We start from the raw sequence: 111,670 nt of genomic DNA on the forward strand, positions 1-111,670 counted from the left end.
CGGTTGAGCGTGGTCAGGTTCTGTGCAAGCCCGGATCGGTGAACCCGCATACCAAATTCGAAGCCGAGGTCTATATCCTGACCAAGGACGAAGGCGGCCGTCACACCCCGTTCTTCGCGAATTACCGTCCGCAGTTCTATTTCCGGACCACCGACGTGACCGGGACCGTGACGCTGCCGGAAGGCACCGAAATGGTAATGCCGGGCGACAACCTGAAATTCGGCGTCGAGCTGATCGCGCCGATCGCGATGGAAGACGGTCTGCGTTTCGCCATCCGTGAAGGCGGCCGTACGGTCGGTTCCGGTGTTGTGTCGAAGATCATCGCCTAAGCGTTTCGCTTGGAAGAATTCGCAAAGGGCCGTCCATTGGGTGGCCCTTTGTCATTTGCGGGCGGGCGTGGTTGCGCCGGGAAGCCGGGCGACTGCACAGCGAAATCCGGCTGACCGGCAGGGTTTGACGAGAAAGTTTACCACTTGGTCATAGATTTGTTATCTTGAAGTGGTTTCAATCGCATTCTCAATTGCCTGAACGAGGTTTCAAAATGACTTCCAGTTTCTCTAGGCGTGAATTCCTAGGCGCGGCTGCCGGCGCCGGTTTGATTGTTCTGCATCCGTTTTCCGCCCGCGCGGCGGCCAATCAGGCGCATCTGCGGGTGATGGAAACCACCGACCTGCATGTGCATGTTTTCCCGTATGATTATTATTCGGATCGCCCGGTCGACACGGTCGGTCTGGCCCGTACTGCGGCGCATATCGGGGCGGTTCGTGCCGAGGCCACAAACAGCATGCTGGTTGATAACGGTGATTTCCTGCAAGGCAACCCGATGGGCGATTACATCGCCTATGAACGGGGCATGAAGGACGGCGACCTGCACCCGGTGATCGCGGCGATGAACACTTTGGGATTCGATGCCTCGACGCTGGGCAATCACGAATTCAACTACGGTCTGGATTTCTTGTCGAAATCGCTGGCGCTGGCGAATTTCCCGGTGGTGTCGTCCAATGTGGTGAAGGAAATGGGCGCGGGTCCGCGCGACGACACCACGCTGATACCGCCCTATGTGATCCTGGACCGCGAACTGACCGACGGGGCCGGCAATACGCATCAGATCAAGGTGGGGCTGATCGGGTTCGTGCCGCCGCAGATCATGAATTGGGATCGTCGCCATCTGGAAGGCAACGTCAACACCCGCGATATCGTCGAGACCGCCAAAGCCTATGTGCCGGAAATGAAGGAAAAGGGCGCCGATATCATCATCGCGCTGAGCCATTCGGGGATTGGATCGGCAGAGCATAGCGACGGGATGGAAAACGCGTCGGTGCCGCTGGCGGCGGTCGATGGGATCGACGCGCTGATGACCGGGCATTCGCATCTGGTGTTCCCGTCACCGACCTATGCCGATTATGCGGCGGTGGATGCCGACAAGGGTCTGATCCACGGCAAACCGGCCGTGATGGGCGGGTATTGGGGATCACATCTGGGCGTGATCGACCTGATGCTGGAACAAAGCGGCGGCACATGGCAGGTGGTGACCAGCGCGGTCGAAACCCGGCCGATTTACAAACGGAACGAGGACCGGTCGATCACTGCGTTGGTGGAAAGCGTACCGATGGTGCTGAGCGCGGTAACGCAGGAGCATGATGAAACGCTGTCCTATGTGCGCCGCGCGGTGGGCAAGACCGATGCGCCGCTGCACAGCTATTTCGCGCTGGTGGCCGATGATCCATCGGTGCAGATCGTGTCGATCGCGCAGGAATGGTATGTCGCTCAGATGTTGGAAGGCACCGAATATGAGGGCCTGCCGATCCTGTCGGCGGCCGCCCCGTTCAAGGCCGGGGGCCGGGGTGGCCCGGATTATTATACCGACGTGGCGGTCGGCGATGTGGCGATCAAGAACGTGGCCGACCTGTATCTGTATCCCAACACCGCGCGCGCGGTTCTGGTCAGCGGCCAGCAGGTCAAGGATTGGCTGGAACGGTCGGCGGGGATTTTCAACCAGATCGAGCCGGGCAAACCGGATCAGGTGCTGCTGAACCCGTCCTTCCCCAGTTACAATTTCGACGTGATCGACGGGGTGGAATATCAGATCGACCTGAGCCAGCCGTCGAAATTCGACACTGATGGGGCTGTGATCAATCCCGGGGCCAACCGGATCGTCAACCTGAGTTACAACGGTGCGCCGTTGGATATGGCGGCGAAATTCGTCATTGCCACCAACAATTACCGCGCTGGCGGCGGTGGCAAGTTTCCCGGGGCGGACGGGTCGACCACCATCCTGACCGCGCCGGATACCAACCGTGACGTGATCGTGCGCTATATCGTCGAACAGGGCACCATCAGCCCCTCGGCCGATGCCAATTGGACCTTCGCGGCGATGCCGGGCACCAGCGTGTTGTTCGATACCGGCCCCAAGGCGGCAGCCTATGCCGACAAGGTGCAAGGGGTGAAGATCGCCCCGGCGGGCGACGGCCCCGACGGGTTTGCCCGATTCCGCATCGAGCTGTGAGTTCCGGGTCAAGAGCGGATCAAGGGGGCGCCTTGGCGGTGGCCCCTTGCCAGATGTAAAGGGACAGCGCGCCACACGGATCGCCAAACATGCCGGTGGCATCGCATAGCGAAGTGGCTCGTTGATATGTTACACAGGCATTTGACTGGTCCCGAGACGCGCAAGACTTTACATTTCAACCGTATATTGCGAGGTCGACAGAAGAATAGGAAGGTGACACCATGCTGACCAAACGTCATTTTATTGTTTCTGCGGCTGCGCTGTTTTCAGCGCCGCTTGAAGTTTCATCCGCAGCGGCCGCGACATCTGACAGATCAATGTGGTCGGCGTGGGACGCACAAGTGACGCCAGAAGGGTATGATCCCGGCACGTCCAACCCTTGGGGGGTCGGATCGCGGTTCTTGCCGCGGCTGGTCGAGGCCAATGAAGGCCTGACGCCGGGGGACATCCATGTCGATGCGGTGGCGCGCTATCTGTATCACATTCGCGAGAATGGCACCGCGATGCGATACGGCGTCGCCATCGCGCGGGGGGATCTTTACGAAGCGGGGACCTATTCGATTCGGCGCAAGGCAAAGTGGCCGACATGGACACCGACGCCCGCGATGATCAAACGCGACCCGGACTTGTATGCGCAACATGCGGACGGGATGAATGCCGGGCCGTCAAACCCGCTTGGATCGCGGGCTTTGTATCTTTATGTCGGAAATCGCGACACTTACTTGCGCATTCACGGTTCGCCCAGCCCAAGATCGATCGGCGGGCGCGCCAGTTCCGGCTGTGTGCGGATGATCATGCCCCATATCAATGATCTGTATGAACATGTGAACACCGGGTCCACGGCGGTGCTGTATCCGCCGGAAGAAGTGATCGCTGCGAAAAGCTAACGCGGGTGAGGTGGGGTTTTCGCTGAAAACCTTAAACGCGTGTCGAACCGTCAGCCCACCGGGGCGGCGTCGGGTTCGCGGCTGCAGATCGGGCGGCCATCGGCGGTGCGAAGCGGCAGGAATGTCGTTTCGACAGGGCCAACATAGCGATAGACATAACATCCGTCTGCCGGGTCAATTCGAACGGCTGTCAAATCCTGATTGGTTGCCGCGATGGCGCGCACGCCTTCGGGCAGTTCTTTGTAAAATCCACCTTCCGAACTGCTGCTTTGACCGTTTTCGCAGGCGGCAACCAGCACCGTTGCGCATCCGATGATCCAAACCCGAGCTTTCATTGACGATATCTCCGAAATGTTTGTTCTTCTCGGTTAAGGTATTCTTGCCCGGATGTAAAACCAGCCGATGCCGGTTTGATGCAGGCTGCCCCGATTTTGAACGGACGTTTGGTTCGGTGGGCGCAAGGCATCCGGCACGGAGCGCATGGCCGGGCGGTTCCTTGCAATTTTCCGGATCTGGCTGCGTCGTGGTTGATCGCGCGGGCGCGGCCTGTATCCTGATTCTGTCAGGCCCGACCGGAGATACAGGATGTTGCCTCGTTTCGTGAAATTTGCCCATGCGTTGAGCGGCCCCGATGAAGGGGACAATCTGCGTGAAGACGCCCTGTTGCGGGTGTTGCAGGACGAAACCCCGGCCTGGGTGCATCTGGACGGGACCGATCCCGGCGCTGGGGACTGGATCGCGCAGCATCTGGATTATCTCGATGCCCAGGTGATCGAGGCGCTGCTGGATGTCGATACCCGGCCACGCGTCAGCATTCTTGGCAGTGGCATGTTGGTGATCCTGCGGTCGGTCAATATGAACGAGGGCGAGAAACCGGAAGACATGATTTCGATTCGGATGTGGATCGACGCGCATCGGATCATAACGATTTCGCGCAAGAATTCGCATGTGATCGCGGATATGGACGCCACCCTGCGTGACGGTGCGGCGATCGAAAGCGTCGAAGAATTCCTGGTTTGGCTGGTCGAGGCAATCACCAGATTTATCGCCGAGTTTCAGAAAGATCTTGATCTGAAAGCCGAGAATCTGGAAGAGCGGGTGATTGCCGAAACCAGCAATCGTCTGGGCCGCGACGTGGTTGATCTGCGGTTGCAGGTGATTGCCGCGCGGCGCTTTCTGGTGCCGCAGCGCGCCGCGCTGGAGGCGATCAGCAAGGCGCAACTGGATTTCATCGACCCGATCACGCGGCGGGAAATTGAAGAAGAAGCATTGAAAATGACCCGTGTGGTCGAAGACATGGAAGAACTGCGCGAACAGGCGGCGGTTTTACGGGAAGAAATGTCGGGCCATTTGTCCGACCGGCTGAATCGCAACATGTTCGTGCTGTCGATCCTGTCGGCGATTTTCCTGCCGCTGGGGTTCCTGACCGGGTTGTTCGGGGTCAACGTGGGCGGCATGCCCGGTGTCGGAGCGGAACATGCGTTTTTGTGGCTGTGCGTGGCGATGGGCGGTTTGTTCGCGATGCAGTTGGTTCTGCTGTGGCGGCTACGCTGGATCGGTGGCGGCGGGTAAGGGGGGACATTTGGTCGATCAATTTGCCCTAAAGAGCCGCATCATCGCCGCTTTCCCGCCATTTTGAATAACTAGATTTGAACCTGGTTCGATATTACGAGACAGGGCAGATGAATTTTTTGAATGCGACGACTTCCAGCCCCATGAGGGCCTTCTCGGTTCTGACTGCGATCACGGATTTCGTGTTGCGGCCGCAAAAGAGTGCGCAGGATTTTCGGCCGGTTTCGGCGCGAACGGCACCTCGGGCTCCGGTATCGAGTTTTTCGGCCCCATCGGATTATGGTGACGATTGTCTTTTGGGTCATGGCCGCAGCCGGGCATCGGGATCGACCATCAATCAACCGCATCGCCGGCAAGTCTGCCAAGAGCTTTGACATTGCCGGGCGCGCTGCGCTGGGCTAGTTTGCGGGCAAGCCATGGAGGGTGCCGTGAACATATAACAGTCCTATCCGACCCATCACTTTCAATTCATGATGATTGGAGCGCTGTTATGCCCGATTTCCTTGATGCTTCGTTGCGTCATCCGATCCGCCTGCCGGATGGCACTTCTTATCCCAATACTGTCTGGCTTGCCCAAGTGATCGACCATCCGAATATGCGGATCGGCGATTTCACCTATTATAACGATTTTGACCCGGTCGATGATTACGCGGCCCGGATTGCGCCCTACCTGCATCCGGGGGCGCCGGAAACTTTGATCATCGGAAAATTCGGCCAATTCGCCCACGGGACGCGGTTCATCACCTCGTCTGCAGATCATCCGAAACGCTGGTTCAGCGCCTATCCTTTCGCGGTGTTCAACCACGATTGCATGGATCTTTATGCCGAAGAATTCGGCACCGGGCGCGACACGGTGATCGGCAATGATGTCTGGATCGGTCATAATGCGATGATTCTGCCCGGGGTCACGGTGGGCGATGGCGCGATCATCGGTGCCGGGGCCGTGGTGCGCCGCGATGTCGACCCTTACATGGTGATGGGCGGCAACCCGGCCGAACCGATCCGGCGGCGGTTTTCACAACAGGTGACGGCGCTGTTGTTGCGGCTGCGTTGGTGGGATCTGGAACTGGATCAGATCCGGGCGATTTTGCCGGTTCTTGCCTCGGCTGATGTTGTGGGATTGCAGGACGCGGTGGCGCGGTATCGGGAAGGACCGAATTCACCTTGATGGGTGAAAAGGGTCTTGATCTTGGTCGTCGGCTGTCATAGTCAAACGTCGGCCTTAGGGGTATAGCTCAGCTGGTAGAGCGACGGTCTCCAAAACCGTAGGTCTCGGGTTCGAACCCTGATGCCCCTGCCAATTTCCTTTGAACAACGTGTCGACGAATGGTTGCGCTTGCAGCCTGCCCGGCAGCGCTGCGCCGTGTCCGGGCTGGCTGCAAGTCTAGTCGCGAGGCGGGATGTTCAGGCCGCGCTGTACCGCCGGGCGGGCGAGGAAACGGTCAAGATAGGCCACGGTGTTGGGGTAACCGGTCCAGCCGACGGTATCGCGTGCGCCATATATTTCCAGCGCCCTGAGCCAGCCACCCAGAGCGATGTCGGCAATCGAAAATGTGCCGCAAATCCAGTCCTGACCGTCGAGTTGACCTTCGATCACGTTCAGCAGGCGCTTGGTTTCGGCGATGTAGCGGTCGCGTGGAATCGGGTCTTGGACCGCGCTGCCGGCGAATTTGAAGAAAAAGCCCAGCTGCCCGAACATCGGGCCGACGCCGCCCATCTGAAACATCAGCCACTGGATCACCTTGTAGCGTTCCGCCGAGTCGGTGGGCAGCAATTGGCCGGTTTTTTCCGCCAGATAGATCAGGATCGCCCCGGATTCCCACAAGGCAAACGGTTCACCGCCCGGCCCGTCCGGGTCGATGATCGCGGGGATTTTATTGTTCGGATTGAGCGACAGGAATTCGGGTGATTTCACATCCGCATCCGACAAGGTCACTTTATGCGCTTCATAGGGCAGGCCGATTTCTTCCAGCATGATGGAAATCTTGACGCCGTTCGGGGTGGGAAAGGAATAGAGTTGCAGAACCGAAGGGTCCTTGGCGGGCCATTTTTGGGCGATCGGGAAATCGTCGGGAAAGGTCATGTCGGCTCCTTTGCGTGCGCTTGGGGGGAAAATAGACAGATTTTCCCGGATAAAAAGATACTTGGTTGTGACAATGGACCGTATCTAAGGTGAATTCACGCACGGCGCCGGGGGTGATCGTGCCAAGTTTTGAAAAAAGAGAGGGATATCATGATCAAGGAATTTAAGGATTTCATAGCCAAGGGCAATGTCATGGACATGGCGGTCGGGATCATCATCGGCGCGGCCTTTACCGCGATCGTGAAATCGATGGTGGCCGATCTGATCAATCCGATCATCGGGTTGTTCACCGGCGGGGTGGATTTCACCAACAATTATGCGGTTTTGTCCGGGGATGTCGCCGCCGGAGCCAGCCTTGAGGCCGCGCGCGAAGCCGGGGCATCGGTGTTTGCCTATGGCAGTTTCATCATGGCGGTGATCAATTTCCTGATCATTGCTTTTGTCGTCTTCATGTTGATCCGCATGGTCAACAAGGCCAAGGATGCCGCGACCAAGGCAGAGGAAGCCCCGGTCGAAGAAGCCCCGGCGGGTCCGAACGAACTGGACGTGTTGTTGGAAATCCGCGACGCGCTGAACAAAGGCTGAGCATAGGCACAGCCATTGGAGTTGGAGCGGCCTGCCATTTGGCGGGCCGTTTTTCGTTTGAACGGGGCTGCAGATAAAAAACGCCCGACAGGGAAGGGGAACCTGCCGGGCGAGGGAGGATGCACCAAAGGTGCAAGGTGACTTGGTGTTATTGGACCAGCAGTTGCGGCGCGGTCACGTCAAGGCCCAACGCCTTGCCCACTGCGGCATAGGTCAGTTGGCCCGCGTGGACGTTCAAGCCCGCCAGCAGGTGGGGATCGTCGGCGCAGGCTTGTTTCCAACCCTTGTCGGCCAGCGCCAGCATGAACGGCATGGTGGCGTTGCCAAGCGCGATGGTCGAGGTGCGGGCGACCGCGCCGGGCATATTGGCGACGCAATAATGCATGATCCCATCCACGTCGTAGATCGGGCTTTCATGGGTGGTCGCATGGGAGGTTTCAAAACAGCCGCCCTGATCGATGGCGACATCGACGATGGCCGCGCCGGGTTTCATCGTCGAAAGCTGTTCACGGCTGACCAGTTTGGGGGCGGCGGCACCGGGGATCAGGACCGCACCAATCACCATATCGGCCGCCGCGACCAGTTCGGCGGTCGTGCCCTGAGACGCGTAGGAGGTTTTGAATTCGCCACGGAAGCTGTCATCGAGATAGCGCAGTCGGGGCAGCGACATGTCCAGCACGGTCACATCCGCGCCCATTCCGGCAGCGATCCGCGCCGCATGGGTGCCGACGACACCTCCGCCGATCACCACGACATGGGCCGGACGGACGCCGGGCACGCCGCCCATCAACACGCCACGGCCGCCATTGGCCTTTTGCAGGGTCCAGGCACCGACCTGCGGCGCCAATTTGCCCGCGACTTCGGACATCGGCGCCAGCAGGGGCAAGCCGCCGCGCGGGTCGGTCACGGTTTCATAGGCGATGGCAGTACAGCCGGAGGCCAGCAGATCATGGGTCTGGTCGGGGTCGGGGGCGAGGTGCAGATAGGTGAACAGCAGTTGGCCTTCGCGTAGCATCTTGCGTTCTGCCGCCTGCGGTTCCTTGACCTTGACGATCATGTCGGCGGTGGCAAAGATTTCCGCAGCGGTGTCGAGGATCGCGGCCCCGGCTTCGATATAGTCGCTGTCGGGAAAGCCCGATCCGACGCCCGCGTCTTTTTCGATGACCACCTGATGGCCGTGCGCGATGGCTTCGCGGGCCGCGTTCGGGGTCATCCCGACGCGAAATTCCTGTGGTTTGATTTCTTTGGGGCAGCCGAGTTTCATGATCTGTTTCCTCCTAGGATCAAAGGTAGGATGTCGCATCATTTCTGCAAAAGGGTTGAAATTCGGGTCGTAATTCAACGAAAGATGTGAATATTATTCGAAGAATCGAATAATATTGCGAAGGATCGTGCATCAATGGCGTTGGATCAGACAGATCGCCGTATTCTGACCGTGTTGCAGCGCAAGGGGCGCATTTCCAATGCCGATCTGTCGGAACAAGTGAACCTGTCGCCTTCGGCTTGTCATCGCCGGGTACAGCGGTTGGAGGCGGATGGCTATATCCGCGATTACGTCGCGCTGCTTGACCCGCGCAAGATCGGGGTGTCGACCACAGTGTTCGTGGAAATCACCTTGCAGGCGCAGGCCGACGAGGTACTGGACGCGTTTGAAAAGGCGGTGTCGCGAATCCCGGACGTTTTGGAATGCCACCTGATGGCAGGGACGGCGGATTACATCCTGAAAGTGGTCGCCGAAAGCACCGAAGATTTCGCCCGCATCCATCGCCAGCACCTGTCACGGCTGCCCGCCGTGGCGCAGATGCAATCCAGCTTCGCGCTGCGAACCGTGTTCAAGACCACCGCATTGCCGGTTTAAACCAAATTTTCAGCGGTTTTCGGTCGGCGCTAACGGGCCGTTAATCGCTGCCCGCTATGTCAGGTTTCCAGAAAGGAGGCTGACATGTCGTTCCTGGTTTATGCCAAGGATGGTCAATTCGGGATATCGTCCGGCCCGAACCTGACCCATGCCCCGGGGCTGAGCCGGTTTGATACACGGCCCGGCAACAGCACCCGGTTGATCATTGCGGTCCGCGACGGGGATGAAATGGCGTGGCATTTCGGTCCCGGCGGGATTTTTGAACTGTGTTGGCATGTCGGGCGGATTCAGCAGGCGATGGTGATCCGCTGTGACGATTGCAACGGCAGGTGTGGCACCATCGTGTTTGAAGGGACCAATCACGACGGCAATGCGACGCGGGTGATCTGGACCCCCGATTTTGATCTGACCGGCTGGTATGACGATCATGGCAAATCCGGTCAGCCCCGGTTTTTCCATACGTCCAGCCGGCCAAGCCAGGATTGCGGTTTCTACTGATCCGCCGCCCGGCCGAGTGGTTTGCCCGGCATTGTCAAACCGTCCGGTATGTCCCATTCTGCCCGCAAAAGGGGGGGGCAGGGATGCAGTGGGATTACATCATCGTCGGGGCCGGCAGTGCCGGTTGCGTGGTGGCCAAGCGGCTGGCGGATGCGGGCAAAAAGGTGCTGCTGCTGGAAGCGGGCGGATCGGATGCCTATCACTGGGTCCATATCCCGATGGGGTATCTGTATTGCATCGGCAATCCGCGCACCGACTGGATGTTCCAAACCGCTGCGGAACCGGGGTTGAACGGGCGGTCATTGATTTACCCGCGCGGCAAGGTTCTGGGGGGCTGTTCGTCGATCAACGGGATGCTGTACCTGCGCGGCCAAGCCGCCGATTATGACGGTTGGCGGCAGATGGGCAATACCGGATGGGGCTGGGACGATGTCCTGCCCTATTTCAAGAAATCCGAAGATTACGTCGACGGGCCCAGCGACATGCACGGCGCGGGCGGCGAATGGCGGGTCGATAATCAGCGGCTGCACTGGGATGTTCTGGACGACTGGATGGAGGCCGCCGCCGGTGCCGGAATACCCAAGGTGACGGATTTCAACACTGGCAACAATGAAGGTGTTGGATACTTCCGGGTCAATCAGAAACGCGGTTGGCGGATGAACACGGCGCGGGCGTTTCTGCGATCGACCAAGGGGCAGGCGCTAAAGGTTGAAACCCATGCCCATACGCGGCGGGTGCTGATCGAAGACGGGCGCTGTGTCGGGGTGGAATATGAACAGGGCGGCGTGGTCAAGACCGCCCGCGCGGCGGGCGAAGTGATCCTGTCGGCGGGGGCGATCGGTTCGCCGCAGATCCTGCAATTGTCCGGCATCGGCCCAGGCGCGGTGCTGCAACGCAATGGCATCGAGACGCGGCACGACAATGCCCGGATCGGCGCCAATTTGCAGGATCATCTGCAATTGCGCTGCGCGTGGAAACTGCAGGGGGCGAAGACGCTGAACACGATGGCAAACAGCCTGTGGGGCAAAGCGAAGATCGGGCTGGAATACGCGCTGAAACGGTCCGGGCCGATGTCGATGGCGCCGTCGCAACTGGGCGCGTTTGCCAAATCGCGGCCGGATCTGGCCACCCCGGACCTGGAATTTCATGTTCAGCCGCTGACGCTGGAAGCATTCGGTCAGCCGCTGCACGATTTCCCGGCGATGACCGCCAGCGTCTGCAATCTGCGCCCCGAAAGCCGGGGCGTGGTCGAAATCACCTCGCCCGATCCCAAGGCAAAGCCGAAAATCGCGCCGAATTACCTGGCCACCGAGGGCGACCGGCAGACGGCGGTCAACGCGATACGGTTGGCGCGGCACGTGATGGAGCAATCGCCGATGGCGAAATACGCGCCCGAGGAAATGAAACCGGGGCTGACTGCGGTCAGCGATGTGGAATTGGCGCGGGCGGCGGGCGATGTTGGGACCACCATTTTCCACCCTTCGGGCACCGTGCATATGGGGGCGGATGAAACGGCGCCGCTTGATCCCCGGCTGCGGCTGCGCGGGATCGAGGGGCTGCGTGTGGTCGACTGTTCGGTGATGCCGACGATCACCAGCGGCAACACCAATTCACCGACGATCATGATCGCCGAAAAGGCCAGCGACATGATTTTGCAAGACGCGCGAGGATAATTCCATGGGGACTCTCGTCATCAGCTATTTCAGCGGTAACCGCCATACCGCGCGGTTGGCCGAAACGATTGCAGCGGCCGCCGTCGAATCGGGCTGCGACACCCGGTTGGTCGATGTCGCGGCGATGACCGAAGCGGACTGGCTGGCCTTGGACACGGCAGATGCGATCCTGTTCGGAACCCCGACCTATATGGGCAGTGCTGCGGCGGAGTTCAAAAGCTTCATGGATCAGACCAGTGACCGCTGGACCGATCAGGTCTGGGCAGACAAATTGGCGGCGGGGTTCACGGTGGCGACCTTTCCCGGCGGAGACAAGCTTGCCACGCTGATCCAGCTGACGGTGTTTGCCGCCCAGCACGGCATGATCTGGGTCGGGCAGGATCAGATCGGCGCGCCGGTTGATGCCGCCAATCCCGGTATCAATGCCAGCGGTGCCTGGCTGGGGCTGACCGCGACCAGTTCGCGCGACAAGACGCTGATGGTACAATCGGGCGACCTGGAAACGGCCCGCCGGTTCGGTGGGCGTATCGCCCGTGCGGTGCACCGCTGGAGCGCCTGATTGACCGGGGGCGGATCTGGGTTGCGGTTGGATTTGAGTATTTTTTCCAAGAAGAAACAACAAGGTGCGCCTTGCCCGACCGGATGCGCGTGGCCCCGGCTGGGCAAGGCGGCTTCTCCTTGGGCGGTCATCGGCTCTCCAGCCTGTACCGCCCGGTGAGGATCGCGCATTCACGTTAATGGCGCGTGAATGGGTTTCTTCTTGGCCGAAATACTCCCGCCGGAGGCGGCGCGGCCTGCAAGGCCGCCATATAAAAAGGAGCGCACATTAGCGCGCCCCTTAAAATGACAACCCCCCGGGCGAAGCCGCGGGGGTCGTCGGAACTTGCATGTTCAAGCTTTCGAGAAGGGCCTTACAGCATACCTTCGCGCTGGGCTTTCTTGCGTGCCAGTTTACGGGCACGGCGAACGGCTTCAGCTTTCTCGCGCGCTTTTTTGACGGACGGTTTCTCGAAATGTTGCTTGAGCTTCATTTCGCGGAAGACGCCTTCACGCTGCAGCTTTTTCTTCAGGGCACGGAGCGCCTGATCGACATTGTTGTCGCGAACACTAACCTGCATGTGGTTTTCACCACCTTTCTAAGTTGAGTTGCATGGAGTTGCAGGAGGTGGTCCTATAGCAAGGCTTGCTCTATTTGTCTACACCGAAGCCAGCCCGAAAGGAGAGCCCATGACTGTGCCTGATCTGAAGGATCGTTTGCTCGATGCCGCGTTGATCCACGTGGCTTTTGATGGTTGGACGGAGGCGACATTTGCCGCCGCCGTGGCGGATGAAGGGATTGATCCGGCGGTAGCACGGGCGCTGTGCCCGCGCGGCGCGGTCGATCTGGCGGTGGCGTTTCACAAGCGCGGCGATGCGCAGATGGCAGCACGGCTGGCGACGGCGGATCTGGCCGAGATGCGGTTTCGTGACCGAATCGCCCTTGGCGTGCGGTACCGGCTGGAGGCAGTCGAGGACAAGGAAGCGGTGCGCCGCGGGCTGACACTGTTTTCGATGCCGCAACATGCGCCGGACGGAATGCGATTGATGTGGGAAACGGCCGGGTTGATCTGGGACACATTGGGCGACAGTTCGACGGATGTGAATTGGTACACAAAACGGGCCACGCTGAGCGCGGTTTACGGATCGTGTGTGCTGTATTGGCTGGGCGATGAAACGCCAGATTGTCAGGCGACGTGGGAGTTTCTGGACCGGCGGATCGACGATGTGATGAAGTTCGAAAAAACCAAGGCCGGAATTCGCGACAACAAGCTGCTGAGCGGGGTTTTGGCGGGGCCGATGGCGGTGCTGGATCAGATCAAGGCACCGGGGATGGGCCGACAGGACATGCCGGGCCGATGGCCGGGTAAGAAATAAGCGAATATCGAAGGAGAGCGAGATGTCAGAGACCATGCGCGCGGTCGAAATCACCAAACCGGGCGGACCGGAGGTGTTGAAAATCTGTGACCGGCCGATGCCGCAGGCCCAACCGGGGCAGGTGGTGATCAAGGTGGCCTATGCCGGGGTCAACCGGCCCGATGCGTTGCAGCGCGCCGGGGCCTATGCGCCGCCCCCCACCGCCAGCGATCTGCCCGGGCTGGAAGCCTCGGGTGAAATCGTGGCGCTGGGCGAAGGGGTTAGTGGCTGGGCGATCGGAGACCCGGTCTGCGCCCTGCTGCCCGGTGGCGGCTATGCCGAATATGTGGCCACCCCGGCGGCGCATTGCCTGCCGGTGCCCAAAGACATGGGGATGAAAGAGGCGGCCTGCCTGTGCGAAACCTATTTCACCGTCTGGTCCAATGTGTTTCAGCGCGGCGGGTTGAAAGCGGGCGAAAGGTTTCTGATCCATGGCGGATCGTCGGGGATCGGCACCACCGCGATCCAATTGGCGCGTGAATTCGGCGCGCGGGTTTTCGTCACCGTCGGCAGTCAAGACAAGGCCTCCGCCTGTGCCCGGTTGGGGGCAGAGCGCACCATTATCTATAATGACGAGGATTTCGTCGAGGTGATGCGCGCGGAAGGCGGGGCGGATCTGATCCTCGACATGGTGGGGGGCTTGTATATTCCGCGCAACCTGCGCGCCTTGGCCGATGATGGCCGGTTGGTGCAGATCGCGTTCCTGCAAGGCCCCAAGGCCGAGTTGAATTTCGCCCAAGTGATGACCCGCCGGCTGACCATCACCGGGTCGACATTGCGGCCGCAAAGCGATCTGGCCAAGGCGAGAATCGCTGAAAGCCTGCTGGAAAATGTCTGGCCGTTGCTGGATGCCGGGAAAATCGGGCCGATCATGGACAGTGAATTCGATCTGGCCGATGCGGCCGGGGCCCATGCCAGAATGGAAAGCAGCGGCCATATCGGCAAGATCGTGCTGAAAGTCGGCTGATTCAGGCCCGGCGGCCGCGCCTTGTTTTTTCTGCGGCCGCCGGTTCATTAAATCGTGCCTAATAAAGCGACCAATAGACCGCCATTGGTTTCGTTTTATTTTTGTGGTACTATTATAAGATGTTATTTGCCAGAATTTGATCAATAGACGGCTTTTCTATTTGCTTATCTCATTGTGGCCGGCGTTTTTTTCTGTTTTTTAAATACATCTATTTAGTCGAGTAGGAGCAACTATGTCTGATCTTGTAAATATGAGTGTTGAAGAGTTGTCCGAGTATTCGATTGCCGAATTGAAGGCGCTGCACAAAAAGGTGGCGAAGGCAATTGAGACCTATGATGACCGCAAAAAGAAGGCGGCTCTTGCCGAATTGGAAGATAAAGCCAAGGAAATGGGTTTTACCCTGACGGAATTGACCGCTGTCATGGGCAAGAAGACGATCAAACCCGCCGGAGTTGCCAAATACCGCAACCCGGAAAATCCCGAACAGACCTGGACCGGAAAGGGCCGTCGCCCCGCTTGGTTTCTGGCCGCAATCGAGGCGGGCAAAAGCGCCGAGGATCTGACGATCTGATCCTAGCGGATCGGATCGAACAGAGCGTTTTTCAGACTGCAATCCTTGACGATATCGCGGCCGCAGGGCACCGGGGTCAGGGTTTTTGACAGGCAAAGGCGGGCTTCTTGAATGCGGCCATCTTTGCAGGTGATGGTCAACATGTCGGGTTCCAAGTCGGGATTGGCCTTGAGAAAGGCGTCTTCCACCACTTTCGCCGGCAAGGTGACGGGCCTGTCCAGTTTGCGGAATATCGCCGGGCGGGTCAGGCTGTCATAGGCGCGCCGGGCCAGATCGTAATAGGCGGCAGCGGTCAGGCCGGAACACACGCCGTGCTTTTTCCACTGATACCAGGCGAGGCCGGAACTGCCCATGATATCGGCCATTTCCGCGCTCATTTGCCGGGTCGGGTGCGGCTGTGTCGTGCGGCAATAAGAGGGCCAGCCGCGATGGTATTGCGGCCAGAGCCCGTGCAGCACCCAGCCGTAATCTGCGTTGTCGTTGCATTGCGGTGAGCGGCGCGCATCGCCTTCGAGCGCGCACCAGCTGGGCGACCAGCTGAGCGAAAGCACGTAATAGTCGAATGCGCCGGGCCGGTCGTCTTCGGCACTGGCGGCGGCGGCGACGAGGGTGAAGATCAGGCTCAGCAGGCGTTTGCGCATTCACTCTTTCCTTATCCAACGGTTGGCACTATATATGCGACAAGTTCCCCAACACGGTAACCTGTCCCCTATCAGGGACCGCCTGTTTCAGGCAACGGGGAAGATTTGAGTTAAGGAGATATGCTATGACCAAACCGATCATGGCGAGAGCGACCGCCGTCTGGCTGATTGATAACACCACAATCAGTTTCAAACAGATTGCCGATTTCGTCGGTATGCACGAGCTGGAAATCCAGGGCATCGCCGATGGCGATGTGGCAACGGGCGTCAAGGGATTCGATCCGGTCGCCAATAATCAGTTGACCCAGGAAGAAATCGACCTGGCCGAAAAGAACCCGCTGCACAAGGTGAAGCTGAAGTTCAACCCGTCCGCCGTGGGCGAGGAAAAACGTCGCGGGCCGCGTTATACGCCGCTGTCCAAACGTCAGGACCGTCCGGCATCGATCTATTGGTTGGTGAAATTCCATCCCGAATTGTCGGATGGCCAGATTTCCAAATTGGTCGGCACCACCAAGCCGACGATTCAGGCAATCCGGGATCGCACCCATTGGAATATCGGTAATATTCAGCCGGTCGATCCGGTGGCTTTGGGGCTGTGCAAGCAATCCGAACTGGACGCTGCCGTGCAGAAGGCCGTGGCCAAGCGCCAAGCCGAAGGCGTGGTGATGAACGATGACGAGCGCCGCAAGCTGGTCAGCACCGAACAGTCGTTGTCGATGGAAGACGCACCGAAGATGCCGACCGCCATCGAAGGGTTGGAAACGTTCAGTCTGAAAGACGATGACGAGGACGAGGAAGAGAAGGAAGCGGTGTATGACGCCGAAAGCCTGTTCAAGGTTCCTGCCAGCAAGGACGAAGACGAAGACGAAGACAAACAGCCCTGATTTTTACGGCTGAGACAAGATGCGAGCCCGGGCTGTGATGCCCGGGCTTTTTGCATTTTCAGGGTCGGGAAGTCGGGTGGTTTGAGTATTTCGGGCAAGATGAAACGGCAGGGGTTTATTTCCCCCGCAGCTTGCGCAAGCGTGGGCGGCAGAGGCTGAAAGAGGTGTGCCATGCGGATTGCGGTTGTCGGACGGGGAATGATCGGAAGCGCGGCAGCGCGGCATCTGGCCAAGCAGGGGCAGGAGGTCATCCTGATCGGCCCGTCGGAACCGGCAGACCCGCAACGCCATGACGGGGTTTTCGCCAGCCATTATGACGAAGGCCGGATCACCCGGTCGCTGGACCCGTCGCCGTTCTGGAGCCGGGCCAGCCGCGACAGCATCGCGCGCTATGACGAGATCGAGGCGGCCAGCGGGGTGCGGTTTTTCCACGAGACCGGGTTGATCATGGCCGGACCCGAGGGCAGCGAGCCGATTTCCGAGGTTGACCGGGGCGCGGCGCGGGACGGGATCATGTGCGAGGCGTATCGCGGCACGGATTTGGCCGCACGTTTTGGCTATTTCAGCTTTGGAGCCGACACGCTGGCGCTGTTCGAGCCGCGCCGGGCCGGGCATATCAACCCGCGCGCCTTGGTGCGGGCGCAAGGGATCGCCGCGCAGCGCGCCGGAGCGCAGGTTCTGGACACAGTGGCGACGGGTCTGCGTGAAGATGCGGCGGGGGTCACGGTGCAGACATCCCAAGGCGAGGTTGCGGCGGATCAGGTACTGGTGGCTGCCGGAGGGTTCAGCAAGACGTTGCTGGGCGAGTCGATCAACCTGCGGGTCTATGCCCGGACCGTTTTGTTGCTGGAGGTCGATGCCGAGGAACAGGCGCGGCTGGCCGGGATGCCGCCGCTGATCTGGCTGGGACCGGCGGGCGAAGACCCGTATCTGTTGCCGCCGATCCGCTATCCCGATGGCCGGATGTATCTGAAGATTGGCGGCGATCCGGGGGATGTCGCGCTGAACACCGATCAGGACATGCGCGATTGGTTCCGGTCGGGCGGAAACCCGCAGGTCGGGGCCTTGCTGGAAGATGCCATACGGGCACGTATGCCGGGGCTGCGATCCGGGTCGAGCAAGATCGCCGCCTGTGTGACCAGTTACAGCGATGACGGGCTGGCATTGATCGAGCGGCTGAACGCGCGGGTTTCGGTGGCGACGGCGGGCTGTGGCAAGGCAGCGAAAAACAGTGACGAGCTGGGGCGGTTGGGGGCCGAGGTTGCTTTGGGCCGCGCGTTGCCGGATTGGGCGGCGCGGAGTTGATTTGATCGTATTGGTCGAAAAGGCCACAAATTCGGAGCTGATCAGTGCGGTTTGACCGTGAATTATTGAGTGCAAACAATGGCATGTCTGCGGTTTTCCGCTTGGGGTTCTGTGCGGGATTATGATCAAAATTCGCCCGTAAATCCGGGGCGATAAATTCTTTTCTGGCGAGTGAAAAAAGAGCTTGATCGAATCCGGACATGGCCCTAGATGCCGCAATCAGACGCCAACGCACGCGCCTCTGGCCGGCCCGAAAGGGCCCGTGTTTACGTAGCGACGGTAACGTCTCCCTTGGAAGTGAGCGGTCATATATGGCCGGGTCTATTGGAGATGACCATGAACGCTAATGTAACGCCCTTTGCGTGCGGCGATGCCGTATGCGCCCAGAACCGTATCGAAACCTTCATCCGTTCGACCGTGTTCGACCGGCCCACTTTGGTGCTGGACCGGGACATGGTGGCGCAGCAATACCGGGCGCTGAAAGCCGGTCTGGGCCGCGCCGATATTCATTACGCGGTGAAAGCCAACCCGGCGCGGGATGTGTTGGAAGTTCTGGTCAGCGAAGGATCGCATTTCGACGCCGCGTCGCGCGGCGAGATCGCACTGTGCCTGAGCCTTGGCGCGCATCCCGACTGCATTTCCTTTGGCAACACGGTTAAGCGGGCGTCGGATATTGCCTTTGCGCATCAGGCCGGGATCACCCTGTTTGCCGTCGATGCCGAAGAAGAGCTGGAAAAGATCGCCGAACATGCAACGGGGGCGCAGGTTTATATCCGTCTGCTGGTCGGTGCGACCGGGGCCGATTGGCCGCTGAGCCGGAAATTCGGCTGCACACCGGAAATGGCTGAAGGGTTGATGGCGCGGGCGCTGGAACTGGGGCTGACCCCGGTCGGGTTGTCGTTCCATGTCGGTAGCCAGACCCGTCAGGCCGAGATGTGGCGCGATACGCTGGATCAGGTTGCGGCGGTCTGGACCCAGGCGCGGGCCAAGGGTTATCCGCTGTCGCTGATCAATATCGGCGGCGGGTTCCCGGCGTTTTACGGCGAAGCGATTGAACCGGCCACGATCTATGCTGCGCGGGTGATGGAAATGGTCGAGGCGCGGTTTGACGGGGCAGAACGGGTGATGGCGGAACCGGGGCGCGGCATGGTGGCCGAGGCGGGGATGATCGCGGCCGAAGTGATGTTGGTGTCGAAGAAATCCGAAGACGATCTGCATCGCTGGGTTTATCTGGATATCGGCAAATTTTCCGGTCTGGCCGAAACCATGGATGAAGCGATCCGCTATCAATTCGCGACCGAGCGTGATCACGAAGATCACGGGCCCTGCATTCTGGCCGGGCCGTCTTGCGACAGTGCGGATGTGCTGTATGAAAACCGCCCGGTGATGCTGCCGGTCGGGTTACGTGCCGGGGACAAGGTGATCATCCGCAGCTGCGGCGCCTATACGTCGAGCTATTCTTCGGTCGGATTCAACGGGTTTCCGCCGCTTGACGTGGTGGTGATCTGAAATCTGCTGACCGGGTCCGGTGGGGTATCCTGCCGGGTCCGGTCAGATCTGTTTTCGAGCGTTGAGCGCGGCGGTAATGGTGCCTTCGTCGAGGTAATCCAGTTCGCCGCCGATTGGTACGCCCTGCGCCAGCGAGGTCAATCTGACCCTGCTTTCCAGTTGATCGGCGATGTAATGCGCGGTGGTCTGGCCATCGACGGTGGCGTTGAGCGCGAGGATCACTTCGGTGATGTCTTCGGCGTTGATCCGGTCGATCAGTTTGGGGATGCGCAATTGTTCCGGGCCGATCGAATCGAGCGCCGACAGGGTGCCGCCGAGCACGTGATAGCGGCCCTTGAAGCCGCCAGCGCGTTCCATCGCCCATAGATCGGCCACGTCTTCGACCACGCACAGGATGCCGTTGCCGCGTTTGTCGCTGCTGCAGATGGCGCAGATATCCGAGGTGCCGATATTGCCGCAATTGAGGCATTCGCGCGCGGTGGCGGCGACCGATTGCATCAGGTCGGCCAGCGGCGTCAGAAGCAGCGCCCGTTTGCGGATCATTTGCAGCACAGCGCGCCGCGCCGAGCGTGGCCCGAGGCCCGGCAGCTTGGCCATCATCGCGATGAGGGCATCGATGTCTTGGGTGGATTTATCGGTCATGGCCGCAATCTAGTGTGGATTGGCGGCGTTGGATAGGGGGGGGATCCGCCGGGGGCGTGGCGCTTGTGTCGCGCTTGGGGACGCCTCCGGCGGGCGTATTTTGAGAAACGATGAAACGGATCAGAACGGCAGTTTCATGTCCTTGGGCAGGCCCATTTCTTCGCTCAGCTTGGTCATTTCCGCCTGTGCCCGGTCGCTGGCTTTGAGTTGGGCATCCTTGATGGCGGCAAGGATCAGGTCTTCGACCACTTCCTTTTCGTCGGGGTGGAAGATCGAGGGATCGATATCCAGCGCCTTCATTTCGCCTTTCATGGTGCAGGTTGCCTTGACCAGACCGGCCCCGGATTCGCCGGTCACGGTCAGGTTTGCCATTTCTTCTTGCAGGGTGGCCATTTTACCCTGCATTTCCTTGGCTTTTTTCATCATGCCAGCCATGTCGCCAAGGCTTCCGAGACCCTTCAGCATCGAGATACTCCTGTTTCTGTTGGTGTTCGTTCTATTGCGGGTTGCCGCGTTCGGCGGTTGCGGGGCGGGTCAGTCTTCTTCGAACGGATCCCATTCGTCTTCGACCTCCTGCAGCGCGTCTTGCTGGGCTTTGGCCTGCAAGTCGCGGGCCGTTCGGATCTGGGTGATCTTGGCCTTGGGAAAGGCATTGAGCACGGCCAGGACCATCGGATGGGCTTCGGCTTCGGCGCGCAGGGCGGTTTCCTTGGCGTTGCGTTTTTCGTCGATGGTTTCGCCGCCGCCTTCGTTGACCACGGTAAGCGCCCAGCGGTTGCCGGTCCAGCGTTGCAGCGCAGTGCCCAGCCTTTGGGCCAGATCGCGCGGCGCGTCGTCAGTGGGGACGAATTCGATCCGGCCGGGTTGATAGGCGGCCAGCCGCAGCCCGGTTTCGACATGGACCAGCAATTGCATATCGCGGTTCGTGCGGATCAGTTCGACCACGTGGTCGAAAGTGGGGAACCGGGCCAGCGCCTGGTCGGCATCCTGGGCCAGTGCCGCCTGCGGGCCGCCCTGTTGTGGTCTGCCTGCGCCGCTGGCCGGGGTCGGGGCATAGGCCGAGGTGGCCCCGACCGGTGCAGGTGTAGCCATGCCGTGCATCGGTTGCCCGCCACCGGGACCGCCCGCCGGGGGCTGCGGTTGCGGAGTGTTTTGCAACCTGTTGAGCAATTCTTCCGGGCTGGGCAGGTCGGCGACATGGGTCAGCCGGATGATCGCCATTTCGGCGGCCATCATCGCGTTCGGGGCGCTTGCGACTTCGTCCAGCGCCTTGAGCAGCATTTGCCACATCCGGGTCATCGACCGCATCGGCAGGGCCTGGGCCATCGCCTGACCACGGGCGCGTTCATCGGGGCTGACGGTGGGATCGTCCACCGCTTCGGGGGTGATTTTCACCACCGAAATCCAATGGGTGATTTCGGCCAGATCGCGCAGCACCGCCATCGGGTCGGCACCATCGGCATATTGGCCACCGATTTCGGCCAGCGCACCGGCGGCGTCGCCCTTCATGATCAGATCGTAAAGGTCCAGCACCCGGCCACGATCGGCCAGCCCGAGCATGGCGCGGACCTGATCGGCGCTGGTTTCGCCGGCGCCGTGGCTGATCGCCTGATCAAGCAGCGATTGGGCATCCCGCGCCGAACCTTCGGCGGCGCGGGTGATCAGCGCCAGCGCGTCATCGGTGATATGGGCCGCTTCGGCATCGGCGATGCGGCGCAGCATGGTGATCATCACTTCGGGTTCGATCCGGCGCAGGTCGAAGCGCTGACACCGCGACAGCACCGTGACCGGGACTTTGCGGATTTCAGTGGTAGCGAAGATGAATTTCACATGGGCGGGCGGTTCTTCCAGCGTTTTGAGCAGCGCGTTGAAAGCGCTGGTCGAGAGCATGTGAACTTCGTCGATGATGTAGATCTTGTAGCGGGCCGAGGCGGCGCGGTAATGTACGCTGTCGATGATTTCACGGATGTCGCCGACCCCAGTGCGCGAGGCCGCATCCATTTCCATCACATCGACATGGCGGCCTTCCATGATGGCGCGGCAATGTTCGCATTGGCCGCAAGGTTCGATGGTGGGGCCGCCGGTGCCATCGGGGCCGATACAGTTCATCCCCTTGGCGATGATCCGCGCGGTGGTGGTTTTGCCGGTGCCGCGGATACCGGTCATGATGAAGGCTTGGGCAATGCGATCGGCTTCGAACGCGTTGCGCAATGTGCGCACCATCGCATCCTGCCCGACCAGATCGGCGAAGGTTTCGGGGCGGTATTTGCGTGCCAGAACCTGGTAGCCGGGGGGAGGGGTGTCGGTCATGATCTGCCTTCGGATTCGGATATGCGGACAAGGTAAGCGTTGGGGCGGTGCCCGTCTACCGGATAGGTGGGGCAAGATCGGGGGAGGCCGGGGCGGAACAGGGGCGCTGCCCCTCTGCGCGCGTGTCGCGCGCATTCACCCCGGAGTATTTGGGCCAAGATGAAACGGCAGCCGGTGCTGGCCGGTGGCGGGTTTGTGTTTTTCATGTGCAGGCGCGGATTGTGCGGCTAAGCTGCGGCTGTGGAAAGGGCCGGGGGGGCAATTTCCGATGGTTTCCCGGGGGGAGGGGCTGGGCATGTCCGAACTGGTGCTGCATGCGCTGACGGTGAGTGACGGTATTCTTGCGATTTGTCCGTTGCCGGGGCGGGGGGGCAGCTATGACGAAGATATCGAACATCTGAGGGAATGGACGCCATCATTGATGATTTCCCTGACGACCGAAGCGGAAATGGTGAGCGAAGGCGCCGCGCATCTGGGCCCTGACATGATCGAATCCGGTTGCCGCTGGGTGCATATGCCGGTGCCGGATTTCGGGGTGCCGGACCCGGATTTCACAGCGCAGTGGCCGGAGGTCAGCCATACCGCCCTGACCGCGCTGAAAGGGGGCGGACGGGTAGTGGTTCAGTGCCGCGGCGGTTGTGGCCGGTCCGGCATGGTGGCGCTGCGGCTGATGGTCGAGGCCGGCGAGGAGGGCGAAGCGGCGTTGGCGCGGTTGCGCGCGGCGCGGCCCTGTGCGGTGGAAACCGAAGCGCAGATGGATTGGGCGCTTGCCCCGGTTTCGGCGGGCTAAGCCGGTCCCGGGCCGTTGGTCATGGCGCTATTTGCCGCTTTTGTTCTTACCGCCCGGTTTGCCCTTGAAGCGGCCTTGGGCCGCCTGCACCGCTTTGTGCTGGCGGGTGATTTCGCGGGCGCGGCGGCGGGTTTGGCCCATGGTTTCTGAATTCAGCTGATCCTCGGCGCGCAATTTACGCCACCGCTCGACCCGAGCTTCATCGAGCGTACCGGCCTTGATCGCGGCCAGCACGGCGCAGCCCGGTTCGCTGATATGGGCGCAATCGCGGAATTTGCATTGGGTCGCCAGTTCGGTGATGTCGTCGAACAAGACGTCGATGCCGCCCGCGACGTCGTGCAGACCCAGTTCGCGCATCCCCGGCATATCGATCACCATGCCGCCGCCGGTGGCAAAATGCAGCGACCGGGCGGTGGTGGTGTGGCGGCCCTTGGCATCGTCTTCACGGATGTCGGCGGTCGATTGTTCGGACCCGGTCAAAGCGTTGATCAGGGTCGATTTGCCAACCCCCGAAGAGCCGACAAAGGCCACGGTGCGGCCTGGGCCGCACCAATGGCGCAGACGATCCGATTGGTCCGGGTCCTTGGCGTTAATGATCAGGATTGCTTCGAATTTATTGGAAATTTCTTGCGCCTGTTGCAGGTAGCTTTGGGTGTCTTCGGCCTTGTCTGCCTTGGTCAGGACCAGAACCGGCGAAACGCCCGCATCCAGCGCCAGCACCACATAGCGTTCGATCCGTGCCGGGTTGAAATCTTCGTTGCAGGACGTGGTGATGAACAGCGTGTCGATATTGGCCGCCAGCAGTTGCGATTTGGCTTCGATCCCGGCAGCGCGGCGGCTGAGTTTCGAGCTGCGATCGAGAATCGTGCGGATGACATGGGTGTCGGGATCGACCATGACCCAATCGCCCACCGCGACGTCGCCGGCGCTGAGACCGGGGGGATAGATCAGCCGCTGGTCGCCCTGTTCGGACAGGCCGGTGGCCTTGTTGCGTTGCACCGAGGCAATGCGCATCGGCACGCCGTCGGTGCCGCCCGACGCGTCCGGTTGGGTGGCGAAAAAGGGCGACCATCCGAGATCTTTCAGCGTGGGATTCGTCACGCGGGCTCCGATTTGCTGTGTTAAGGTGTCTTTCGGGCAAGAATGCCGCTTTTCATCGGCGCGGCAAGAGCGCGTGATCATATTGACCGCGATTCGCCGCATTTAGATGCTGTTGGGAGAAAGGTGAGAGGCTGGACAACGACCCAAGCGGGGCTCGTTACGGCTGCTTCCTTCCGGATCTGACCGGGTTGGCGAGGTGCCTGCCCGCGCCAACCTCTCAAGCGGTGATATAGTCCGGGCGAAGGACGATTGCAAGACGGGGTGCAGGCCAGATCATATTGTGCAAAGCGGAGGCGGGCCGATGCCGGTTCGCGGGGCTGTGACGGACGGTTTAGAAATCGATGTTGATCGTTGCGAAACCATCCTCGCTGATGCTGTCCAGGCTGAGGTTGCGGCGTGGGACGGTTGCCAATCGTTCGATGGCGCTGAGCGAGGTTTTGAATTGTGCGCTTGTGCCGATCAACGGACAGAAGTGCCAGACCGGTTCCGGCCGGACAGCGACGGTGCCCTGTTGCCGGATGTAGTCGCCCAGGATTTCACGAATGGGTTCACCGGTTTCCAGCACCATTTTTTCCGGCGGGACCGGGGCGAAGCCGCCGCCGCCACTGGCGCGAAAGCTGTTGGTGGCGACGATGAATTCCTGACCAGGATCAATCGGCCGGGCGCGCCACGTGATCGCGGAGATCCGGCGATTCTCAGAGGACACGAATTTTCCGTCCGGCGTATAGCGCGGCGGTTGAGACGGGTCGATTCGATATTCCAGACCGACGATGTGATCGAAGCTGTAGCTGGGGAAAACCGGGTTGTGCAGGGCCTGTTGGCGCAGTCCGTGTAAAATCCGGTGAAACAGGGCGGCGCACCGTTCCAGCCATTCGACGATGTCGCGCCCGGTCAGCCGTACGGCGCAGATTTCATTTGGAAAGGGATAGAGGTCGGCCAGGCTGCGCAGGGTCAACGGCCCGGTCCCGATATCGGTGAAATTACCGGCCCCGGCCTGCCCTCCGGCCTTGTACGGTGAAACCGCAGACAATAGCGGCAAAGCGGCGTCGGGGGTTGCGTGCAGTTTGCGACCGACATAATCGGCCTGGGCACGCGCCACGAGTTGGAGCGAGGCATCATCGGCGACCAGGGCAAAGAATGTGTTCAACGGCTGTCGGGTTGTCCCGACGGGTTTTTCGATATGGTTCAGCGTCGACTGATGATGGTGGCGCACGGCGGCGACGATTTCGGGCGCTTCGGCGATGGTTTCGTTGATCCCGCTTTGGGGGACGCCGTTGTAAATCGGGCGCAGATCCGTGTGGTGGTGGCGGATTTTCCATCCGCCGGTGTCATCCGGGCCAAGGACCAGATCCATGACGCCAAGATGGCTGCCCCAGAATCCGGGCATCATCGTTGGTTTGCCGTTGATTGTGCCGTTGCCGATATCCACGCCGGGAAGGTCTGCGAAAGCCGGGTCGGGAAACAACCGGTGCTGATGGCCGCACAGGATCACGTCGATCCCATCGAGGTTCGACAGGGGCAAAACGGCGTTTTCCCGCACCTGCGGATCATCGGGCGCGGCAATGCCGGAATGAGCCAGGGCGACGATCAGATCGGCGCCGTCTGCTTTCATCCGAGGGAGATAGTCGCGCGCGGTTTCCACGATGTCGCGGAAATGCAGCTGACCTTGGACGGCGTGGCGGTCCCACACCGCCGTCTGCGGCGGCACAAAGCCGACTACCCCAACCCGGATCGTACGTTTGGCACCTGATCCGGATCGCAGGGTTTTTTGCAAGATCCGGTACGGGTGCAGCAAGGTCTGGTCAGCGCTGGGCCGGGGGCCCAGAGTGCGGGCGACATTTGCCAGGACCAGAGGAAAGCGGGCGCTGATCAGCGAGTCGAGCAGGAACCCCAGCCCGTAGCTGAATTCGTGATTGCCCAAGGTTGCGCCGTCATATTTCAGCGCATTCATTGCCGCGATGGCTGGGTGCAGCTTGGCAACGTTTTGGTCATGCTGCGCGACCTGATCACCCAACACGTTGCCTTGGAGAAAATCCCCGGTATCGAACAACAGCGATTGCGGCACCTCGGCACGGGCGGATTTGATCAATGTCGCGGTGCGCGACAGGCCGATCTGTGGCGTGTGGGTTGCTGAAAGATAGTCATAGGCCAGCAGATGCATATGGACATCCGAAGTCTGCAGAATGCGAATATGTGTTTCTTCTGACTTCAGAACCAGCCTGTTTACGGGGCGACTGAATTGCACCGGGTACCCTCTGAAATAGTAAAAAACAACAGCTTAAAGTAGCATGCAATCTGTTAAAGACATGTTTTGAGTAAGTCAATCGTGACGAAATCGATTTTCCCGGGTCAGGGGGATTTAACAGGTTTCCAGATACAGCAGTGGCGCGGTAAGTACATGGCGCAAAGACGGCTGCCGACAGATTGGATGCGGCGGCACGCAGGATCTGGAGGGTTGGTATGAAACACGCCGAAACCGTGACGTTCGGGGGATCGGGATTGGATCGCGCGGCGGAACTGCGCGGCGATGCCGAAGCGATGGCGGCGGTCACCGCGGCGCCGGGGGCGACGACGATGGTTCTGTGGCGCGGCAAGCCGTTGATTTCGCGCGGGCCGGCGGGCAATACCGACCTGACCCGGCTGCCAATGGATCATCCGATCCTGACCGAGGCGCGGACCCCGCCGATTTTCCTGGGCCGTGAAGACAGCGGTCCGGTGTTTGCCCATGATATTTCCGGCTGGGTGCCGGAGGCGTTGGACCCTGCGGCGCTGAACAGTTTTTTCGACCCCAGCGAACAGCATTATCCCGGCCTGCCGGACAGCGACAGTTTTGCCGAGCTGCGGATGATCATGACGCGGCTGACCGCGCGCGATGCCGAGTTGGCGGCGACGGCGCGGGCATTGTTGAACTGGCACCGAACCCATCGGTTCTGTTCCAAATGCGGGCAGAAAAGCGCGGTGGCAATGGCAGGCTGGCAGCGCAATTGCCCGGCCTGCGGTAGTCAGCATTTCCCGCGCACCGACCCGGTGGTGATCATGCTGATTACCCGCGGCAATTCGGTGCTGCTGGGGCGGTCGCCCGGTTGGCCGCAAGGCATGTATTCGCTGCTGGCAGGGTTCGTGGAACCGGGTGAAACGCTGGAAGCGGCGGTGCGCCGCGAGGTGTTCGAAGAATCTGGCATCCGGGTCGGGGCGGTCGAATATCTGGCCAGCCAGCCCTGGGCGTTCCCGGCATCGTTGATGTTCGGTTGCAGGGGCGAAGGGTTGAGCGAAGACGTGACCATCGACCCCAAGGAAATCGAAGATGCGCGATGGTTTTCGCGCGAAGAGATCATGTTGTCCTTTTCCGGTCAGCACCCGACTTTGAAAGCGGCGCGCAAGGGGGCGATCGCCGAGTTCCTGTTGCGGAACTGGCTTGCGGATCGATTGGAATGAGACAAAAATGATGGCCAAGACAGAAACGGACAATAGGCAGGCAGGGGCAGCATGAAATTCGAAAGCAAAGAAGATATAGACGCCCCGATCCAGCAGGTTTTCGTGATGCTGACCGATTTCGAAGGCTTCGAACGCGCGGCGTTGCGGCGCGGAGCCGAAGTGCAGCGGGTTGACGACCTGGAAGAGATCGGGCCGGGCGTGGCCTGGGATCTGAGTTTCATGATGCGCGGCAAGCTGCGCAATATCCGGCTGACACTGAGCGAATACGACCCGCCCAACGGCATGTTGTTCACCGGCGGTGGCCAGGGGCTGGAAGGCCAGTTGGTGCTGGAACTTGTGGCGCTGTCACGGACCCGGACGCGCATGACCCTGGCCATCGAATTGTCCGCAACGACGCTGGCGGCGCGGCTGGTGCTGCAGTCGCTGAAGCTGGGCCGTAACAAGATCCAGTCGAAATTCCACCTGCGGGTCGCCGATTTCGCCACCGATCTGGAAGACCGCTACAAGCGGACGGCCTGAACGCGCCCATCTGTGGTGCTGGGGACCATTGGCTAAGTGGCCGTTGTTCAGTTTGTGTCGAACATTGGTTCCTACGCTGACCGGATCGGACGGTGTCCGGCTGTGCCAGTCGTCAACATATATAGGTTGTCAAATTCGGTTTGATCAATAGCGCCGAGCGGGTTCACGCTTCAAAGCGATATCCGAAAGATTCGATATCCGACGCATAACGTCGGGCAACAATATCCCGCGTTTCGTCATCGTAGTAGGTTGAATAATGTGCGTGCTCACTTTGGTTCGTACGCGGCAGAGGCACAAGCGGAGTGCCCAGATCTTCGCATAAGGCCGCAAAATCGGTGTCCAGTGTTTCGAGCTTAAGCACACGATCTACAGCTATTTTGCCGTCCAGACTGATCCAAGCGGAACAGGATGGTTCGAGCCAGGCCGTCTCTGCAACGTCCTTGGGCGGGCAAATTTCCATGAGATCCCGACTTTGTTCTTGGCTTCTATGAACCACGTCTTTGAACGACATCGTCTCAACAAGGCGCTTGTTTGGCCAATGCGTGGGCCAATTTGCGGATGCACCTTGGAGCCTTGTTTGCCGGAAAGCAAAGAGGGAGACCGCCCGCGCCCACGGATTTCGAACAACTGCGAACTTCGTGTATGTCTCGAAGGCTTCCGGCAATTTCGATTTCACATATGATATGTGTTCGTGGGGCCGCCTCGAGATCGGCGTTAAGTCGTTGTCAAGTTGTTGAAGAACCTGATTAATACTCGTCCCGGCAGTCTTGGGGATATGGAGAAATATTGCCCGTAATTTGTGTGAAATGCTCAGCAAATCCTGATCTCGACTAAATATAGGTGTATCGCGGTTTCTTTCTACTTCAGATACTTTCATAAGTGGTTCGCGATTGGAAGGCACAGGGGGTTTTCGCCGCTTCAGGCGCGTATCGCAGAAGTTGTGAAACGCCAAACGCAGATAGTCCATAGGCCGCTGCCAAAGTTCGCTCAGTCCCTCCGGGTGGCGGTTTTGGCCGGCACAGCCTGCTGTCCGGGGGCCGGATCGTCCTACCGCGCCTGTTCGTGGTCGAACCGTTGCTTGGCGATCTGTTCGTTGCGTTCGCTTTTCTTCAGGTCGAACAGGGTGGTGCGGACGTAATCCAGATGCGCCTCGACGGCGGCGCGGGCGCCTTCGGCATCGCGTGCCTGAAGGGCTGTATTGATGGCGCGGTGCTGGTTCAGCAAGGTGTCGCGGGTGGTGCGTTGTTTGAACATCATCTGACGGTTATAGAACACGCCTTCACGCAGCAGTTGGTACATCGACCGCATCATGTGCAGCATGATGACATTGTGGCTGGCTTCGATGATCGCGAGGTGAAAATCGGCGTCAAGCTGGGCTTCGCCGGCGGGATTACGTTTGGAATGAGCGGCTTGCATTTTATCGAAAATGCTTTGCACTACCTGAAGATCGGTATCTGATCCCAGCCGCGCCGCGCGTTCGGCGGCCAGCCCTTCCATGTCGCGGCGAAACGAGATGTAGTCGAACACCGCTTCTTGATGGCTGGCGAACAGTTTGACCAAGGCGTCGGAAAAGGCCGAGCCGAGAACTTCGGCAACATAAATGCCGGACCCCGCGCGCGTGCTGAGCAAGCCGCGGTCCTGCAAATCCGAAATCGCTTCGCGCAGCGATGGGCGCGACACACCAAGACGTTCGGACAATTCGCGTTCCGACGGCAACCGTTCGCCGGGACGTAAAATCCCGCGCAGGATCAGCAGTTCGATCTGTTTGGTGACCGCGTCGGACAGTTTTTCAGGTTGGACTTTTTGAAACGGCATGGCGACCCGATTGGTGAATTGGTAAAATTATATGACCGGCCCGTCCGGGGTGCAAGCATGGTGCGGTTCGCGTGCCGCAGCGTTGTGTGTCTGCCGGGGCAAGGGATCAGTATTCCACCCCGATCTGCGCCTTGATGCCGGACCGGAACGGGTGCTTGACCAGTTCCATTTCGGTGACCAGATCGGCAATTTCGATCAAGTCGTCCTTGGCGTTGCGGCCGGTCAGAACCACATGGGTCATCGGCGGTTTTTCATCGACCAGAAAGCTGACCACATCGTTGATGTCGATGTAATCATAGCGCAGCGCGATGTTGATTTCATCCAGCAGCACCATCTTGTTGGACGGATCGCGGATCAGGTCCTTGGCTTTGTTCCAGGCTGCCTGCGCCATTTCCACGTCGCGGTCGCGGTCCTGGGTTTCCCAAGTGAAGCCTTCGCCCATCGTGTGGAAGTCGCAGATGTCATTGAATTTGGACAGGATCAGGTCGCGTTCACCGGTGCTCATCCCGCCCTTGATGAACTGCACCACGGCGCATTTCATGTCATGGGCAATACAGCGGAAAATCATCCCGAAGCCGGCCGAGCTTTTGCCTTTGCCCTTGCCGGTATGGACGATGATCAGGCCCTTTTCATCGGTCTTGGTGGCCATGATTTTATCACGGGCGGCTTTTTTCTTGGCCATCTTGGTGGCGTGGCGGTCGTTTTCGGCGCTCATGTCAGGAGTCCCTGTCTTGGTGTCGTGACCACAGATAGAGACCCTAACCGTAATAGGAAAGGGCGGCCCGATCACGGACCGCCCTTTCTGGACCCTGCCGCAGGGAGGAAGATTATTCGGCAGGAACGGCGACGGTCGCCTTGGGTCTGCCGAAATGCTGGCGGTTCAAGCGTAGCAGCAGGGCGATCATCAGGGCTTGTGCGATCAATGCGATGGCGGTCAGGGCCCAATAGGCGAGCGAGAACTTGTCGATCAGTCCGGCTTCGGTCAGGCCCTTGTTGATGAAGAATTGCAGCATGACCGACAGCGCAACACCGGGGCAGATCAGGGCATAGGACCCGGGCGAGGTTTTCGATCCGAACACGAAGTCGGTGAAATAGCCCTGCCGACGCAGTACCAGCAGACCCAGCAGCAGGAACACCACCTGAACGGTCAGCAGACGGGCGAGGAAAATCATGGTTTCGCCAGCGGTAATATGGGCGTCGAAGGTGCCATGCAGACCGTGATCCTGACGCAGGAACAGGATGCCCAAAACGGTCATGATCGGAACGATCACCATCAGGGTCGGGCCGGCTTCTTTCGCGGTGCCGTAATGCAGCATCGAGTTGAATGCGGTGACGGCAGCAACCACGGTATAGATGATCGCGGCGAACCCGAAGAAGGTCGACAGGATCAGCGCGACACCCACGGTGACGGTGTTGCTGCTCATCCCGGCAGGCGCGGCAAGACCGACACCGACCATCGCCAGCGCGAAGGCAGGCAATAGCTGGGCAAAGGAATTATGCGCGGTGACATCGAACACGCCGCCCTTGGTCAGCACGCGGCCCAGAAAATCGCCGATGATGCGCAGCGCCCAGACCCCGATCAGGGCAAAGGCGATCAGCGCCATCGGGAACAGGGTTTCGACGATGGTCCACAGGCCCGGCACGAAGACCAGACCGACGATGAACATCGCGTTCACGGTCATCGCGGTGGCCAGTGGCGCGGCCAGCAGGGTGGTTTCACCGTTGGAGTTGCGCAGGCCCTGATACGCTTCGGTTTTCTTGAAGGCCGACAGCGCCGACAGGTTCAAAAGAAGGTATTTCACGTTGAGGAAGGTGAATACTGTAATTCCTAAGACCGCCACCACGATCGCGGCCTGCATCGCGGCCCCACCGGTTGCGAAAGCGGCGGTGATGTCTTCGAAGATCGGCACCGGGCGACCGGTATGGGGCACCCAGAACATCAGATACATGAAAAAGGTAACGGTCAGACCGCCCGCGCCAAGCGAGCCGAGGAAATAGAGGGGCGAATAATTGTCCGCCGGACGTTTGAGGTGCGAGGCCATTGCAAGTCTCCTTATATTCTATGTTTGGAATATTAATAACATTCCAAAAGCGGAATACAATGGATAGGTTGTCGCAGAGGCCAGGAAATGTGGCGGCGTCACGTGGCGGTGAACCAAAAGGGGGGCACCGGGGTTTGATCGGTCCGGGTCAGACGGTCAGCAGATTATCCAGCCCCGCCCGCGCGGAATTCGATTTCGGCACCCACATCCCGCGATCAATCGCTTCTTGCAGCCGTTCGGCGATTTCGCGCAGCGCCGGGGCGTTGTGGCTGGCGATAAAATCGCGGGTATCGTCGTCTTCCACAAACGCGGCATGGACCAGATCGAAATGGTGGTTTTTCACCGCGCCGGTGGTGGCGGCGAAGGCGAACAGGTAATCGACCGTCGCGGCGATTTCGAACGCGCCCTTGTAGCCGTGGCGTTTTACCCCGTTGATCCATTTCGGATTGACCACGCGGGACCGCAGCACCCGGCCGATTTCTTCGTCCAAGGTTCGGATAACCGGGCGTTCGGGGCGGGAGTGGTCGTTGTGATAGATCGGCCGGTCTTGCCCTTGCAGGGTGGTGACGGCTGCGGCGGCACCGCCTTCGAATTGATAATAATCGTCGCTGTCGAGCAGGTCATGTTCGCGGTTGTCCTGATTTTGCACGATGGCGTCGGTCTGGGTCAGCCGTTGTTCGAACCCGGCGCGGTCGTGGTTGCCTTCTGCCCCGGCGCCATACGCATAGCTGCCCCAGTTGAGATAGGCTTCGGCAAGGTCGGATTTGTCGTTCCAGATCCGTTCGTCGATCAGCGCCTGAAGCCCTGCGCCATACGCGCCGGGTTTCGATCCGAACACCCGCGCCTGTCCTTCGCCAGCGCGGGCGCGGGCGGCGGCGGGGTTTTGATCTTCGGCTTCGTCCAGCGCCATCACGGCGCGCGCGGCGCTGTCGACCAGCGCGATCAGCTGCGGGAAGGCGTCGCGGAAAAACCCCGAGATGCGCAGGGTGACATCGACGCGCGGCCGGCCCAGTACGCCGGCGGGCAGGATGTCGAATCCGGTGACACGGCGATTGGCGCTGTCCCATTTCGGTTTCACCCCCATCAGCGCCAGCGCCTGGGCGATGTCATCGCCGCCGGTGCGCATATTGGCGGTACCCCATGCGGTCAGCAGCAGCGTGCGCGGCCAATCGCCATGGGTTTGCAGGTGCTTTTCAATCAGCAGGTTGGCGGATTTCCAACCCAAAGCCCAAGCGGTGGGGGTGGGCACGGCGCGGCTGTCGACGCTGAAGAAATTGCGCCCGGTCGGCAGCACGTCCAGCCGCCCGCGCGTTGGCGCCCCGGACGAACCGGGGGCGACAAAGCGACCGTCCAGCGCGGTGAGGAAGCCGGCAGTTTCTGCCGGGCCGCATCGGGTCACGATGGGGCGGACGGTATCGGTGATGTGGGCCAAAACGGCGCGGCTTGCCGGTCCTGCCGGGGTCGCTTCGTTTTCGACGGCGCGTATGGCGAAAAGTTCAAGTCGTTCGACGGTGTCGCCGTTGCTGCGCCACGGATCGGGGGTAAGATCCTGCAAAGCTGGCGGTTTCGGCCCGGTCCAGGCTGCGGACATGTCGCAATCGAGCGGATCGAAGCCAAGCGCCTGATCTTGCGCCAAAGCGCGGATCAGCGACGCGTCGGCACCGGTGCCATCGCCGCGCGGCACCCGGGTCAGCGCGATGGTCAGATCGCGTTCCTGCACCCCGGTCGGGGATTGGCCGAAGATATGCAGCCCGTCACGGATCTGCGCCTCTTTCAATTCGCATAGATACGCGTCGAGCTTGGCCAGATCGGTGTCTTCGTCGTCGCCCTGCATCCCGACATCCTGATCCAGCCCGGTGGCGGCGGTCAGGCTGAGAATTTCACGGCGCAGATGGGCGATCCGGCGCGGATCGACGCCGGCGGCTTCGTAATATTCATCGACCAGCGCTTCGAGATCGCGCAGCGGACCATAGGTTTCGGCACGGGTCAGCGGCGGCGTCAGATGATCGAGGATCACCGCCTGTGCGCGGCGCTTGGCCTGGGTGCCTTCGCCGGGATCGTTGACGATGAACGGATAGAGATGCGGGGTCGGGCCGAACACGGCTTCGGGCCAGCAGGTTTGCGACAGCGCCAGCGCCTTGCCTGGCAACCATTCCAGATTGCCGTGTTTGCCAATATGGGCGATGGCATCGGCCCGGAATTGGTGCCGTAGCCAGAAATAGAACGCCAGATAGTTATGCGGCGGCACCAGATCGGGCGAATGGTAGGTTTCGGTCGGGTCGATATTATAGCCGCGTGCCGGTTGGATGCCGACAACCACATTGCCGAATTGATGCACCGCTAGGGTGAAGCGGCCGCAATCGACTTCGCCCGGGGTGAAGAACGGATCGGATTCAGGGGCGCCCCAACGGGTTTCGACCGCTTCGCGCAGTTCCCAAGGCAATTGACCGTAGTCGATTTGGTAGTCGGCAAGACTGAGATCGACCCCGCCACGCCTGTCGGTCCGCGCCATCAGCCCGTTGGTCGGCCCGGCGAGGATCGTCTGCATCAGGGCTTCGCTGTCTTCTGGCGGATTAACGACCCGGTAGCCCTGTTCGGCCATATGGGTCAGCAGATGCACGGTGGCGGCAGGGGTATCGAGCCCGACACCATTGGCCAATCGCCCGTCCTTGTTGGGGTAGTTGGCCAGCACCAGCGCGACTTTGCGGTCGCTGGCGGCTTTGTGGCGCAGCCGGGCCCAGTTGGCGGCAAGCTGCGCGGTGAAATCGATCCGGTCGCCCTGAGCGCGGTAGGTGGCAATCGGGCATTCGGTGGCGTCGTCGAAATAGGCTTCGTCCTTGAAGCTGATCGCGCGGGCCAGCACGCGGCCGTCGACTTCGGGCAGGGCGACATTCATCGCGATGTCGCGGGCTGAGAGACCAGTCAGGCCCTGTGCCCAGTTTTCTTCGGTCGAGCCGGCCAGCACGATCTGGAACACCGGCGCGTCGGCAGCGGCTGGCATGGTCAGCGGGTTTTGCGCCGATGTGTCGCCGGTATGGGGCGATCCGACCGCGAAGGCGGTGGCGTTGAGGATCACCGAGGGCGGCGCGGCGGTGAACAGAGTTTCCAACGTGGCGACCGACACCGGGTCCTTCAGCGAGGCGACGAAGACGGGCAACGGGTTCAACCCTTGGCGCAGCAGCGCTTTGACCAGCCGGTTGATCGGGTTCAGCCCGGCACCCTGCACCAATGCGCGGTAGAAGATCACCGGCACCACCGGAGCGCCGTTGGTCCAGTCCGATTGTGCCACATTGAGGTCGGCCACGCCCGCGCCGGGCCAGTAGACTCCGGCGCGCAGCAGCGGCTTGGCGGCTTCGGGGGCATCGTTTTGAGGATGGCCGGCCAACATCCATTGGCAATAGGACAGGAAATTGCTGCTGTTTTCCGGCCCACCTTCGACCATGTAGGACCACAGCGCATCGTAATCCTGCGCTGATACGGTCGACAGGGCGCGCAGATCGGCATCGGGTTTGTCATCGCCGGGCAGGGCGGCAAAGGCGACGCCGGTTTCGGCCAAACGGGCGGCGTATTGTTCGAATCCGTATTTCCAATACCCTGCGCCGCCCAGAATCCGGGCCACCACCAAGCGCGATCTGGTGGCGCAATTGTCCAGATGCAGATCGACTGACATCGGGTGTTGCAGATGGGTCAGGTTGGTCAGCCGCAGCGAGGGCGGGTTGTCCATTTCGGCGCGCGCCTGTGACAGCGCCGCCAATTCGGTGTCGGCGGCGGAAATGAACACCAGATCGGCCGGGGTCTGACCCGGATCGACCGGGGCCTTGCCGTTGTCAATTGACCCGGGGGTGGCGGCAAGCAGATGCATCAGCAGACCCTAGCTTGTGTTTGGGATTGCTTTGCGGCAAGAGCCGGTAGGCAATCGGAAAGGATTGGACGATGGATTATAGCAGAATGGGCGGGGTGAAGCCCACTTACGGCAAGAACAAGCCGCGGCTGGGCGAAGAAAAAGGCCCCAGCAAGGATGCCCGTAACGACAAGGCCAAGCTGCTGGAGCGGATGAAGAATGCCGCCGAGGCCGCCAAGGCGCAAGACCAGGGCTGAGGTCACAGCTTCTTTGCCATGAAGAGGCTGCTGGCCGCTTGGGGGTAATCGCCGAAGCGGCCGCAGCGGGCGAAGCCGTGGCGTTCATAAAGCCGGTGTGCTGCGTGAAGCAGGTTGCCGGTTTCCAGTTTCAGCCAAGGCAGGGCCAGATCGCGGGCTTCGTCTTCGATCCGGCGCAGCAGGGCATCGGCCACGCCTTTGCCCCGCGCCGTTTCGGCCACGAACATCGATTTGACTTCACCATAGCTATCCTGAACGGCCAGCGCCCCGGTGCCCAGAACCGTTGCGCCTTCGCGTGCGGTGAAAAAGCGGATATTCGGGGCGCAGAGATCGTCGATCGAGAGGAAGAAGTTATCTTCGGGCGGGAACAGCGATTGCATCAGCGCGTGGGACTGTTGCAAAAGCGCAGTCGCCTGAGGGGCGTGCGGGTCGCTTTGTTCCACGATGATCATGCTTGCAGCGCCTTTTCGATGGCGGCGCGGTCAAGCCCGGCCTGACCGATCACCACCAGCTTGGTTTCGCGCGGAGCAGGGCCGAAGGGTTGGTCGAAATAGCTGTCGACGCGCGGGCCGACCGCCTGCAGGGTCAGCCGCATCGGTTTGCCCTGAACCGCCGCGAAGCCTTTGAGCCGCAGAATGTCGTGATCGCGGATCACCGTGGCCAGATGGGCGGCAAAGGTCTTGGCGTCGGGGATTTCATCGCGCCGCACCACGAAGCTTTCGAAATCGTCATGGTCATGATGGTGATCGTCCGCTTCATCATCATGGTGGTGGTGATGGTGGTGGATTTCGTGGCGCGCGGAGATGTCGGTTTCGGTACCGATGCCTTGGCCCAGCAACACATCGATCGGCAGCGCCCCCATGGTGGAATTCACCACCTGCACACCATCGCGGCTGTCAGCGCGCAGTTTCGCGGTCAGCGCCGCGATTTCGTCTTCGCTCAGCAGGTCGGATTTATTGACCACGATCATGTCGGCGCAGGCGATTTGATCCTCGAACAGGTCCGATAGCGGGGTTTCGTGATCGAGGTTTTCATCCTGTGCGCGCTGGGCATCAACAGCGGCGATGTCATGGGCGAAACGGCCTTCGGTCACTGCCTTGCCATCGACCACGGTCACCACGCCGTCGACGGTGACGCGGGTGCTGATTTCGGGCCAGTTGAAAGCCCGGACCAAGGGTTGCGGCAGCGCCAAACCAGAGGTTTCAATCACGATGTGATCGGGGGCCTGATCGCGGTCCAGCAGGGTTTGCAGGGTGGGGATGAAATCTTCGGCCACGGTGCAGCAGATACAGCCGTTGGACAGTTCCACAATGTCGTCTGCGCTGCAGGTTTCATCACCGCAGCCTTTCAGAATGTCGCCATCAACGCCAAGATCGCCGAATTCATTGATGATCAGCGCAATGCGCTTGCCTTGGGCATGGGACAGCATGTGGCGGATCAGGGTGGTTTTTCCGGCGCCGAGGAAGCCGGTCACCACGGTTACGGGTATTTTCGCGGGCATATGATGTTCCTTAAACCTGAAAAAGGACGACCGGTGGTGCCGGTCGTCCGTGTATTCGGGCCGTAATGCGTGAAACGGTCGGAATCAGGCTTCGGCGTTGACCAGGCGCGGGGTGAACAGGCCGGATCCGGCCAGACCGCGCAGCGATTTGGCCGCGGCCAAGACGGCCAGATCGGCCAGCGGTTCAATGATCACCACCAGCATATAGGCGGCCCCGAAGCTGCCGACGGCGGCCAGGTTTTCCACGCCGAAACCCTGACCATAGAAGGCCCAGAACGCGACCCAGGCGACTACGCCGCCCTGATAGGCGGTCGAAAGCGCCAGCGCCTGAGTGTATTTCAGGTCAACATAGGCAGCGTCGGGAGCAATGACCCGCTTGGCCAGCAGGTGCAGCGCGAATAGCGGCACAAGGATCGTGGTCAGGTTCATGCCGTATTGCGGCAGGTCGAACGGGGCAAAGAACAGGCCCTGCATCAGCAGGCCAAGCGCCAGACCGAAAGCGGCCGGTGCGGCCCCGAACAGCAGGAACAGGGTCGAACCGAGGATGAAGTGGACTTCGGACACGCCGACCGGGAAATGCGGCAGGATCTGGAAGAAGGTGAACACCGCCGAGGCGGCCAGTGCGGTGCGGGCCGCAAGCGAGGCGAGGCCGCGTTCCTGTACCGCGTTCCAGCCCAGTTTAAGGGCATAGGTGCCTGCGGCGGCAGCGGTGCCATAGCTGATCAGCAGCTTTGCACCAGTTACGATTCCGGGTTCGATATGCATTTTTTATCTCCTGTTCCGTCATCCCCGACGGGTTTGGTTTATGTCATGCATGGCAGGTCTCCTGGCTGGCGGGTCATCGCGTTCGTCCCCTTCCCGGGTTTCCCCAGTGGTTTTTATGACGAACGCTCACCGCTGACAGTCGCGGGGGCGGCTGTGGTTGCAGGTCCCTGCTTGGGTCACCCGTTCCACATTCCCTTTTGATCCCAAGTGCTTTGCACCGCAGTTTGGGAACCATACAACACCTACTTGGCCCGGACGCGCCCCCCCGGTCAAGCGCGTTTGCGCCGCGAACAGGGGTATTGTCGACATTTCTGCGCCCCAAACTGGGGAAGATTTTGCAATATCTTGTGGATAAATTGGGGTATTAGCCCAGATAAAGGGTGTTTTCATTGACTCAGCGTCCCGGGTCGACACAGGATCAAGGTCACTCTGGAATCAGTATACAGGCGCATTTTGCTTTTCACCCGACTCAGACTGACCGGCTTCAAAAGCTTCGTCGATCCGACCGATCTGATGATCAAGGAAGGATTGACCGGGGTTGTCGGGCCGAATGGGTGCGGCAAATCCAATCTGTTGGAGGCGCTGCGCTGGGTGATGGGGGAAAACCGGCCCAAGGCGATGCGGGGCGGCGGCATGGAGGACGTGATCTTTGCCGGGGCGTCGTCGCGGCCTGCCCGCAACTTTGCCGAAGTGGGGCTGATCATCGACAATTCCGATCGTCTGGCCCCGGCCGGGTTCAATGATGAAGACCAGTTGGAAATCATCCGCCGGATCACCCGCGATGTCGGCAGCGCCTATAAGGTGAACAGCAAGGATGTGCGCGCCCGCGATGTGCAGATGTTGTTCGCCGATGCCTCCACGGGGGCGCATTCGCCCGCTCTGGTGCGGCAGGGGCAGATTTCCGAGTTGATCAACGCCAAGCCCAAAAGCCGCCGCCGCATCCTGGAAGAAGCGGCGGGGATTTCCGGCCTGTATCAGCGCCGCCATGAGGCCGAATTGAAGCTGAAAGGGGCCGAACAGAACCTGTCGCGGGTCGATGACGTGGTCGATCAACTGGCCAGCCAGCTGGCACAGTTGGACCGGCAGGCGCGGCAGGCAGCGCGGTATCGTGCCATCGGTGAAGAGCTGCGCAAGGCCGAGGGCATGTTGCTGTATCGTCGCTGGCGTGAAGCCGACGAAGCGCGGCTGCTGGCCGAAGAGGAATTGCGTGCCCGCGTCACCGCTGCGGCGCAGGCAGAAACGCTGGCCCGTCAGGCGGCGAAGGACCGGCAGGCCAAGGATGACGCGCTGCCACCGCTGCGCGAAGAAGAAGCGATTGCGGCCGCCGTGTTGCAGCGGCTGGAAGTGCAGCGCGATTCGCTGCGCGATCAGGAAAGCCAGGCGTTGCAGACCATCCAGACGCTGAAGAACCGCATTCTGCAACTGGCCAAGGATATTGAACGCGAAGCCGGGTTGAACCGTGATGCGGGCGAAACCATCGACCGGCTGGAATGGGAAGCGCGCGAGCTGAAAAAGGCCAGCGAAGGCCATGACGACCGGTTGGAAGCCGCCGCAGAAGCGGCGCGCGAAGCCGCCAGCGTGTTGCAGGATCGCGAAGCCGACCTGTCGCAGCAGACCGAAGACGTGGCGCGGTTGGCCGCGCGGCATCAATCGGCGCAGCGTTTGTTGGATGATAACCGCAAAACCCTGACCCGGTCCGAAGCCGAAGCGGTCAAGGCGCGCGAAGCGGTGGCGACCGCGCAATCGGCGCTGACCGAGGCGGAAACCCGGTTCGAGCAGGCGCAGGAAGAAGAAGAACTGGCGCTGGCGACAGCGGAACATGCCGAAGAAACATTAATGGAGGCCGAAACCGCCCGCGCCGAAACCCAATCGCGCGAAGCCGATGTGCGCGGCGAACGGTCCGAGGCCGAAGGCGAATTGAACGCGCTCAGGGCCGAGGTGACGGCGCTGGCCAAGCTGCTGGAACGCGACACTGCCGAGGGCGGTCAGATCCTGGATCGGTTGCAGGTCGAAATGGGGTTCGAAAAGGCGCTTGGCGCGGCCTTGGCCGACGATCTGCGGGCGCCGCAGGTGGACGAAGACGGGCCGTCGGGTTGGACCGAATTGCCCGATTACGCGACCGCGCAATCCCTGCCCGCCGGGGTGACGGCGCTGTCGCAGCATGTGTCGGTGCCCGATGTCCTGGCCCGGCGGATGGCGCAGATCGGGTTGATCGATCCCGACGATGCGGTGCGGTTGCAACCGCTGTTGCAGCCGGGTCAGCGGCTGGTGTCGGTCGAAGGCGATCTATGGCGCTGGGACGGGTTCCGCGCCTGGGCTGAAGACGCGCCGTCGGCGGCGGCGCTGCGTTTGCAGCAGTTGAACCGGCTGGAAGAGCTGAAACAGCAGAGCGAACACGCCAACACACGGGCCGAAGCGGCGCGGCAAGCGCATGAGGCGCTGAGTGCGCGTCTGGCCGATCTGACCCGCGCCGATCAGGCCGCGCGGCAGGCCCGGCGCGATGCCGACCGTTTGGTGAACGAAGCCAGTCGCAAGCTGTCGCGGGCCGAAGCGGATCGCAACCTGGCGGAATCCAAGCTGGAATCGCTTGGGCTGGCGGTGACGCGGCACGAAGACGAAGCGACCGAAGCCCGCGCGCGGGCGTTGGAAGCCGAACGCGGGCTGGCAGACTTGGACGATCTGGATCAGGCGCGCGCGGCGGTCGAGGACGTCAAGATGACGGTCGAAGCGGCGCGCCTGACCATGATGACCAAACGGTCCGCCCATGACGAAGTGCGCCGCGAAGGCGAAGCCCGGCTGCGCCGCAGCCAGGAAGTGACCAAGGAAATCAGCGGCTGGAAGCACCGTCTGGAAACCGCCGAAAAGCGCAGTGATGAATTGGCCGAGCGCAAGCTGGATTCAGAAGAAGAACTGCGCGACGCCAGCGAAGCCCCCGAAGAAATCCGCATCAAGCGTGAAGAATTGGGCGAGGCGATCGCCGAGGCCGATGAACGCCGTCGCAAGGCCAGCGATGTGTTGGCCGAGGCCGACAGTAAGCTGCGCGCGGCCGAACAGGCCGAACGCGATGCCGAACGGTTGGCCAGCGAAGCGCGCGAAGCCCGCGCCCGATCCGAAGCGCGCGCCGATGCCGCCCGTGAAACCGTGGCCTATGCGGTCGAGCGGATCGAGGAAGATCAGCAGACCACGCCGGAAAAATTGCTGGAGCAGATCGCCGTCGATCCCGACGCGATGCCCGAGGCCAATCATGTCGAAGCGGATGTGAACCGGCTGAAACGACAGCGCGATGCGCTGGGCGCGGTCAATCTGCGGGCCGAAGAAGACGCGTTGGAGGTGCGCGAAGAACATGGCAACCTGATCGCCGAAAAATCCGATCTGGAAGAGGCGATCAAGGCGCTGCGCACGGGGATTGCCAGCCTGAACCGCGAAGGCCGCGAACGGCTGCTGACCGCGTTTGAGCAGGTGAATAGCAATTTCGGCCTGTTGTTCCGGCATCTGTTCGGCGGCGGCGAGGCCAATCTGGTGCTGGTCGAAAGCGACGATCCGCTGGACGCGGGCCTGGAAATCATGTGCCAGCCACCGGGCAAGAAATTGTCGACGCTGTCGCTTCTGTCGGGGGGCGAACAGACGCTGACCGCGATGGCGCTGATCTTTGCTGTGTTCCTGGCCAACCCGGCGCCGATCTGCGTTCTCGACGAGGTCGATGCGCCGCTGGATGATGCCAACGTGACCCGGTTCTGCGACCTGCTGGACGAAATGTGCCGCCGTACCGAAACCCGGTTCCTGATCATCACCCACCACGCGGTGACGATGGCGCGGATGGACCGTTTGTTCGGGGTGACGATGCAGGAACAGGGCGTCAGCCAGTTGGTCAGTGTAGATCTGAAGAAGGCCGAACAGTTGGTGGCGTGACGGCGCCGCCGCCCGCCGTCCCGTTTGTCAGAGCTTGATCAACCGGTCATTCATCGTCACCACGCCGTCCTGCACGATCTTGCACAGCAATCCGCGCAATCGCAGATGAACGTTTTCGCGGGTGGTGATCCAATCCTTGGCGGCAGCGCCGTAGCGGGCTTTCCATTTGACGCAAGCATCATTGAACACGTCCGACACTTCGAGCACCGCCGTGCCGGCCTGCAACCGGCTGCCGACCGGTAGATTGCTGTAAGAACAATCCAGATCGGCGATGATGGGATCGCCCGGATGCGGTTGCGTTTCGCGGTCCAGCCAGACCGCGTTCAGCACCCGAGTCGGCAGAATCGACACCTGAATGCGCGGATCGGGGCTGCCATCTGGCAGCTTCATCCAAGGCGATGTCATCCAGCGGTCGCCGGGAATGCCCTGATCGACGGTCAGGGTCAGTTCCGGCAGGAAATCGCGTTGCCCGAAGCCGGGACGGCGGCACAGCATTTCAATCGGCGCATCGTCGCACGGCGCAGCGCGGATGTGATCGAGCGCGGCGGCAAGCTGGTCAGAGGTTGGTTGCATCAGAGTTTCCCCAGCAGGTTTGTGGTCGGCCAGGCATCGGCGGGCAGGCCCAGACGTTTTTGTTCCGCCTGCACCGCGGCGCGGGTGCCAGCGCCCAGAATGCCGTCGATCTTGCCGACGTCATGGCCGCGATTGGCGAGCTTTTTCTGGAGTTGTTTCATCTGTGCGCCGGACAGGACCGGGTCGGGATTGCCTGCATCGAATACCGGCGCACCCATCAGGCGGGTGCCGAAATAGGCTGCGGTCAGAACATAGGTAAAACTTTGATTCCATTCGAAATAGACATCGAAATTGGGATAGGCGACGAAGGCCGGACCGTTGCGCCCTTGCGGCAGGATCAGTTTCGCGGGCAGCCCCGGGGCCTGCCATTGGCCGGACCTTGGCTGCACCCCCATCGCCTGCCATTGCGACAGCGGCAGGGCGGTGTCGGTGCCGCTGAGCGACCAATCCATTTGGGCCGGAACCCGGACTTCCTGCAACCACGGTTCACCGGCGCGCCAGCCCAGATGTTGCAGCATCTTGCCGCCCGACATCAGCGCATCGGGGGCGGAGGTTTTCAGCGATACATGGCCGTCGCCATCCCCGTCGACGCCGTTTTCCAGGATGTCCTTGGGCAGCATCTGCACCATGCCGATTTCTCCGGCCCAGGCCCCGGTGGTGCGAGCGGGATCGAAATCGCCACGGGCATAGAGATCGATCGCGGCCAGAACCTGCGGCCGGAACAGATGCGGGCGGCGGCAATCATGCGCCAGCGTCACCAGCGCATTGGCGGTGTTGAAATCGCCCTGCACCGCGCCGAAATCGGTTTCAAACGCCCAGAAGGCCAGCAGCACGCCGGGGGAAACGCCGAAATCGCGTTCGATCCGGTCGAATGTGGATTGGTATTTCCGCGCGTTGGCTTGACCGTGATCCATCCGGTTCTTCGAAATCAATCGCCGCGCGAAGGTGGTGAAATCCAGCGTGAACACACCTTGGCGGCGGTCGGCGGCGAGCGCGTTCTGATCCTGCCGGACCGAGGCGAAAAAGCCGTCGACCGTGGCCCGCGAATGGCCCTGGGCGATGGCGTCCTGTTTCAGCCCGGTGATAAATCCGGAAAAGCTGCCGCCGCAGGGAGTTTCGGCCAATGCCGGGCCTGTCAGGGTGGCGGCAAGAAGTAGGGCAGGGAGGGGAAAGCGCATGAAATCCTCGGTATGAAAATGAGTGGGCTCAACCTAGCAGGATCGCCCCTTGCTGCAACCGTCAGAATGCAGCGGCCAGAACCGTCGTGATCAATACGCCCGCCAGCACCACCGACCAGCCGCGCCACAGGGCACGGGTGGCGGCGTCGATGTCATCGGGGCCGGGGTCAATCCGGCCCTCGGGATGGACATAAGGGTAATCGCGGCGTTCACCGTCATAGGAACGGGGACCAGACAGGGCGACGTTCAGCGCGCGGGCCATCGCCGCTTCGGGCCAACCGGCATTGGGCGAGCGGTGCTGGCGCGCATCGGTCACGATCGCGGGCCAATGGCGGAATACGCCGTGCGTCAGCGCGATCAGCAAAGCGGTCAAGCGGGCCGGGGCCAGATTCAGCAGGTCGTCGAACCGGGCGGCGGCCCAGCCGAAATCCTGATGCCGGGGGGTGCGGTAGCCGATCATGCTGTCGGCGGTATTGGTGATCTTGTACAGCAGCAGACCGGGAAGACCCAGAAGCGCGTACCAGAAAATCGGGGCGATGACGCCGTCGGAAAAATTTTCCGCTGCGCTTTCGATTGCGGCGCGGGTGATGGCGGGGCCGTCCATGTCGCTTGTATCGCGCCCGACGATCATCGCCACGCACATCCGGCCGTCGCCTTCGGACAGGCGCAGCGCAGTGCCGACCGCCTTGACATGATCGACCAGCGACCGCTGCGCCAGCAGGATGGCGGCGATGACGATTTCGACCAAAGGGCCGAAGCGTGACAAAGCCCAACCCAGCAGCAGCGCGGCGCAGGCAAGCCCAACCATGGTGGCAATGCCGTTTCTGCGGCGCTGATCGCCGTGATTGAAGCGCTGATCGGCCCAGCCAACCGCGCGGCCCATCACAACGGCGGGATGCGGAAACCGTGACCACAGCCATTTCGGTTCCCCCATCGCGGCGTCCAGAAGCATGGCCAGAAACAGGGTCATAGCGCGGCCTCGATCCGGGCCCATTGATCCGGGGCGGGCAGGCCGAGACGGATCAGGTTGTCGGAATAGGGAAAGATGCGGGTCCAGATATGGGCCTTTGCCAGCCGGTCCTGCCAATGTTGTGCGTGATCGACCCGGTAAAGCCGGAACAATGAGGTGCCGCCAGCAAGTTGCGCCCCGGCGCCGGTCATCCGTGTATCGAGTCGCGCGGCGTCTGCGGTCAGCCGTTGGCGGGTTGCGTTGGCCCAATCGGGATCGGTCAGGGCGCGGCGGCCTAGGATCAGCGCCGGTCCGGCCACTGGCCACGGGCCGAGCCTCTGCGACAGTTGGTCGATCAAGGTGGGGTCGCCGATGGCAAAGCCCAGCCGCAACCCGGCCAGACCCCAGAATTTACCGAAGCTTTTCAGGATCAGCGTGCCGGGGGTGGTGGCGCGGCAGATCAGGGACCGGTCGGGGGCCACATCGCAGAAGCTTTCGTCGATCACCTGCAGGTCATGGCCGCCGGTTTCGCCATCCTGCCAATCACCGGTCGGGTTGTTGGGATGCACCACGACGCGGGCGGTCGGGTTTTGGTCCGACACCTGCCAGCCTTCGGCGGTGAAGGCGGCGGCGTGTTCGTTATAGGTGGGGGCGGGAATGTCGACCGTGCCGGGTGGGCGCAGCGCCGGAATGCGGGCGATCAGCGAGGACGCGCCGGGGGCGGCCAGAATGGCGGCACCATCGGGGACATGCCAGAAGCTTTTTGCCGCGCGGATAAGTGCCTGTTGCGCGGTGGCATCGGGCAGGGCGGTCCATGCGTCATCGGGAATGTCGGCAACCGGATAGGGCACCGGGTTGATGCCGGTCGACAGGTCGATCCAGTCGGCACGCGCACCGCCATAGCGTGCTGCGGCCGCATCGAGGCCGCCGCCATGATCGCGTTTTGGCTGGGCCACGTCAGGACCCCTTGGGCAGCGGCGGATGGCGGGTGACGAAATGGCCCTTCACCCCTTGCGGCCATTGCCGGAACGGAACCTGTCCGGTGTCGCTTTGGGCGTGCAGGGCGGCATAATCGACGATCGCCTGCGCCGCGCCTTCTTCTTCGGGGTCGAACCGGCCCAGCGTATAGTTGAGCTTGCCTTCGGCCTGAATGGCGATGTTACAGCCGTGGCCGCATCCCATCAGGCACGACACCCGCCGGGTTTGAATATCCGGGTTGGTTTCGGCCAGGGCTTCGACCTTTGCGGCCAGCGCTTCGCCATCGGTGCAAGGCGCGGTGGTGGCATCCCAGCCGTCGCGTTTGCAGGTGTCACAGATCGTAATCCAACTGGTCATTCAGACGCTTCCTTTTGGCGCAGAGAAAACGGATTCCTGCCAAAAGCACAAGCGGGGAGGAGGCGAAAATGTCCAATCACCGATCATATGCGGTCTGTCGCGCCAAATGTCGGGCGGCACGCGGCTGTTATAGCGCGGTGGCAGACAGGGTTTCGCGCCGATGCGGTTCGGTGTGGTCCAGAACCGGGTTAATCGGGAGGATCCGGTGCGGATTGATGCCATCATGGCTGTAGTGATAATGCCGAATGATATGATCGAAACGGGTGGTCGCGGCGACGCCGGGCCATTGGTACAATTCGCGGGTATAGGCCCACAGGTTGGGATAATCGATCAGCCGTTTGCGGTTGCATTTGAAATGCAGGTGATAGACCGGATCGAAGCGGATCAGGGTGGTGAACAGCCGCCAATCGGCTTCGGTGAGGGTGTCGCCCAGCAGATAGCGATGTGTTGAAAGCCGCTGTTCCAACCAATCCAGCGTGTCGAAAAGCGGCCCCACCGCGGCGTCATACGCGGCTTGGCTGGTGGCAAACCCCGCCTTGTAGACGCCGTTATTGACGTCGTCATAGATGCGCGCATTGATCCGGTCGATATCGGCGTGCAGGTCTTGCGGCCAGTAATCGGCGTGATTGCCGGTCAGTTCGTTGAAGGCCGAATTGAACATGCGGATGATTTCGGAGCTTTCGTTCGACACGATGGTGTTGGTCTGGGTGTCCCACAGGACCGGCACCGTGACCCGCCCGGAAATATCGGGGTTTGCCCGGATATAGACATCGCGCAGGAACGGGAGCGCGAAAAGCCGGTCGCCGGTGGTGCCGGGGAAATCGGTCTGAAAGGTCCAGCCGTCGGACAACATGTCAGGATGCACGACCGAAACACCGATATGATCGTCCAGCCCTTTGAGGGTGCGGAAAATAAGCGTGCGATGGGCCCATGGGCAGGCATAGGAGACATAGAGGTGATAGCGCCCCGATTCGGCCTTGAAGCCGCCGATGCCGCTGGGGCCGGGGCTGCCGTCGGCGGTGATCCAGTTGCGGAACGACGCGGTCGAACGCACGAAGGCGCCACCGGTTTTGCCGGTATCGTACCAGGTGTCGTGCCAGGTGCCGTTGATCAATTGTCCCATTCCGCGTCTCCTTGTGTGCTGCTTACCTAGTGGGTTCGGGCCGGGCCGGAAACCGGCAGGAAAGCGCAGAATGGTTGCGATTGTGCACATCGTGTCAGCACGCGGGCGCAATTCACGACCGCAAGGGTGTTTCCGCAATTGCGCAGGGGGAACCGGGACGATTATACCTGACACCGACGAAGCCCCATGGAGGGCCGGAGAGGTGGGCTTGTGCGATCGACCCAATCAGGGGATCAGGGCAAGCGTCGTCAGGTGTCTGAAAGGGCATCCTCTCTTCGACAGGTTGAGACAGGAGAGAGACATGAAAATTTTCTATGCAATTGCGGTTATCGTCTGGGCCGGTCAGGCCGCCGCGCATCCGGGGCATCTGGCCGAGGTTGCAGGTCACGGGCATTGGTTGGCAGGGGTCGCCATTGGGGCGGCCATTGCGATCGGCCTGTGGGCCGGATTGAAGGGCAAACCCGCGACTGACGCGGAAACGGATGACTCCGACGACGCCCCCGAAGAAGAACTTCAGGACGCCTGAGGGATGACGAAAATCGGAGTGATGATCTGCGGCCACGGGTCCCGCAGCCAAGCGGCTGTGGATGAATTCAGCGTGTTGGCGGAAAAGCTGCCCGCGTTGTTGCCCGACGATTGGGATGTGGAATACGGCTATCTGGAATTTGCCAATCCGGTGATCCGCGACGGTCTGGACCGGTTGCGGCAGAACGGCTGTGACAGGATTCTTGCGGTGCCGGGGATGTTGTTCGCCGCGATGCACGCGAAAAACGATATCCCGACGGTATTGAATAGCTATGCCGCCAAGCACGGCATCGAGATTTCCTATGGCCGCGAATTGGGGGTGGACCCCAAGATGATCGCCGCAGCAGGGGCGCGGATCCAAGACGCGGTCGCACGCGCCAATGCCGATCTGGGCGAGGTGGCGTTGCATGACACTTGTCTGGTGGTGATCGGGCGCGGCGCGTCGGACCCGGATGCCAATGGCAACGTGTCCAAGATTGCCCGCATGCTGCAGGAAGGCATGGGGTTTGGTTGGCTTGAGGTGGGCTATTCCGGGGTGACGTTCCCGTTGGTCGAACCGTGCCTGAACCATGCTGCGAAGCTGGGGTACAAGCGGATCATCGTGTTCCCCTATTTCCTGTTCACCGGCATCCTGATCGACCGCATATATGGTTTCACCGATCAGGTCGCGGCGCGGCATCCGGATATCCAGTTCGTCAAGGCGGGGTACCTGAACGATCATCCCAAGGTATTGGAAACCTTTGCCGAACGGGTGAAGGAACAATTGAGCGATGCGCCGCCGCCCAATTGCGGGATTTGCGGGTATCGCAGCCAGGTTTTGGGGCTGGAGGATGGTGCGGTCCGGCGGATCGATCCGGCCGACCGGGCCGGGCATCCCGCCTTTGGTGATGTGCCGCCAGCGGTGTGCGTTTTGTGCAAATACCGCGTCGAGGTTCTGGGATTCGAAGCCGAGGTTGGCGCGGTGCAGGAAAGCCATCATCACCATGTCGAAGGTCAGGGCGCCAGTGCGCCGGGATCGAACGTGGCCGATTGTGCGCTGTGCGATACGTTTTGCACCGGGGAATGCCGGTTGCAGGTGGGGCACCATCACCATCACGACCATGATCATGATCACGGGCATCATCACGACCATGACCATGCCCACGATCACGCGCATCCCGAATATCCCCATGCCGACCACCCGCTTGGGCCGGAAAGCGCACGCAAGCACCGGCATTGATTCCATTGCAAAGCCCGTCCGGGTTTTGCCTTATGCATCGACCCCTTACGGCGCTTCCCCCGGTCCCGGGGGAAGGCCCCCAACGGAGACCGAGCGCCATGCGGCCCTATGAAAAGACCCCTTCGGCGATTTATGCGCAGTCCTTTGCGACGGTGCGCAAAGAGGCGCGTCTGGACCGGTTCGACCCAGGGATGCAGGCGCTGGCGATCCGGCTGATCCATGCCTGTGGCATGGTGGAAATTGCCGACCGGCTGGCGTTTTCCAAAGCGGCCTATGCGGCGGGGCACGAAGCGTTGCGGCGTGGTGCGCCGGTGCTGTGCGATTGTGAAATGGTCGGGTCAGGGATCATCCGACGCTATCTGCCCGCCGGGAACGAGGTGGTGGTGACGTTGAATGATCCGCGTGTTCCGGGCATCGCGGCAGCAATCGGCAATACCCGGTCGGCGGCGGCGGTGGAGCTGTGGGCCGACCGGCTGGACGGCGCGGTGGTGGCGGTGGGCAATGCACCGACGGCGCTGTTTCACCTGTTGGAACTGCTGGACGAAGGTGCGCCGAAACCGGCTTTGATCCTGGGCTTCCCGGTTGGGTTCGTGGGTGCTGCGGAAAGCAAGGCGGAACTGGCGGCGCGTCCGCGCGGGTGCGAATTCGTGGCGCTGCGGGGACGGCGCGGCGGTTCGGCGATTGCGTCGGCGGCGGTGAATGCGTTGTCTGCCGGATTGCCGGAGGAGGCGTGATGCGCGGGGCAAGTGCGTATTTGAAGAACGATGAAACGGGAGGTGCCTATGTCTGATCCATGGTTGCATATTGTCGGGATCGGTGAAGACGGATTGGACGGGTTGTTGCCAGCCACCCGCGCGGTGGTGGACGCGGCTGAGGTGATTGTCGGCGGCGACCGGCATCACGAATTGTCCGGTCTGGTCAACGCCGAGCGGATCGCCTGGCCGTCGCCCTTCGATGCATTGATCGACATGCTGAAGGGAATGCAGGGGCGGCGCGTGGTGGTGTTGGCGACCGGTGATCCCTTGTGGTTTTCGGTCGGGGCGCGGATCGGGCGGGCGATTGATCCGGGCGAAATCATCTATCATCCGCAATTGTCGGCGTTTCAGTTGGCGTCCGCCCGGATGGGGTGGAGTCTGGCGGATGTTGAAACGCTGACCGTGCATGGTCGCCCGGTCGAGCAGATGATCGCCTTCATTCAGCCCGATGCGCGGTTGTTGATCCTGACCACCGGAGCAGAAACGCCGGGACAGATCGCGACGTTTCTGAGCGCACGCGGGTTTGGCCAATCAAAGATGACGGTGTTGGCCAATATGGGCGGTGCAGAAGAAGCGCGGTTCGATGGGGTGGCCGAAAGCTGGGATCATCAGGTGCCGGCCTTCAACACCCTGGCGGTGGAGTGTATCGCCGCGCCCGATGCGGCGCTGTTGCCACGGGTGCCGGGGTTGGCGGATGAATTGTTCCAGCATGACGGCACCATGACCAAGCAGGAGGTCCGCGCGGTGACGCTGGCCAAGCTGATGCCGATGCGCGGGGCGTTGCTGTGGGATATTGGCACCGGCTGCGGATCGGTGGCGGTGGAATGGATGCGCGCGGCGCGCTATGCCCGCGCCATCGGGATTGAGCCGCGTGCCGATCGCCGTGCCATGGCGGCGGCAAATGCGCTGGCGCTGGGCGCGCCCAAGCTGCAATTGATCGACGGCAGGGTGCCGCAGGCGCTGACCGGGCTGGAAGCCCCCGACGCGGTGTTCATCGGCGGCGGATTGAGCCGCGAGGTTTTCGAAACCGCTTGGAGCGCGCTGCGCCCGCTGGGACGGTTGGTGGTCAATGTGGTGACGTTGGAAAGCGAAGCGGTGCTGGTGGCGCTGCAAGGCGAATTCGGCGGGCAGTTGGTGAAGATCCAGATCCAGCGCGCCGAACCGGTCGGGCCGCGCACCGGCTGGCGGCCGCTAATGCCGGTGACGCAATGGAGCCTGATCAAGCGCTGAGGCGCGTGGTTCTTTCGACATGCGACGATGACCGGATTTCGATCACTGAAGTCCGTCAAGTGATCGGGGTCTGGTGATCGTCGGGTGCAGGTGTGCTTGGCGGACCGTATCCGCATTCAAGATGCCCACCGGGGCGAATGCGGAGAGATCGGCACAGCGCGTGGTTCCGATCCAAGGCGGGTCACCAGAGGTGATAGTTCGCGATGCGCGGGCGTTCGGGCCATGGGGCAAGGCCGATGTCGCGCATCAGGTAGGGCGGCAGGTCGCGCGGCAAGCCCCGCAGGGCGCGCCGATGATGGGCTTGAGAGAGCCGAAAAACAGAGAAGAACATCTTGCTATCCTTTCAGGCAGTGAGGCGGATCGCGGCGCGCAGTTGCGCGCGCAGATCTTCGGTCGGTCCATTGACGAGGCGTGCGCCGGTGTTTTGGACAATCAGGGTGGGAACCGCGTGGACTTGTCGCCGCCGGGCGTAACGGCGATCCTGTTCGACGTCTCGGGCGGTGGCCGGGTTTCCGAGACGCCTTGAGAAAGCGGTCCGGTCATGGCCAAGCGAAACCGCGAGATCGAGCACGACCTCGCGATCGGCGATGTTGCGTGCTTCGGTGATGTGCGCCGTCTGAAGACGGTCGAACATGTCCCAATGGCAAGACGGGCCGCCGATTGTTTCGGCCGTCTTGCACGCCAGAGCCGCCACCATTCCATGCGGATAGTCAAACCGCGCTTGGCGCATGCCTTCGATGTTGAACAGTTCGGGAGTGTCGCTGGCACTGCGGCACATTTCCCAATGGTCGAGAATCGTTTTGCGCGCGTTGGCTGGGGTCCCCCAGCGTTGGGCCATTTCGGCAGGGCTGGCTTGCAAGACGAAGGTGCGATGGCGGATGTCGAGGTCGAATTCTTCGGCCAGCCGCCGCATCCTTGGCGAGAGGTTGAAGCACCAGCCGCACACGACATCGTGGAAGAAATCGATGGTGAGGCGTGACATCACGCGGCCTCCTCTTGCTGATCGGGCAGGGCAAGACGGGCGGCGATCTGGGCGACATGCGCGCCTTGGAAGCGGGCCCCATCCAGATCAATTTCGGTTGGCGTCCGCGACCCGTCCGCGCCCGCGATGGTGCCTGCGCCATAGGGGGCACCACCGATGATTCCGTCTGCGGTGGTCTGACCCGCGAAGGAATAGGGCATGCCAACGATCAGCATGCCGAAATGCTGAAGCGGGATTTGTGTGGACAGGATTGTTGCTTCATGGCCGCCATGCTGCGACCCGGTCGAGGCGAAGACAGCTGCGACCTTGCCCACCAGCGCGTTGCGCGCCCAAAGCCCGCCCGCCTGATCCAGAAAGGATTTCATCTGACCGGCCATCATGCCGAACAGCGTCGGCGTGCCGAAGATGATGGCGTCATAGGATTCCAGGTCGGCAGGGGTTGCGACGGGGGTATCGTCGGCGGCGAAACCGGCTTTTTGGCGGATTTCTTCCGGCACCGTTTCGGGCACGCGGCGGATATCGACATGGGTGCCGGGCACGCTGCGGGCGCCTTCGGCTTCTGCTTGGGCAAGGGCACGGACATGGCCGTAGCTTGAATAGTAAAGAACGAGAACTTTGGTCATTGGAGCCTCTCGGGTTTGAAGGTTTCGATACCTGAGAAGATCGCGGATTCGGCGTCCCGGAATAACCGGGCCGCTTTCACATCATTCTTTACGTGTGTTGAAGAATATCAGGCCGCAAGCGCTTTGCGCAGATGGTCGAGAAACGCGGTGACCTTTGCATCCATGCCCAGCCGTGATGCCGTCACCGCGAAGATATCCGGTGTCGGCAATTCATAGCCGGGCAGAACGCGCACCAATTCGCCGCGCACCTCTGGTCCGTTCGAAACGAAATCCGGCAGAGTGCCGATCCCTTGTCCCGCGATCAGCAGATCGCGCAACACCAGGCTGTTCCCGACCCGCACGGTTGGGGCGAAATCGAGCGTGCAGATGTCCGAAGGACTGGTCAGGGTCCAAGTGGTCAGATGATCGGCCAGCAGAAAGCCGACCATCTTGTGATTGAGAAGGTCCGTCGGTGTGTCCGGGCGGCCCGCCCGTTCCAGATAGGCAGGAGCGGCGAAGACGCGCTGCCGCACGGTGCCGATCTTCTTTGCGACCAACGCCGAATCCGGCAGCACGGCCCGAATACGGATCGAAACATCGAAACCACCTTCGACCATGTCGATCACGCGGTCATCGAGGGACAGCGTCAAGTTGAGATCGGGAAAGGTTTCGAGAAAGCCCGGAAGCATCGGCGCGATGACCGTTTGGCCGAAGGAACTGGACGCATTGATTCTGAGATGTCCGCGCACGGAGCCGGCACCGTCGCGAATCCGGGTTTCTATCTGCTTGACGGCGTCCAGGATCCCGCTGGCTTCGTCGTAGTAGAGGCGCCCGGCATCGGTCAGGGACATGGACCGCGTCGTTCGTGTCAGTAGCGTGCAGCCGAGGCTTTCTTCGAGAAGCTTGATTTCGCGGCTCAGCAGCGCGGGGGAAACGCTGAGGTCTTCTGCGGCGCGGGCAAAGCTGCCACGTTCGACGATGCGGCGGAAAGCGGTCATAACAGATAGTTTATCCATCGCAGAAACCTTCGTTGCGGTGTGACCAAAAGACGGCGGCGTTCACGCGGCAAGGATAATTGGCTCTGACGGAAGAATCCAATTTTTCGTCTTGGTTGCGGGCGCACAAGGCTTGCTTCATCCCCCTCGGGCGCAGCATTTGGGCAACGCCCTTGGTAACGAATTTACCGATTTTGTTCCGCATGGCGGAAAAGGTGGCGGTCGCCTGCCGTCGGGCCTGATCGGGGGAGGATGTCGCAACAGCGCCCGCCCGGTTAGGGTGCTATGCGCCCGTGTGGGCTGCGTTCGAGGTTCAGTTTTTACCAAAATCCGCTTCTGTGGGGCGTTGCGGAATGCGCTGAAGCGGTGCGCGCTTGGGGTGTGCCTTTGGCGCAACCGCCTTGGGTTGGTTGACGGAAAGACGCCTTGGGAGTCAGGAAAGCGTGCCAATTTGGTTGTTTTGGTCGCTTAAAACCGCATTGCAGAAATATATTCCGAAATATTGATTGCGTTTGTGTTGGGTTTTTTGCCATTTAGGGCCGGCTTGAATCGAGGAAACGCAGAATGCCAAATTTACCAGCGCAAACAGAGGACTTGATTTCGATCGAGACCCATTTTGGTCGGGGCAACATGAAGTGCTTCGCGGATCGGCCCAATGATGTGAATGTCATGGTCCAGCAGGCGATTGCGCGGAACCCGCACGGGGAAGCGTTGGTGTGTGACGATCTGCGGTTATCCTATCGCGATCTGGACGACAGGATCAGCTTGGCCGCCAAGGGCCTGACCGCGCTTGATGTGTCCAAGGGGGACCGGGTGGCCTTGTTGTTGGCAAATGGCCCGGAGTTTCTGATTGTGCTTTTGGCCAGTCTGCGTCTGGGGGCGATCGCGGTGCCGATCAATGTGCGGGAACAAACGCCTGAATTGGCGCATATCCTGAACGATTGTGGCGCGGTTGTTGTGGTCCATGATGCGGATATTGCAGCCAAGCTGCCGGACCCTGACGCGGTCGGGCAGGTGAAAAACCGCATTTGCGTTGGCGGTAGCGTGGACGGGTCGGTGGATTACGACCAGTTCCTCACAGCGGGGGCGCAATCGAAAGACGCTGAGGTCGATCAAGAAGACACGGCGGTGATCTTGTACACTTCTGGCACCACCGGGCAGCCCAAAGGCGCGATGCTGACCCATCTCAACATCATTCATTCGGCAATGCATTTCGAGCATTGCATGGAACTGGGACCGAAGGAGCGTTCGTTGCTGTCGGTGCCCGCATCACATGTGACGGGGTTGGTGGCGACGCTTTTCACCATGCTTCGCACGGCCGGGTGCAGCGTTATCATGCGCCGCTTCAAGGCCGAGGATTTTCTGGAGCTGGCCGCGCGGGAAAAGGTGACGCAAACCTTGATGGTTCCGGCGATGTATAACCTGTTCCTGCTGCGCTGCGAGATCAAGGATTACGACCTGTCGCATTGGCAGATCGGGGGCTATGGCGGGGCACCGATGGCCCCTTCAACCATCCGGGAATTGTCTGAAAAACTGCCGCAACTGCATCTGGTCAATGCCTATGGGGCGACCGAGATTACGTCGCCTGCAACAATCCTGCCTCTGGGGTTGGGTGCGGTTCGATCCGACAGCGTCGGTGTTGCGGTGCCTTGCGGCGAAATCAGGATCGTTGATGATCAGGGCCGCGACGTCGATGACGGTGAGCATGGCGAGCTATGGATCAAAGGCCCGATGGTGGTGCCGGGGTATTGGAATAACCCGGCAATGACCGCCCGGGAATTTCAAGACGGGTTCTGGAAAAGCGGCGATATCGGATCGCGCGATGCAGAAGGCTTCGTGCAGTTACATGACCGCAGCAAAGACATGATCATTCGCGGCGGGTACAATATCTACAGCGCCGAGATCGAAAACACGCTGACGGCACATCCCGATGTGATTGAATGTGCCGCCATTGGTCAACCCGATCCGGTGCTGGGCGAAAAGCTGCATGTTTTTGTGCATAGCAGTGACGCTGGTTTGGATGCTCCGGCGATCAAGGCCTATTGCGCAGCCCGGTTGGCCGATTACAAAACGCCGGATTTTGTGACCTTTTCCGCTCAGGAGCTACCGCGTAACGCCAATGGTAAAATCATCAAGACCGCGCTGCGGGGGTTGGTTTAGGGCGCAGTCCGTTGATGATGGTTGAGGCCAGCGTCTGAGCGATTCTGGACCGTTCCGCCTGAGTTTGGTCCGGGCGGACGCGGTACCAATCAACCAGTCCGTTCAAAGCCCCCATCAAGGCGCGTCCGGCAAGGGCTTCGTCGGGCACTGACAGCGTTCCCTCGGACTGTCCTTGCCGCATGACCGCGCGATAGAGCCCTTCGTATTCATTGCGCAGCGCAATGAGTTCCATGAGCACTTCGCGTTCGGCTTCGGTGGTGGAGCCGCGCAGGTAGATATCCACCCCAAGTCGGATGCTGCGCTGATAAGGCAAAGTGTCCATCATCACATGGCCATGGGCCGTTGCCATCCGCATCAAGGCTTCGTCAGCCGGAATATTTTGTTTCAAAATGGGTTGTACTGCGTCGAAACAGAACCGCATGGCCTGTCTGTGGATGGCAAAAAAGATGTCATTCTTAGACCTGAAATAGTGATAAACCCGGCCTTTGGTTGCGTTCAATTCGCGGGCGATATCGTCGATCGTCGTCTTTTCCAGCCCGTGCCGCATGAAGCAGATGGCTGCTGCATGAATGATTTCCTGCTGGTTTTCGACCTTGCGATTGTTTTGTTGTCGTTCTGTTGAGGCCATTTATTTTGTCCGTTATCCCACTTCAGGTTGTCGTATTGCAAAGCCTGTTCCTCCCACGGAAAAGCCCATTCCATAACTCTTCGATTTTAACGCAGCGTCAATTCCAAAATCCGATTTGAGGCAATTGACACTGTCACTGTAGCGTTGAGTATGTAGGCATACTACTGAGTATGATGTTTTTGCCAAGACGGCATGATGCAACATCAGGTCGGTATGCGGTTGGGGGAATCCTGCGGCTGACTTTCTGGGACGAGTAAGACGGCAAAACCAATAGATCACACATACACTTCGCGCCTATCGCGCGCTCGGGAGGAGCACAGATGACTAATTTCAAAGCCACGAAAACAATGGTTTCCGCTATTGCGGGGATCGCCGCAATTGCAGCGCTGCCGGTGGCTGCTGCCGAAAAGCTCAATTTTGCTTATGGCTATCCCAATACCTCGAATATCGGGATTGGGGTCGAAGGCTATGCTGATGCCGTGGAAGAATATTCTAAAGGGGAAATCAAGATTAAGGGATTTGCGATGTCCCTGCTGAGTCTGCCCGAGACAAGCCCGGGTGTGCGTGACGGTTTGGCCGATGCCGGATTTGTCCTGACCCCTTATTACGCAGCTGAATACAGCACCAACCTGTACCTGCACGAAATGAACCCGCTGATCAATCTGGCGGAGAACCCCACTGGCAAAGAACCTTTGGCATTCGCCGGGGCCATGATGGAATACACATTTAACCATTGCCCGGAATGTCTGGAAGAATTCAAAGCGCAGAACCAAGTTTATACCGGCGGTGGCGTTACCCCGCTGAACAACCTGCTGTGCAAGGATGTGAAAATCACCACGATTGAAGACCTGAAAGGCAAGCGTCTGCGTGCTGGCGGGGCTGGGTTTGTCCGGTTTGCAGAACATTTCGGGGCGCAGGGTGTGCGCCTGCCGGTGAACGAAGTATACGAAGCGCTGGATCAGGGGATTTTGGATTGCGCCATGCTGAGCGCGCCTGAATTGACCAATTACAATCTGCACGAGGTCGTTACCGACATCACACTGGGCGTGCCGGGCGGTGCCTTTGCCGGTGTGGCTTCGGCCAATATCAACGCGGACCGTTGGAAAGCCATGAGCGATGAAAATCGCCAGATCTTGTTGTGGGGCGGCAGCCAGATTTCTGCTGGCGTCACGTGGAACTTTTACACGGACGATACCGTTGCGATCCAAAATGCAAAAGACAAAGGCATCAGGATACATCAGGCCGATCCAGAGCTGACCGCTGCGGTGAAGGATTTCGTCAATCAGGATCTGAAAACCGTTTCGGCGCTGTTCAGGGACACCTATGATGTTGCGCGCGCCGAAGAGATTGCCGCCGATTTCCCGCCTCTGGTTGAGAAATGGTACGGGCTGATCGAGGGCATCGAAACCCAGGAACAATTGCAACAGCTGTACTGGGACCAGGTCATTTCGAAAATCGATCCTGCGACATACGCACAGTAATTTTCCACAAGGGGCGCGCCGGTTCGCCGGTGCGTCCTTTTCCTGTTGGATGATGAAAGGGGAGGTTTTCCTTTGAAACCTATTGGCAAGGCGATTTCGTGGATCAATGCCGGTGTTTCGGGCGTTGCCGGGGTCTTGGTTTTGTTTCTGGTTGTTCATGTTTCTTTGGATGTCGTGATGCGGTTCGTGTTCAGCACGCCGCTGGACGCGACCATCCTATATGTTTCGGCGTTCTATATGGTGGCGATTGCCTTTCTTCCACTGGGGTTGGTGGAAGAGAAAAACAGCCATATCGCGGTCGAACTTCTGGTCGAACGGTTCCCGGGCAGTGTGCAAAAACTGCTACTGATCTGCGCAACGCTGATCACGGTGGTTGTCACCGCTGCTGTCGCGGTAAGGACCGGGCAAGAGGCGTTGGCAAAATACGTGACTGGCGCTTACTCGATCGAGACGAGCGGCAAGGTCATCACTTGGCCCACTTACTTTGTTCTACCGATCGGATTTGGCCTGATGTCGCTGGTGGCGGCTTTGAAATTCGTTGCGCTGTTGACAGGCAAGGACAGCGGATTGAGCAGCCTGAGCATCGAAGACCCCTATTTGCCGAAAGATACGCCTAATGTCTGAACTACAAATCGCCGGGCTGTTTATTGGCGCGCTGTTTTTCCTTATCCTGATGCGGATTCCGATCGGGGTGTCTTTGATTGCTGTCTCTTTTGGCGGTCTTTGGTCGATGTTCAATTGGAACATTGCCTGGGGGTCACTGGGGATCGTTCCTTATAACTTTGCCAATAGCTGGGTGCTGAGTTCGATCCCGGCATTTCTGCTAATGGGATTCATCTGCTACCATACGCGGCTGACGCAGGGGCTGTTCAGTGCGGCGCAGGTTTGGCTGTCGGGATTGCCGGGCGGGTTGGCCATTGCATCTGTGTTTGGTTGTGCCGGCTTTGCGGCGGTAACCGGGTCATCGGTTGCCTGTTCCGCAGCGATGGGCAAAATCGCAGTGCCAGAGATGATGCGCCACCGGTACAGTGCGGAATTGGCAACTGGTACGGTTGCAGCAGCGGGCACGATCGGTGCGCTTATTCCGCCATCGATCCTGATGATCCTTTACGGCATCATTTCGCGCCAATCGGTCAGCCAACTGTTTCTGGGCGGTCTGGTGGTCGGGTTGATTACCCTGTTTTCCTATATTCTGTTGATCCTCGTGCGGGTCAAACTGAACCCCGAACTGGCACCGCCGGTTGATATCAAGGCAACCCGCAGCGAAAAGATCCGGGCGCTGGGCCAGACATGGCCGGTGCTGTTGATCGTGATCGGGGTTTTTGCCGGTCTGTTCGGGGGGGCTTTCACGCCAACCGAAGCCGGTGCGATCGGCGCGTTGCTGTCTACGATGGTCGCGGCCATGTATGGCACGTTGAGTTTCCGGGCGCTGCGCATGGCGCTGGTGGAAACACTGACCACCACTGCGTCGCTGTTGATCATTGCTGTTGGGGCCAGCCTGTTGACACGCTTTCTGGCGCTGTCAGGGGTTGGGGATGCTTTGTCGTCTTCGATTCTGGCATTTGGTATGTCCCCGGTTCTGATCATGGTTGGGGTTGTTCTGGTTTACCTGTTGCTGGGCATGATGCTTGAGCCGGTCGGGGCGATGTTGCTGACTTTGCCGATCATGCTGCCGCTTATTGATGAGACCGGCTACAGCCTGCTGTGGTTCGGGGTCGTTCTGGTCAAGCTGCTGGAGATCGGAATGATCACGCCGCCGATGGGGATGAACGTCTTTGTCATCAAAGGTGTGGTCGGCAATATGGCGTCCCTTTCGACGATCTTCCGGGGGGTGTTCTGGTTTGTCGTTGTCGACCTTCTGATCATAGCTTTGTTGATCGCTTTCCCAGATATCGTGCTGTTCCTGCCTAACCTTTATGGGAAGTAAAAAGGACGATTTGCAGGATGCCACGTCTCGTTAAGGCAGCGATTGATGGCCTTTGGGCAGGTGCCAGAACCTGCGCCTGCCCAAGTTGACCAGCCCATATTTACCTCTGGTTCATTCGAAATCATCGGGGTTTGGATTTTCAGCCTGAGGGTCGGCAGCGGTGTCGATCCTCGGGCTGATACCTTTTGGGGTGCCGGCAAAGCTGACGGTGTCGATCTGCCTCCTCATGCAGGGCGACAGCGTCAAAGCCCCTTGGAACGAACCCAAGCCGGGCAGGATCAACGGGGGCTTGCCCTGGGATTGGTCCCAAATGTAACGCTCTGAACCAAAACCAGCTTTAAAAGGCGTGGGAATTCGCTGGAACTGCTGATACGGAAAACTTACCTCCGGTGGGTGTATTTGGGAAACAATGAAAGAGCAGGGGTCGGGCATGGCCGGGAAACTTTATGGGGTTGGGTTGGGGCCGGGCGATCCCGATCTGATGACGCTGCGGGCGCATCGGTTGGTGTCTCAGGCGCGTGTGGTGGCCTATCCGGCGCTGGCGGGCAGCGACAGTTTCGCCCGTGCCATCGCCGCGGCGGCGATCCCGGCAGGTGCACGAGAAATCGTGATGGATGTGCCGATGACGGTGGAACGGGGACCGGCGCAGGCCGCCTATGACAGCGGCGCGGCAAAGATCGCGCAGGCGCTGGAGGCGGGCGAAGACGTGGTTTGCCTGTGCGAAGGCGACCCGTTCTTTTACGGTTCCTTCATGTATCTTCATGCCCGGTTGGCCGACCGGTTCGAGGTTGAAGTGGTGCCGGGCGTAACCAGCATCGCCGCCTGCGCGGCGCGTGCCGGTTTGCCTTTGGCGGCGCGCAATGAGCGGTTGACGGTGTTGCCGGGGCCGTTGCCCGCAGCCGAACTGCGCACCCGGATCGAAGGCGCGGAAAGCGTGGCGATCATGAAGGTGGGGCGGCATCTGACCAAGATCCGTGGCGTGATCGCGGAGCTGGGCCTGACCGACAAGGCCATCTATGTCGAACGGGCGAGCCTGCCCGATGAAGTCGTGTGCCCGCTGGTCGATGCGCCCGAAAAGGCCCCCTATTTTTCAATGATCTTGCTGGTGAAAGGGGGCGACCCATGGCTGTGAAACCTGTTGTTCTGGTGTTGAATACGTCGGGCGAAGCGGTGGCGCGGGCCGTGGCGGAGGCCATCGGTGCGGCGCTGCATGGGCGCGAAGGGCGCGTGGCGCATGCGGATGCGTTTTTCGCCAACGCGCTGGATCATGCGCGCGATCTGTTTGCCGCCGGGGTGCCGGTGGTGGGAGTCTGCGCCAGCGGTATCCTGATCCGCGCGGTGGCGCCGTTGCTGTCGGACAAGCGGGCCGAACCGCCGGTGGTGTCGGTGTCGGATGACGGATCCGTGGTGGTGCCGCTGCTGGGCGGGCATCGCGGTGCGAACCGGTTGGCACGGGAAATTGCGCAAGGGGTGGGCGCGGTCGCCGCTGTCACCACGGCGGGCGATGTGGCTTTGGGGGTGGCGCTGGACGAACCACCGCTGGGGTATCGGCTGGACAATCCGCAAGACGCCAAAGCCGCGATGGCGGCGCTGCTGTCGGGAGCAGGCGTGTCGGTGACGGGCGAAAATGTGTTCGGGATCGAAGATAGCGGTGGCGCGGTTGAGCTGGTGGTGAGCGAAGCGCCTGAAGACGCCAGCGAAACGCGGTTGGTGTACCGGCCGCAGCGGTATGCGCTGGGGTTGGGATGTGCGCGCAACGCCGATCCAGAAGAAATGTGGGCGCTGGTTTGCGAGACGTTGGACAAGGCTGGGATCGCGCCAGCGGCAGTGGGCTGTGTCGCCTCGATCGACCTGAAAGCAGATGAACCGGCGATGAACACGGTGGCGCGACGGCTGGGCGTGCCGCTGCGGCTGTTCAGCGCTGCTGAGCTGGAGTCACAGCCGGTGCCAAACCCTTCGGAGGTGGTTTTTGCCGAGGTTGGCTGTCACGGTGTTTGCGAAGGCGCGGCGCTGGCCTGCGGCGGGGCCTTGGTGGCACAGAAGGCAAAGACCGCCAATTGCACCTGCGCCTTGAGCCGCGTAGAGGAGCCGATCACCGAGCTGCCGGGCCGTGCGCGCGGGCGGCTGAGCGTGGTGGGTATCGGGCCGGGGCAGGCCGCCTGGCGCACACCGGAAGTGTCGAGGCTCATCGCCGAGGCCGAGGAACTGGTGGGCTACGGACTTTATATCGATCTGCTGGGGCCGCTGGCCGCAGGCAAGACCCGGTCGGATTTCCCACTGGGCGGCGAAGAGGCGCGGTGCCGCTATGCGTTGGAACGCGCCGCCGAAGGGCGCAATGTGGCGTTGGTCTGTTCCGGGGATGCCGGGATTTATGCGATGGCAGCCTTGGTATTCGAATTGCTGGACCGCGGCCCGGACGAACACGGGGTTAGCGCTGCGGCGCACCGGATTGAGGTGATCTGTTCGCCGGGGATTTCGGCATTGCAGGGCGCGGCAGCGCGGGCCGGGGCGCCGTTGGGGCATGATTTCTGTACCATTTCGCTGAGCGATCTTTTGACTCCGCGCGATGACATCCTGCGGCGTCTGAAGGCAGCGGCGGAAGGTGATTTCGTGATCGCTTTCTATAATCCGGTGTCGAAGACGCGGCGCACCTTGCTGGCCGAGGCGCGCGATATCCTGTTGCAGCACCGCCCCGCGGATACGCCGGTGATGCTGGCGTCGTCGCTGGGGCGGGCCGAGGAGCGTGTGAGATATCGCCGGCTGGATCAGTTGGACGTGGACGAGGTTGATATGCTGACGCTGGTTCTGGTCGGGTCGAGCAATTCGCGGCTGGCGCAGTTGGGCGAGGGGCCGCGGATGTTCACCCCGCGCGGCTATGCGCGCAAGATCGATGGCGATCTGGCGGCGAAGGCCGGGCAGTGAGTATTTATCGAACAGTGAAAAGGAAAACGCGGGAATGACGGTGTATTTCGTCGGTGCGGGGCCGGGCGATCCCGAGCTTCTGACCAAGAAGGCCGAGCGGGTGATCGGGGAATGTCCGGTCTGTCTTTATGCCGGGTCGCTGGTGCCGCCCGAGGTGGTGGCCTGTGCGCCGGAAGGCGCAAAGGTGATGGACACCGCGCCGATGACGCTGGATCAGACCCATGCCGAAATATTGGCGGCGCATCAGCGCGGGCAGGACGTGGCGCGGGTGCATTCGGGCGATCCATCGCTTTATGGCGCGATTGCCGAACAGATCCGGCGGCTCAGGGCCGATGGCATTGGTTATGAGATCATTCCCGGGGTGCCCGCCTATGCCGCAGCAGCAGCGGCGCTGGGGCAGGAATTGACGGTGCCGGAACTGGCCCAGTCGATCGTGTTGACCCGGGTGTCGATGAAATCGACCGCGATGCCCGCCGGGGAAACTTTGGAAAACTTCGCCCGCACCGGGGCGACTTTGGCGATCCATCTGGGGGTGCGGAACCTGCGCGAGATCGAACGCCAGCTGGTGCCGTATTACGGTGCCGATTGTCCGGTGGTGGTGGCGTATCGCGTCGGTTGGCCGGATCAGACCATCATTCGTGGCACACTGAGCGATATTCACGCCAAGGTCCGGGCGGAAAAGATCACCCGTACCGCGCTGATTCTGGTCGGCCCGGTTCTGGGCGATATTCGTGATTTTACCGATTCGGCCTTGTATGATCCCGCGGTGCCGCATGTTTTGCGCCCGAAAGCGTCGGAAAAATGAAACAGTTGGCAAAAAAATCGATTTTGACACCAAAGCTTCATTTTCCCCATGGCATGATTTTCGCATGTTAAAGGTGAATGACGCGGAGGAGCGAGATGCCGACATTTCTGTCTCAAGAGGTTCTGGCCGGGCTGCATGCGGCGCGCAAACGTGACCGCAAGCGCAACAGCCGGATGTTGGTCGAAGCCGACGGCAAAACTTACCGCGTGCTGAGTTTCTGGGATAGCGGTTTCGCGCTGGATGCAGAAACCGCGTCACATCTGCGCGGGTTTGTCGATCTTTTTGAACGCGGTCAGCATCTGTATCAATGTCTGATCGTCGCCGCGTCCGAAGACGATGGACGGATGTGTTATGAATTCAAGCGGCTGACCGCAATTCAGGACCGTCCGCCGGTGGATTTCGTGGTGGAAGACACCGAAGGGCTGGCGTTGCCGCGCCCTTCGGCCTGATCTGAACCTTATTGCAGGTCGGCAAAGGCCGCCTGCATCCGGTCCACCGCCTGTTGCACCAAGGCACGCGGCGTGGCCAGGTTGAAACGCAAGAAATCATCGCCGCCTGACCCGAATGTGGGGCCGTGATTGACCGCTATTTTCGCGCCTTGTTCGACCCGTTTGGTGTATTCTTCGCGGTCCATGCCGGTGCCGGAAAAATCGACCCACGCCAGATAGGTTGCTTCGAGCGGCATCGAGGTCAAACCGGGAATGGCGTTGATCCCGGCATCGAACACCTGCCGGTTCCCATCGAGATAGGCCAGCAGGTCATCGACCCAGGCCGCACCTTCGGGGCTGTAGGCGGCTTCGGCCATGGCCAGACCAAAAGAATTGGGCGACATCCCGAGTGCGGCCATCCTGTCGGCGAATTTTGCCCGAAGGTCAGGGTCGGGGATGATCACATTGCCGGAATGGCTGCCGGCGATGTTGAAGGTCTTGGTGGTGGCAGTCATCATGATCAGCCGGTCGGCGATGCCTTCGATCTGCGCCATCGGTGTATGGGTGGTGCCGGGAAAGACCAGATCGTGATGGATTTCGTCCGACACAAGGATCAGGTCGTGGCGTTTCGCAAAGGCGGCGACGCCGTCCAGTTCGGCCCTGGTCCAGACCCGGCCGCCGGGATTGTGCGGCGAACACAGGATCATCATCTTTTCCGAACCGTCGAGCTGTTGATCCCAGGCGTCGAAATCCATTTCATAACGGCCATCGGTGAGCGCCAGATCGCATTCGACCACACGGCGATTATTGGCGCGGATCACCTTGGCGAAGGCGTGATAGACCGGGGTCATCAGAACCACACCATCGCCCGGTTCGGTGAAGGTGTCGACGCAAAGCGCCGTACCGTTGACCAGCCCATGCGTGGTGAAGATCGCCTGCGGATCGACGTCCCAGCCGTGGCGGGTCTGCATCCACCAGCAGATCGCGTTGCGATAGCTGCTGTCGTCACCGTAATAGCCATAGATGCCATGCTCGTGCATCTTGGCGATGGCGTTCTGTACGCAGTCGGGGGCACGGAAATCCATATCGGCAACCCACATCGCAATGCCATCGCTGGCCGGAACACCATAGATTTTTTCCATCATGTCCCATTTGGCGGAATGGGTGTCAAAACGGTCTATGATTGTGTCGAAGGTCATTCAGGGTCTCCTTGGATGGGTTGCGGATGCAGCTTTGCGCAGAATGCGGCGATGTTCGACTGCGGTGGACGAAAGTTCCGATATTATTGCGAATTTTGGAAGTGATTTCCTTAGGCTGGTTAAAAATTGGGAAATTGCACTTCGAAAGATTGACGATTGGGGATTATTTTTCTGCATTGCACGCAATTTTCGCCCTATTTCAAAATACTGGCCCATTGCGCCTGCGGGGGCCATACCCTAAATCCACTTTCATGAAACGCCCGATCCTGATCCATCCCGATCCACGCCTTAAAAAGCAGTGTGCAGTCGTCCCCGATCTGTCTGACGATCTGCGCCAACTGGCCGATGATATGCTGGAAACCATGTATGACGCGCCCGGCATCGGTCTGGCCGCGCCGCAGGTGGGGGTTCTGGATCGTCTGATCGTGCTTGATTGCGCCAAGGAAAAGGACGAAACGCCGCGACCCTTGATCATGTTCAACCCCAAGGTGATCGAAACCTCGGATGAGAAGAACACTTATGAAGAAGGCTGCCTGTCGATCCCGGAACAATTTGCCGAGATCGAACGCCCGGCAGATGTGACGGTGGAATGGGTCGACCGCGATGGCAACGTTCAGCGCGAAACCTTTGCCGATCTCTGGGCGACCTGCGTGCAGCATGAAATCGACCATCTGGAAGGGACGTTGTTCATCGATTACCTGAAGCCGATGAAGCGGCAGATGATTACCCGCAAGATGCAGAAACTGAAACGCGAGCGCACCCGGGCGTGAGCGTGCGACCGATCCTGTTATGGCCCGATCCGCGTCTGTCGCAGCGCTGCGAACCGGTGGGTGCGGACGAGGATGTCAGCGCGTTGATCGGTGATATGCTGGAAACCATGTATGACGCGCCGGGGCGCGGGTTGGCGGCACCACAGGTCGGGGTGATGAAGCGGGTTTTCGTAATGGATTGCGGATGGAAGGATGGCGACATGACGCCGATCATCTGCATCAATCCCGAAATCGTTGCCGCGTCAGAAGACGTGATCGCGGGCGAAGAAGGTTGTTTGTCGATTCCGAATGCACCGGCGGATGTGACCCGCCCGGCGCGGATCACCCTGCGTTGGCGCGGGTTGGACGGGGCGATAGTAGACCGCAAACTTGACGGGTTCGAAGCGAAATGCGCCCAGCACGAATACGACCATCTGGAGGGTCGGGTGATTTTCGATCATCTGTCTGCTGAAGATCGGGATCGGATCGAAGGCGCTTATTTAGGGCGGACAACATGACAGCACGCAAATGCTTGGCCTGGCCTGACAAACGGTTGCGTATGGTGGCCGATCCGGTGGCTGAAATCAGCGACGACATTCGCGCCATCTGGACCGACATGATCGACACGATGGAGGCGATGCCGGGGGTCGGTTTGGCCGCGGTGCAGATCGGGGTGATGCAGCGATTGGCGGTGGTCGATGCCAGTCCCGAGCGCGGTCAGGCGGTACGGATGGCGAACCCTGAAATCCTGCATGCCAGCGTGCAATTGCGCGACCATGACGAAGCAAGCCCGAACCTGCCCGGTGTCCATGCCACGATCAGCCGCCCGCGTGCGGTGACGGTGCGGTTCCTGAACGAACAGGGCGCGGTCGAAGACCGTGATTTTGTCGGGTTGTGGGCGACCAGCGTGCAACATCAGGTCGACCATCTGAACGGCAAGATGTATTTCGACCATCTCAGCCGGATGAAACGCGATATGTTGATCAAGAAGGCGGGCAAGCTGCGCTAGGGCGGGTGGAAGGATAAAGTGATGCGTGTGATTTTCATGGGAACACCGGAATTTTCGGTGCCAGTGCTGGAAGTATTGGTCGCGGCGGGTCACGATATCGCTGCGGTCTATTGCCAGCCGCCGCGTCCGGCAGGGCGTGGCAAGAAGGACCGGCCGACCCCGGTACATGCCAAGGCGCTGGAGCTGGGGTTGCAAGTGCGCCATCCGGCGTCGTTGAAATCGCCCGAAGAACAAGCTGCGTTTGCGGCGCTGAACGCGGATGTGGCGGTGGTGGTGGCCTATGGGCTGATCCTGCCGCAAGCAATTCTGGACGCGCCGAAACATGGCTGCCTGAATATTCACGCCTCATTGTTGCCGCGTTGGCGCGGGGCGGCGCCGATCCATCGGGCGATCATGGCGGGGGATGGCGAAACCGGCATATGCATCATGCAGATGGAGGCGGGTCTGGATACCGGTCCGGTTCTGTTGCGTCGCGCGACACCGATCGGGGCGCAGGATACCACCGCATTGCTGCATGACCGCCTGTCCGAAATGGGCGCGGGATTGATCGTCGAAGCTTTGGCGCGGCTGGACGCATTGACAGCCGAGGTGCAGCCCGAGGAGGGCGTGAGCTATGCTCACAAGATCGACAAGGCCGAGGCAGCGATCGACTGGACCGCACCGGCCGAAGCGGTCGACCGCAAGATCCGTGGGTTGTCGCCGTTTCCCGGTGCCTATGTCGAACTGGATGGCCAGCGGATCAAGCTGCTGGCATCGTGTCTGGTGGATGGCGCGGGCGATCCGGGCGAGGTGTTGGACGACCGGTTGACCGTGGCCTGCGGTACGGGCGCGGTACGGCTTTTACGCTTGCAACGGGCGGGCAAGGCGGCTCAGGATGCCGATATATTTCTGCGCGGCATGGCGTTGCCAAAGGGAACGCGGCTCTAACCCGAAGGAAAAAGCATGTTTCCAACGCTGATCGGAACCGTGGTGATTGCCGGGATCGTTGGCTATCTGGCGGAAAAGACCGGGTTCACCCGCAACGGTTATGTCCCGTCGATCATCATCTGCGTCGGTGGAGCGTTCCTGTTTTACTTCATTCGCATCATGTTCGGGCTGCGTTTCGGTGCGCCGGGAATCGACGCGATCCTTTCCGCCATCGGGGCACTGATCATCGTGCCGACCCATTATCGTAAATAGGAGCATGTCATGGCCATTGTCTGGTTGATCATTATCGGCGCTGCCGCAGGGTTTTTGGCCACAAGGCTGATGAATATCGAGACCGGTATCTTGCCGACAATCGGCATCGGCATTGCCGGGGCGTTGATCGGCGGTTTGGTGCTGCGCGCCTTGCTGGCAATGATGGGGGCCGCCGCAGGCTTGATCGGCGCGGTTTTGGGCGCGATGTTGCTAATCTGGGCCTGGCAGACGTTTCAGAACAAGTAGGTCAGCGCCGGGGCGGGCGGCTTTTGTAATTGGGCAGGCTCCAACCAAAAGTCAGCGACCCGGCGCGCAACGCCCATGTCACCAGCCCGCCGATTGCGGCGAGCGCCAGTGGAGCGACGTCAACCATAGCGGCCAACACCATCGCGGTGGACCCGGCAAAGGCGGCGGTGACGTAGAGTTCACCTTTTTTCAGGACCAAGGGCACTTCGTTACAGACCACATCGCGCATCATGCCGCCGAATGTGCCGGTCAGGGTCCCCATGATCAGAACGACCGGCCAAGGTTGCGACAGGCTGATCGCCACCTCTGCGCCTGCGGGCACAGCAACGGCCAGCGCCAGACTGTCAAGCCAGAGCAGCGCACGATAGCGGCTTTCCAACAAATGGGCGGTGAAGAACACCACCACTGCGGCCAAAGCGGCGACGCCGACAAAGCCCGGCTGATCAATCCATAACGGCGTCCGGTCCAGCAACATATCGCGCAGAGTGCCGCCGCCAAGCGCGGTCAGGCTGGCGATGAACACGAACCCGACCAGGTCGAGCTGCGCCCGTGACGCAGCCAAAGCGCCGGTCAGGGCAAAGACCAGTACCGAGGCGTAATCCAGCAAGATCAGGTTTGTCATGATCAGGACTTATAAGGTGCCATTCCGGCGCGGGCCAGTTCATCCGCCAATTCGTTTTCGGGATGACCAGCATGGCCCTTGACCCATTGCCATGTCACCTGATGCCGGGCTTGTGCCGCATCCAGGCGTTGCCACAGGTCGACGTTTTTCACCGGCTTTTTGTTCGAGGTTTTCCAACCGTTCCGTTTCCAGCCGAAAATCCAGCCGGTGACGCCGTTTTTAACATAGGCGCTGTCGGTGACAACGGTCAGGTCGCTGGGTTTTTCCAGGGTTTCCAGGGCCATGATCGCGGCCATCAGTTCCATCTGGTTATTGGTGGTTTCTGCCGCGCCGCCTTTGAGTTGGCGTTCCTTCAGGACGGTGTCGCCATCGGTCGCGCGCAGTAACACACCCCAGCCGCCGGGGCCGGGATTGCCGGAGCAAGCCCCGTCGGTATATGCGAATAAGTCAGCCATGGGAGGCCACCGATATCCAATCGGCCACCACCTCGTCCAGCCCTTTATCGCGACCATGCACGATTTTCGTCGGGGTGAAACCCGCAGCATGCAATAAGTCCAGGACTTCGGGTTCGGAATAATAGCTGTAGTAGCGCCCGATCGGGTCGCGTTTTTCACCCTGTCCGGTTTTCAGGGCCATGTGGAATAGGCCGCCGGGTTTCAACGCCCGGTGAATGGCAGCGAGGTGCCTTGGCATGTCGGCGCGCGGGGCGTGCAGCAAGCTGAAATTGGCCCAGATCCCATCGTATCGGCCTACGACGTCAAGATCGTCAAACAGCGCCTGCTTGGCGTTGACGCCGGGATGTTGCCCGGCCAATGCCACCATTTCCGCCGAGGCGTCGGTGGCGTCGACCTTCAGCCCTGCCTTGGCCATCCAGCCGGCCGCGATCCCCGGACCACAGCCGAGATCCAGCACTGAACCGCCTTTGGGTTGCGCCGCGATGAAGTCCGAAAGCAAACGACCGGGCGTTTCAGCCGCCGTTACCTGCGCGTATTCCTGCGCCCGGGTGTCGTAGATGCGGATGGTTTCCGGGTCCATCTGTCAGGCCGGTTCGCGCAATACGCGCGGGACTTTGAATTCAATGTTTTCCTTGGCGGTTTCCACTTCGGTCACGGTCACGTCGAAGCGGTCGCGCAGGGCGGCGATGACTTCGTCGACCAGAATTTCGGGGGCCGAGGCCCCGGCGGTGATCCCGATGGACGAAATCCCGTCTAATGCGCGCCAATCGATATCAGTGGCCCGCTGCACCAATTGGGCATAGGCGCAGCCGTTACGCGCACCGACTTCGACCAGACGGCGGGAATTGGAGGAATTCGGGGCGCCAACGACCAGCAGCGCATCGATTTGCGGTGCCATAGCCTTGACCGCTTCTTGTCGGTTGGTGGTGGCGTAACAAATATCTTCCTTATGCGGGCCCTGAATGGCCGGGAAGCGCGCCTGAAGCGCTGCGACGATATCCTTGGTATCGTCGATCGACAGGGTGGTTTGGGTGACGAAGGCCAATTTGTCAGGGTCGCGCACGTCGACCAAAGCGACATCGCCGACGGTTTCGACCAACAGAACTTCGCCGATCGGCAATTGACCCATGGTGCCGATGGTTTCGGGATGGCCGTCATGGCCAATCATGATGATCTGCAATCCGGCTTCGGAATGGCGTTCGGCTTCGATATGGACCTTGCTGACCAGAGGGCAGGTGGCATCGACGAAAATCATCTGCCGCGCCTGCGCTGCTTCGGGGACCGATTTCGGCACACCATGGGCGGAAAAGATCACCGGCCGGTCGTCGGGGCAATCGCTGAGGTCTTCAACGAAGACCGCGCCTTGATCCTTCAACCGGTCAACGACGAATTTGTTATGGACGATTTCGTGGCGAACAAAGACCGGTGCACCCCATTTCTGGATCGCCATTTCGACGATCTTGATGGCGCGGTCGACACCGGCGCAGAACCCGCGCGGGGCGGCCAGATAAAGCGTGAGGGGCGGTTTGGTCATCTGCAATCTCCTGTCGGTTCACAGGTAAGGTCATGCGGTGCCCGGGTCCAGCCCCCGTGCGCTATGGCCCGGACGGAAAACGGGGCCGCCAAGCGCAGCCCCGTTTTATGCATTGCAGCAGGTGGAGATCAGTCCGCCGAATAGGCCACTTCACGATCTGCGGGCATTTCTCGCGGTGGCCGGCCGATCACGTCCTTCAATTCGTCCAGTTCGATGAAATTATCGGCCTGGCGGCGAAGTTCGTCGGCAATCATCGGCGGCTGGCTGCGGATGGTCGAAACGACCGAAACCCGGACGCCCTGACGCTGCAGGCTTTCCACCAACGGGCGGAAATCGCCGTCGCCGGAAAACAGCACGATATGATCGACACGCGGGGCCAGTTCCATGGCATCGACGGCAAGTTCGATATCCATGTTGCCTTTGACCTTACGGCGGCCCTGACTGTCGGTGTATTCCTTGGCAGGTTTGGTCACCATGGTGAACCCGTTGTAATGCAGCCAGTCTACCAGCGGCCGGATCGGAGAATATTCGTCATTCTCTAACAAGGCAGTGTAGTAGAAGGCGCGCAGCAACTTGCCACGACGCATGAATTCTTGCCGAAGCAGCTTGTAGTCGATATCGAAGCCAAGCGCCTTTGCGGCTGCATACAGGTTGGACCCATCGATGAACAGCGCCAGCCGTTCGTCTTTGTAGAACATCAAATTTCCTTCCGATTATCAGCTTGGCGACAAGTCCGTGAGTGTATAAAAAATAAATTCGCCACCGCGCTTACAAATAAAAATAGGATGGAATGATACATGGCGCAAGTTGAGCGCCAGTATCAAAGGGATAGGTCGGGGCATGGATGCTACTCAGGATATATTGATCGCTTTCGGGGCCAACCTGCCACTTGCGGGCGAGTTACCTGAGGTTACACTGCGTAAGGCCATCGCCGAACTGCCCGCGGAGGGGGTCGAAATTGTTGAGAAAAGTCGTTTATTTATAACGCCTTGCTTCCCAGAAGGGGCCGGGCCGGATTATGTGAATGGTGCCCTACGTTGCCGTACGGAAAAAACTCCCGTAGAAATACTGTCTATACTACATAAGGTTGAAGAGCGTTTTGGCAGAAAAAGGCCGATGGCTGCTGGTCGGTGGGCCGGTCGAACGCTTGATCTGGATTTAATTGCCGTTGGTAATCATGTTCTGCCGGATCGGGCCACCGTCGGGCAATGGATCGACCTGCCGATTTCGGACCAGATGACGTTGGCGCCAGAGCAACTGATTCTCCCGCATCCCCGGATTCAGGATCGAGCCTTTGTCCTGGTGCCGCTTTGCGAAGTCGCTGCGGGCTGGAAACATCCGATCTTGGGCAAGAGTGTCGCGGAATTGTGCGCGCAATTGCCAAAAATGGCCAAAAACAAGGTGGTTGCGGTATAATTTCGCCTTGTAAAGCCCCATCTACCGCCGTACATACACCCTTTCTACTGCCTGCCCCTGATTGGAGTGCCCCGATGGCCCGTGTTACCGTTGAAGATTGCGTAGACAAGGTACCGAACCGTTTCGAGCTGGTGATGCTTGCATCGCACCGTGCCCGCGAAATCGCTTCGGGTTCTTTGCTGACCGTGGACCGCGACAACGATAAGAACCCGGTTGTGGCGCTGCGCGAAATCGCCGAGGAAACCCAGTCGGCCGACGATCTGCGCGAGCGTCTGATCGAAAGCAACCAGACCCAGATCGAAATCGACGAGCCGGAAGAAGATTCCATGGCCTTGTTGATGGGCGGTGGCGAAGCCGACAAACCGGCCGAAGACGACATGTCCGAAGAAATGCTGCTGCGTCAGCTGATGGAAGCACAAGGACAGGGCTGACCCTGATCCGCACAAAGGGATTACGGACAAGATGATCGCGGTTGATGACCTGATCGCTCTGGTCTGTAATTATAACCCGAAAACCAACGAAAATCTGCTGCGCGAGGCCTATGCGTTTGGCCTTGCGATGCATGAAGGCCAGTTCCGTCATTCGGGTGAACCTTATTTCACCCATCCCGTTGCCGTGGCCGCGATTCTGACCGAACAGCGTCTGGATGATGCGACCATCGTGACGGCGTTGCTGCATGACACGGTCGAAGATACCAAGGCATCCTATTCCGAGGTCGAAAAGCGGTTCGGCAAAGAAATCGCCGATCTGGTCGACGGCGTTACCAAGCTGACCAATCTGCAATTGTCCAGTTCCGAAACCAAGCAGGCGGAAAATTTCCGCAAGCTGTTCATGGCGATGTCCAAGGACTTGCGGGTGATTTTGGTCAAGCTGGCCGACCGTCTGCACAATATGCGCACGATCAAGGCGATGCGCCCGGACAAGCAGTCCCAGAAGGCGCGCGAAACGATGGAAATCTATGCCCCGCTGGCCGGGCGCATGGGGATGCAGTCGATGCGCGAGGAACTGGAAGACCTGGCCTTCAAGGTGTTGAACCCCGAAGCGCGCGCGTCGATCATGCGGCGGTTTGTGATGCTGCAGAACGAAACCGGCGACGTGATTCACCGAATCACCGGCGACATGCGGCAAGAACTGGACGAGGTCGGTATCGATGCGCAGGTTTTCGGCCGCGCCAAGAAGCCCTATTCGATCTGGCGCAAGATGTCAGAAAAGGACGTGGGCTTTTCCCGGCTGTCCGATATCTACGGGTTCCGGGTGATCACCAATAGCGAAGACGATTGTTACCGCGCCTTGGGGGTGATCCATCAACGTTGGCGGGCAGTGCCCGGGCGGTTCAAGGATTACATAAGCCAACCGAAATCGAACGGATACCGGTCGATCCATACCACCGTGTCGGGTCGTGATGGCAAGCGGGTCGAGGTGCAGATCCGCACCCGGCAGATGCATGACGTGGCCGAAACCGGGGTCGCGGCGCATTGGTCTTATCGTGATGGTGTGCGGGCGATGAACCCGTTTGCGGTTGATCCTGCCAAATGGTTGGCCGGTCTGACTGAACAGTTCAACGCCGAAGAAGATCACGACGCATTCCTGGAAGCGGTGAAGCTGGAAATGTACACCGACAAGGTGTTCTGCTTCACCCCGAAGGGCGAAGTGGTAAAATTGCCCAAAGGCGCGACGCCGATCGATTTCGCCTATGCCATCCACACCCGGATCGGCAACGCCTGTGTCGGGGCCAAGATCGACGGAATGCGGGTGCCGTTGTGGACCCGGGTCAAGAATGGTCAATCGATCGAAATCATCACCGCCGAAGGCCAGACGCCGCAGGCGACCTGGCTTGATATTGCCACCACCGGCAAGGCACGGACCGCGATCCGTCGGGCGCTGCGCGAAGTGGACCGCGAACGGTTTTCCAAGCTGGGCCGGGAATTGGCGCGTTCGGCCTTTGATCATGTCGGCAAGAAGGCCACCGACAAGGCGTTGGAAACGGCGGCCCGGAACCTGCGGCTGGAAGATACCGATATGCTGCTGGCGTTGCTGGGCAGTGCCGAACTGACGACTCGGGATGTTCTGCACGCGGTTTACCCCGAACTCAGCGAAGCGGAATCGGACGATATCGAATTGCGCGGTGCCGTGGTGGGGTTGTCGCATGATCAGCATTTCACCATCGCGCGCTGTTGCCAGCCATTGCCGGGCGAACGCATCGTCGGGATTTCCCATCGTGGCAAAGGTGTGATCGTGCACGCCATCGACTGCGAAGCCTTGGCCAATTACGAAGATCAGCCCAACCGCTGGATGGATTTGCATTGGCACGCGGGCAAACATCCGGCGATCCATGCCACGACGTTGAATGTGACCATCGGCAACGATGCCGGGGTGCTGGGACGTATTTGCACATTGATCGGCGAACAGAAGGCCAATATTGCGGATCTTGTTTTTGTCGACCGTAAGCCCGATTTCTTCCGGTTGCTGATTGAAATCGAACTCAGGGATGCCGAACATCTGCATTCGGTCATGTCTGCGCTGGAGGCCGAAAGCGATGTCGCGGCGGTTCAGCGGCACCGGGACCCGACACGCGCAAACATGCAAGCGGGCTAGCAGGAGGGCGGTAAGCCTTGGTTTTCAAACGCCGCGACCGACGACCGATCTGGAGGATCGTGTTTGAATTCTTCTGGCCCCGCGGCGGTTGGGCGCGGGCGGCGCAATATGTAAAGCACCGGCTGCACCGGCTGCCCGATTCGCCCGAAAAGATCGCCCGCGGCATCTTTGCCGGCGTGTTCACCACCTTCACCCCGTTTTTCGGTATGCATTTCGTCGTTGCCGGCTGTTTGGCCTTCATTCTGCGCGGCAATATCCTTGCGGCGCTGCTGGGGACGTTTTTCGGCAATCCGCTGACCTATCTGCCGATCGGGCTGATTTCGATGAAGACCGGCTATTTCCTGCTGGGGCGTCATCTGCATCACGAAGAAGTGCAGCGATCTCTGGCCGGCAAATTCCTTGATGCGAGCGCCGATCTGCAACACAATTTCTTTGCCATGTTTACCGATGCCGATATGGATTGGCATCGGTTGAATGTGTTTTATGACGAAGTTTTCTTCCCCTATATGATCGGTGGCATCGTTCCCGGTATCATTGCCGGGTTGATCGCCTATTACATTTCGGTGCCGCTGATCCGGGCCTATCAGCACCGGCGCAAAGGCGTGCTGAAGGCGAAATTCAACGCACTGAAGAAAAAAGCAAACCGGAAGGCTGACGAGCGGTCCAAACAGGATTAGGTTGCCGCTGACGGGGATGGTCATTGGAAGACAGGAGAAGGCGATGCAGCCCTTGGGGAAACTGCGCCTTGGCGTGAATATCGATCATGTGGCAACGGTGCGCAATGCACGCGGCGGGGCCTATCCCGATCCGCTGCGGGCGGCCCGATTGGCCGAACAGGCCGGGGCCGATGGTATTACCGCGCATCTGCGCGAAGACCGCCGACACATATCGGATGCCGATATCGACGGGCTGATGGAGGTTTTGTCGGTGCCGTTGAATTTCGAAATGGCGGCGACCGAGGAGATGCAGAAGATCGCGCTGCGGCACAAACCGCATGCGATTTGCCTGGTGCCAGAAAAACGCGAGGAACGGACCACCGAAGGCGGGTTGGAAGTGGCGCGCGAAGAAAACCGGCTGGCCCATTACATTGCCCCCTTGCGCGAGGCGGGTTGCCGGGTGTCGATTTTCATCGCCGCCGATAGAAAGCAGATCGAAGCCGCCGCGCGGATCGGAGCGCAGGTGATCGAATTGCATACCGGCGCTTATTGCGATTCCCATGCCGAAGGCCGGATGGACGATCACGACCGCGAATTGCAGGCGCTGCGCGACATGTCCGCCTATGCCCATTCTTTGGGGCTGGAAGTCCATGCCGGTCACGGACTGACCTATGACACCGTACAGCCGATTGCGGCCTTTCCCGAAGTGATGGAACTCAATATCGGCCATTTCATCATTGGCGAGGCGATTTTCCGCGGGCTGGTTCCGGCGATAGAGGAAATGCGCCGTCTGATGGACGAGGTCCGGGGGTGATCTGCACCGCTTGTTTGCACGCAAAACAGCCCGGGCTGTTCGTAACCGTTCGGGGTGTTGCTTGGAAGGTGACGCGATGATCCTTGGCATTGGTAGCGATCTGGCCAATATCGACCGCATCGCCGCGACGCTCGACCGGTTCGGCGACAGGTTCCGCAACCGGGTCTTTACCGAGGTCGAACAGCGCAAGGCGGAGCGGCGCAAGGATGTTGCCGGCACCTATGCCAAACGCTGGGCGGCGAAAGAAGCCTGTTCCAAGGCGTTGGGCACCGGGCTGCGGATGGGGATCAGTTGGAAAGACATGGCCGTCAGCAATCTGCGCAGCGGTCAGCCGGTGATGGAATTGACCGGCTGGGCGAAAGAGCGGTTGCAGGACATGACCCCACCGGGCCACGAGGCGATCATTCACGTCACCCTGACCGACGATCACCCTTGGGCGCAGGCCTTTGTTGTGATCGAAGCCCGCCCGTCGGTCCCCCGACCGGGTTGACACGCCTGTTTCATCCGCTCATCTAGCTCTGCAGCTTTGCAATTCAGGAGAAGTCCAAATGGCCGCCGACGCCAAAAAAGGTAACGCCGTTGTCGAAACCATCAAAACGGTCGTTTACGCCCTGCTGATCGCGGGTATTTTTCGCACGGTTTTCTTTCAGCCATTCTGGATTCCGTCCGGGTCGATGAAAGACACGTTGCTGATTGGCGATTTTCTGTTCGTCAATAAGATGGCCTATGGCTATTCTTATGCGTCGTGCCCTTCGATCCGCCCGCTGGGCGTTGATGCCAAGGATATCTGCGGGTTTCTCGATGGCGATAACACCCGGTTCATGGGGTCGGAACCCGACCGCGGTGACGTGATCGTGTTCCGCCATCCGGTCAGCGGGGCGGATTACGTCAAGCGGTTAATCGGGTTGCCGGGGGATACCGTGCAGGTCAGAAATGGCGTGCTTTATCTCAACGGCGACGCGGTCAAGTTGGAAGATGACGGCGCATTTGTCGAAACCTATGATGCGCAGGGACCGCAACGGTTGCGCCCACGTTGCGAAAACGGTCCGGTCGGGACCGGCGGCGATTGTTCCAAATCGCGCCAGATCGAAACGCTGCCGGGCGGTGTGGAACATTCCGTGCTGAATATCGGCAATCAGTCACTGGACAATACGCCGGTCTATACCGTGCCTGCGGGGAATTATTTCTTCATGGGCGATAACCGCGACAATTCCACCGATAGCCGGGTGCCGCAGCAATCGGGCGGCGTTGGTTTCGTTCCCTTTGAAAACCTGATCGGCCGGGCAGACCGGATCGTGTTTTCGTCTTCGGGACGGTCGATGTTGTATTTCTGGACCTGGCGGTCGGATCGTTTTTTCAAGGCCGTGATGTGAAACTGTCGGCTGATCTCAGATCCTTTGAAGGCCGCATCGGGCACCACTTTGGCAGACCCGATCTGTTGGTGCGCGCGGTGACCCACGCGTCGATGTCTTCGCCAACGCGGGCGGATAATCAACGGCTGGAATTCCTGGGCGACCGGGTGTTGGGGCTGGCGATGTCCGAGGCGTTGCTGGCGCGCGACAAATCGGCCAGCGAAGGCCAACTTGCGCCGCGGTTCAATGCGTTGGTGCGCAAGGAAGCCTGCGCCGACGTGGCCAAGGAAATTGATCTGGGCGCGGTTCTGAAACTGGGCCGGTCGGAAATGATGTCGGGCGGACGGCGCAAACAAGCATTGCTGGGCGACGCGATGGAAGCGGTGATCGCTGCTGTTTATCTGGATGCCGGGTTCGAAGCGGCGCGCGATATGGTGCTGCGGCTTTGGGGCAAGCGGATCGACAGCGTTGATGCCGATGCCCGCGACGCCAAGACCAGCCTGCAGGAATGGGCCCAAGCGCGCGGACTGACGCCACCGAACTATGCCGAACTGGCGCGGTCTGGACCCGATCATGCGCCTGTTTTTACCATCAAGGTCGAACTGGACAACGGCGATAGCGAACAAGCGACCGCCGGGTCGAAGCGACAGGCGGAACAGGCGGCGGCTAAGGCGCTGCTTGAGCGTCTGGAGCGGTAGGCGACGGTCTCCGAACCGGAAAACGTTGGGCAATCCGTTCCGGAATGCGCCGCCTTGTTGCGGCTCTGGTAAATGGTTGGCAATGTCGCTACATACTGCGCTTCATCACACGAGGCCCACATGACCACACGCGCCGGATTCGTTGCCCTGATCGGAGAGCCCAACGCGGGCAAATCGACCCTGACCAATCGTATGGTCGGGGCGAAGGTGTCGATCGTTACCCACAAGGTACAGACCACCCGCACCCGTATTCGTGGCGTGGCGATCGAAGGCGACGCCCAGATCGTGTTCGTCGATACGCCGGGCCTGTTCAAACCACGCCGACGGCTGGACCGGGCGATGGTTGCCGCCGCCTGGGGCGGTGCTGCGGATGCCGATGTCATCGTTTTGATGATCGAAGCGCATCGCGGCGTCACCGAAGGGGTGGAAAAGATCCTCGAAGGGTTGGAAGAGATCGGCAAGGGCCGCAAGGTGGCTTTGGCGATCAACAAGATTGACCGGGTCAAGGCCGAGGTGTTGCTGGCGCTGTCGCAGAAGTTGAACGACCGCTATCCCTTCGTCAAAACCTTCATGATCTCGGCCGAAAAGGGCCATGGGGTCGAGGATCTGCGCAAATGGCTGGCGGGGGAAGTGCCCGAAGGTCCGTGGTTGTATCCCGAAGATCAGATTGCCGATCTGCCGATGCGGATGATCGCCGCCGAAATGACCCGTGAAAAGCTGACCCTGCGGCTGCATCAGGAATTGCCCTATCAGTTGACGGTGGAAACCGAAAACTGGGAAGAACGCAAAGACGGATCGGCCCGGATCGATCAGGTGATCTATGTCGCCCGCGATGGTCACAAGGGCATTTTGCTGGGCCATAAGGGTGAAACGATCAAGGCGGTTGGCAAGGCCGCGCGCGAGGAATTGGAAGAATTCCTGGGCCGTAAGGTGCATTTGTTCCTCCAGGTCAAAGTGCGCACCGGCTGGCTGGACGAAGCCGCGCGCTATTCCGAAATGGGTCTGGATTTCAAGGACGGGAACTGAGGCGATGCGGCTGACCGCCCGGATCTGGGTCGATGCCTATCTGACCCGGCTGCGCCTGTCCGATATCCCGGCCTTCGTGGTGTCGCATGGCGATGACACCGCCGGGGCGGTTCTGATCAAGCTGAATACGCTGGACGGGCAGGCGGTGGCCTATCAACGCTCCTTTGACCTGATGACCGGGGACCGCAAGTGGATGGACCTGATCGCGGGAGCGGAACGCGATGTCGATGCCGCCATCGCCAAGCAGCGCGGCTTCGACCCCGATCTCTGGGTGGTCGAGGTCGAGGACCGGCAGGGGCGGCATCTGCTGGATGAACCGGGGCTGGCGGATTAGGGTCTGATGTTAGATCGGAATGTACGTTATGCGGGAGGGGGCACTTAGTTGCAATGCCCCAAGTAGGCGAAAAGGATGAAGTATTAACCCGCGCTCCAAGTTCCTTTAAGACACTCGATATTTAAGCAATGAAGCATCTCAAACCTTCGGAGAGAGCAAATGTCTGACGCCTTTTTCGACGCGCCCGAGATTCCTGACGATCTTTTTGAATGCGCCATACATTTAAGAAACAACATCATTGGTCTTACGACAGACGGGGGCTCCGATGTTGAGTATAAATTGGCTCGCTCAAAGCTAATGGGCGACCCTGCAAGTAAGCGTCTTTTGCCGGATTTCGTGCGCTTTTCGAACGACGCTGCGTCGGTACGTGCTGCGCTTTCGGGTGTGGCAAGTGGCGCGGGTTCTTGGGCTTTGCGCCGGAATCATGTCAATGAAACATTTAAACCAATATTGATTTTTCTGGAGGCGGGAGGAAGTGCTGCAGACGCCACGATTACGGATGGTATCACCGTATATGATGCGCCAGCGGTACAAACTTTTTGGGCTAAAGCATTGGAACGACGGGCAACGGACCCAGAAGGTGCCGTAACCGCTGCAAGTACTCTTCTCGAAGAGGTATGCAAGCATATCATCGAAGACAGCGGCGGAGAGTGGAGCGATAAGTGGAATATACCAAAGCTATATGCAGAGGCTTCTAAGCTTTTAAATCTCGCGCCTTCGCAGCATCAGGAAGAAGTTTTTAAAACGATCCTTGGAAACTGCCAAAGTGTAGTTCAAAGCATTGGATCTCTGCGAAATAAAGGCGGTGATGCACATGCTGGGGGACGCTTGCGTGTACCATTCAAACCGCGTCACGCTGCTTTAACGGTGAATCTCGCAGGTTCTATGGCATTGTTTTTAATTGAGACTTGGCAGGCAAAAGGCAAATAGAGCCGAGTTGGCGGTACGTTGAAAAGGGTCCAAACCGTCTCGTCCTTCCTAAACTCAAATCACCTTGCACATCCCGCTCTACCTGCCCCACAGTCCCCCTCATGGAATGGCGCGATCAGGGCATATTGCTGGCGGTACGGCGACACGGCGAAAATTCGGCGATACTGGAGCTGTTCACCCCCGTCCATGGTCGCCATGCGGGGGTGATGCGTGGCGCGACCAGCCGGAAAATCGCCCCCGTGCTGCAACCCGGCGCGCAGCTTGACGTGACATGGAAGGCGCGGCTGGCCGATCATATCGGCAGCTACACGGTCGAGCCTTTGCGCAGCCGCGCGGCGATGGTGATGGCGGATCGGCAGGCGCTGGCCGGACTGAACGCGGTCTGCGCGATGCTGCTATATGCGCTGCCCGAACGCGAAGCACATCTGCCGCTTTACAAGCGGACCGAGGCATTGCTGGATGTTCTGGACGAAACAGGGCTTTGGCCGCTGGCCTATCTGCGGTGGGAATTGGCGTTGTTAGACGAGTTGGGGTACGGGTTGGACCTGTCGACCTGCGCCGTGGTCGGGACGGCGAATGACCTGAGTTACATTTCGCCGAAAACCGGGCGGGCGGTGTCGCGCGCGGGGGCGGGGGACTGGGCCGACCGGTTGTTGCCATTGCCGCCCTGCCTGTTGGGCGGAACCGGTTTTTCGGGGGCGGATATTTTGCAGGGCTTGGAAATCACGGAATTTTTCCTGCGCAAATCCTTAGCCGAAGGCGGCCAAGGCAAACCGATTCCGCAAGCGCGGCAGAGGTTCGTAGACCAGTTGGTGCGCGGCTTAGCGCAGCGCCAGAACCAGATCGACCAGTGATCCCATCGGCCCGATCGTATCGCGGGCCTTTCCCGGCAGGCTTTGGATGCCGATGGTCGATCCCAAGATTACCCGGGCCCAATCGGGATTGGTGATGCCGCTGTCGCGCAGAAGTTCAGTCAGCAGGTTCAACCTCAGACCGTCGACCTTTTCCACCCGCTGCGCCACTTTATCGTCGCCCTGGGCCCAGGCGCGCACCGCCGGTTCAGGATTTTCGTGATCGGTGACCGGGCTGGAATAATCGGTGATCTGTTGCCCCAACCGGCGTAGCTTGGCCCCCGAATTGGGTTCTTCTTCAAGGATTTTGGCCAAAGGTGACAAAGCTTCGGCTTCCCACGTATCCAGAAGCGCACCGTGATAGGCGGGAACATCGTCGAAATGCCAGTAGAACGACCCTTTGGTGGTGTTCAGCCGCCGCGCCAGCGGTTCGGCCTTCAATGCGGCGGGGCCGTCCTGAATCAGGGCGGAAAAACCGGCGGTCAGCCAGTCGGATTTCGAAAGGCGCGTTTGTCTGGTCATGGTCCACCCATACGAGTGCGAAGGGTATTTCGCAACTGCAGAAGACCTTTGGCTTGTGATTGTCACATCCCGATGACGGTTCTGCCTGTTTTGAGGGCTAAAGATCAATTTCCACTACGCCATCAGGATCGGCGGCGCGGGATTGGCACAGGATAATGGTGTTTTGTCGCTGCTTGTTCGACAGCACGAAATCGCGGTGTTCGACCGCCCCGCTGACCAATCCGCATTTGCACACGCCGCAAATGCCGTCGGAACATTTCACATCCACGTGGATGCCGTTTTCCAGCAAGACATCCGAGGCCGATTTATCCTCGGGCACCCGCAATTCGCGGCCATCCTTCAGCCGCAGGGTGAAGGGGTGATTTTCATAGTCCGGCTGTTCGGGGACGTTGAAATATTCCAGATGGCGGGCGTCTTCGGGGAACCCCTGCCGGGTGGCGGCATCGATGACCCCGGTCATGTAACGATCCGGTCCGCAAGTATAGACATGCCAGCCGGGTTTATATCCTTCTAGCACCGTATCGAGATCGGCGCGGCTGCCTTCGTCGCTGAAATGGAAATGCACCTTGTCGGCCCAAGGCATCCGCGCAAGATCGTCCAGATAGCCAGCAGACGCGCGCGACGAACAGGAATAATGCAGCGCGAAATCGTGGCCCAGATCGTGCAGCCGGTGGGCAAAGGCGATCATTGGCGTGATCCCGATGCCGCCGCCCATCAGGAAGGTTTTCGTGGCGTCTTCGGCCAGCGGGAAATGGTTGATCGGTTTGGAAATGAAGACCTTGCGGCCTTCGTTGAAAATGCGGTGCATCAGGGCGGAGCCGCCGCGGCCTTCGTCTTCGCGCAACACGCCGATCTGATATTTTCCGTGATCGGACGGGTTTCCCGACATCGAATATTGCCGCAGGAATTCCGGCGCAACCAACACGTCGAGATGCGCGCCCGCCGACCAGTCGGGCAGCGGCGCGCCGTCCAGTGTCGAAAATTCGTATTTACTGACATCGGCGGTCATTTTTTCCGCCTTGGTGACTTCGACCCGGATCACCGGCGGATCGCTCGGTGGCGTGTAGCGGTGAATAACCGACATGTCGCCCTTGGCCAGCCTATCGCGGTATTCTTGGGCCGTGATCATCGCCTCGTAAGCCTGGATTCCCGCTTCACGGTCCATCGGGAACGGGTAGGGCCAGGGCGGCGGGGCCAATGGCGCGGGATAGACCGCGAGCGTCTGATCTTCGTATTTCAAATCCAGATCTGTTTGCAGGCCGCGCCGGTTCAGGCTGTGATGCGACGGGTGATAGCCGCCGTCCTCCTGCAATTCGATATCCCACCACCATTTCTTGGTATCGTTCAGCCCGCCATTGCCGACGACATCGTCGAGTTTTGCCAAGGGCCGGGCAAGCACCGGGATGTTCGATGCGGCCCAGCGAAACGGCGCTTCAGCGAACAGCCCTTCAAGGTTCCACGGGCATGTTTTCATGCAGCGCCCGCACATTGCGCCGCCTTCGGTGGTGATCCGGTAGGTGGCGCATTTCTGGCTGTCGGATTTCCAGATTTCATAGCCGTTGAACATCAGCTTGGGTCCGGCGGTGATCGCGCCCGACGGGCATTCGCGGGCGCATTTGTTGCAGGCTTCGCAAAACGCCTGTAGTCCGAAATCGATCGGCCTGTCATGCGCCATCGGCATGTCGGTGGTCACCACCCCGGATTTCAATCGCGGGCCGAGATAGGGATTGAGGATCACTTCGCCAATGCGGCTGACTTCGCCAAGACCCGACAATAGCAGCAAGGGCGGTTGCAGCACTTCGCCATCCATCACCGTATGCGCTTTGGCTTTATATCCAAGGTTTCTGATATGTTTGGCGATGACGCCGCCAAGCAGGGAAAACCGCAGGTAAGCGCGCATCGATTGCGCCACGCTGATCCAGTCGTCTCCGCTGGCGCCTTCCATCGTTTCATAGCCCTGATCGATGATCATGCTGATCGCTTGATCATGTGGTGGATCAATCGGATCGCCGGCGGCGTCATGGGAATACCACGTCCAGTCGGGGCAGCGGCTGAGGCCAACCGCATCGACGCCGAGGAAATAGCAGGTGGCCTTGATATTGGCGGCGTTTTCCTGTGGATCAGCGGGGCACGGCCCGGCGGGGTTGGGATCGCCGTTTTGAATCACCACAAAAGCACCAAGCGCCCGGCGCTGCGCGAAGCTGGGGGCGGATTTGCGGGCATAATGGCCACCCTTGGCACCGTCCTGCACATGTTTGCCCATATCGCCGAATTGCGCCCGGGCGAACATGTCGGCGCGTTTGGGTACCCGGGCCACATTCGGTTCATCGATAAAGGTGGTGGGGGCCTCCACCCGTTTCAGCCGTTCGAACGGGTGCGGACCTTCGGCGAAGCGGCGCTTGGCGAACGGGTCGCGGTTCAGCGCTGATTTAGAAAACCCTTTGCCCAGCCACCACGCCGGGCCGTTGGTTTTGAACCACGGTTGATCCGACATCGGGGCCAGCGGTTTATCCGCGATCAGGCCCAGATCACAGGTCACCGCTGCCACCCCGAATCGCGGTCCGATCCACGGAGCGACCAAGGCACCGGCTTCGACCGAAGCCAGCCCCGCCGCCACTGTCAGCCGGTTCAGGTCTACATCCGAGGATGCGCCGGAATGCGCCTTGGCCTGCCAGCCCAGAAGCCGGATATAATTGGCCAGAACGGCGGCGGTTTCATTGGCGCGCAGACAGGCGCGTTGCGCTTGGGCGTCGGCGATCCATTCGGTGCCGGGTTCATAAGGATCGGGATCGCGGGGATATTCATACAGGAAAACCAGCGCGTATTTATGGCCTTCAATCCCCGATGGCGGGGCGGTCATCGCTTCTTTCAGTTCGGCCATGATCATGTCGATGCCCGAGGCCAGCGTTTTGGTTTGCCTGGTGCGCAATTCTTCGGCCAGCCGATCAATATCGGGGTTGTGCACCGGCTGATCCAACCGCGCGGCATCGGGCAGTCGGCAAATGCCGACCATGCTGGCATCGGAAAAGTAGCCAAACGCTTTCAGATGGTTGGAGCGTTCCAATGGGTCGGCGGGAATGGTTGCGCGGGTCTTGTTAACCATGCCGTCGCGGATCGCGTCGAGCATCGCCTGATATTCCCCCATGGCATTCACGATGCTGTCGGGCGTATCGGGGCGGCGGAAGGACACCGGGCCCCATGTGGGCACGGCGTTGAAATTCGGTGTGTCGCGCTGACGCTTCAACCGTTCTAACGGGTATGGCCCCAGATGTACCGGCCGATCCTTGTCTGAAAAAAAGCGCAGCCCCATGGTTTCCCTCCCTGTATTTCACCATAGTGATCAGCCTTGCCGGAGCGGCACAAGATGTTTTGCCGTTTTTTTGGGCAACCCGTCGGAAATGGAGCGTCGCTATCCGTAAATTAAATTTTACCAGTTGATAAAAAAATCAAACCGCACATACTGAGAAAAAAACAAAACCAAGCTCAGTGGAGGTACCAATGACTTCAAACACGCTGACGCCAGGCATTATTGCAGGGCGGCTGCCAGCGGATCAGTTGTCGGAAAATTTTTCAGACCTGCATCCGCCGCTCGACGATCACGAAGCGCTTGTCGCTGCGGATCGGTGCTATTTCTGCCATGATGCGCCCTGCGCCACGGCTTGCCCGACGGATATCGATATCCCGCTATTCATCCGGCAGATTGCGACCGGAACACCGGACGCCGCAGCCAAAACGATCCTGTCGCAGAACATCATGGGTGGGATGTGCGCCCGGGTGTGCCCGACAGAAACGCTGTGCGAACAGGTTTGCGTGCGTGAAACCGCCGAAGGCAAACCGGTCGAGATTGGCAACCTGCAACGCTATGCCACCGATACGTTGATGGCCGCAGATGTGCATCCGTTCGAACGGGCGGCCGCAACAGGCAAGACGATCGCCGTTGTCGGGGCCGGGCCTGCGGGCCTGTCTTGCGCCCATCGGTTGGCGATGAAGGGCCATGCGGTCACGGTGTTCGATGCGCGGCCCAAATCGGGCGGATTGAACGAATACGGCATCGCCAGCTACAAATCGGTCGGCGGCTTTGCCGCGAAAGAGGTCGATTGGTTGCTCAAGATCGGCGGTATCACCGTTGAACATGGTAAATCTTTGGGCGCGGGCCTGTCGCTGGACCGTCTGAAGGCCGATCATGACGCCGTGTTCCTGGCGATCGGTCTGGCTGGCGTGAACGCTTTGAATGTCGAGGGTGAGGCCAAGGATGGCGTGCTGGATGCGGTCGATTTCATTTCCGACCTGCGCCAAGCGGGCGATGTGGCTTCGGTTGAAATCGGTCGAGATGTCGTGGTGATTGGCGGCGGCATGACCGCGGTGGATGCTGCGGTACAGGCGAAGCTGCTGGGGGCGCTGAACGTCAGCCTGGTTTATCGCCGTGGTCGTGACCGGATGAATGCCAGCCCGTTTGAACAGGATCTGGCCGCAGCCAAAGGTGTGCGGATCATCACCAACGCGTCGCCCAAGGCGGTGATTGGCAATGGTGCGGTGTGCGAGATCGAATTCGAATATACCGATGACGATCTGGCGCCGACCGGGCAGATGTTCCGGCTTGCCGCCGATCAGGTGTTCAAGGCGATCGGTCAGACATTGGGCGGCGACGGATTGCCCGATACCGAGGGCGGAAAAATCGCGGTCACCGGTGCAGGCCGCACCAGCATGCAAAGCGTCTGGGCCGGGGGCGACTGTGCCTCGGGTGGCGAAGACCTGACCGTGACGGCAGTGGCCGAAGGCCGCGACGCCGCCGAAGACATTCACGCCCAGTTGATGGGTTGAGGCGGATTTCCCGCTAAGGATTAGGAGATAAGCAGATGGCCAATCTCGCAAGCGACTTCATCGGGATCAAATCCCCCAACCCGTTTTGGCTGGCTTCGGCACCGCCGACCGACAAGGAATACAACGTCCGCCGCGCCTTCGAAGCCGGATGGGGCGGCGTGGTGTGGAAAACGCTGGGATCCGAAGGTCCGCCAGTGGTCAATGTCAACGGGCCGCGATATGGCGCGATCTGGGGGGCTGATCGCCGCCTGTTGGGGCTCAACAATATCGAGCTGATCACCGATCGCCCGCTGGAAGTAAACCTGCGTGAAATCAAGTCGGTGAAACGTGATTACCCCGACCGCGCGCTGATCATTTCGCTGATGGTCCCCTGCGACGAAGACAGCTGGGAAGCGATCCTGAAACAGATCGAGGATACCGGCGCCGACGGGGTCGAGCTGAATTTCGGTTGTCCGCATGGCATGGCCGAACGCGGTATGGGCGCGGCCGTCGGCCAAGTGCCCGAATATATCGAAATGGTGACCCGCTGGGTCAAGAAACATTCGCGTATGCCCTGCATCGTGAAGCTGACCCCGAATATTTCGGACATCCGCAAACCGGCCGAAGCGGCCAAGCGCGGCGGCGCGGATGCGGTCAGCCTGATCAACACGATCAATTCGATCACCTCGGTCGACCTGGATGATTTCGCGCCCGAACCGATGATCGACGGCAAGGGGACCCATGGCGGCTATTGCGGCCCGGCGGTGAAACCGATCGCCCTGAACATGGTGGCCGAAATTGCGCGGCATGCGGAAACTCAAGGGCTGCCGATGTCGGGCATTGGTGGCGTGACCACCTGGCGCGATGCGGCGGAATTCATGGCGCTTGGGGCCGGCAATGTTCAGGTCTGCACGGCGGCGATGACCTATGGGTTCAAAGTGGTGCAGGAAATGATTTCGGGGCTTTCCGATTACATGGATCGCAAGGGGTTCACGTCGACTTCGGAACTGGTCGGTCGCGCGGTGCCGAATGTCACCGACTGGCAATATCTGAACCTGAATTATGTCACCAAGGCCAAGATCGACGAAGACGCCTGTATCAAATGCGGCCGCTGCTATGCGGCGTGTGAAGATACCAGCCATCAGGCCATCGCCATGTCCGAAGATCGGGTGTTTTCGGTCAAGGATGACGAATGCGTCGCCTGTAATCTCTGCGTCAATGTGTGCCCGGTGGAAAATTGCATCACCATGGAACAGGTCGCCCCTGGCAAGGTCGATGAACGTACTGGTCTGACCGTATCGAAAGACTATGGCAACTGGCTGGATCATCCCAATAATCCGGGGAACACCTGCGCTGCGGAATAATATTGTGCGCCCGTTCCGGGCGCGCTTTACATCTCGCTAAAATGTCTTCGACATTTTCGCTCGGGATGCCTCCGGCGGGGATATTTGAAAACAGAAGAAGGCGAAGAAACCTTCGTCTTTTTCTGTTCGAAAGTATCCCGGGGTCAGCGCCCCCCATGCACCCGAAGGGCCAGACCTGCAAGACCGGACCGGCGCACAATGTCGCTACTTCAAGGTGTCAGAAGTTTGCGGAACATGTTGTCAAGGAATTGTTCCGCGCCGTCCACCGGATCGGTTTCCCCGTCGGTCAGGATCGCAACCTGTTCTTCGAAATCGGCGTAATGCTGGGTGGTGGCCCAGATGGAAAACAGTAGATGGCGGGGGTCGCACGGGGCCAGTTTGCCTTGGTCCATCCAGCGCTGAATCAGTGCCGTCTTTTCATCGAATAACGTTTTCAGACCGGTTTCCAGATGCGGTTTCATCCGCGGCGCGCCTTGCAGAACCTCGTTGGCGAAGAGCCGGCTTTCACGGGGGAATTCGCGGCTCATCTGCATTTTGCGGTGAATATAACCAAGGATTTCTTCTAAGGGATCGCCATCAGGATCCATTTTTTTCAGCGGGTCCAGCCAGTTGTCCATCAGCGCGTTGAGAAGCGTCACATGGATCGCTTCCTTGCCGTCAAAATAATACAGGATATTCGGTTTCGACAGACCCGACGCGTCCGCAATCTGATCGAGCGTTGCGCCGCGATAGCCATGTTGGGAAAACACGGCGAGTGCGGCATCCAGGATACGCTTGCGATTGCGCAGCTGAATGCGGCTTGGCTTTTTCACGGGCTTGGTGGCGTCGTTCATGCATCACTCCGGTCGGCTGGTCCGGGACCCTAGATCAGCTTGACCAGATGGTCCAGAATCGGCGGGGTCAACCACGCCTATTCCCTTCAGGATGATGCGTTTGGTATTTTCCTTGGCCGCGTCCCATTGCGCATCACTGAGCGGCTGGCCACCATTAAGGGTTTCAATCTGATGGCCAAAATCGGCGTAATGCTGGGTGGTGGCCCAGAGCAAGTAAAGCAGATGATCGGGATCAACCGGATCCATCCGGCCTTCGCTGATCCAGCGATTGATGATGGCAGCGCGCCCTGCGGTCCATTGCAACAGCGTGGTTTCCAGATAGTCTTGGATCACTGGCGCGCGGTGCATCACTTCGGAGGCCCAGACCTTGGAGCCTGCCGGATGACGGCGGCTGATTTCCATCTTGGCGTCGATATAGGCACCGATTCCTTCGGCCGGGCCATCGGCGTCATCAAAAACATCGGCCGCCTTTAGCCAGATCTGAAAGATGTTTTCCACTACCTGCCGATAAAGCGCTTCCTTGGTTGGAAAGTAGTAATGCAGGTTGGCCTTGGGCAGCCCTGCCATATCGGCGATCAGTTGCATGGTGGCGCCACCAAACCCCGCCTCGGAAAAGACTTTTTCCGCTGCTGCTAAAATAAGCTTTTCGCTTTCCTGGCGGCGTTCTTTTTTGCTGTTTGGGCGCGGGTGGGCTGGCATGCCGAAATCTGTCCGATAAATTTTCTTGACCGAATGGTCAGGTTGTGGTGTCGTGATCTTGACCATACGGTCAGGAACCGTGTGAAGCAAGTGTTCAAGGGCCCGGCAGAGGCCCGCACAGAAAGGGAATTTCCTATGGCCAAGCTTGGCGACAATCTGAAAATTAACGGCGACCGTTTGTGGGACAGCCTAATGGATATGGCCAAGATCGGGCCGGGTATCGCGGGCGGCAACAACCGTCAAACGTTAACCGATGCGGATGCCGAAGGCCGTGCCGTGTTCCAGAAATGGTGCGAAGACGCGGGCTGCACCATGGGGGTCGACAAGATGGGGAACATGTTTGCCACGCGTCCCGGCACCGACCCGGAGGCCTTGCCGGTCTATATGGGGTCGCATCTGGATACCCAACCGACGGGCGGCAAATACGATGGCGTCCTTGGTGTTTTGGGTGGGCTGGAGGCGCTGCGCACCATGCAGGACCTAGGGGTGAAGACGAAACACCCGATCGTGCTGACCAACTGGACCAACGAAGAAGGCACCCGGTTCGCACCGGCGATGTTGGCTTCTGGGGTGTTTGCCGGCAAACACGAAATGGATTGGGCCTATGATCGGGTCGATGCCGAAGGCAAGACATTCGGTGACGAGCTGAAGCGGATCGGCTGGGTCGGTGATGAAGAAGTCGGCGCGCGCAAGATGCATGCGATGTTCGAGCTGCACATCGAACAGGGTCCGATTCTTGAGGCCGAAGGCAAGGATATTGGTGTTGTCACACACGGTCAGGGACTGCGCTGGATCGAATGCACCGTCACCGGCAAGGAAAGCCATACCGGATCGACCCCGATGCCGATGCGCAAGAACGCTGGTCGTGGATTGGCGCTGATCACCGAGCTGGTACACGAGATCGCGATGAAGCATCAGCCCAACTCTGTGGGCGCAATCGGCCATATCGATGTCTATCCCAACAGTCGCAATATCATTCCGGGTCGGGTCGTGTTTACGGTCGATTTCCGGTCACATCTGCAAGACGTGATCGACGCGATGATGGCTGAATTCGAAGAGAAGGCACCGAAGCTGTGCGAAGAGATCGGGGTGTCGCTTGAGTGGAAAATCTCGGGTCAATTCGATCCGCCCGCCTTTGACGAAAACTGCGTTAACGCGGTGCGTGATGCGGCGGAACGGCTGGGGTATAGCCATATGGATATCGTGTCGGGCGCGGGGCATGATGCCTGCTGGATCAATGATGTCGCACCCACCGCGATGATCATGTGCCCCTGTGTTGACGGGCTGAGCCATAACGAGGCGGAAGATATTTCCAAGGAATGGGCGGCGGCAGGGGCGGATGTTCTGTTGCATGCCGTGCTGGATACCGCTGAGGTTGTGGAATAGCGCGACGGTTACTGATCCGGTTGGATCGGGCCGGGGCGGCGTGGAGGTATGGTAATGGTGATCGAAGATATCGAAACCGGTCCTGAGCTGATCAAAAGACTGATCGCGCAGGAGGTCCGGGAATATCACCGGATCCATACCCGGCCGTCTGAAACCCGGTCTTCGACCCATGCCGATCTGGTCGCGTTGCGCACGCTGGAAGACTTCAAGGCGGCGTTGATCGAGCCGGTTGAGACCGAAGCGTTGTTCAGCGGCGGGCAGGTGATGACCTGCTGGAGCGTGACGCGCAGCAACGGCGCTTACCGCGTCATCTATCTGCCGCAGGCGGCGCTGTTTTCGCTGGCGGTGGAATCAATGTTTGGTCCGGTGGATATCGGTGTGCATGGCCCGGCCATCGCCGTATTTTCATCGGTTGGATAATGGGGAGAAAAGTATGACGACCAAAGTGATCAAGGGCGGCACCGTTTGCACCGCCGACCGGACCTGGAAGGCCGATGTTCTGATCGAAGGCGAAGTGATCAAGCAGATCGGCGAAGATTTGAAGGGCGATGAATATATTGACGCCGAAGGGGCTTATGTGATCCCCGGCGGGATCGATCCGCATACCCATTTGGAAATGCCTTTCATGGGCACCACGGCTGCGGAAACCTTTGAATCCGGTACTTGGGCGGCTGCAGTGGGTGGCACCACCATGCTGGTTGATTTCTGCCTGCCGGGTGAAGACGGGTCGATCAAGAACGCGATCAATGAATGGCACCGCAAATCGGCCCCTCAGATCTGTTCGGATGTCGGCTATCACATGGCGATTACAGGCTGGAACGAGAAAATCTTCGAGGAAATGAAGGATGCCGTCGATATGGGCGTCAATTCCTTCAAGCATTTCATGGCCTATAAGGGCGCCTTGATGATCGAAGATGACGAGATGTTCGCTTCGTTCAAACGGTGCCGAGAACTGGGCGCATTGCCGATGGTCCATGCCGAAAACGGCGACTTGGTGGCCGATATGCAGGCGGAAATGCTGGAAAAAGGCATCACCGGGCCGGAGGGTCATGCCTATTCGCGACCGCCCGAATTCGAAGGCGAAGCGGCGAACCGGGCGATCACCATCGCCGATGCGGCGGGGGTGCCTTTGTATATCGTGCATGTCAGCTGTGAACAGACGCACGAAGCGATCCGGCGCGCGCGGCAAAAGGGGATGCGGGTTTATGGCGAACCGCTGATCCAGTTCCTGACGCTGGATGAAAGCGAATATTTCAACAAAGACTGGGATCACGCTGCCCGTCGGGTGATGTCGCCGCCGTTCCGGTCCAAGGATCATCAAGACAGCCTGTGGGCCGGTCTGCAATCTGGATCGTTGCAAGTGGTTGCCACCGACCACGCGGCGTTCAGCACCGAGCAGAAACGCATGGGCGTCGACAATTTCTGTCTGATCCCGAACGGGTCGAACGGGGTTGAAGAACGTCTGGCGGTGCTGTGGACCCAAGGGGTGGAAACCGGGCGGTTGACGCCGAACGAATTCGTTGCCGCGACGTCGACCAACGTGGCGAAGATCCTCAATATCTATCCCAAGAAGGGCGCAATTGTTGAGGGCGCAGATGCCGATATCGTTGTCTGGGACCCGAAAATTTCCAAGACAATCAGCGCCTCGAACCACCATTCCGTGTTGGATTACAATGTGTTCGAAGGGTTCGACGTGAAGGCGCAGGCGCGTTATACCCTAAGCCGCGGCGAAGTGATCTGGGCCTGGGGCCAAAATAGCCAGCCGCAACCTGGCAGGGGCCGTTTCGTGCCGCGCCCGGCGTTCAATTCGGCCTCTGTCGCGTTGTCGAAATGGAAAGAACTGTCCAGCCCGAAAATGGTGCAGCGTGATCCGATGAATATCCCCGCAGGGATCTGACAACAGGAACACCCCGGACCAGATCCGGGGTGATTTCCCAATAATACCCGGCAGTAAAACTGCTGCCTATACGGAGACACAGGGACATATGAACGATACCGTGATCAGCGCGAAAAATCTGTCGCTGACCTTTCAGACCAATGACGGCCCGGTGCATGCGCTCAAGGATGTCGATCTGGACATCAAAAAGGGAGAATTCGTCAGCTTCATCGGCCCATCGGGCTGTGGCAAGACGACGTTCCTGCGCTGCATGGCCGATTTGGAACATCCCACCGGCGGTAGCATTACCGTGAATGGGGTAAGTGCAAAAGACGCACGTAAATCAAGAGCTTATGGGTATGTTTTTCAACATGCCGGGCTTTATCCATGGCGCACGATCGGCGGCAATATCCGGTTGCCGCTGGAAATCATGGGCTATTCCAAGGCCGATATGGATCAACGGGTGCAGCGGGTGCTGGACCTGGTCGAACTGGACGGGTTCGAAAAGAAATTCCCCTGGCAATTGTCGGGCGGGATGCAGCAACGCGCCTCGATCGCGCGGGCCTTGGCGTTTGATGCCGATATCCTGTTGATGGACGAACCCTTTGGCGCGCTTGACGAAATCGTCCGTGACCACCTGAATGAGCAATTGCTGAAACTGTGGGCGCGGACCAACAAAACCATCGGTTTCGTGACCCATTCGATCCCCGAAGCGGTCTATCTTTCGACCAAGATCGTGGTGATGAGCCCGCGTCCGGGTCGGATCAGCGATGTGATCGAAAGCCCGCTGCCGACGGAACGACCGCTGGATATTCGCGACACGCCGGAATTTCTCGAGGTCGCCCATCGGGTGCGCGAAGGGCTGCGGGCGGGACATGCGTATGATGATTAAGTTTATAGGCATTTGCGCAATTTGTGCCCCGAAATGGTACAGATCGCTAAGTGGGTGGAAAGACCGCGCCGGTTTGGTTGTTTCGGACAAGATGACGGCGGGGATCGGCGCATGAAGAAGTCGTTGATTCCCATTCTGACCGTCGTCGCCGCTTTGGTCGTGATCTGGTACGGGGCTGCCGTGGCGTTGAACATGCCCTGGGCCAAGGATCAGGCCAAGCGGGCGGGGACCGAGCCGGGGTTTTCCGAACTGGTCGCCGATACTTGGTCACAGGACAAACCGAAACTGCCGGCGCCGCATCAGGTGGTGGTGGAAATCTGGAACACTACCGTGGTCATGGTGGCCAAGGGGCGGGGGTTATCCAAGCGGTCGCTGATCTATCACAGCTGGGTCACGCTGAGCGCGACCGGGTTGGGGTTCCTGATGGGCACCGTGTTGGGCATTCTGCTGGCGGTTGGGATCGTTTATAACCGGGTGATGGACATGAGCGTGATGCCTTGGGTGATCGCCAGTCAGACCATCCCGATCTTGGCGATTGCGCCGATGATCATCGTGGTGCTGAACGCGGTCGGGATATCCGGGTTGCTGCCCAAGGCGATGATTTCGATGTATCTGAGTTTCTTCCCGGTCGTGGTCGGCATGGTCAAGGGGCTACGCAGTCCCGGGGTGATGCAATTGGACCAGATGAAGACCTGGAGCGCGACGCGCGGGCAGCAATTCTGGCGGCTGCGGTTGCCGTCGTCGATGCCGTATCTGTTCGCGTCGCTGAAAGTGGCGATGGCGGCGTCCTTGGTCGGGGCCATCGTCGGCGAATTGCCGACCGGAGCGATTGCCGGATTGGGCGCGCGTCTGTTGGCGGGTAGCTATTACGGCCAGACCATCCAGATCTGGAGCGCCTTGATCATGGCGGCGGCTTTGGCCGCGGTGCTGGTGGCGCTGATCGGGGTGATCCAACGGGTGGTTCTGAAACGGATGGGGATGGCGTGATGGGCTGGATTGTGTTCGGGTTTGCCGCTTGGCTGCTGGGTTGGCGCGCCAATGTCTGGCTGGCGCGATTGCCGAAATCGCGTGCCACGTCGCTGGCGGTGCCGGTAATATTCGGCGTCACTTTGGTGATCATCTGGGAATGCCTGGTGCGCGGGTTCGATATTTCCCCGGTGTTGTTGCCACCGCCGTCAGTGATTGCGCTGCGCTTTGCTGCTTCGACCAGCATCCTGTGGCAGGATTTCGTGCAAACGGTTCTGAAAGGGGCGCTGTCAGGCTATATTCTGGGCTGTGGCGGGGCGTTTTTGACTGCGGTGGTGATTGACCGCTTTCCATTCTTGCAACGCGGGTTGTTGCCGGTGGGCAATTTCGTCGCTGCTTTGCCGATTGTCGGCATGGCACCAATCCTTGTCATGTGGTTCGGATTCGACTGGCAGTCGAAGGCGGCGGTGGTCGTGGTGATGGTGTTTTTCCCGATGCTGGTGAACACGGTCGAGGGATTGCAGGCCACCGACAAGATGCAGCGTGACCTGATGCGCACCTATGCCGCCGGATATGGTAAAACGCTGCTTAAGCTGCGGTTGCCGGCAGCGATGCCGTTCATTTTTAACGGTTTGAAAATCTCTACGACTCTGGCGTTAATCGGTGCCATCGTGGCAGAGTTTTTCGGAAGTCCGATCAAGGGAATGGGGTTTCGGATTTCCACCAGCGTTGGGCAACTGGCGCTGGATCTGGTCTGGGCCGAAATCGTGGTTGCCGCGGTCGTCGGGTCAGCGTTTTATGGCGGGGTCTCGTTACTGGAAAAAGCAGTGACATTTTGGCACCCGTCGCAACGGGGCTGAGCAAGAAAAAAATAAAGTTCAACAAGGAGAGTATGACAATGAAAACAATCATGAAAACGCTGGGTGTTGCATCGCTGGGGCTATGGGCAGGAATGGCCCAAGCCGCAGACGATATGACCTTGCAGCTGAAATGGGTCACGCAGGCGCAATTCGCGGGCTATTACGTGGCGCTGGATAAAGGGTTTTACGAAGAAGAAGGATTGAACGTCACGATCAAGCCGGGCGGCCCGGATATCGCACCGGTTCAGGTTCTTCTGGGCGGCGGCGCGGATGTCATGGTCGATTGGGCGCCTTCGGCTCTTGCTGCGCGTGAAAAGGGTGCGCCGATCGTGAACATTGCACAGCCTTTCGCAACTTCTGGCCTGATGCTGACCTGCTTGAAAGAGCATAACATCAACAGCCCGGCCGATTTTCCGGGCCACACATTGGGCACTTGGTTCTATGGCAATGAGATCCCGTTGTATTCGTGGATGGGCAAGCTTGGGTATGCAACCGATGGGTCCGACGGCGGTGTGACGATCCAGAAGATCAATTTCAACGTTGATCCGTTGCTGCAAAAGCAGGTCGAATGCGCCACGACCATGACCTATAATGAATACTGGCAGGTGATCGACGCAGGCCTGACGCCGGATGATCTGGTGGTGTTCAAATACGAAGACGAAGGCATTTCGACCCTCGAGGATGGGCTTTATACCACCGAAGAGAAGCTTGCCGATCCGGTCGAAGTGGAAAAGATGGTCCGCTTTGTGCGCGCGTCGATGAAGGGTTGGAAATACGCCGAGGTGAACCCGGACGAGGCTGCGGAGATCGTTTTGGACAACGACCAGTCTGGTGCGCAGACCGAAAAGCACCAGAAACGGATGATGGGCGAAATTGCCAAGCTGACCGCAGGGTCGAATGGGGCGCTGAATGTAGCTGATTTTGAGCGGTCGGCCGCGATCACCATGGAAGGCGGCATGATCACCAAGGCCCCGGAAGGCGCATGGACCCATGCGATCACCGACGAGGCGCTGAACTGATCCATCGCGTATAGCGTGACATTGGCGGGGGCCGGTCCAGGGGACCGGCCCTTTTGCTGTGCATCCCCTTGGTGCGGACAGGGTTAGCGCGGTTGGACTTCGAGCACTTTTTGCAACAGCGTGGTCAGCGTTTTGGTTTCGTCCGGGGTCAAGGTGCTGGTGAGCGTGGTCTGGATCCGTTCGACGGTGATCTGGGCTTCTTTCAAGACCGCGCTGCCTGATTCGGTCAGGTGCAAAGCCCGGGAGCGGCGGTCTTTCTCGGATACCGTGCGCGTGATATAGCCTTTTTCAACCAGTCTATCGACCACCCCGCCCAGGGTGGCGCGGTCGCAGCCGGTCCAGGCCGCGACCGAGGCCTGATCGGCCCCCGGATTGAGTTGGATCGCCGACAGGGCGGCGAATTGAAATGGCGTTATATCAAGGCCTTGTTTGTTCATTTCTTCGAAAAACACGGCCGAGGCAATTTGATGAGTGCGCCGGAACAGATGCCCGACCATCACGTGAAATTTCATTCCTTCCCCCCCTTTCGCGGTCCAAGCTGACCAAGCCCTTAGTGAGTCTGCGCCACGGCTTATAGCTAAAACTAATCGAAGGTCTCAATAAATCAAATTGACATATTTCATAATGATATGAATACATATCGACGACTTTGAAGTCAGCCAGTCTTTTGGGAGGAGACGAAGGGATGCAGAAATTTGGAGCCCTATCGCATTGGGTCGCACGCAATGAGCGTTGTGGTTGACGATGCGGTTTTTGGGGTATTTTCGATCCTCTTCGGCTTATCGCTGCCGTATCGCCTTCAACCTGAAAGGGCTGGAGTATGATTTCGAAAGCGTTCATCTGAAGTCAGGACAACAGAAGGCACCGGCCTATGCGGCGGTCAATCCGCAAATGTTGGTGCCGACATTGATCGCGGATGATGGTCAGGAACTGACCCAGTCGCTGGCGATCATCGAATGGCTGGACGAAACCTATGCCGATCCGCCGCTGTTGCCTGCGGACAAGGATTTGCGGGCACAGGTGCGGGCGTTTTCACAGGTGATCGCCTGTGAAATCCATCCGTTGCAGAATTTGCGGGTGCTGCAATACCTGCGCGGCGAGCTGCGCTTGGACGAAGACGCCGTCAGCAAGTGGTTGGCGCGCTGGTTGGGCGAAGGGCTGACGGCCTGCGAGGATATCTTGAATAAGCGCGGCGAAGACAGCCGGTTCTGTTTCGGCGATGTGCCGGGATTGGCCGATATTTGCCTGGTGCCACAGGTCTTTTCGGCGCAGCGGTTCGGCGTGGATATCAGCGGGCTGAAGCGGATCAACGAAATCAATGCGAATTGTGCGGCGCTGCCGGCATTTTCGCAGGCGGAACCGGCGAAACAGCCGGATTTTGAAGCCTGATCCAAGGCACATGAAGCGCGGTCGGCAAAGGGGAATGCCCCGGATCGCGTTCGGCACAGTTTATTGCTTCCCGCCGCACTTGATTGGCGGGGACGTCACTACGGAGAGACAACTATGAATATCCTGAAGACCGCATGGCGGACCGCCGCCGCTGCCGCTCTTATCGCCGGGACCACGGCAACGGCATTTGCGGCCGATGTCACGCTGACCATGCATCAGTTCCTGCCGCCGCAAGCCAGCGTGCCGCGCGAGGTTCTAGAGGTTTGGGCCAAGAAGGTCGAAGCGGATTCGAATGGCCGTATCGAAATCGAGCATTATGCGTCGATGTCGCTGGGCGGCAAGCCGCCGGAATTGATCAGCCAGGTCGAAGACGGCATTGCCGATATCGTCTGGACGGTTGCCGGGTATACCCCGGGCCGGTTCCCGCAGGGTGAAGTTTTCGAACTGCCGTTCCTGATGACCGATGCCGAAGCCACCAGCCGCGCCTATTGGAACTATGCCGAGGCGAACATGATGGACAAGGACTATGCGCCGTTCCATCCGATTGCGCTGTTCGTGCATGGTCCGGGCCTGATCCATTCGAAAGACCCGATCCTGAGCCCGGCCGATCTGAACGGGGTCAAGATGCGCGCACCGACCCGCGTGACCAACAAGATGTTCCTGGAATTGGGGGCAACCCCGATCGGGATGCCGGTTCCGGCGGTGCCTGAGGCGTTGTCGAAAGGCGTGATCGACGCGGCGGTGATTCCGTGGGAAGTGACCGGGTCGCTGAAGGTTGCGGAACTGGTTCACAACCATACCGTTTTCCCCGGTGCATCGCTTTATACCACCACGTTCATCTTGGCGATGAACAAGGACAAATATGAATCGCTGCCCGATGATCTGAAAGCCGTGATCGATGCCAATTCGGGTGCCGACGTGTCGGCCTGGGCTGGCAAGGCGACAGAGGCGGCTGACATTCCGCCTTATGAGCTTGCCAAAGGTCTTGGCAATAACATCATCGAGTTGAGCCCGGAACAGGTTCAGGTCTGGAAAGATGCTGCCGCATCTCAGCAGGCCGATTGGGTCGCAGAAATGAACGGTAAAGGCTTTGACGGTCAGGCTTTGCTTGATCAGGCGAAAGCGTTGATCGAAAAAGGCAGTAAGTAACGCCAAGGTCTGTTACTTAGAAAAGAGCGGCCGCTGCGATTTCTTCGCGGCGGCCATTATCTGACCCTCTTACGGGAGAAGAGGAAACTTATGCAACGTTTTATGAACAACCTCGCGCGGGGGATGGCGATGTTGGGCGGCGTGGTGCTGACCCTTTTGATCATCCTGACATGTCTGTCGGTGCTGGGCCGGACAACGAATACTTTCCTGCACAGTGAATTCGCTGAAGCGATCATGGGCGGGCTGACCAAAACGTTGCTCGATACCGGCGTCGGGCCGATTACGGGCGATTTCGAACTGGTCGAGGCCGGGATCGCCTTTTCGATCTTTGCCTTCATTCCATGGTGTCAGATTACCGGCGGACATGCGTCGGTCGATATCTTTACCTCGGCCCTGCCGGTGCGGGTGAACCGTTTTATCCTGATGGTGGGCGAAATCCTGTTTGCGCTGGCGCTGATTCTGATCAGTTGGCGTCTGTATGACGGCACGATGTCGAAGATGAGATATGGAGAGACCACCTTTCTGTTGCAGTTCCCGATCTGGTGGGCCTTTGCGATCAGTCTGGTTGGCAGCGTCGTATCGTCGATTGTCACGGTTTACATGGCCGTGGTCCGGACCGCAGAATTTTTCCGAAATGAAACGATTGTACATGTGAGTGGGGGGGCAGACCATTGAGCAACTTTGAAATTGGGCTGACGTCCTTTCCGGTCCTTCTGATCCTGATCTTCTTGCGGATCCCGATCGGCCTGGCGATGTTTCTGGTTGGTCTGGGCGGGTTGTATTACCTGACCGGCAGCCCGAATATCGCGCTGGCGAAGTTGAAGACCGAAACCTATTCGACCTTTTCCAGCTATTCGTTGTCGATCGTGCCGATGTTCCTGTTGATGGGCCATTTCGCCACGTTGGGCGGGATGAGCCAAGCATTGTTCAAGGCTGCTGAAAGCTTCCTTGGGCATCGGCGCGGCGGGGTCGCGATGGCGGCTGTCGGTGCCTGTGCCGGGTTCGGGTCGATCTGCGGGTCGTCCTTGGCCACCGCAGCCACGATGAGCCAGGTCGCATTGCCGGAATTGCGCCGCTACGGGTATTCGGGCGGGTTTTCCACCGCGACGCTGGCAGCGGGCGGGACGCTGGGCATCCTGATTCCGCCTTCGGTGATCCTGGTGATCTATGCGATCCTGACCGAACAGAATATCGCCAAGCTGTTCCTGGCGGCCTTTGTGCCCGGTTTGCTGGCTGCGGTTGGCTATATGATCACGATTTCGATCTATGTCCGCATCCATCCGAATGCGGCGGGTGTGCGCGAACCGATGCCGATGATCGAGCGGTTCAAGGCGCTGTCCGAAGTCTGGCCGGTGCTGTTGGTGTTCATCACCGTTGTTGGCGGCATTTACATGGGGATCTTCACCCCGACCGAAGGCGCGGCTGTTGGCGCGGCGGGCACCGGGCTTATTGCGCTGCTCAATGGCGGGCTGACCAAGGTGACGCTGGTGGAAAGCTTCATGGCGACGGCGCGGGCTTCGGCGATGATTTTCTTCATCGTGCTGGGCGCGGGGTTCTATAACGGGTTCCTGGCGATGAGCCAGGTGCCGCAGCAATTGTCGGTCTATGTGTCCGAGTTGGGCTATAGCCCGTGGATCATCCTGATGATCATCCTGACGCTTTATCTGGTCTTTGGCTGCGTGATGGACAGCTTGTCGATGATCCTGCTGACGATCCCGATTTTCTTTCCGATCATTTCGACGCTGGATTTCGGTCTGACGCTGGAAGAAACCGCGATCTGGTTCGGGATCATCGTTCTGATCGTGGTCGAGGTCGGGCTGATCACGCCACCGGTGGGGATGAACCTGTTCGTGATCAATTCGATGGACCGGATGACGCCGATGGTCGAAACCTACAAGGCGGTGATGTATTTCGTCGCCTCCGACGTGGTGCGGGTGGTTTTGCTGGTGGCGTTCCCGGGGATCACGCTGTTCCTGCTGCGGCTGTTTGGCTGATCGGAACCCTTTGAAAAAACTAAAAAAACCCGGCCTTGTGCCGGGTTTTTTTATGGAAACGGGTTTGGATAACCCGCTGGGTGCGGGTGGATATTTGTCTGGACTGTCCAGAAAATAATAGTTATAAAGTATAGCTAATAATTGGGAGATAGGCATGAGCGATTCCGATATCATCAAGGTTGAGATCGACGGCCCGGTGGCGACCGTCACCATGTACCGCCCGGGCAAGCGCAACGCGATGAACGACAGGTTGCTGGCGGCGCTGGACGACTTCTTTTCCAACCCGCCCGAAGGCGTGAAAGTGGTGATCCTGACCGGCACCGAGGGACATTATTGTTCGGGCCTCGACCTGTCGGAACATGTGGCGCGCGACGCCGAGGGCACCATGCGCCATTCGCGCGGTTGGCACGCGGTGATGGACAAGATCCAGTTCGGCGGATTACCGGTGGTGTCGGCGATGTTCGGCGCGGTGATCGGTGGCGGGCTGGAATTGGCGACCTCGACCCATGTACGGATTGCCGAACCTTCGACCATCTTCCAGCTGCCCGAGGGCCGTCGCGGTATCTATGTCGGCGGCGGCGCGTCGGTGCGGGTGGGGCGCATTCTGGGCGCTGACCGGATGACCGAAATGATGCTGACGGGGCGAAAATACGGCGCCGATGAAGGCTATATGTTTGGCCTGTGCCACCATTCGGTCGGGGAGGGCGAAGCGCTGCCATTGGCGCGCAAGCTGGCCGCACAGATCGCTGAAAACGCGCCCTTGTCCAACTACGTGATGATCCATGCGCTGGCCCGGATCGAAGACATGTCGAAACAGGACGGGTTGTTCACCGAAAGCCTGTGCGCGGCGCTGACCCAGACCAGTCCGGATGCGCAGGAAGGGCTGAAAGCCTTTCTTGAAAAACGCAACCCGAGCTTCCGGTGATCGCGATGGGGCAGGCAAGGAAAATACCGGTCAAAAGCGCCGCCGAAGACGGGGGGCTTGATGCCTCTTTGCGCGAAATTCTGGGCTATACCGTGAAACGCACCAGTAACATCTTGCAGGCGGATGCCGCTGCGGTGCTGGACCCGTTGGGGCTGAGGATCACCACCTTTTCGGCGCTGGTGGTGATTTGCGACCATCCGGACGTGACCCAATCGCAGATCGCTGCGGCGTTGAACATGGAGCGGTCGAACACCGTTTTGATCATCGACGCGCTGGAAGAAGCGGAATTGATCGGGCGCCACCGGGTGCCGACGGACCGGCGGGCCTATGCGCTGCGGGCGACGCTGGAGGGCATGAAAACCCGCGACGCTGCGGTTCGGGCGCTGTCCGACCGTGAAGAAATATTGCTGCAAGATCTGAGCCGGGAGGAGCGCGCCACGCTGATGGCGTTGCTGGGCAGGATCAAGCCGCAGCCCTAAGGGAGGCCACCATGACAGACCATTCCATCACCGTCCCGCAGGAGGTGATTACCGAAACGCGTGCCGATGGCACGTTGATCCTGCGCTCGTCGCATCCGATGGGACCGGTGGCAGACACCACCGGTGACTGGCTGCATCAATGGGCGGTAAAGACGCCCGACGCGGTGTTCATCGCCGAACGTCAGGGTGCCGGGTGGCGCGAAGTGCGCTATGCGCAGGCGTTGGACATGGTGCGCAGGATCGGGGCGTGGCTGCTGGATCAGGGCTATGACCGAAAAGGCCCGATCGTGGTGATGTCGGGCAATTCGGTCGATCATGGGCTGCTGGCGCTGGCGGCGCAATATGTCGGCATCGCTGTGGTGCCGGTGGCGGAACAATATTCGCTGATCCCCGGCGCGCATGAACGGCTGCTTTATGTCATCGAAAAAGTGCGGCCGGGACTGTTATTCGTTGATAATGCCGGGCGTTATGGCGCGGTATTGAAAATGGATGAACTGGCCGGGTATGACGTTTTGGCCACGCAAACGGAAGGCGCGCCACGCGATGTGATCGCGATGGATGCGGCGTTGCAGGGCGGGGTGGCGGATGTTGATGCTGCTCATGCAAAGGTCGGTCTCGATACGGTGGGCAAGATCCTGTTCACCTCGGGGTCGACATCGAATCCCAAAGGGGTGATCACCACCCATAGAATGATGTGCGTGAACCAGACCCAGATCGCCGATGCCTTCCCGGTTTTGCGGGCGAAAGCGCCGAAGATCCTTGACTGGTTACCGTGGAACCATGTGTTCGGTGGGTCGCATAATTTCAACATGATGCTGGCCAATGGCGGCGCGCTTTACATTGATGACGGCAAACCGACCGAAGCCCTGTTCCCGCGCAGTCTGGAAAACATGAAGATGCATAGCGGGACTTTGGCCTTCAACGTGCCGGTGGGGTTTGCCCGTCAGGTCGAGGCATTGAAGGCCGATCCCGAGCTGCGCAAAGCCTTCTTTACCGGGCTTGATTTCACCTTCTATGCTGGCGCGTCGCTGCCACAGGAAACTTGGCAGGCGCTGGGCGATATGGCGAGCGAAGTGACCGGCACCGTGCCGTTGATGGTGTCGTCCTGGGGAATGACCGAAACCGCGCCCGCCACCTTGATCGTGCATGAACGGGTGGACCGGTCGGGCATTATCGGCGTGCCGGTGCCGGGGGCCGAAATCAAGCTGGTCCCGGACGAGGACGGCCGCTATGAGCTGCGCTGCAAGGGGCCCAATATCATGCCGGGCTATTTCGAAGACCCGGAAAAGACCGCCGAAAGCTTCGATCCTGACGGCTTCCTGATCACCGGTGATGCGGTGAAATTCGTTGACCCCGGCAATGCCGATCGCGGTCTCAGTTTCGATGGCCGGATTTCGGAGGATTTCAAGCTGACCTCGGGCACCTGGGTGCGTGCGGCCAGCCTGCGCAACGGGGTTCTGACGGCGCTGGACGGGCTGATCGGCGATCTGGTGATCACCGGGCAGGACCGGGCCGAACTGGGCGTGCTGCTGTTCCCGGTGCAACCCGCCGGTGGTCGCGAGGGCGATATTGTCACCGATGCCGCGCTGGTGGCCGAGGTGCGGCACCGTTTGGCGAAACTGGCCGGGTCTGCCACTGGATCGTCGACCCGGATCGGCAAGGCGCTGATCTGTGCCGAAGCGCCATCGTTGACCGATCACGAAATCACCGCCAAGGGCAATCTGAACATCCGCAAGGTGCTGACTCGCCGCGCGGCGCTGGTCGAAAAGCTTTACGACGATGAAGACGCGGACGTCATCCGGGTCTGATCCTCGTCCGTTTCTTCTTGGCCCAAATACTCCCGCCGGAGGCGTCCTAACGATGCCAAGGGCGCAACCGATTGAAAGGACAGCACAATGGTCGACATTTCCAAGGTCCGCGCCATCGATATCCACACCCATGCCGAAGAACCCTGCGGCTGTCATGCCGATGACGGCTATGACGAATTGCAAAGCACCATGGCGGGGTATTTCGGCGCGCCGTGGTCCCACCCGCCGACCATCCCGCAAACGGCGGCGCATTACCGCGAACAGAACATTGCCGCGGTGATTTTCCCGGTCGATGCCGAACGCGAAACCGGCTATCGCCGCTATAAGAACGAAGAAGTTGCGGACCTGGCGGCCCAGAACGATGACGTTCTGATCCCGTTCGCGTCGATCGATCCGTGGAAGGGCAAGATGGCCGCGCGCGAAGCGCGCCGGTTGATCCGCGATTTCGGCATCAAGGGGTTCAAGTTCCATCCCACGATGCAGGGATTTTATCCCAATGACCGGATGGCTTATGATTTCTACAATGTTTTGGAAGAAGAAGGCGCGATTGCGCTGTTTCATACTGGCCAGACCGGGGTTGGATCGGGGATGCCCGGCGGCAATGGCATGCGATTGAAATATTCCAACCCGATGCATCTGGATGACGTTGCGGTGGATTTTCCGGACCTGAAGATCATCATGGCGCATCCCAGTTTCCCCTGGCAGGAAGAGGCGTTGTCGGTGGCCCAGCACAAACCGAACGTCTATATCGATCTGTCCGGCTGGTCGCCCAAGTATTTCCCTGAAATCCTGGTCCGGTATTGCAATTCGATGCTGAAGAAAAAGGTGTTGTTCGGGTCGGATTGGCCGATGATCACGCCGGAACGTTGGCTGTCGGATTTCGAGAAGATCAAGATCAAGGACGAATTGCGCCCCGATATCATCAAGAACAACGCCGCGCGGTTGTTGGGGCTGATGTAAGCCGGTTTGCCGGGGCGGGTCAGGGCGGCATTGCCTGTCGGGCCCCGCCGAAGTCATTCTGTTCACGGTTTAAATGGTTGGCGATGTCGATGCGTCGGCGTATCGTCCCGGCCTGAGCCACAAAGATGCCAGAGGAAAGAAGCTTTTGATTTAGGTCAATGCTTCTCCCTGCTGTCATATGCAATGGCTTGCATGTCTGACGGCATTCTGCCGGCTAAGTAAAGGATACATCCATGACTGACGCGGTTCAGGACCATTCCGGCAACCGGCTGGAACATTACCCGGTGACCTTTTTTGCCATCGTCATGGGCTTGTCGGGGCTGACGCTGGCGCTGCATGCGGCGGAATTGGCCTATGGCATTCATGGCTTTTATTCCAATATCGCTTATGGCGTGACCGCGTTCATCGCGCTGTTGATCGCGGTGGGCTATATCGCCAAGGCGTTGCAATATCCGGGCGCGGTGGTGGCGGAATGGAAACATCCGGTGCGGTTGGCCTTTTTCCCGGCGATTTCGATTTCACTGCTGTTGATCGCCACGGCGACCCTGCCACGCAATGCGCAGGCGGCGGAAATCCTGTGGCTGATGGGAATGGTGTCGCAGGGTGTTTTGACCCTTGCGGTGGTGTCCGGTTGGATCGGGTCGCGGGCGTTTCAGACCGGTCATCTTAGCCCGGCCTGGTTCATCCCTGCGGTGGGTAACGTGATCGTGCCGATTGCAGGGGTTCCGTTGGGCTATTTCGAACTCAGCTGGTATTTCATGTCGGTCGGGTTGATTTTCTGGGTGGTACTGATGACCCTGGTGATGAACCGGCTGATTTTCCATGATCCGCTGCCGGGACGGTTGCAGCCGACGCTGGTGATCCTGATCGCGCCGCCTGCTGTCGCTTTCGTGGCCTGGGTCCGGCTTTATGGCGAAGTCGATGCCTTTGCCCGCATCCTGCTGAATGGGGCCTATTTCTTTACCCTGATCGTTGCGATGCAATTGCCGCGCATGGTCCGGCTGCCCTTCGCGCTTAGCTTCTGGGCGCTCAGCTTCCCTTTTGCGGCCATCGCGATTGCCAGCTTCAACTTTGCCGCCAATACCCAAAGCACGATCCACAAGATGATCGGCACCGGGTTGCTTGGGGTGCTGTTGGTGATCATCGTGGCCCTGCTGCTGCGGACCCTGAAGGCGCTGAGCAAAGGTGAGATTTGCGTACCGGAATAGCCCGGATTTGCCGCGCCCGCTGGCATTTCGCGATGCCAGCGGGCGCGGTTCTATTGTTCCCGGAATGCGCGTGACATGCTGTCGCGCACTGGTTTGATCAGATATTCGAAAAATGTCCTCGCTTCGGTTTCGATCATGATGTCTGCGGGCATCCCCGGAACCGGGGCGAAGGACGTGACTCTGGCGTATTCCGACGCGGAGAGGTCGATATGAGCGACATAGACTTCCTGGGCCACGCCTTTGGATGTGTCGGTGATCGAGTCGGCGGATAAATAGCTGACATAGCCGGTCAACACCGGCGTGGTGCGCCGGTTCAACGCCGATAGCCTGACCGTCGCGGCCTGACCGGGGCGCACGCTGTCCACATCGGTGCGCGGGACAAGGGTTTCGATCAGCAGCGGCGCGTCGCTGGGCAGAATTTCCGCAATCGGTTTGCCGCTTTCGATGACACCGCCGGGGCTGTGATAATACATCCTTACCATCGTTCCGCTGACCGGGGCGACAACGGTCGAACGTGACAGCACATCCTTGGCCTTGCGGGCCTTTTCGCGGATCGTGTCCAGTTCCGCCTGCACGGCCTGAAGTTCGTCCAGCGCCTTGCGCCGACGCCCGGCTTCCAGTTTTTCGATCTCGAGCTGGAACTTGAGACGGGAGCGTTCGATTTCTTCGATTTCCGAGGCGATCCGCGCAATATGGCCGTCGGTTTCCAGCACGGCACGGCGGACATAATTGAATTCGGGACGACGGATCAGCCCCTCTTCGAGCAAGGTTTCCTTGTCGCTGAGTTCTTCGGTCAGGCTGACCCCGCGTTCGCGATAGGCTTCCAGTTGCACCCGGTAACCTTCGCTGCGGATTTTCAGCGATCCCATGCCGTTTTCCAGGATCGCCAGTTCTTTTTCCTGCATGCGCTGCGACGATTCAAACGCAAGTTTCTGATCGTCAAGGATTTGTGCCACCTGCTGATTTGCCTTGGCCAGTTCGATAAGGCGCGGCAAGAAAACGATTTCGGTGGCGTTCAGGTATTCGGCCCGCACCCGCGCCTCGGCCGCTTCGAGCCGGGCTTTGCGAAATTCCATTTCGCGCAGGTCGGCTTGGGCCGCTGTCTGCTGAAGCTGGATGATCTTTTCGCCCTTTTCGACGCGGTCGCCTTCGGAAACCAGTATCGCTTCTATGATGCCGCCTTCCAAATGCTGAACGATCTTGTTGCGGCCGGTGGCCACGAAGCTGCCTTGGGAAATCACCGCCGCCGCCAATGGGGCGCGAAAGGCCCATAATCCGAAGCCACCAAAGGTGACGATGAACAGGAAAATACCAAATATCACGTGGTTTCGGATCGAGCGCGGTACTTCGTGATGCCATTCCAGGATTTCGACTGAATGTGTCATTCCTTGTCCCCTTCGGTTGACGGTCCGATCCCCTTGTCGGGACCGCGTGCGCTGCCATGTTGGAAATTCGCAAGTTGCTGAAGCACGTCGTTTCGATGCCCCATCAACGCGACGTTTCCGTCGGACAACAGCATGATCTTGTCGACGACGCTGAGCAGTGTCGGTTTTTGCGTTATGACCACGACGGTGATCTTGTTTGCCCTAGCGTGTTCGATGGCCCGGGCCAGCGCCTGATCCCCGGCAACGTCAAGGTTCGAATTCGGTTCGTCCAGCACAAGAAGGCGCGGGTTTCCAAAGAAGGCGCGGGCCAGCGCGATGCGTTGTTTTTGCCCCCCCGATAGCGGCGATCCGTCCGCCGTAACCATCGTTTCATAGCCCTGTGGCAGTGACGCGATCATGTCATGCACATCGGCCAGAACGGCGGCGCGGTGGATTTGTTCGTCGGTGGCGTCATCGCGCATTCGCGCGATATTCTGCTTGATGGTGCCGGGAAACAGTTGGACGTCCTGCGGCAGGTAGCCGATGTTTTCGCCCAGTTGCCTGGGTTCCCAGTTGCGCAGATCCATCAGGTCCAGCCGCACATTGCCCGAGGTCGGAATGATCGACCCCACCAGCATTTTGCCCAGCGTCGTCTTGCCAGCCCCGGAATTGCCGATGACCGCAAGGGTATCGCCCGGTTCCAACGAAAAGCTGATGGCGTTCAGCACCACTTGCTTGGTTCCGTTCGGAACGAACAGCAGGCGCCCCACGTCCAAACGGCCCTGAGGGTCGGGTAGCCGCAGCCGTTCGAATTGATGCGCCGACCGGGTCAGCAGGGTGGAAATCCGGCCATAGGCCGACCGCGACAGCAAGAACGCATTCCAGCCCTCGATCGCACCTTCAACCGGTGCCAGCGCACGACCGGCGATGATCGACGCCGCGATCACCATGCCGCCGGTCATTTCGCCGGCAATCGCCAGATAGGCGCCCCAGCCCAGCATGCAGACCTGTGTCAGCAAACGAACGCCGCGCGATACGGTGGCGGAAATCACGTTGCGGTCCTGGGCGCGCACCTGTGCGGTCAGCGACGCGGCGGTGTCGCGGCCCCAGATGGTTACCGCTTCGGGGATCATCGCCAAGGCGTTGATGATCTGACTGTTCCGGGTCATCGAATCGAGGTGCATGTTCGCCCGCGATTGCGCCTGATTGGCCTCGGCAAAGGGGCGCGCTGTCATCCGCTGGTTGATGTTGGCAATCACGAACAGAATGATCGCCGTGGTCACGACGATATATCCCAGATGCGGGTGCACCAGGAAGATCGCCATCATGAAGATCGGCGCGAAGGGGACATCCATAAACGACATCAGCGTGCCCGAGGTCAGGAAACTGCGTACCTGCTGCAAATCCCCGAGCGCCTGATATTCGCGCCCCGATCCGTGCAGTGACGCATGGGCTGCTGCGCTCAGGATGGGGGCGCCCAACCGGGCGGCCACTTCTACGGCGGTGCGCATCAGCATGAAGCGGCGCACGGCGTCGAAAACCGATTGAAGGATCACCGCCCCGGCAATGACCAGCGTCAGCATGATCAGCGTATCCACCGACCGGCTGGTCAGGACGCGATCGGAAATCTGAAAAAGATAGAGCGGGATCGCGAGCACAAGAACATTGGTGGCACAGGTCATCAACATGACGAAGCCCAGGTTTCGCCGGACCGCCGCAACGCCTTCGCGCAGGCTTCTTTCATAGTTCTGCGGCCCCAGCCGACGGTGAAACCGTGCGGTGCCACCACCCCCGCCGCCGCCGCCACCGCCGCCCCCGTTGCCGCCGCGTCCGCCGGGCGGTATTGCGGCCCCGCTGCTTTCGCGGGTGTTGATCCGGCCTTCAAGCGTTGGTCCCCCCAAGCCCTTGACCGGCGGGTCCATCCGGCTTTTGATCGGGTCCTTTTCGGGGGTCTTGGCTTTGGGTGCGGTGTCCCTGCGGGCTTGTGGTCCGGTCTGGTCTTTGGGGTCGCTTCGCATGCTTTGAACAAGTTGAAACGGTTCCAGATGCGGTTCCGGGCGGAAATCGCCGCGCCCCCCTTTGACGACTTTCAGGGTTTCCAGCAGTTTTTCCCGGCGGGCCTCATCGGATATTTCCTGTTCCGGTCTTTCGGTCCGGCCCGGCTGAAGCGAGGCTGCCGCCTTTATCTGGAATTCCCGCAAATTCAGGGTGCCCGCGTCTTCTTCGGCGCTGATCGGTTCGCCGTATTTAGTGTTCTTCATTGTTGGTCTCTCCTTCCCTCAGGCCAGCATCGTTTGCATCACGTCGAGATGCGGCGGCCCGTCTTCGGACATTGTTGTCGGGTGTACGCCATGTTCCATTTCGCCGGTTGGCCCGGTCGCGGCGAAATCGGTCAGAAAGGCCACTGCTTCGCTGGCCAGTTGTGTCGCGGGGTCAGGTGCAAGCATCACGTTGGTGGGGGGCGCGTCGTCTGAAATCAGTCTGGCTTGATAGAGCACCGCATCAGAAAACACCGACCCGCCCGACATCACATGCGAGGGCAGGCCGAAATCGACGATCGAGGCCAGGTTGACGGCCGCGTTATCACCCGTGCTGAGGGTTTGAACCGTGCCGGGATTTTCAGGTTCGGTGGATTGGATCAAATCGCTGTCAGAGATCACATTGGTCTGGGACACTTCGCGCATCTGTATCAAATCGCCGGTGATATAGAGGGCGTTCATGATGTCCATCGGCGCCAGCAAAGCGCTGGTCAGAACCGACGAAAGGTCCGGGGATTCGGGATCGAAATCGCCAAGCAATTCGCGAAATTCCGATGAAAGGGCACTGAATTGATCGGTCTGTGTATGGGTGATCGTGGCGGAATTGATCAAAGCGTTGCCAGAGGTTTCGGCGGTGGAAGGGTCGAAGACCGGCCCGGTTTCATCCCCGAGAGGCGCGGGACGCAGGACATCTTCGTCCAGCAGGATGTTGGTCTGAGTCACCACGTTTTGGGTAATCATGTCGCCTTCGACGATGATCAGGTCATAGGCCTGGCCAAGCATCGTCGTGAGGTCGGAATTCATGGTTTGATTGCCGCCGACCGAAATCAAGCTTTCGCTGCCGGAGGTGGTGAAGGAAACGGTGTCTTCGTCGCGGATCGAATTGATCTGGTGAATCCAGTCATAGGTGATCAGGTCGCCTTCGATCGTGGCCAAGGTTAACAGATCGGGCACGAACCCCGCGACGCCCGTTTCGGGGGTCGCCCCTTGCGTGGGACGGCCGGATATTCCGGCGGCA

113 protein-coding genes, 1 tRNA gene, 1 other RNA gene and 1 riboswitch (1 of these 116 cut by a window edge) are annotated in these 111,670 nt (G+C 59.9%); of the genes, 70 read left to right on the plus strand and 45 right to left on the minus strand.

The window, feature by feature from the left end:
• From TG4357_RS11315 to TG4357_RS11325, 3 genes are all read left to right on the plus strand, one after another.
• A partial coding sequence (locus TG4357_RS11315) for an EF-Tu C-terminal domain-related protein (protein WP_497986785.1) occupies window positions 1-329 on the plus strand: 329 nt, incomplete at its 5' end.
• Between the two features lie 212 nt (window positions 330-541).
• Window positions 542-2,506, plus strand: a complete 1,965-nt coding sequence (locus TG4357_RS11320) for a bifunctional 2',3'-cyclic-nucleotide 2'-phosphodiesterase/3'-nucleotidase (RefSeq protein WP_058263014.1) — start codon at window positions 542-544, stop codon at window positions 2,504-2,506.
• Between the two features lie 221 nt (window positions 2,507-2,727).
• Window positions 2,728-3,393: a L,D-transpeptidase gene (locus TG4357_RS11325; RefSeq protein WP_058263015.1), complete on the plus strand. Its 666-nt coding sequence runs from the start codon at window positions 2,728-2,730 to the stop codon at window positions 3,391-3,393.
• Between the two features lie 50 nt (window positions 3,394-3,443).
• Here TG4357_RS11325 and TG4357_RS11330 read toward each other — a convergent pair whose 3' ends face one another.
• The gene (locus TG4357_RS11330) at window positions 3,444-3,728 is read right to left on the minus strand and encodes a hypothetical protein (RefSeq protein ID WP_058263016.1); all 285 of its coding nucleotides are present in this window, start codon (window positions 3,726-3,728) and stop codon (window positions 3,444-3,446) included.
• A gap of 250 nt (window positions 3,729-3,978) precedes the next feature.
• Between TG4357_RS11330 and TG4357_RS11335 the strand changes: the two genes are divergently transcribed.
• The 3 genes from TG4357_RS11335 (at window position 3,979) to TG4357_RS11345 (ending at window position 6,265) form a co-directional block, all read left to right on the plus strand.
• On the plus strand, window positions 3,979-4,965 hold the full coding sequence (locus TG4357_RS11335; RefSeq protein ID WP_058263017.1) for a zinc transporter ZntB: 987 nt from the start codon (window positions 3,979-3,981) through the stop codon (window positions 4,963-4,965).
• A 490-nt stretch (window positions 4,966-5,455) separates the two neighbouring features.
• Window positions 5,456-6,133 carry a CatB-related O-acetyltransferase gene (locus TG4357_RS11340; RefSeq protein ID WP_058263018.1) on the plus strand — a complete coding sequence of 226 codons (678 nt, stop codon included), beginning with the start codon at window positions 5,456-5,458 and terminating at the stop codon, window positions 6,131-6,133.
• A 56-nt stretch (window positions 6,134-6,189) separates the two neighbouring features.
• Window positions 6,190-6,265, plus strand: a tRNA-Trp gene (locus tag TG4357_RS11345).
• Window positions 6,266-6,349: 84 nt separating this feature from the next.
• Here TG4357_RS11345 and TG4357_RS11350 read toward each other — a convergent pair.
• Window positions 6,350-7,048, minus strand: coding sequence for a glutathione S-transferase family protein (locus tag TG4357_RS11350; protein WP_058263019.1), 699 nt, complete (start codon window positions 7,046-7,048; stop codon window positions 6,350-6,352).
• Between the two features lie 150 nt (window positions 7,049-7,198).
• On the opposite strand from TG4357_RS11350, the gene mscL reads away from it, so the two are divergent.
• Entirely contained in the window at window positions 7,199-7,633 is a 435-nt protein-coding gene (gene mscL, locus TG4357_RS11355) for a large conductance mechanosensitive channel protein MscL (protein WP_058263020.1), read from the plus strand.
• A gap of 148 nt (window positions 7,634-7,781) precedes the next feature.
• Here mscL and ald read toward each other — a convergent pair whose 3' ends face one another.
• Complete coding sequence (gene ald / locus TG4357_RS11360) at window positions 7,782-8,897, minus strand: alanine dehydrogenase (protein WP_058263021.1); 1,116 nt, start codon at window positions 8,895-8,897, stop codon at window positions 7,782-7,784.
• Between the two features lie 135 nt (window positions 8,898-9,032).
• Between ald and TG4357_RS11365 the strand changes: the two genes are divergently transcribed.
• From TG4357_RS11365 to TG4357_RS11380, 4 genes are all read left to right on the plus strand, one after another.
• Complete coding sequence (locus TG4357_RS11365; RefSeq protein ID WP_058263022.1) at window positions 9,033-9,491, plus strand: Lrp/AsnC family transcriptional regulator; 459 nt, start codon at window positions 9,033-9,035, stop codon at window positions 9,489-9,491.
• Between the two features lie 84 nt (window positions 9,492-9,575).
• Window positions 9,576-9,989, plus strand: a complete 414-nt coding sequence (locus TG4357_RS11370; RefSeq protein ID WP_058263023.1) for a hypothetical protein — start codon at window positions 9,576-9,578, stop codon at window positions 9,987-9,989.
• Window positions 9,990-10,072: 83 nt separating this feature from the next.
• Window positions 10,073-11,662, plus strand: a complete 1,590-nt coding sequence (locus TG4357_RS11375) for a GMC family oxidoreductase (RefSeq protein WP_058263024.1) — start codon at window positions 10,073-10,075, stop codon at window positions 11,660-11,662.
• A 4-nt stretch (window positions 11,663-11,666) separates the two neighbouring features.
• Window positions 11,667-12,221 carry a flavodoxin family protein gene (locus tag TG4357_RS11380; protein WP_058263025.1) on the plus strand — a complete coding sequence of 185 codons (555 nt, stop codon included), beginning with the start codon at window positions 11,667-11,669 and terminating at the stop codon, window positions 12,219-12,221.
• A gap of 352 nt (window positions 12,222-12,573) precedes the next feature.
• On the opposite strand, the gene rpsU is transcribed toward TG4357_RS11380, so the two are convergent.
• Complete coding sequence (gene rpsU, locus TG4357_RS11385) at window positions 12,574-12,780, minus strand: 30S ribosomal protein S21 (RefSeq protein ID WP_058263026.1); 207 nt, start codon at window positions 12,778-12,780, stop codon at window positions 12,574-12,576.
• A 109-nt stretch (window positions 12,781-12,889) separates the two neighbouring features.
• On the opposite strand from rpsU, the gene TG4357_RS11390 reads away from it, so the two are divergent.
• From TG4357_RS11390 to TG4357_RS11400, 3 genes are all read left to right on the plus strand, one after another.
• Window positions 12,890-13,576, plus strand: coding sequence for a COQ9 family protein (locus tag TG4357_RS11390; RefSeq protein ID WP_058263027.1), 687 nt, complete (start codon window positions 12,890-12,892; stop codon window positions 13,574-13,576).
• 22 nt (window positions 13,577-13,598) lie between these two features.
• Entirely contained in the window at window positions 13,599-14,582 is a 984-nt protein-coding gene (locus tag TG4357_RS11395) for an NAD(P)H-quinone oxidoreductase (protein WP_058263028.1), read from the plus strand.
• Window positions 14,583-14,814: 232 nt separating this feature from the next.
• Window positions 14,815-15,153 (plus strand): H-NS histone family protein, encoded by a 339-nt coding sequence (locus TG4357_RS11400; protein ID WP_425329296.1) that lies wholly within the window; start codon window positions 14,815-14,817, stop codon window positions 15,151-15,153.
• 2 nt (window positions 15,154-15,155) lie between these two features.
• On the opposite strand, the gene TG4357_RS11405 is transcribed toward TG4357_RS11400, so the two are convergent.
• Window positions 15,156-15,794, minus strand: coding sequence for a ribonuclease T2 family protein (locus TG4357_RS11405; RefSeq protein WP_058263030.1), 639 nt, complete (start codon window positions 15,792-15,794; stop codon window positions 15,156-15,158).
• Between the two features lie 125 nt (window positions 15,795-15,919).
• Between TG4357_RS11405 and TG4357_RS11410 the strand changes: the two genes are divergently transcribed.
• The 3 genes from TG4357_RS11410 (at window position 15,920) to TG4357_RS11420 (ending at window position 19,492) form a co-directional block, all read left to right on the plus strand.
• Window positions 15,920-16,678, plus strand: a complete 759-nt coding sequence (locus TG4357_RS11410; RefSeq protein WP_058263031.1) for a DUF1013 domain-containing protein — start codon at window positions 15,920-15,922, stop codon at window positions 16,676-16,678.
• 171 nt (window positions 16,679-16,849) lie between these two features.
• The gene (locus TG4357_RS11415) at window positions 16,850-17,983 is read left to right on the plus strand and encodes an FAD-dependent oxidoreductase (protein WP_058263032.1); all 1,134 of its coding nucleotides are present in this window, start codon (window positions 16,850-16,852) and stop codon (window positions 17,981-17,983) included.
• Window positions 17,984-18,319: 336 nt separating this feature from the next.
• Window positions 18,320-19,492, plus strand: coding sequence for a type III PLP-dependent enzyme (locus TG4357_RS11420; protein WP_058263033.1), 1,173 nt, complete (start codon window positions 18,320-18,322; stop codon window positions 19,490-19,492).
• A 42-nt stretch (window positions 19,493-19,534) separates the two neighbouring features.
• Here TG4357_RS11420 and recR read toward each other — a convergent pair whose 3' ends face one another.
• From recR to TG4357_RS11435, 3 genes are all read right to left on the minus strand, one after another.
• Window positions 19,535-20,134 carry a recombination mediator RecR gene (recR, locus tag TG4357_RS11425; RefSeq protein ID WP_058263034.1) on the minus strand — a complete coding sequence of 200 codons (600 nt, stop codon included), beginning with the start codon at window positions 20,132-20,134 and terminating at the stop codon, window positions 19,535-19,537.
• 120 nt (window positions 20,135-20,254) lie between these two features.
• Window positions 20,255-20,599, minus strand: a complete 345-nt coding sequence (locus tag TG4357_RS11430) for a YbaB/EbfC family nucleoid-associated protein (RefSeq protein WP_058263035.1) — start codon at window positions 20,597-20,599, stop codon at window positions 20,255-20,257.
• Between the two features lie 69 nt (window positions 20,600-20,668).
• Entirely contained in the window at window positions 20,669-22,444 is a 1,776-nt protein-coding gene (locus TG4357_RS11435) for a DNA polymerase III subunit gamma/tau (protein ID WP_058263036.1), read from the minus strand.
• A gap of 295 nt (window positions 22,445-22,739) precedes the next feature.
• Here TG4357_RS11435 and TG4357_RS11440 point away from each other — a divergent pair, with 295 nt between their 5' ends.
• A complete protein-coding gene (locus tag TG4357_RS11440; protein WP_175473924.1) occupies window positions 22,740-23,234 on the plus strand; it encodes a protein-tyrosine phosphatase family protein in 495 nt (164 codons plus the stop codon).
• 27 nt (window positions 23,235-23,261) lie between these two features.
• Here TG4357_RS11440 and rsgA read toward each other — a convergent pair whose 3' ends face one another.
• The 3 genes from rsgA to TG4357_RS11450 form a co-directional block, all read right to left on the minus strand.
• Complete coding sequence (rsgA, locus tag TG4357_RS11445; protein ID WP_058263134.1) at window positions 23,262-24,335, minus strand: ribosome small subunit-dependent GTPase A; 1,074 nt, start codon at window positions 24,333-24,335, stop codon at window positions 23,262-23,264.
• A 121-nt stretch (window positions 24,336-24,456) separates the two neighbouring features.
• Window positions 24,457-24,555: signal recognition particle sRNA small type (gene ffs / locus TG4357_RS19095), an RNA gene on the minus strand.
• Between the two features lie 111 nt (window positions 24,556-24,666).
• Window positions 24,667-26,580 (minus strand): bifunctional 2',3'-cyclic-nucleotide 2'-phosphodiesterase/3'-nucleotidase, encoded by a 1,914-nt coding sequence (locus tag TG4357_RS11450; RefSeq protein WP_074646823.1) that lies wholly within the window; start codon window positions 26,578-26,580, stop codon window positions 24,667-24,669.
• 215 nt (window positions 26,581-26,795) lie between these two features.
• Between TG4357_RS11450 and nudC the strand changes: the two genes are divergently transcribed.
• Window positions 26,796-27,770, plus strand: a complete 975-nt coding sequence (gene nudC / locus TG4357_RS11455) for an NAD(+) diphosphatase (protein ID WP_058263039.1) — start codon at window positions 26,796-26,798, stop codon at window positions 27,768-27,770.
• Between the two features lie 51 nt (window positions 27,771-27,821).
• Window positions 27,822-28,289, plus strand: coding sequence for an SRPBCC family protein (locus TG4357_RS11460; protein ID WP_058263040.1), 468 nt, complete (start codon window positions 27,822-27,824; stop codon window positions 28,287-28,289).
• A gap of 163 nt (window positions 28,290-28,452) precedes the next feature.
• Here the strand turns inward: TG4357_RS11460 and TG4357_RS19100 are convergent, their stop codons facing one another.
• From TG4357_RS19100 to cobN, 5 genes are all read right to left on the minus strand, one after another.
• Window positions 28,453-29,256 (minus strand): sulfotransferase family 2 domain-containing protein, encoded by an 804-nt coding sequence (locus TG4357_RS19100; RefSeq protein ID WP_082644132.1) that lies wholly within the window; start codon window positions 29,254-29,256, stop codon window positions 28,453-28,455.
• Window positions 29,257-29,336: 80 nt separating this feature from the next.
• On the minus strand, window positions 29,337-30,104 hold the full coding sequence (locus TG4357_RS11470) for a FadR/GntR family transcriptional regulator (RefSeq protein ID WP_058263042.1): 768 nt from the start codon (window positions 30,102-30,104) through the stop codon (window positions 29,337-29,339).
• Window positions 30,105-30,210: 106 nt separating this feature from the next.
• Complete coding sequence (cobO, locus tag TG4357_RS11475; RefSeq protein WP_058263043.1) at window positions 30,211-30,819, minus strand: cob(I)yrinic acid a,c-diamide adenosyltransferase; 609 nt, start codon at window positions 30,817-30,819, stop codon at window positions 30,211-30,213.
• 112 nt (window positions 30,820-30,931) lie between these two features.
• Window positions 30,932-32,146: a TsoY family (seleno)protein gene (locus TG4357_RS11480; protein WP_058263044.1), complete on the minus strand. Its 1,215-nt coding sequence runs from the start codon at window positions 32,144-32,146 to the stop codon at window positions 30,932-30,934.
• A 148-nt stretch (window positions 32,147-32,294) separates the two neighbouring features.
• Window positions 32,295-36,008, minus strand: coding sequence for a cobaltochelatase subunit CobN (gene cobN / locus TG4357_RS11485; protein ID WP_058263045.1), 3,714 nt, complete (start codon window positions 36,006-36,008; stop codon window positions 32,295-32,297).
• A 71-nt stretch (window positions 36,009-36,079) separates the two neighbouring features.
• Between cobN and TG4357_RS19705 the strand changes: the two genes are divergently transcribed.
• Window positions 36,080-36,244, plus strand: a complete 165-nt coding sequence (locus TG4357_RS19705) for a hypothetical protein (RefSeq protein WP_168370975.1) — start codon at window positions 36,080-36,082, stop codon at window positions 36,242-36,244.
• 2 nt (window positions 36,245-36,246) lie between these two features.
• Here the strand turns inward: TG4357_RS19705 and TG4357_RS11490 are convergent, their stop codons facing one another.
• The 3 genes from TG4357_RS11490 to TG4357_RS11500 form a co-directional block, all read right to left on the minus strand.
• Window positions 36,247-36,696 carry a GNAT family N-acetyltransferase gene (locus TG4357_RS11490; RefSeq protein ID WP_058263046.1) on the minus strand — a complete coding sequence of 150 codons (450 nt, stop codon included), beginning with the start codon at window positions 36,694-36,696 and terminating at the stop codon, window positions 36,247-36,249.
• Window positions 36,693-37,745, minus strand: a complete 1,053-nt coding sequence (gene cobW, locus TG4357_RS11495; protein ID WP_058263047.1) for a cobalamin biosynthesis protein CobW — start codon at window positions 37,743-37,745, stop codon at window positions 36,693-36,695. The genes TG4357_RS11490 and cobW overlap by 4 nt, the downstream gene beginning before the upstream one ends.
• Window positions 37,746-37,829: 84 nt before the next feature.
• Window positions 37,830-38,510, minus strand: a complete 681-nt coding sequence (locus TG4357_RS11500; RefSeq protein WP_058263048.1) for an energy-coupling factor ABC transporter permease — start codon at window positions 38,508-38,510, stop codon at window positions 37,830-37,832.
• 34 nt (window positions 38,511-38,544) lie between these two features.
• Window positions 38,545-38,761: riboswitch (cobalamin riboswitch) on the minus strand.
• 202 nt (window positions 38,762-38,963) lie between these two features.
• On the opposite strand from TG4357_RS11500, the gene smc reads away from it, so the two are divergent.
• Window positions 38,964-42,419 carry a chromosome segregation protein SMC gene (gene smc / locus TG4357_RS11505; protein ID WP_058263049.1) on the plus strand — a complete coding sequence of 1,152 codons (3,456 nt, stop codon included), beginning with the start codon at window positions 38,964-38,966 and terminating at the stop codon, window positions 42,417-42,419.
• A gap of 27 nt (window positions 42,420-42,446) precedes the next feature.
• Here smc and TG4357_RS11510 read toward each other — a convergent pair whose 3' ends face one another.
• The 6 genes from TG4357_RS11510 to TG4357_RS11535 form a co-directional block, all read right to left on the minus strand.
• Window positions 42,447-42,992 carry an MOSC domain-containing protein gene (locus tag TG4357_RS11510; protein ID WP_058263050.1) on the minus strand — a complete coding sequence of 182 codons (546 nt, stop codon included), beginning with the start codon at window positions 42,990-42,992 and terminating at the stop codon, window positions 42,447-42,449.
• Entirely contained in the window at window positions 42,992-44,170 is a 1,179-nt protein-coding gene (locus TG4357_RS11515) for a lytic murein transglycosylase (RefSeq protein WP_058263051.1), read from the minus strand. Before TG4357_RS11515 ends, TG4357_RS11510 begins: the two co-directional genes overlap by 1 nt.
• A gap of 61 nt (window positions 44,171-44,231) precedes the next feature.
• On the minus strand, window positions 44,232-45,140 hold the full coding sequence (gene cbiB / locus TG4357_RS11520; protein ID WP_058263052.1) for an adenosylcobinamide-phosphate synthase CbiB: 909 nt from the start codon (window positions 45,138-45,140) through the stop codon (window positions 44,232-44,234).
• Window positions 45,137-46,075, minus strand: a complete 939-nt coding sequence (locus TG4357_RS11525) for a threonine-phosphate decarboxylase (protein ID WP_058263053.1) — start codon at window positions 46,073-46,075, stop codon at window positions 45,137-45,139. Before TG4357_RS11525 ends, cbiB begins: the two co-directional genes overlap by 4 nt.
• A gap of 1 nt (window position 46,076) precedes the next feature.
• Window positions 46,077-46,454 (minus strand): DUF1636 family protein, encoded by a 378-nt coding sequence (locus TG4357_RS11530; protein WP_058263054.1) that lies wholly within the window; start codon window positions 46,452-46,454, stop codon window positions 46,077-46,079.
• 127 nt (window positions 46,455-46,581) lie between these two features.
• Window positions 46,582-47,577 carry a glutathione S-transferase family protein gene (locus tag TG4357_RS11535; protein ID WP_058263055.1) on the minus strand — a complete coding sequence of 332 codons (996 nt, stop codon included), beginning with the start codon at window positions 47,575-47,577 and terminating at the stop codon, window positions 46,582-46,584.
• A 301-nt stretch (window positions 47,578-47,878) separates the two neighbouring features.
• Here TG4357_RS11535 and TG4357_RS11540 point away from each other — a divergent pair, with 301 nt between their 5' ends.
• From TG4357_RS11540 to TG4357_RS11555, 4 genes are all read left to right on the plus strand, one after another.
• A complete protein-coding gene (locus TG4357_RS11540) occupies window positions 47,879-48,103 on the plus strand; it encodes a DUF6732 family protein (RefSeq protein ID WP_058263056.1) in 225 nt (74 codons plus the stop codon).
• Between the two features lie 3 nt (window positions 48,104-48,106).
• Window positions 48,107-49,321 carry a sirohydrochlorin chelatase gene (locus TG4357_RS11545; protein WP_058263057.1) on the plus strand — a complete coding sequence of 405 codons (1,215 nt, stop codon included), beginning with the start codon at window positions 48,107-48,109 and terminating at the stop codon, window positions 49,319-49,321.
• 98 nt (window positions 49,322-49,419) lie between these two features.
• Window positions 49,420-50,055: a precorrin-8X methylmutase gene (locus TG4357_RS11550; RefSeq protein ID WP_058263058.1), complete on the plus strand. Its 636-nt coding sequence runs from the start codon at window positions 49,420-49,422 to the stop codon at window positions 50,053-50,055.
• Between the two features lie 48 nt (window positions 50,056-50,103).
• On the plus strand, window positions 50,104-51,306 hold the full coding sequence (locus TG4357_RS11555; RefSeq protein WP_058263059.1) for a bifunctional cobalt-precorrin-7 (C(5))-methyltransferase/cobalt-precorrin-6B (C(15))-methyltransferase: 1,203 nt from the start codon (window positions 50,104-50,106) through the stop codon (window positions 51,304-51,306).
• Between the two features lie 181 nt (window positions 51,307-51,487).
• Here the strand turns inward: TG4357_RS11555 and TG4357_RS19515 are convergent, their stop codons facing one another.
• The 4 genes from TG4357_RS19515 to TG4357_RS11570 form a co-directional block, all read right to left on the minus strand.
• Window positions 51,488-51,637 (minus strand): hypothetical protein, encoded by a 150-nt coding sequence (locus TG4357_RS19515; RefSeq protein WP_158509071.1) that lies wholly within the window; start codon window positions 51,635-51,637, stop codon window positions 51,488-51,490.
• 12 nt (window positions 51,638-51,649) lie between these two features.
• Entirely contained in the window at window positions 51,650-52,288 is a 639-nt protein-coding gene (locus tag TG4357_RS11560) for a DsbA family oxidoreductase (protein WP_058263060.1), read from the minus strand.
• Complete coding sequence (gene wrbA / locus TG4357_RS11565) at window positions 52,288-52,911, minus strand: NAD(P)H:quinone oxidoreductase (protein ID WP_058263061.1); 624 nt, start codon at window positions 52,909-52,911, stop codon at window positions 52,288-52,290. The genes TG4357_RS11560 and wrbA overlap by 1 nt, the downstream gene beginning before the upstream one ends.
• A gap of 107 nt (window positions 52,912-53,018) precedes the next feature.
• Entirely contained in the window at window positions 53,019-53,906 is an 888-nt protein-coding gene (locus TG4357_RS11570) for a LysR family transcriptional regulator (protein WP_058263062.1), read from the minus strand.
• A 543-nt stretch (window positions 53,907-54,449) separates the two neighbouring features.
• Here TG4357_RS11570 and TG4357_RS11580 point away from each other — a divergent pair.
• On the plus strand, window positions 54,450-56,045 hold the full coding sequence (locus TG4357_RS11580) for a class I adenylate-forming enzyme family protein (RefSeq protein WP_058263064.1): 1,596 nt from the start codon (window positions 54,450-54,452) through the stop codon (window positions 56,043-56,045).
• On the opposite strand, the gene TG4357_RS11585 is transcribed toward TG4357_RS11580, so the two are convergent.
• The gene (locus TG4357_RS11585) at window positions 56,017-56,673 is read right to left on the minus strand and encodes a TetR/AcrR family transcriptional regulator (protein ID WP_058263065.1); all 657 of its coding nucleotides are present in this window, start codon (window positions 56,671-56,673) and stop codon (window positions 56,017-56,019) included. The genes TG4357_RS11580 and TG4357_RS11585 overlap by 29 nt on opposite strands.
• Before the next feature lie 320 nt (window positions 56,674-56,993).
• Between TG4357_RS11585 and TG4357_RS11590 the strand changes: the two genes are divergently transcribed.
• From TG4357_RS11590 to TG4357_RS11600, 3 genes are all read left to right on the plus strand, one after another.
• Window positions 56,994-58,154, plus strand: coding sequence for a C4-dicarboxylate TRAP transporter substrate-binding protein (locus TG4357_RS11590; RefSeq protein WP_175473925.1), 1,161 nt, complete (start codon window positions 56,994-56,996; stop codon window positions 58,152-58,154).
• A gap of 72 nt (window positions 58,155-58,226) precedes the next feature.
• Window positions 58,227-58,778, plus strand: a complete 552-nt coding sequence (locus tag TG4357_RS11595; RefSeq protein ID WP_058263066.1) for a TRAP transporter small permease — start codon at window positions 58,227-58,229, stop codon at window positions 58,776-58,778.
• A complete protein-coding gene (locus TG4357_RS11600; protein WP_058263067.1) occupies window positions 58,771-60,081 on the plus strand; it encodes a TRAP transporter large permease in 1,311 nt (436 codons plus the stop codon). Before TG4357_RS11595 ends, TG4357_RS11600 begins: the two co-directional genes overlap by 8 nt.
• Window positions 60,082-60,192: 111 nt before the next feature.
• Here the strand turns inward: TG4357_RS11600 and TG4357_RS11605 are convergent, their stop codons facing one another.
• Window positions 60,193-60,513 (minus strand): hypothetical protein, encoded by a 321-nt coding sequence (locus tag TG4357_RS11605; RefSeq protein ID WP_058263068.1) that lies wholly within the window; start codon window positions 60,511-60,513, stop codon window positions 60,193-60,195.
• Here TG4357_RS11605 and cobI point away from each other — a divergent pair.
• The 4 genes from cobI to TG4357_RS11625 all read left to right on the plus strand — a co-directional run bounded on the left by cobI (window position 60,512) and on the right by TG4357_RS11625 (window position 64,257).
• Window positions 60,512-61,213 (plus strand): precorrin-2 C(20)-methyltransferase, encoded by a 702-nt coding sequence (gene cobI / locus TG4357_RS11610; RefSeq protein ID WP_058263069.1) that lies wholly within the window; start codon window positions 60,512-60,514, stop codon window positions 61,211-61,213. The two genes, TG4357_RS11605 and cobI, sit on opposite strands and share 2 nt — an antisense overlap.
• Window positions 61,204-63,003: a precorrin-3B C(17)-methyltransferase gene (gene cobJ, locus TG4357_RS11615; RefSeq protein ID WP_058263070.1), complete on the plus strand. Its 1,800-nt coding sequence runs from the start codon at window positions 61,204-61,206 to the stop codon at window positions 63,001-63,003. Before cobI ends, cobJ begins: the two co-directional genes overlap by 10 nt.
• A gap of 34 nt (window positions 63,004-63,037) precedes the next feature.
• Entirely contained in the window at window positions 63,038-63,808 is a 771-nt protein-coding gene (gene cobM, locus TG4357_RS11620; protein ID WP_058263071.1) for a precorrin-4 C(11)-methyltransferase, read from the plus strand.
• Between the two features lie 95 nt (window positions 63,809-63,903).
• The gene (locus tag TG4357_RS11625) at window positions 63,904-64,257 is read left to right on the plus strand and encodes a hypothetical protein (RefSeq protein WP_058263072.1); all 354 of its coding nucleotides are present in this window, start codon (window positions 63,904-63,906) and stop codon (window positions 64,255-64,257) included.
• An 8-nt stretch (window positions 64,258-64,265) separates the two neighbouring features.
• Here TG4357_RS11625 and TG4357_RS11630 read toward each other — a convergent pair whose 3' ends face one another.
• Window positions 64,266-65,435: a MalY/PatB family protein gene (locus TG4357_RS11630; protein WP_058263073.1), complete on the minus strand. Its 1,170-nt coding sequence runs from the start codon at window positions 65,433-65,435 to the stop codon at window positions 64,266-64,268.
• A gap of 251 nt (window positions 65,436-65,686) precedes the next feature.
• On the opposite strand from TG4357_RS11630, the gene def (TG4357_RS11635) reads away from it, so the two are divergent.
• The 6 genes from def (TG4357_RS11635) to TG4357_RS11660 are packed head-to-tail and all read left to right on the plus strand — an operon-like array spanning window position 65,687 to window position 68,618.
• The gene (gene def, locus TG4357_RS11635) at window positions 65,687-66,205 is read left to right on the plus strand and encodes a peptide deformylase (protein ID WP_058263074.1); all 519 of its coding nucleotides are present in this window, start codon (window positions 65,687-65,689) and stop codon (window positions 66,203-66,205) included.
• Window positions 66,202-66,702: a peptide deformylase gene (gene def, locus TG4357_RS11640; protein WP_058263075.1), complete on the plus strand. Its 501-nt coding sequence runs from the start codon at window positions 66,202-66,204 to the stop codon at window positions 66,700-66,702. The genes def (TG4357_RS11635) and def (TG4357_RS11640) overlap by 4 nt, the downstream gene beginning before the upstream one ends.
• A complete protein-coding gene (def, locus tag TG4357_RS11645) occupies window positions 66,699-67,193 on the plus strand; it encodes a peptide deformylase (protein ID WP_058263076.1) in 495 nt (164 codons plus the stop codon). The genes def (TG4357_RS11640) and def (TG4357_RS11645) overlap by 4 nt, the downstream gene beginning before the upstream one ends.
• A 21-nt stretch (window positions 67,194-67,214) precedes the next feature.
• Window positions 67,215-68,120, plus strand: coding sequence for a methionyl-tRNA formyltransferase (fmt, locus tag TG4357_RS11650; protein WP_058263077.1), 906 nt, complete (start codon window positions 67,215-67,217; stop codon window positions 68,118-68,120).
• Window positions 68,121-68,135: 15 nt separating this feature from the next.
• Window positions 68,136-68,372, plus strand: a complete 237-nt coding sequence (locus TG4357_RS11655) for a hypothetical protein (RefSeq protein ID WP_058263078.1) — start codon at window positions 68,136-68,138, stop codon at window positions 68,370-68,372.
• Window positions 68,373-68,381: 9 nt separating this feature from the next.
• Window positions 68,382-68,618, plus strand: a complete 237-nt coding sequence (locus TG4357_RS11660) for a GlsB/YeaQ/YmgE family stress response membrane protein (RefSeq protein ID WP_058263079.1) — start codon at window positions 68,382-68,384, stop codon at window positions 68,616-68,618.
• A 1-nt stretch (window position 68,619) separates the two neighbouring features.
• Here TG4357_RS11660 and TG4357_RS11665 read toward each other — a convergent pair whose 3' ends face one another.
• The 5 genes from TG4357_RS11665 to TG4357_RS11685 all read right to left on the minus strand — a co-directional run bounded on the left by TG4357_RS11665 (window position 68,620) and on the right by TG4357_RS11685 (window position 71,927).
• Window positions 68,620-69,240, minus strand: a complete 621-nt coding sequence (locus TG4357_RS11665) for a trimeric intracellular cation channel family protein (protein ID WP_058263080.1) — start codon at window positions 69,238-69,240, stop codon at window positions 68,620-68,622.
• Window positions 69,241-69,242: 2 nt separating this feature from the next.
• Complete coding sequence (gene rnhA, locus TG4357_RS11670; RefSeq protein ID WP_058263081.1) at window positions 69,243-69,695, minus strand: ribonuclease HI; 453 nt, start codon at window positions 69,693-69,695, stop codon at window positions 69,243-69,245.
• Entirely contained in the window at window positions 69,688-70,275 is a 588-nt protein-coding gene (locus tag TG4357_RS11675; protein ID WP_058263082.1) for a class I SAM-dependent DNA methyltransferase, read from the minus strand. The genes rnhA and TG4357_RS11675 overlap by 8 nt, the downstream gene beginning before the upstream one ends.
• A gap of 3 nt (window positions 70,276-70,278) precedes the next feature.
• Complete coding sequence (ispH, locus tag TG4357_RS11680; RefSeq protein WP_058263083.1) at window positions 70,279-71,229, minus strand: 4-hydroxy-3-methylbut-2-enyl diphosphate reductase; 951 nt, start codon at window positions 71,227-71,229, stop codon at window positions 70,279-70,281.
• 128 nt (window positions 71,230-71,357) lie between these two features.
• Entirely contained in the window at window positions 71,358-71,927 is a 570-nt protein-coding gene (locus TG4357_RS11685) for a LabA-like NYN domain-containing protein (RefSeq protein WP_058263084.1), read from the minus strand.
• A 142-nt stretch (window positions 71,928-72,069) separates the two neighbouring features.
• Between TG4357_RS11685 and folK the strand changes: the two genes are divergently transcribed.
• The 12 genes from folK (at window position 72,070) to recO (ending at window position 81,904) form a co-directional block, all read left to right on the plus strand.
• Window positions 72,070-72,645, plus strand: a complete 576-nt coding sequence (gene folK, locus TG4357_RS11690; RefSeq protein WP_058263085.1) for a 2-amino-4-hydroxy-6-hydroxymethyldihydropteridine diphosphokinase — start codon at window positions 72,070-72,072, stop codon at window positions 72,643-72,645.
• A gap of 74 nt (window positions 72,646-72,719) precedes the next feature.
• Window positions 72,720-73,076 carry a DNA-directed RNA polymerase subunit omega gene (rpoZ, locus tag TG4357_RS11695; protein WP_058263086.1) on the plus strand — a complete coding sequence of 119 codons (357 nt, stop codon included), beginning with the start codon at window positions 72,720-72,722 and terminating at the stop codon, window positions 73,074-73,076.
• A 31-nt stretch (window positions 73,077-73,107) separates the two neighbouring features.
• The gene (locus tag TG4357_RS11700) at window positions 73,108-75,240 is read left to right on the plus strand and encodes a RelA/SpoT family protein (protein ID WP_058263087.1); all 2,133 of its coding nucleotides are present in this window, start codon (window positions 73,108-73,110) and stop codon (window positions 75,238-75,240) included.
• Window positions 75,241-75,257: 17 nt separating this feature from the next.
• Window positions 75,258-75,917, plus strand: a complete 660-nt coding sequence (locus TG4357_RS11705) for a DUF2062 domain-containing protein (RefSeq protein ID WP_058263088.1) — start codon at window positions 75,258-75,260, stop codon at window positions 75,915-75,917.
• A gap of 43 nt (window positions 75,918-75,960) precedes the next feature.
• Window positions 75,961-76,710 carry a pyridoxine 5'-phosphate synthase gene (locus tag TG4357_RS11710; RefSeq protein ID WP_058263089.1) on the plus strand — a complete coding sequence of 250 codons (750 nt, stop codon included), beginning with the start codon at window positions 75,961-75,963 and terminating at the stop codon, window positions 76,708-76,710.
• Window positions 76,711-76,786: 76 nt separating this feature from the next.
• Window positions 76,787-77,200: a holo-ACP synthase gene (acpS, locus tag TG4357_RS11715; RefSeq protein WP_058263090.1), complete on the plus strand. Its 414-nt coding sequence runs from the start codon at window positions 76,787-76,789 to the stop codon at window positions 77,198-77,200.
• A 58-nt stretch (window positions 77,201-77,258) separates the two neighbouring features.
• Entirely contained in the window at window positions 77,259-78,083 is an 825-nt protein-coding gene (gene lepB / locus TG4357_RS11720; RefSeq protein ID WP_058263091.1) for a signal peptidase I, read from the plus strand.
• Complete coding sequence (gene rnc / locus TG4357_RS11725; RefSeq protein ID WP_058263092.1) at window positions 78,080-78,760, plus strand: ribonuclease III; 681 nt, start codon at window positions 78,080-78,082, stop codon at window positions 78,758-78,760. Before lepB ends, rnc begins: the two co-directional genes overlap by 4 nt.
• 120 nt (window positions 78,761-78,880) lie before the next feature.
• A complete protein-coding gene (gene era, locus TG4357_RS11730) occupies window positions 78,881-79,786 on the plus strand; it encodes a GTPase Era (RefSeq protein ID WP_058263093.1) in 906 nt (301 codons plus the stop codon).
• A 4-nt stretch (window positions 79,787-79,790) separates the two neighbouring features.
• The gene (locus TG4357_RS11735; RefSeq protein WP_058263094.1) at window positions 79,791-80,120 is read left to right on the plus strand and encodes a DUF1491 family protein; all 330 of its coding nucleotides are present in this window, start codon (window positions 79,791-79,793) and stop codon (window positions 80,118-80,120) included.
• Between the two features lie 159 nt (window positions 80,121-80,279).
• Window positions 80,280-81,050, plus strand: coding sequence for an abortive infection family protein (locus TG4357_RS11740; protein ID WP_058263095.1), 771 nt, complete (start codon window positions 80,280-80,282; stop codon window positions 81,048-81,050).
• A 101-nt stretch (window positions 81,051-81,151) separates the two neighbouring features.
• Window positions 81,152-81,904 (plus strand): DNA repair protein RecO, encoded by a 753-nt coding sequence (gene recO / locus TG4357_RS11745; RefSeq protein ID WP_058263096.1) that lies wholly within the window; start codon window positions 81,152-81,154, stop codon window positions 81,902-81,904.
• Here recO and TG4357_RS11750 read toward each other — a convergent pair.
• A complete protein-coding gene (locus tag TG4357_RS11750; RefSeq protein ID WP_058263097.1) occupies window positions 81,872-82,423 on the minus strand; it encodes a TetR/AcrR family transcriptional regulator in 552 nt (183 codons plus the stop codon). The genes recO and TG4357_RS11750 overlap by 33 nt on opposite strands.
• 97 nt (window positions 82,424-82,520) lie before the next feature.
• A complete protein-coding gene (locus tag TG4357_RS11755; protein WP_058263098.1) occupies window positions 82,521-85,733 on the minus strand; it encodes a reductive dehalogenase in 3,213 nt (1,070 codons plus the stop codon).
• 188 nt (window positions 85,734-85,921) lie between these two features.
• On the opposite strand from TG4357_RS11755, the gene TG4357_RS11760 reads away from it, so the two are divergent.
• Both TG4357_RS11760 and preA read left to right on the plus strand, forming a co-directional pair.
• A complete protein-coding gene (locus tag TG4357_RS11760; protein WP_058263099.1) occupies window positions 85,922-87,244 on the plus strand; it encodes an NAD(P)-dependent oxidoreductase in 1,323 nt (440 codons plus the stop codon).
• 35 nt (window positions 87,245-87,279) lie between these two features.
• Window positions 87,280-88,587 (plus strand): NAD-dependent dihydropyrimidine dehydrogenase subunit PreA, encoded by a 1,308-nt coding sequence (preA, locus tag TG4357_RS11765; RefSeq protein WP_058263100.1) that lies wholly within the window; start codon window positions 87,280-87,282, stop codon window positions 88,585-88,587.
• Window positions 88,588-88,796: 209 nt separating this feature from the next.
• Here preA and TG4357_RS11770 read toward each other — a convergent pair whose 3' ends face one another.
• Window positions 88,797-89,420: a TetR family transcriptional regulator C-terminal domain-containing protein gene (locus tag TG4357_RS11770; protein ID WP_058263101.1), complete on the minus strand. Its 624-nt coding sequence runs from the start codon at window positions 89,418-89,420 to the stop codon at window positions 88,797-88,799.
• 3 nt (window positions 89,421-89,423) lie between these two features.
• Window positions 89,424-90,119, minus strand: a complete 696-nt coding sequence (locus tag TG4357_RS11775; protein WP_058263136.1) for a TetR/AcrR family transcriptional regulator — start codon at window positions 90,117-90,119, stop codon at window positions 89,424-89,426.
• A gap of 135 nt (window positions 90,120-90,254) precedes the next feature.
• Between TG4357_RS11775 and TG4357_RS11780 the strand changes: the two genes are divergently transcribed.
• The 7 genes from TG4357_RS11780 to TG4357_RS11810 all read left to right on the plus strand — a co-directional run bounded on the left by TG4357_RS11780 (window position 90,255) and on the right by TG4357_RS11810 (window position 97,118).
• The gene (locus tag TG4357_RS11780; RefSeq protein ID WP_058263102.1) at window positions 90,255-91,505 is read left to right on the plus strand and encodes a Zn-dependent hydrolase; all 1,251 of its coding nucleotides are present in this window, start codon (window positions 90,255-90,257) and stop codon (window positions 91,503-91,505) included.
• A gap of 54 nt (window positions 91,506-91,559) precedes the next feature.
• Complete coding sequence (locus tag TG4357_RS11785; protein ID WP_058263103.1) at window positions 91,560-91,925, plus strand: hypothetical protein; 366 nt, start codon at window positions 91,560-91,562, stop codon at window positions 91,923-91,925.
• A 13-nt stretch (window positions 91,926-91,938) separates the two neighbouring features.
• Window positions 91,939-93,402: a dihydropyrimidinase gene (gene hydA / locus TG4357_RS11790; protein WP_058263104.1), complete on the plus strand. Its 1,464-nt coding sequence runs from the start codon at window positions 91,939-91,941 to the stop codon at window positions 93,400-93,402.
• A gap of 88 nt (window positions 93,403-93,490) precedes the next feature.
• Window positions 93,491-94,273: an ABC transporter ATP-binding protein gene (locus tag TG4357_RS11795; RefSeq protein ID WP_058263105.1), complete on the plus strand. Its 783-nt coding sequence runs from the start codon at window positions 93,491-93,493 to the stop codon at window positions 94,271-94,273.
• Between the two features lie 111 nt (window positions 94,274-94,384).
• On the plus strand, window positions 94,385-95,260 hold the full coding sequence (locus tag TG4357_RS11800; protein ID WP_058263137.1) for an ABC transporter permease: 876 nt from the start codon (window positions 94,385-94,387) through the stop codon (window positions 95,258-95,260).
• Window positions 95,260-96,099, plus strand: a complete 840-nt coding sequence (locus TG4357_RS11805; RefSeq protein ID WP_058263106.1) for an ABC transporter permease — start codon at window positions 95,260-95,262, stop codon at window positions 96,097-96,099. The genes TG4357_RS11800 and TG4357_RS11805 overlap by 1 nt, the downstream gene beginning before the upstream one ends.
• A gap of 38 nt (window positions 96,100-96,137) precedes the next feature.
• A complete protein-coding gene (locus tag TG4357_RS11810; protein ID WP_058263107.1) occupies window positions 96,138-97,118 on the plus strand; it encodes an ABC transporter substrate-binding protein in 981 nt (326 codons plus the stop codon).
• A gap of 83 nt (window positions 97,119-97,201) precedes the next feature.
• Here the strand turns inward: TG4357_RS11810 and TG4357_RS11815 are convergent, their stop codons facing one another.
• The gene (locus tag TG4357_RS11815) at window positions 97,202-97,630 is read right to left on the minus strand and encodes a MarR family winged helix-turn-helix transcriptional regulator (protein WP_058263108.1); all 429 of its coding nucleotides are present in this window, start codon (window positions 97,628-97,630) and stop codon (window positions 97,202-97,204) included.
• Between the two features lie 232 nt (window positions 97,631-97,862).
• Between TG4357_RS11815 and maiA the strand changes: the two genes are divergently transcribed.
• The 9 genes from maiA to TG4357_RS11860 all read left to right on the plus strand — a co-directional run bounded on the left by maiA (window position 97,863) and on the right by TG4357_RS11860 (window position 107,030).
• Entirely contained in the window at window positions 97,863-98,507 is a 645-nt protein-coding gene (gene maiA / locus TG4357_RS11820) for a maleylacetoacetate isomerase (RefSeq protein ID WP_058263109.1), read from the plus strand.
• Between the two features lie 114 nt (window positions 98,508-98,621).
• A complete protein-coding gene (locus TG4357_RS11825; RefSeq protein WP_058263110.1) occupies window positions 98,622-99,656 on the plus strand; it encodes a TRAP transporter substrate-binding protein in 1,035 nt (344 codons plus the stop codon).
• Window positions 99,657-99,746: 90 nt separating this feature from the next.
• Window positions 99,747-100,331 carry a TRAP transporter small permease gene (locus TG4357_RS11830; RefSeq protein WP_058263111.1) on the plus strand — a complete coding sequence of 195 codons (585 nt, stop codon included), beginning with the start codon at window positions 99,747-99,749 and terminating at the stop codon, window positions 100,329-100,331.
• Entirely contained in the window at window positions 100,328-101,650 is a 1,323-nt protein-coding gene (locus tag TG4357_RS11835) for a TRAP transporter large permease (protein ID WP_058263112.1), read from the plus strand. The genes TG4357_RS11830 and TG4357_RS11835 overlap by 4 nt, the downstream gene beginning before the upstream one ends.
• 154 nt (window positions 101,651-101,804) lie before the next feature.
• The gene (locus TG4357_RS11840) at window positions 101,805-102,575 is read left to right on the plus strand and encodes a crotonase/enoyl-CoA hydratase family protein (RefSeq protein WP_058263113.1); all 771 of its coding nucleotides are present in this window, start codon (window positions 101,805-101,807) and stop codon (window positions 102,573-102,575) included.
• Window positions 102,576-102,580: 5 nt separating this feature from the next.
• A complete protein-coding gene (locus tag TG4357_RS11845) occupies window positions 102,581-103,054 on the plus strand; it encodes a MarR family winged helix-turn-helix transcriptional regulator (protein WP_074646850.1) in 474 nt (157 codons plus the stop codon).
• 11 nt (window positions 103,055-103,065) lie between these two features.
• Entirely contained in the window at window positions 103,066-104,862 is a 1,797-nt protein-coding gene (locus tag TG4357_RS11850) for a feruloyl-CoA synthase (protein WP_058263115.1), read from the plus strand.
• A gap of 87 nt (window positions 104,863-104,949) precedes the next feature.
• Entirely contained in the window at window positions 104,950-105,822 is an 873-nt protein-coding gene (locus TG4357_RS11855; protein ID WP_058263116.1) for an amidohydrolase family protein, read from the plus strand.
• Between the two features lie 233 nt (window positions 105,823-106,055).
• Complete coding sequence (locus TG4357_RS11860) at window positions 106,056-107,030, plus strand: SLAC1 anion channel family protein (protein WP_058263117.1); 975 nt, start codon at window positions 106,056-106,058, stop codon at window positions 107,028-107,030.
• A 50-nt stretch (window positions 107,031-107,080) separates the two neighbouring features.
• Here TG4357_RS11860 and TG4357_RS11865 read toward each other — a convergent pair whose 3' ends face one another.
• The 3 genes in view from TG4357_RS11865 to TG4357_RS11875 are tightly spaced (at most 18 nt apart) and all read right to left on the minus strand, a layout consistent with a single transcriptional unit that may run on beyond the window.
• Window positions 107,081-108,415 carry an HlyD family type I secretion periplasmic adaptor subunit gene (locus TG4357_RS11865; protein WP_058263118.1) on the minus strand — a complete coding sequence of 445 codons (1,335 nt, stop codon included), beginning with the start codon at window positions 108,413-108,415 and terminating at the stop codon, window positions 107,081-107,083.
• Window positions 108,412-110,655, minus strand: a complete 2,244-nt coding sequence (locus TG4357_RS11870) for a type I secretion system permease/ATPase (RefSeq protein WP_082644133.1) — start codon at window positions 110,653-110,655, stop codon at window positions 108,412-108,414. The genes TG4357_RS11865 and TG4357_RS11870 overlap by 4 nt, the downstream gene beginning before the upstream one ends.
• Window positions 110,656-110,673: 18 nt before the next feature.
• Window positions 110,674-111,670 carry the 3' portion of a hypothetical protein gene (locus TG4357_RS11875; protein WP_058263119.1) on the minus strand. It continues 956 nt past the right edge of the window, so the window shows 997 of its 1,953 coding nt (coding positions 957-1,953); its start codon lies off the right edge, out of view — the gene reads right to left on this strand; it ends in the stop codon at window positions 110,674-110,676.

The organism is Thalassovita gelatinovora (genome assembly GCF_001458355.1).
GTDB lineage: Bacteria > Pseudomonadota > Alphaproteobacteria > Rhodobacterales > Rhodobacteraceae > Thalassobius > Thalassobius gelatinovorus.

What these genes read in the sequence shown, in the direction of transcription:
- TG4357_RS11320 (WP_058263014.1), top strand. Translation starts at nt 542, where the DNA reads ATGACTTCCAGTTTCTCTAGGCGTGAATTCCTAGGCGCGGCTGCCGGC.
- preA (WP_058263100.1), top strand. Translation starts at nt 87,280, where the DNA reads ATGGCCAATCTCGCAAGCGACTTCATCGGGATCAAATCCCCCAACCCG.
- TG4357_RS11535 (WP_058263055.1), bottom strand. Translation starts at nt 47,577, where the DNA reads ATGGGACAATTGATCAACGGCACCTGGCACGACACCTGGTACGATACC.
- TG4357_RS11855 (WP_058263116.1), top strand. Translation starts at nt 104,950, where the DNA reads ATGGTCGACATTTCCAAGGTCCGCGCCATCGATATCCACACCCATGCC.
- TG4357_RS11805 (WP_058263106.1), top strand. Translation starts at nt 95,260, where the DNA reads ATGGGCTGGATTGTGTTCGGGTTTGCCGCTTGGCTGCTGGGTTGGCGC.
- TG4357_RS11755 (WP_058263098.1), bottom strand. Translation starts at nt 85,733, where the DNA reads ATGGGGCTGCGCTTTTTTTCAGACAAGGATCGGCCGGTACATCTGGGG.
- TG4357_RS19705 (WP_168370975.1), top strand. Translation starts at nt 36,080, where the DNA reads ATGGATTATAGCAGAATGGGCGGGGTGAAGCCCACTTACGGCAAGAAC.
- TG4357_RS11500 (WP_058263048.1), bottom strand. Translation starts at nt 38,510, where the DNA reads ATGCATATCGAACCCGGAATCGTAACTGGTGCAAAGCTGCTGATCAGC.
- TG4357_RS11600 (WP_058263067.1), top strand. Translation starts at nt 58,771, where the DNA reads ATGTCTGAACTACAAATCGCCGGGCTGTTTATTGGCGCGCTGTTTTTC.
- TG4357_RS11515 (WP_058263051.1), bottom strand. Translation starts at nt 44,170, where the DNA reads ATGCGCTTTCCCCTCCCTGCCCTACTTCTTGCCGCCACCCTGACAGGC.
- recR (WP_058263034.1), bottom strand. Translation starts at nt 20,134, where the DNA reads ATGACCGATAAATCCACCCAAGACATCGATGCCCTCATCGCGATGATG.
- TG4357_RS19100 (WP_082644132.1), bottom strand. Translation starts at nt 29,256, where the DNA reads ATGGACTATCTGCGTTTGGCGTTTCACAACTTCTGCGATACGCGCCTG.
- TG4357_RS11545 (WP_058263057.1), top strand. Translation starts at nt 48,107, where the DNA reads ATGACGAAAATCGGAGTGATGATCTGCGGCCACGGGTCCCGCAGCCAA.
- TG4357_RS11585 (WP_058263065.1), bottom strand. Translation starts at nt 56,673, where the DNA reads ATGGCCTCAACAGAACGACAACAAAACAATCGCAAGGTCGAAAACCAG.
- fmt (WP_058263077.1), top strand. Translation starts at nt 67,215, where the DNA reads ATGCGTGTGATTTTCATGGGAACACCGGAATTTTCGGTGCCAGTGCTG.
- TG4357_RS11490 (WP_058263046.1), bottom strand. Translation starts at nt 36,696, where the DNA reads ATGATCATCGTGGAACAAAGCGACCCGCACGCCCCTCAGGCGACTGCG.
- TG4357_RS11860 (WP_058263117.1), top strand. Translation starts at nt 106,056, where the DNA reads ATGACTGACGCGGTTCAGGACCATTCCGGCAACCGGCTGGAACATTAC.
- TG4357_RS11850 (WP_058263115.1), top strand. Translation starts at nt 103,066, where the DNA reads ATGACAGACCATTCCATCACCGTCCCGCAGGAGGTGATTACCGAAACG.
- rnhA (WP_058263081.1), bottom strand. Translation starts at nt 69,695, where the DNA reads ATGGCTGACTTATTCGCATATACCGACGGGGCTTGCTCCGGCAATCCC.
- TG4357_RS11350 (WP_058263019.1), bottom strand. Translation starts at nt 7,048, where the DNA reads ATGACCTTTCCCGACGATTTCCCGATCGCCCAAAAATGGCCCGCCAAG.
- TG4357_RS11825 (WP_058263110.1), top strand. Translation starts at nt 98,622, where the DNA reads ATGAATATCCTGAAGACCGCATGGCGGACCGCCGCCGCTGCCGCTCTT.
- TG4357_RS11440 (WP_175473924.1), top strand. Translation starts at nt 22,740, where the DNA reads ATGTCCGAACTGGTGCTGCATGCGCTGACGGTGAGTGACGGTATTCTT.
- TG4357_RS19515 (WP_158509071.1), bottom strand. Translation starts at nt 51,637, where the DNA reads ATGTTCTTCTCTGTTTTTCGGCTCTCTCAAGCCCATCATCGGCGCGCC.
- TG4357_RS11710 (WP_058263089.1), top strand. Translation starts at nt 75,961, where the DNA reads ATGCAGCCCTTGGGGAAACTGCGCCTTGGCGTGAATATCGATCATGTG.
- TG4357_RS11815 (WP_058263108.1), bottom strand. Translation starts at nt 97,630, where the DNA reads ATGAAATTTCACGTGATGGTCGGGCATCTGTTCCGGCGCACTCATCAA.
- TG4357_RS11430 (WP_058263035.1), bottom strand. Translation starts at nt 20,599, where the DNA reads ATGCTGAAGGGTCTCGGAAGCCTTGGCGACATGGCTGGCATGATGAAA.
- cobJ (WP_058263070.1), top strand. Translation starts at nt 61,204, where the DNA reads ATGGCTGTGAAACCTGTTGTTCTGGTGTTGAATACGTCGGGCGAAGCG.
- hydA (WP_058263104.1), top strand. Translation starts at nt 91,939, where the DNA reads ATGACGACCAAAGTGATCAAGGGCGGCACCGTTTGCACCGCCGACCGG.
- TG4357_RS11810 (WP_058263107.1), top strand. Translation starts at nt 96,138, where the DNA reads ATGAAAACAATCATGAAAACGCTGGGTGTTGCATCGCTGGGGCTATGG.
- TG4357_RS11660 (WP_058263079.1), top strand. Translation starts at nt 68,382, where the DNA reads ATGGCCATTGTCTGGTTGATCATTATCGGCGCTGCCGCAGGGTTTTTG.
- folK (WP_058263085.1), top strand. Translation starts at nt 72,070, where the DNA reads ATGGATGCTACTCAGGATATATTGATCGCTTTCGGGGCCAACCTGCCA.
- TG4357_RS11460 (WP_058263040.1), top strand. Translation starts at nt 27,822, where the DNA reads ATGAAATTCGAAAGCAAAGAAGATATAGACGCCCCGATCCAGCAGGTT.
- TG4357_RS11470 (WP_058263042.1), bottom strand. Translation starts at nt 30,104, where the DNA reads ATGCCGTTTCAAAAAGTCCAACCTGAAAAACTGTCCGACGCGGTCACC.
- TG4357_RS11590 (WP_175473925.1), top strand. Translation starts at nt 56,994, where the DNA reads ATGACTAATTTCAAAGCCACGAAAACAATGGTTTCCGCTATTGCGGGG.
- TG4357_RS11735 (WP_058263094.1), top strand. Translation starts at nt 79,791, where the DNA reads ATGCGGCTGACCGCCCGGATCTGGGTCGATGCCTATCTGACCCGGCTG.
- TG4357_RS11380 (WP_058263025.1), top strand. Translation starts at nt 11,667, where the DNA reads ATGGGGACTCTCGTCATCAGCTATTTCAGCGGTAACCGCCATACCGCG.
- TG4357_RS11365 (WP_058263022.1), top strand. Translation starts at nt 9,033, where the DNA reads ATGGCGTTGGATCAGACAGATCGCCGTATTCTGACCGTGTTGCAGCGC.
- TG4357_RS11795 (WP_058263105.1), top strand. Translation starts at nt 93,491, where the DNA reads ATGAACGATACCGTGATCAGCGCGAAAAATCTGTCGCTGACCTTTCAG.
- TG4357_RS11760 (WP_058263099.1), top strand. Translation starts at nt 85,922, where the DNA reads ATGACTTCAAACACGCTGACGCCAGGCATTATTGCAGGGCGGCTGCCA.
- cobI (WP_058263069.1), top strand. Translation starts at nt 60,512, where the DNA reads ATGGCCGGGAAACTTTATGGGGTTGGGTTGGGGCCGGGCGATCCCGAT.
- rpsU (WP_058263026.1), bottom strand. Translation starts at nt 12,780, where the DNA reads ATGCAGGTTAGTGTTCGCGACAACAATGTCGATCAGGCGCTCCGTGCC.
- nudC (WP_058263039.1), top strand. Translation starts at nt 26,796, where the DNA reads ATGAAACACGCCGAAACCGTGACGTTCGGGGGATCGGGATTGGATCGC.
- TG4357_RS11510 (WP_058263050.1), bottom strand. Translation starts at nt 42,992, where the DNA reads ATGCAACCAACCTCTGACCAGCTTGCCGCCGCGCTCGATCACATCCGC.
- maiA (WP_058263109.1), top strand. Translation starts at nt 97,863, where the DNA reads ATGCGGTTTTTGGGGTATTTTCGATCCTCTTCGGCTTATCGCTGCCGT.
- TG4357_RS11655 (WP_058263078.1), top strand. Translation starts at nt 68,136, where the DNA reads ATGTTTCCAACGCTGATCGGAACCGTGGTGATTGCCGGGATCGTTGGC.
- wrbA (WP_058263061.1), bottom strand. Translation starts at nt 52,911, where the DNA reads ATGACCAAAGTTCTCGTTCTTTACTATTCAAGCTACGGCCATGTCCGT.
- TG4357_RS11800 (WP_058263137.1), top strand. Translation starts at nt 94,385, where the DNA reads ATGAAGAAGTCGTTGATTCCCATTCTGACCGTCGTCGCCGCTTTGGTC.
- def (WP_058263076.1), top strand. Translation starts at nt 66,699, where the DNA reads ATGACAGCACGCAAATGCTTGGCCTGGCCTGACAAACGGTTGCGTATG.
- TG4357_RS11480 (WP_058263044.1), bottom strand. Translation starts at nt 32,146, where the DNA reads ATGGCCTCGCACCTCAAACGTCCGGCGGACAATTATTCGCCCCTCTAT.
- TG4357_RS11375 (WP_058263024.1), top strand. Translation starts at nt 10,073, where the DNA reads ATGCAGTGGGATTACATCATCGTCGGGGCCGGCAGTGCCGGTTGCGTG.
- TG4357_RS11540 (WP_058263056.1), top strand. Translation starts at nt 47,879, where the DNA reads ATGAAAATTTTCTATGCAATTGCGGTTATCGTCTGGGCCGGTCAGGCC.
- TG4357_RS11415 (WP_058263032.1), top strand. Translation starts at nt 16,850, where the DNA reads ATGCGGATTGCGGTTGTCGGACGGGGAATGATCGGAAGCGCGGCAGCG.
- lepB (WP_058263091.1), top strand. Translation starts at nt 77,259, where the DNA reads ATGGCCGCCGACGCCAAAAAAGGTAACGCCGTTGTCGAAACCATCAAA.
- TG4357_RS11325 (WP_058263015.1), top strand. Translation starts at nt 2,728, where the DNA reads ATGCTGACCAAACGTCATTTTATTGTTTCTGCGGCTGCGCTGTTTTCA.
- TG4357_RS11770 (WP_058263101.1), bottom strand. Translation starts at nt 89,420, where the DNA reads ATGAACGACGCCACCAAGCCCGTGAAAAAGCCAAGCCGCATTCAGCTG.
- TG4357_RS11625 (WP_058263072.1), top strand. Translation starts at nt 63,904, where the DNA reads ATGCCGACATTTCTGTCTCAAGAGGTTCTGGCCGGGCTGCATGCGGCG.
- rpoZ (WP_058263086.1), top strand. Translation starts at nt 72,720, where the DNA reads ATGGCCCGTGTTACCGTTGAAGATTGCGTAGACAAGGTACCGAACCGT.
- TG4357_RS11570 (WP_058263062.1), bottom strand. Translation starts at nt 53,906, where the DNA reads ATGGATAAACTATCTGTTATGACCGCTTTCCGCCGCATCGTCGAACGT.
- recO (WP_058263096.1), top strand. Translation starts at nt 81,152, where the DNA reads ATGGAATGGCGCGATCAGGGCATATTGCTGGCGGTACGGCGACACGGC.
- TG4357_RS11405 (WP_058263030.1), bottom strand. Translation starts at nt 15,794, where the DNA reads ATGCGCAAACGCCTGCTGAGCCTGATCTTCACCCTCGTCGCCGCCGCC.
- ispH (WP_058263083.1), bottom strand. Translation starts at nt 71,229, where the DNA reads ATGACCAAACCGCCCCTCACGCTTTATCTGGCCGCCCCGCGCGGGTTC.
- TG4357_RS11420 (WP_058263033.1), top strand. Translation starts at nt 18,320, where the DNA reads ATGAACGCTAATGTAACGCCCTTTGCGTGCGGCGATGCCGTATGCGCC.
- cobM (WP_058263071.1), top strand. Translation starts at nt 63,038, where the DNA reads ATGACGGTGTATTTCGTCGGTGCGGGGCCGGGCGATCCCGAGCTTCTG.
- TG4357_RS11830 (WP_058263111.1), top strand. Translation starts at nt 99,747, where the DNA reads ATGCAACGTTTTATGAACAACCTCGCGCGGGGGATGGCGATGTTGGGC.
- TG4357_RS11665 (WP_058263080.1), bottom strand. Translation starts at nt 69,240, where the DNA reads ATGACAAACCTGATCTTGCTGGATTACGCCTCGGTACTGGTCTTTGCC.
- TG4357_RS11750 (WP_058263097.1), bottom strand. Translation starts at nt 82,423, where the DNA reads ATGACCAGACAAACGCGCCTTTCGAAATCCGACTGGCTGACCGCCGGT.
- TG4357_RS11865 (WP_058263118.1), bottom strand. Translation starts at nt 108,415, where the DNA reads ATGACACATTCAGTCGAAATCCTGGAATGGCATCACGAAGTACCGCGC.
- TG4357_RS11840 (WP_058263113.1), top strand. Translation starts at nt 101,805, where the DNA reads ATGAGCGATTCCGATATCATCAAGGTTGAGATCGACGGCCCGGTGGCG.
- TG4357_RS11330 (WP_058263016.1), bottom strand. Translation starts at nt 3,728, where the DNA reads ATGAAAGCTCGGGTTTGGATCATCGGATGCGCAACGGTGCTGGTTGCC.
- TG4357_RS11775 (WP_058263136.1), bottom strand. Translation starts at nt 90,119, where the DNA reads ATGCCAGCCCACCCGCGCCCAAACAGCAAAAAAGAACGCCGCCAGGAA.
- TG4357_RS11560 (WP_058263060.1), bottom strand. Translation starts at nt 52,288, where the DNA reads ATGTCACGCCTCACCATCGATTTCTTCCACGATGTCGTGTGCGGCTGG.
- TG4357_RS11780 (WP_058263102.1), top strand. Translation starts at nt 90,255, where the DNA reads ATGGCCAAGCTTGGCGACAATCTGAAAATTAACGGCGACCGTTTGTGG.
- TG4357_RS11435 (WP_058263036.1), bottom strand. Translation starts at nt 22,444, where the DNA reads ATGACCGACACCCCTCCCCCCGGCTACCAGGTTCTGGCACGCAAATAC.
- TG4357_RS11605 (WP_058263068.1), bottom strand. Translation starts at nt 60,513, where the DNA reads ATGCCCGACCCCTGCTCTTTCATTGTTTCCCAAATACACCCACCGGAG.
- cobW (WP_058263047.1), bottom strand. Translation starts at nt 37,745, where the DNA reads ATGCCCGCGAAAATACCCGTAACCGTGGTGACCGGCTTCCTCGGCGCC.
- TG4357_RS11555 (WP_058263059.1), top strand. Translation starts at nt 50,104, where the DNA reads ATGTCTGATCCATGGTTGCATATTGTCGGGATCGGTGAAGACGGATTG.
- ald (WP_058263021.1), bottom strand. Translation starts at nt 8,897, where the DNA reads ATGAAACTCGGCTGCCCCAAAGAAATCAAACCACAGGAATTTCGCGTC.
- TG4357_RS11700 (WP_058263087.1), top strand. Translation starts at nt 73,108, where the DNA reads ATGATCGCGGTTGATGACCTGATCGCTCTGGTCTGTAATTATAACCCG.
- cobN (WP_058263045.1), bottom strand. Translation starts at nt 36,008, where the DNA reads ATGCATCTGCTTGCCGCCACCCCCGGGTCAATTGACAACGGCAAGGCC.
- TG4357_RS11530 (WP_058263054.1), bottom strand. Translation starts at nt 46,454, where the DNA reads ATGACCAGTTGGATTACGATCTGTGACACCTGCAAACGCGACGGCTGG.
- TG4357_RS11675 (WP_058263082.1), bottom strand. Translation starts at nt 70,275, where the DNA reads ATGGACCCGGAAACCATCCGCATCTACGACACCCGGGCGCAGGAATAC.
- cobO (WP_058263043.1), bottom strand. Translation starts at nt 30,819, where the DNA reads ATGAGCGCCGAAAACGACCGCCACGCCACCAAGATGGCCAAGAAAAAA.
- TG4357_RS11580 (WP_058263064.1), top strand. Translation starts at nt 54,450, where the DNA reads ATGCCAAATTTACCAGCGCAAACAGAGGACTTGATTTCGATCGAGACC.
- TG4357_RS11785 (WP_058263103.1), top strand. Translation starts at nt 91,560, where the DNA reads ATGGTGATCGAAGATATCGAAACCGGTCCTGAGCTGATCAAAAGACTG.
- TG4357_RS11400 (WP_425329296.1), top strand. Translation starts at nt 14,815, where the DNA reads ATGTCTGATCTTGTAAATATGAGTGTTGAAGAGTTGTCCGAGTATTCG.
- def (WP_058263074.1), top strand. Translation starts at nt 65,687, where the DNA reads ATGAAACGCCCGATCCTGATCCATCCCGATCCACGCCTTAAAAAGCAG.
- TG4357_RS11630 (WP_058263073.1), bottom strand. Translation starts at nt 65,435, where the DNA reads ATGACCTTCGACACAATCATAGACCGTTTTGACACCCATTCCGCCAAA.
- TG4357_RS11870 (WP_082644133.1), bottom strand. Translation starts at nt 110,655, where the DNA reads ATGAAGAACACTAAATACGGCGAACCGATCAGCGCCGAAGAAGACGCG.
- TG4357_RS11340 (WP_058263018.1), top strand. Translation starts at nt 5,456, where the DNA reads ATGCCCGATTTCCTTGATGCTTCGTTGCGTCATCCGATCCGCCTGCCG.
- mscL (WP_058263020.1), top strand. Translation starts at nt 7,199, where the DNA reads ATGATCAAGGAATTTAAGGATTTCATAGCCAAGGGCAATGTCATGGAC.
- TG4357_RS11335 (WP_058263017.1), top strand. Translation starts at nt 3,979, where the DNA reads ATGTTGCCTCGTTTCGTGAAATTTGCCCATGCGTTGAGCGGCCCCGAT.
- TG4357_RS11845 (WP_074646850.1), top strand. Translation starts at nt 102,581, where the DNA reads ATGGGGCAGGCAAGGAAAATACCGGTCAAAAGCGCCGCCGAAGACGGG.
- TG4357_RS11550 (WP_058263058.1), top strand. Translation starts at nt 49,420, where the DNA reads ATGCGGCCCTATGAAAAGACCCCTTCGGCGATTTATGCGCAGTCCTTT.
- TG4357_RS11740 (WP_058263095.1), top strand. Translation starts at nt 80,280, where the DNA reads ATGTCTGACGCCTTTTTCGACGCGCCCGAGATTCCTGACGATCTTTTT.
- TG4357_RS11395 (WP_058263028.1), top strand. Translation starts at nt 13,599, where the DNA reads ATGTCAGAGACCATGCGCGCGGTCGAAATCACCAAACCGGGCGGACCG.
- TG4357_RS11410 (WP_058263031.1), top strand. Translation starts at nt 15,920, where the DNA reads ATGACCAAACCGATCATGGCGAGAGCGACCGCCGTCTGGCTGATTGAT.
- era (WP_058263093.1), top strand. Translation starts at nt 78,881, where the DNA reads ATGACCACACGCGCCGGATTCGTTGCCCTGATCGGAGAGCCCAACGCG.
- acpS (WP_058263090.1), top strand. Translation starts at nt 76,787, where the DNA reads ATGATCCTTGGCATTGGTAGCGATCTGGCCAATATCGACCGCATCGCC.
- cbiB (WP_058263052.1), bottom strand. Translation starts at nt 45,140, where the DNA reads ATGACCCTGTTTCTGGCCATGCTTCTGGACGCCGCGATGGGGGAACCG.
- TG4357_RS11390 (WP_058263027.1), top strand. Translation starts at nt 12,890, where the DNA reads ATGACTGTGCCTGATCTGAAGGATCGTTTGCTCGATGCCGCGTTGATC.
- TG4357_RS11370 (WP_058263023.1), top strand. Translation starts at nt 9,576, where the DNA reads ATGTCGTTCCTGGTTTATGCCAAGGATGGTCAATTCGGGATATCGTCC.
- TG4357_RS11685 (WP_058263084.1), bottom strand. Translation starts at nt 71,927, where the DNA reads ATGTTCTACAAAGACGAACGGCTGGCGCTGTTCATCGATGGGTCCAAC.